Origin of the sequence: Bradyrhizobium sp. 41S5, from assembly GCF_011516665.3 — a bacterium.
GTDB lineage: Bacteria > Pseudomonadota > Alphaproteobacteria > Rhizobiales > Xanthobacteraceae > Bradyrhizobium > Bradyrhizobium quebecense.
In genome coordinates, this window is sequence record NZ_CP083721.1 from 6,962,698 (window position 1) to 7,074,765 (window position 112,068).

Here is a 112,068-nt window from a genome sequence, read left to right on the forward strand (position 1 = left end):
CGCCGAGCTTCACGTCTTGCGAGGTCATGTCGCGGTACTGGAAGGTCGAGGGACCGGCCGGCGTGCCGTCGAAGAAGTGACCCTGGCCGTGGCCGGCGGTGCCCATGTCGAGGTAGCGATAGGCCAGTTCAACCGTGAAGTTGTTGGTGACCTTGTAGGCGACACCGGCATGCAACGCCCAGGCGAAGTTGGTCTTGGTGGCGCCGTCGGCAACGTAGGAGCTGGTCAGGCCGGACCCGCTCGGGAACGTGGCGACGTCGGAGAAGGCCGAGGTCTTGATCGTCGCGGCACCGACACCGGCGCCGATGAACGGGGTCAAGCAACCCCAGGTGCCGAGATCGGCGTAGACGTTCACGAGGCCCACCCAGCTCTGGACACCGCCATGATAGGTGTCGCCCAGCGAGCTCGGTCCGGGGAACGTGAAGAAGTCGGTGCCGTTGAAGCTCACTTTCGAGCGATACTCACCAGTGATGTCGGCGCGGAACCAGCTGTTGAACTGATAGCCGACGCCGACGCCGAACAGCATGCCGCTGTCGAAGCCGGTGCCGAACTGACTGAACGCGGTGCCGGGCGGCAGCGTGTCGTAGCCATTGGCGTGCAGCTTGGCCTGGGTGTTGGTCATGCCGATGTCGCCGCGCAGATACCAGCCGCCGAAATCCTGGACCGGCGGAGGAGCATACGCCATCGGGGGCGGCGGCATGATAGGCATGTCGGCAGCGAACGCCGCCGAGGACAACAGGGATGCCGCTCCGGCGGCGATCAGGGTCTTTACGCTACGCATTGGCTTCGTCCTTTTGGCCCAAGTGAGGCGATACGAAAGGCCCCACGTCTGAAACTCACGGGCGGACGATGGCAGCAAATGTTTAAGCGGCACTTAACCCTAATTTTTAAGGTTGATTTTCTCTCACCTTTTGCTGCGGCTGTTGCTTATGGGTCCATAGAAGTGCGCGTGCGGCGGTGAATGATGGCGATCTCGCCACAGGTGCTAATAAAGCGTTGACGCACGCGCGCGGTTTGCAACGCGCGCGAGCGCTGAGCGTTAGCGAATGCTTAATGAAGGGCGGCGCCCACGCCGCGGACGTTCAGCGAACGGCCTTCGGCATCTTCGGCAGGAACACCGCGAGCAGGCCGATCACCGGCAGGAATGCGCACCGCTGATAGACGAAGGCGATCGAGGTGTGGTCCGCGAGCTTGCCAAGCACCGCGGCGCCGAGACCACCGATGCCGAAGGCGACGCCCGAAGCGAAAATGCCCCGTGCCGTACGACGCGGCGGTAGGGCAAACCAATTGCATTAGCTAATGGCAGCGATGCGCTGTGGAGTTCTCATCGACGACCCGTCATCCTGAGGAGCGGCCGGTTGGCCGCGTCTCGAAGGATGAATCGGCCACCGGCCGGCCGTGCATCCTTCGAGACGCGCGCAAGAGCGCGCTCCTCCAGCGACAAAGGCGAAGCCTTTGCGCGGGGATGACGGGACCGGCAGATGCGAGATTGGAATCAGCCGCCCTAAGCCGCGGCGGCGTGGCCGAGTGCGCTGACGATGTTGTCGACGACCTCTTCCACCAGGATGCGATCGTCACCCTCGCCCATCACGCGGATCACCGGCTCGGTGCCGGAGGGACGGATCAACAGGCGGCCATGGCCGTTGAGGCGCTTCTCGCCGTCGGTGATCGCGGACTTGACCTCGGCGTCGTCGAGCGGCTTGCCGCTGCGATAGCGCACGTTCTTCAGGATTTGTGGCAATGGATCAAAACGCCGGCAGATCTCCGACACCGGGCGGCGTAGCTTCTGCACCACGGCCAGCACCTGCAACGCGGCGACGAAGCCGTCGCCGGTGGTCGAATAGTCCGACATGATGATATGGCCGGACGGCTCGCCGCCGAGATTGTAGCCGCCGCTCAGCATCTGCTCGAGCACGTAGCGGTCGCCGACCGGCGTGCGGACCATCGAAATACCGTGGCCCTGCAGGAAGCGCTCCAGTCCGAGATTGGACATCACGGTCGTGACGATGCCGGGCTTGGCGAGACGCCCCTCTTCCTTCCAGCTCTGCGCGATTACCGCGAGCAGCTGGTCGCCGTCGACGATGTGGCCGCGCTCGTCGACCAGGATGACGCGATCGGCGTCGCCATCGAGCGCTATCCCGATGTCGGCGCGCATCTCGCGCACCTTCCGCGACAGCGCTTCCGGCGAGGTCGAGCCGCATTCCTTGTTGATGTTGAAGCCGTCGGGTTCGACCCCGATCGGCACCACATCGGCGCCGAGTTCCCACAGCGCTTCCGGCACCACCTTGTAGGCGGCGCCGTTGGCGCAATCGACCACGACGCGCAGGCCGTCGAGCGAGAGGTCGCGCGGCAGGGTGCGCTTGGCGAATTCGATGTAGCGGTCGTGGACGCCGTCGATGCGGCGGGCGCGGCCGAGGCTCGCGCTCTGCGCCAGGCGGCGGTCGAGCGATTCGTCGAGCAACTGCTCGATCTGCTTCTCGACATCGTCGGAGAGCTTGAAGCCCTGCGGGCCGAACAGCTTGATGCCGTTGTCCTCGAAGAGATTATGCGACGCCGAGATCATGACGCCGAGATCGGCGCGCATCGACTTGGTCAGCATCGCGATCGCCGGCGTCGGCATCGGGCCGACCAGCAGCACGTCCATACCGACCGAGGTGAAGCCTGCGACCATGGCGTATTCGATCATGTAGCCGGACAGCCGCGTGTCCTTGCCGATCACGACGCGATGGCGATGGTCGCCACGCTGAAACACCAACCCTGCGGCCTGCCCCACCTTGAGCGCGAGCTCCGGCGTGATCAGCCCATTGGCGCGGCCCCGAATTCCATCGGTCCCGAAATATTTGCGGCTCATGATACCCCCAACACGGACCTCTCGAACCACCCGGCGAGAGAGTCCTGAACGCCTACCAGTGTAGCGTGCATCGGCCTTATAGACTGCCAGGCGCTAAAATGACTTCAAAAAATATGATGAATCATTACCGCGACCGAACCGCGTTTTTCGGCATTAAGGCGCTGAAAAATATAGCATTATGCCCCTTCAGGCAATCCCCGGGAACGAGTGCTGTCCCCTACCTCTTGCCGCCTCGCTTGACGTGCTGGTCACCCTTGCTGGGGGCCGGCTGCGTGACATTGACGGGGTCGGAACCGGGAAACGTCTCCTCCAGGCCCTCTTCCAGGGCCTCGTCGAGCCGGCGCTTTTCGGCATTGTCGTCTGGCTTCGGCTTGGAGCCTGATTGCGTCATTGTGCTCTCCTATCCGTCTTCAGATTTGGCGGGCCACCCAACCATGCTAGATGACGGCAAGACCGAACACCCGCAAGACGTCTGCATCGAACTTGCGACCGAGAAGAAGGGCCGGGAACGTCCATGAAGCACATTACCTGCATCGAAGATCTGCGCCAGCTGCACAAGCGCAGGGTGCCGAAGGCGTTTTTCGATTATGCGGACCGCGGCTCCTACACCGAGGACACGCTGCGCGCCAACTCCGAGGACCTGCAGCAGATCAAGTTCCGCCAGCGCATCCTGGTCGATGTGTCCAAGCGCAGCCTGGCGACCACGATCCTCGGCGAGCCCTCCGCGATGCCGCTGATCCTGGCGCCGGTCGGCCTGCTCGGCATGCAGCATGGCGACGGCGAGATCTACGCCTGCCGCGCGGCGCAAGCAGCCGGCATCCCGTTCACCCAGAGCACGATGTCGATCTGCTCGATCGAGGACATCGCGGCCGCCGTCGACAAGCCGTTCTGGTTCCAGCTCTACGTCATGAAGGACCGCGGCTTCATCAAGTCGCTGATCGAGCGTGCGATCGCGGCGAAATGCTCGGCGCTGGTGTTGACCGTCGACCTGCAGGTGATCGGTCAGCGCCACCAGGACATCAAGAACGGCATGACGGTGCCGCCGGAATGGTCGCTGTCGAAGCTGATTGACTTCGCGACCAAGCCGGCCTGGGTGTCCGGCGTGCTGCAAGGCAAGCGCCGCACCTTCGGCAACATCGCCGGTCACGTCAAAGGCACCGAGGACCTGACCAAGCTGTCGGAATGGACCGCCTCGCAGTTCGACACCTCGCTGAACTGGAAGGACATCGACTGGATCCGCAGCATCTGGCCGGGCAAGCTGATCCTTAAAGGGATCCTCGACGTCGAGGACGCCGAGCTCGCCGCCAAGACCGGCGCGCAGGCGATCGTGGTGTCCAACCATGGCGGCCGCCAGCTCGACGGCGCGCCGTCCTCGATCGAGGTGCTGCCGGAGATCGTCGACGAGGTCGGCTCGAAGCTCGAGATCATGTTCGACGGCGGCATCCGCACCGGCATGGACATCATGCGCGCGCTCGCACTCGGCGCGAAGTCCTGCATGATCGGCCGCGCCTACGCCTACGGCCTCGGCGCCGGCGGCCAGTCCGGCGTCGCCAAGGCGCTCGACATCCTGGGCAAGGAGCTCACCACCACGATGGGGCTGTGCGGCGTCAACACCATCGCTGAGATCGACGACAAGGTGCTCGCGGTCTAGCGCGCTAGCCGCACATTATTCGTCGTCCCGGGCAAGCGAAGCGCGACCCGGGATCCATAACCACAGCCGTGCGAGATTTGGTACGGCTGTGGCTACAGCGTACTCAACAACAATGATCGGTGGTTACGGGTCCCAGCTCCGTGCGCAATTGTGCACTGGGCCGGGACGACGTATTGAGAGGCTGCCGCTTCGCGTCACATCGGCGGTGCAATTCCGTCGCGTCCGACATTGACGCGGTTGGCTTCCAGCGTGCCGTCGTCCTTCTTCACCGCGCCGAAGATGATGATCTTGGCGCCCGGCTTCAGCTCCGACTTGTCGCCGGAGACGAAGGTGACGACCGGGGTTCCCGGCGGCACCACGACCTTCTTCTCACCGTCCTTGTATTTCACCAGGATGTTCTCGCCGTCGGTGCCCTTCACCGTCTCGGCGACGGTGGCGTTGGTCATGGTCGAGTTGGCGCGCAGGTCCCAGGGACGAAAACCTTCGGCGGCGCCGCGCTGGTTTTCCGGGAAGATGTGAACCGCGATCGCCTTCTGCGTTCCGTCCGGCTCGGGCATCGCGGTAACGCCGATATAGGAACCGGCCTTGATCTCCGACAGATCGGTCTTGGCGACGCCGAACACCGCGACGTTATCGGTCGTGCGTACCTTCATGTCGTCGCCGTCGCGCGACTTGATCGACAGCATCGCGCCATCGACGGCCTCGATGGTGCCGCGGATGCGCACCGTCGGCGGCTGCTGTGCGGATGCGGCCGAGGTGAAGGCAACGAGAAGCAATGCGGCGAACAGTGTCGATTTCGGCATGGTGTCCCTCATGGGTTTGGCTGGCGGATAAAGGAACACCGGGGAGTTGCAGGTATTCCGTGCGGCTACCTCCCCGTCGCGGGAAGGCGACACGCACGACAACTACGGACCGGATGAGGATGCCGTTACCTGCGATAACGGACAGGTGATATGCCTGAGCGCTGCACGGCCCGTGGCCGGAATAGTCTTCGTCGTCCCGGGCAAGCGAAGCGCGACTCGGGACCCAACCACGACCCTGCGAGATTTTGCACGCTGTGGCCCCAGCTCTTCTCAACAATTATCATTGGTGGTTATGGGTCCGGCTCCCGTGCGCAATTGCGCACTAGGCCGGGACGACACATGTTGAGAGACTGCCGTTCGCCTCACATCGGCGGGGTGAGGCCATCGCGGCCAACGCTGACGCGGTCGGTCTCAAACGAGCCGTCGGGCAACTTCTTCATGAAGGCGATCACCTTGGCGCCAGCCTTCAGGTCCGCCTTGTCTCCGGGAACATAGGTCACGACAGGCGTGTCGGGCGTGACCTGCACCTTCTTCTCGCCGTCCTTGTACTTGACCAGCAATGTATGACCGTCATTGCCGGCGACGGATTCCGCGACGGTGGCGTTGGTCATGCTGCTGTTCGGCTTCAGATCATACGGCCGCGAGCCTTCGCCGGTGCCGCGCATGTTTTCGGGGAAGACATGCACCTCGACCGCCTTCGGCACGCCGTCGGGGCCCGGCACCGTGGTCGTACCGATGAAGGAACCGACCTTGATGTCGGACAGCGCGATCTTGGTGAGGCCAAGCACCACCATATTGCCCGCCATGTGCAGCCTAACGTCCTCGCCGCCGCGCGACTTCACCGCCAGCGTATCGCCATCGACGCTCTCGACGGTTCCACGCACCCGCGTCGGCGTCGGCGGCTGCTGGGCAAGTGCGTAGAGCGTGGATGCCGTCACCATCGCAAGCGCAATGAACGGACGAGTGACATGGGAACGGCTGGCAGGCATGGTGATCTCCGGGAGGGAACGCGGGGGACTAACACGAGACACCGTGCCGGAGACGCTATTCCAGGCCTCAAGGTTTTGTGAGATCGGCCTCGACAAGCGCACGCAGCTCCGGCGTGACGTGCGGGCGCTGCCCGAACCACAGCTCGAAACCGCGAACCGCCTGGTGCAGCAGCATGCCGAGCCCGTCGGCGGTCTTCAGCCCCCGCGCCGCTGCCGCCGCAAGCAACGGCGTCACCAGCGGCACATAGACAAGATCGGAAACAACCGCGCTCTGCGGCAACAGCCCCACATCGATCTCGAGCGCGGGCTGGCCATGCATGCCGAGGGACGTCGTGTTCACGAGCAGGCCCGCGCGCGGCAGCAGCTCACCGACCGTGTCCCACGTCGCAGGATGAACGCGCGCGCCGAACTGATCGGCCAACGCGCGTGCGCGGTCGATGGTGCGGTTGACCAGATGCACGCGCGCAATCCCGCGCTCGATCAGGCCGAACACCACGGCACGCGCCGCGCCGCCGGCGCCGAGCACCAGCGCGTCCTCCGTCTTGTCCCAGCCGGGCGCGCAGGCGTCGAGATTGTTGATGAAGCCTTCGACATCGGTGTTGGTCGAGCGCAGCTCGCCGTCGGCGAACCACAACGTGTTGGCGGCACCGACGGCGCGGGCGCGCTCGTCCGGTGTCGACAGCGCCAGAGCGCGCTCCTTGTGTGGAAGGGTGACGTTGGCGCCGACGAAGCCGCGCAGCGACAGGCGGAACAGGAAATCCTTGAAATCCTCCGGCGGCACCGCCTCGATCACATAGCCGCCCTCGATGCCGAGCGTGCGCAGCCAGTAGTGATGGATCAGCGGCGAGCGGGAATGCGCCGCCGGCCAGCCGATCAGGCACGCGGCGCGGGTTTGGGCTTGGGTATTGCTTTCGGTGTTGCCTTGGGATGTCATGGTCGTGACATCGACCAAGGCAGCCGCGCTGTCAATCCGTCCGCTTCGCGGTTGCGGCAACCAGCGCGCTGAGGGCAAACGCGGTGCCCGCGGCAAATCAGATCGCACCGAGATTGATCGAGCGGTAGGCCAAGGCGCCAGCGAGCGCGCCTGCGACCAGCGCCGTCCACAGCAATAGGTTCGGCAGCCAGGCCCAGGGCGCACCGCCTGTCAGCGCGGCGGCTATCAGCTGCCCCGCCTTCACCAGCGCTCCCGTGACATAGGTCAGGCCAAGCCTGGCCCCGCCTTCGAGCTGGAACACGGCGTTCTCGAGCCCCATCGCCAGCACGATGGCGGCGACCGCCGTATTCGGCAAGCCATACGCATAAGCCAACGCCGCCGCCATCAGCAGCAGCGCCTCGACCAGCAGGATCAGCGGCTGGCGATACGCGAAGCGGCCGAGCACGATGAGGCTGCCGGCCGCGGCGCCGGCGACGAACAGCACGATCAGTTCCAGCGCATCCAGAGCGTGCTGCCAATGGCCCTCGGCCAGCGTCACGCCGAGCCGCGTCGAGTTGCCGCTCATGAAGGACACGAACAGCCCGCCGAGATGCAGATAGCCGATGCCGTCGACATAGCCGGCCAGCGCGCTGAGCGCGCAGGCCAGCGCCAGGTTACGGCGGGATTCAATCATGATGTCGTTGCGTCCCCACAGGGACACAAGCTAGCGGCCTCCGGCCATCCTGCCAACGATCACGCCCACGCGGGGCGTGATCGCGGCAGCAGTCTCACGCCGCGTCGCGATGCGCGGCGATGATCTGGTCGGCGGCGCGGCCGGTCACTTCGGCCATGCGGTCGAACTGGCGGGTGAAGGTGCCGGCGCCGGCGGTGGCCGAGCGCAGCTCGACGATGAGGTCGCCGATCTCGGATTCCGGCATCGTGGCACGGACGCAGTCCCAACCGCTCCAGCCCTCGCGGGTGTCGAAGCCGAGGATCTGGCCGCGGCGCGCCGACAGGATCGCGTTGATCTTGGCGGTCGCGTCGGTCGGACAGACGATCTCGACCATATGGATCGGCTCCAGCAGCACCGGCTGGCACTGCGGCAATGCCTCGCTGACGCCGACCCGCGCCGCGGTGCGGAACGCAAGGTCGGAGGAGTCAACGCTGTGATAGGAGCCGTCGGTCAGCGTGACGTCGACGTCGATCACAGGGAAGCCGAGCGGGCCGCGCGCGAGCGCGTCGACCACCCCTTCCTCCACCGCGCCGATATAGTTGCGCGGCACCGCGCCGCCGACCACCTTCTCGTGGAATTCGAAGCCGCTTCCGCGCGGCTTCGGCTTGATGTCGAGCACGACATCGCCGAACTGGCCGTGGCCGCCGGACTGCTTCTTGTGCCGGCCGCGCTGGGTGACCGCCTTGCGGATGGTCTCCTGATAGCCGATCGCCGGCGGATGCGACTTGACGTTGACGCCGTAGCGGTCCTTCAGCCGCTCCTGCGCGACGCGCAGATGCATCTCGCCCTGCCCCCACAGCACGGTGTCGTGGGTGCGCGGGTTCTGGATCATCGTCAGCGACGGATCCTCCTCGTTCAGCCGCAGCAGCGCCTGGCCGAGCTTGACGTCGTCCTTGCGGTCGGTCGCGGCGATCGAGATCGACAGCACCGCCGCGGCGGGCTCGACCTTGACCAGCGAGGCCGGGGCGGTCTTGCCGCTCGAGACCGTATCGCCGGTCTTGATCGCGTCGAGCTTGCCGAGCGCGACCGCGTCGCCGGCTTCGGCGTGCGGTCGCTTGCTGTCATGTGTGCCCGAGACCGCGAGGATGCCGGAGACGCGTCCGCTTTCGCCGGACGATGATTGCAGCGTCGCGCCATCGTCGAGCCGGCCTGCGAGCACGCGCGCCAGCGACAGCTTGCCGCCGTGCTGCAGATGCACGGTCTTGAACACATAGGCCAGCGCATCCTTCTGGTCCTTGACGCCGAGCCGGCTGGCGGTCTCAGTGACGCCGGGCGCCTCGTGACGCAACGCCTTCATCAGGCGGAGCACGCCGTTCTCGCGGCTCGCGGCACCGAGCAGCACCGGACAGATCAGCCCTTCGCGCAGTTCGCGCGCGAGATCGTCGAATACGGCATCGCGCGGCGGCTGGATATCCTCCAGCAACTGCTCCATCAACGCATCGTCGTGATCGGCGAGCTTCTCCAGCATCGAGAAGCGCGCTTCCTTCTCGCGATCGAGATTGCCGCCTTCCAGCGCCATCACCTCCGACGGCTTGTGCTCGCGATAAACGAAAGCGCGCTCAAGCGCGAGATCGACGAAGCCTTCGATCAGATCGCCGTTCCAGATCGGGATCTGGCGCAGCACCAGCGGCACGCGCGACGCCGGCTGCAGCGTCGCAAGTGTCTCGCGGACGCGCTTGTTGGCACGGTCGATCTTGTTCAGGAACAGAAAACGGGGAATGCCGAGCTCCTCGAGCTCGCGCAGGATGATCTGCAGCTGCGGCAACTTCTTCTCGTCAGCTTCGCAGACCACGACCGCGGCATCGACTGCCGGCAACGCGGCACGCATGTCGTGCGCGAACTCGATCGAGCCGGGGCAATCGATAAAGGTGTAGCTGTCCCCCATAAAGGTGGTGGTGGCGGCAGTGAGGCCTACGCCCATCTTGTGTTGGCGCGCCTCGGGGCTGGCATCGCCGACGGAGGTTCCGGCATCGACGCTGCCGGCAGTTTTGATGGCGCCAGTGCGCGCCAGGATCGCTTCCAGAAGTGTGGTTTTACCGCTTTGGAAAGGGCCCACCAGCGCGATGCACCGTGGACCTCGGGGACTTCTGACGTCTTGTCCCATTGCCGCCTCCTCGTGTTGGAGCTCGGCCCATGATTGGGTCGGCGACCGTTTATGGTCTGCCTGCGTTTGGCGTTTGGCAAGCGGGAAAACGTCGCTGCGGTGCGGCGTCGCGGAAGTTTGCGATGGCGGAGCTGCGCGCCGCCATTCGCCGGACGATTGCATCCGATGCGTCAGTTCGTTGGCGCAAGTCCCGGCGCAATCTCGCGCCAGCGCGTCGCAAGGTCGAGCAGGCGCTGCGCGGCAGGCGACACATCTTCGTCGCGCCACGCAATCGTAAGCGGAGCCGTCACCGCCGGCGCGGCAAGCCGCACATAGGTCACGCCGCGACCGGTCTGTGCGCGCGCCGCACCTTCCGGAACGAGGGACACGCCGACACCGGCGGCGATCAGGCCGATCGCGGTTTGCAGATGCAGAACTTCCTGCGCGAGCCGCGGCGTGAAGCCGGCGGCCTGGCATGCCGCGACGATCAGGCGGGTAACCGAAGGCTCCGGCTGCGCCGGATAGAGCACGAAGGCATCGTCGGACAGTTCGGCGAGCGCAATGTCGCCGCGCGCCGCGAGGGGATGCACGCGCGGCAGCGCCGCGACATAGGGCTCATCGAGGATCAGGCGCTGCGCGAGACCCGCTTCGGGCAACAGCGCCGGGCGTGCGAAGCCGACGTCGATCCGGCGCCGCCGCAATGCCTCGGCAATCTCGGCCGCCAGCATCTCGTCGAGCACGAGCTCGACATCGGGACAGGCGTCGCGATAGGCGCCGATGATATCGGGCAGGCCGGCAAACATGGCGGAGCCGACGAATCCGATTGCGAGCTTGCCGGCCTGACCGCGCCCGACGCGCCGGGTGTCGGCAACCGCGCTCTCGAAACTTGCGAGCAGCGCGCGTGCGCGCGCCAGAAACAGCTCGCCGGCCTCGGTGAGCCTGACAGGACGACTATTCCGCTGCAGCAGCGTCACGCCGAGTTCGTCCTCGAGCTGGCGGATCTGCTGGCTCAGCGGCGGCTGCGCGATGTGCAGCCGCTCGGCCGCACGGGTGAAATTCAATTCCTCGCCGAGCGCCACGAAATATCTCAGGTGTCGCAATTCCATGCCGGCGATATAGCACGGCGGCCGGCGTCGGCAGCCATACGCAATAGCTATGCTACCGTATCGAACGGATATTGGATCGGACGCGCGAACGCGGACAGCCTGCGGCAAACCACAGGAGGTCGCCATGACGGCACTGGAGAAAGCTTTCGCTGACGCAGCCACGGCCGGCATCACGCAACAGCAGATCGACATCGGCGGCCTATCCGTCAACGTCGCGCGTTTCGGCAAGGGGCCGCCGCTGCTCCTGCTCCACGGCTGGCCGGAGTTCTGGCTGGTGTGGCGCCCGCTGATGCTGCGCCTCGGCGACAGTTTTGAGCTGATCGCGCCGGACCTGCGCGGCTGTGGCGACACCGGCAAGCCGGTGCCGGGACCTGACGCGTCCGCCACCGCCGATCGACATGCGCAGGATATGTTCGCGCTCATGGACGCGCTCGGTCATGACCGCTTCGGTGTGATCGGCGGCGATCTCGGCGCCTATGTCATGCAGGCGATGTCGCATCGCGAGCCGCGGCGGCTGACCGGCACGCTCTATCTCTGCACGCCCTATCCGGGCCTCGGCCAACGCTACGGCGAGCCCGGCCACCTGATCGAGGTTTGGTATCAATACTTCCAGCAGCTGCCATGGGCCGCGCAACTGGTCGGAAGCTCGCGCGAGTCATGCCGGCTCTACTTCCGCCATTTCCTCGACCATTGGTCGGGCGACGATCCCGCGGTATTCGGCGACCTGCTCGAAGCCTATGTCGACAACTTCATGAAGCCGGGCAACATCCAGGGCGGCTTCGACTGGTATCTCTCGTCCGCGCCCAATCGCCGGCTCTGGCTGGAAGGCAGATTGCCGGCGCAGCCGCGCATCGAAATCCCTTCGCGTTTTCTCTGGGGCCGCCGTGATCCGTTGATCTCGCCGGAATGGTCGGACCGGCTGAGGGACTACTGGAGCGAACCTTCGATCAGGTTTGTCGACACCGGGCATTATGTTCACGCCGAGGCGCCCGGGATCGTTGCCGAAGAAGCCCGCGGCTTCTTCGGCCGATTAGGGACCGGTGCACGCGCGCTTTAGCGGCCGGGACGCAGTTCCAGGCTCTCGAGACCGGCGGCGATGTTGACGCCGACCTGGCCCTGCACGCTGAGCGGCTGCAGGGCGATCGTGTTGTCGGAGCCGCCGACCAGCACATTGCCGCCGACGCCGACGCCGAGCGTCGCGCTGCCCTGCGCGCCGGCGTAGTTGCCGGAGAGCGCACCCGGCCCGAGCCGCTCCACCGGCGCATAGACGCCCCAGGTCAGCGCCGATTCCTGGGTGATGCCGAGATCGATGCCGACCTTCTGGATGGTCGCGATGTAGCGATCCTCAGGCAGGCCGTTGGCCCGCAGCACGCAACCGAGATGGGTCACGGAGCCGACGATGAAGCCGACACTCGCGCCACCGCGGCATTCCAGGACGCCGACCTGAACACGCTGGCTCGGCTGTTGGGCGTTGGCGCCAACGATTGCGGTCAGCGCGGCGATGGCACCTGCGAGGAGTGTGAAGCGACGCATGTTGGGGAGTCTCCGGCTGAGAGGCATGACGCGAGCAGAGAGCAGAACAGCACCGTGTCTGTGGCGCCTTTCGCATCCTATGCCACAACATCGATTGTCCAGCCAGAATTTGCGGTGCTCGGCCACCAATTGTTGCAGGATGTGGCGCTAATGCTTGCCCCGCGCCGCCCGGCAGAAGCCGTCACGCAACAGACAACAAACGACAGACGGCAAAAAAAGAGGCCCGCTTTCGCGGGCCTCCTTGATCGAACACCGACCGACTTAGTGGTGGTGATGATGACGGTGGTGACGATGATGCCGGCGCGGACCAGCGGTGCGGACCGGCTCGAGATCGATCCCCGCGATGCCGGCCGCAACGTTGAGGCCGGTCTGGCCCTGCACGCTGATCGGCTGCAGCGCATAGGCGTTGTTCGGGCCGCCGAACAGGAAGTTACCGCCGGCACCGAGGCCGACCGAAGCGTTGACGCCGACGCCGCCGTAGCTGCCGGCAAGCGCACCGCGCGGAAGCTGCGTGGTCGGCGCGCTGACGGCCCAGGCGAGCTGGGTCGTCGCGGTGACGCCGAGGTCGACGCCGATCCGCTTCACGGTCGCAACGTAGGGTTCGGGACGGCGGCCGCCGCTCTGGAACGCGCACTCGAGGCGGGCAACAGAGCCGACGACGAAGCCGACATTCTCGCCGCCCTGGCATTGCAGTACCCCGGCCTGAACCTGCTGAGGTGCCGCGTTGGCGGTGGCGAACGGCGCCAGCAACGCAAGCGCTGCAAGGGTGAGAGTCGAAAGTCGCATTGGTCTGTCTCCGCAAGGTGAACTGAATTTGTGCGGCGGACAGAATGCAAGGGTCGTGTCCAAAACAAGGCAGTTCGCAAAGAGGCCGTAAAAACTTCCAGCGTGTGGCATCGATGTTCGCGCACACACGCATGAGATGAGCACGTTGTGATTTGACTCCGCGATTTTACCGGCTACGCGACGTCACTGCACAAACAGAAACGCTCCCGCACCAGGTGCGGGAGCGTTTCTTGGTTTCTCAGTTCAGAACCGATTACCGCAGATTACCGCAGAAGCGCTGGATGCGCTTGCAGGCATCCTCGAGATCCGAGGTCTTGGTGGCGTAGGAGATGCGGAACGCGGGTCCGAGGCCGAACGCCGACCCCTGCACGACCGCGACACCTTCGCTCTCGAGCAGCTCGGTGACGAACGCCTCGTCGTTGTCGATCACCTTGCCCGAGGGCGCCTTCTTGCCGATCGTGCCGGCGCAGGACGGATAGACGTAGAATGCGCCTTCCGGCCGCGGGCACTCGATGCCGTTCGCCTGGTTGAGCATCGACACCACGAGGTCGCGACGCTCCTTGAACACCTTGTTGTTCGCGGCGATGAAGTCTTGCGGACCGTTGAGCGCCTCGACCGACGCCCACTGCGCAATCGACGACGGGTTCGAGGTCGACTGCGACTGGATCGTCGCCATCGCCTTGATCAGCTGCGCCGGGCCGCCGGCATAGCCGATGCGCCAGCCGGTCATGCAATAGGCCTTCGACACGCCGTTCACGGTCAGCGTGCGCTCGTAAAGGCGCGGCTCGACCTGCGCCGCGGTGGTGAAGACGAAGTCGTCATAGACGAGGTGCTCGTACATGTCGTCGGTCATCACCCAGACATGCGGATGCCTGACCAGCACGTCGGTGATCGCCTTGAGCTCGCTCCGAGTATAGGCCGAGCCGGTCGGGTTCGACGGCGAGCACAGGATCACCCACTTGGTCTTCGGCGTGATCGCCTTCTCGAGATCTTCCGGGCGCAGCTTGAAGCCGGTCGAGGCCGGGCAAACCACCGGCACCGACTCGCCGCCGGCGAGCGCGACCATCTCGGGATAGCTGACCCAATACGGCGCCGGGATAATTACCTCGTCGCCCGGATTGATGGTCGCCATCAGCGCATTGTAGAGCACCTGCTTGCCGCCGGTGCCGACGATGATCTGGTTCGGCTTGTAGCTCAGGCCGTTCTCGCGCGAGAACTTGTTGATGATGGCTTCCTTGAGCTCCGGAATGCCGCCGACATCGGTGTACTTGGTCTTGCCGGCCTCGATCGCGTGGATCGCAGCCAGCTTGATGTTGGCAGGCGTGTCGAAGTCAGGCTCGCCGGCGCCGAGGCCGATGACGTTGCGGCCCGCGGCTTTCAGCGCGCGTGCTTTATCCGTGACCGCGATCGTCGCGGACGGCTTCACACGGTCGAGCGCAGCGGACAGGAAGGCCATTATCATCTCCTGGCAAACGTCGTAAGCCGTTGGGCCACGACTTGATTTGAATGGGATCGCGGCACCCTAGGCCTGTCGCCGCTGCATCGCAAGAAGCTTGGCGGTAAAGCACGAAAACTTTCCCGCATGGCTCGCAACATGCGCAATATTCCGCAAGTTCCGGCCCCGAATGACTCATATCCGGTATCCGGCAAGTCCGCCGATGGCCGCTCCAGCCTTGCCGGCAAGGCCTGCGGCCGCGTGTGCCGGCGCGGATTGCTCCGAGGACAATTGCCGTGCGGTGCTTGCCAGGTGGTGCCGACGCCAGGTGGTCCGTGCAGCCGCCGACGGGCACATCGCGCGATAGGGATGGCGCGTTAACGTTTGTGAATTGCCGCGCGTCGGCCCAAGGTATCGACCACGGCATCGATGGCACGGACCGGCACCGTGCACAGCGTCGCGCAGCCGTGATCCGAGTTGTTCTGCCGTGTTGATGGAATCGTTCTGCACGCGTGCAGTGCGGTAGGCGTTTCGACTTTTTCCACGTTCCAGGGCTTGCGACGCACCCCTGTCGGCATCATTGTTTAGCGGCATTGCGGTGTGACAGGCCGCGCAATTTTCAAGCGTACCGTCTCAGACCAAGTCAACCTGACGCACCGAGTGAACCCCGACGCAATGTACAAGCTCTATTCGATGCAGCGCTCCGGCAACAGCTACAAGGTCCGGCTGGCGCTTGCGGTGCTGAACACGCCATACGAGGCGATCGAAATCGACATCCTGCGCGGCGAGAGCCGCACCCCGGACTTCCTGGCCAAGAATCCGAGCGGCCAGGTGCCGTTGCTCGAGGTTGCCGAAGGCCGTCATCTCGCCGAGTCCAACGCTATCCTCTGGTACGTCGCGATCGGCACGCCGCTGGCGCCGGAGTCGCGGATCGAGCGCGCCGAGGCGCTGCAATGGATGTTCTTCGAGCAGCACGCGCTGGAGCCGAATATCGGCGCCGCCTATTTCTGGCTGTCGCTGGTCAAGGGCGGGCGCGACCTGCAGACGCACGCGCTGGAGGACTGGATGGAGCGCGGTTATGCGGCGCTGCAGGTGATGGAGAATCACCTCAAGGGGCACGCGTTTTTCGCGGCCGAGCAGTTCACGGTCGCCGACATCGCGCTCTACGGCTACACCCACGCCGCCGACCGCTGCGACTTCGACCTGGCGACCTTTCCGTCGATCCGCGCCTGGCTCAAACGGGTCGAGCAGACCCCCGGATTTGTCTCGATGGATTGGCGGCCCGGTGCCGCGGCCGAGCCCCAGGCGCGCCTAGTGGCAGGCGTTTGAACACCAGGGTCTGAATTCCGGGAGTAGCGGGGAAATTGCCCAAATAACGGGCAAAACCCTCGCCGAGGCCGCATTTTCGCCGTTTTCGGCGGGCCTCGCCGCCGCAATGTTGCCGGTGACGCTGGGCAGATTCGCTCGGATGTCGCGAGTGATTCGCTCGCGGCCTGAGGGATTTACACCATGAAACGGTGGTCCGGCACGGCAGGCTTCCATGGCCGCCCTGCCCCAGTGGCATCATCCCGCCTGACCAACGCGATCGCCGCGTCGCTCGCGCTTGGCGCACTGACGCTGTGCCTCGTCGTCGCCGTGACGCTACTGGCGAGCAACATCAGCATGGCGACATCGATCCCGGCGTAATCCAGCAATTTCCATTTGGCACCTGATCCGCGGCAAGGCGCGGGAGAGACAGCGGCGCGACATGATGAAGACCCCCGTCGGACTTGTGACCGTGACGCTGTCGGCGGCGATCCTGTTTGCGGCCTCGCTCCTGATCGTGACCGGCACGCAGGGCGAAGACCGCGCGCACCCGGCGCACGTCACGACGCCTGCCGCCAAACCGGCCCCGCACCGCTAGACTAGCGCAAGCGCGCTAGCTCCATTTGTGGAAGATGAAGAACGCGCCGGCGGCGATGAAGGCAAATCCGAGCGCGTGATTCCAGCCCAGCGGCTCCTTCAGATACAACACCGAGAAGCCGGCGAACACGACCAGCGTGATCACCTCCTGCATGGTCTTGAGCTGCGCCGCGCTATAGATCTCGCTGCCCCAGCGATTGGCCGGCACCGCCAGCCAGTATTCGAAGAAGGCGATGGCCCAGCTCACCATGATGACGATGGGGAGCGAATGATCCTTGAACTTGAGATGGCCGTACCAGGCGAAGGTCATGAAGACGTTCGAGGCAAACAGCATCAGGATCGGCAGCAGCGAAGGCGAAATGGCGGGCATCGATGTCCTCTTTCAAGCAAAGCACGCGGTAACCCGCAGGCCCGGAACCGGGCTGCATGCCGATCTGCATATCATTTGATTTGAAAGCAGCGAAAGCTGGTTCGGCCGTCGCAAGGCCGGCTTAACGGTCGGGACCGAAATGCCGGCGCCGTTGCGGCACTGTCGTCAAACTGCGGCTTTATCGTGTGTTCGACAGACAACGAGAACGCGCATGCGGTTCGATTGGCGTGGAATTTCAGGTCCGGCGCTGACGGCGATCACGGCGCTTGCCGCCTTCCTGATCGATCGTCTCGTCGTCGCGGTCCCCAATCCCGCGCCGCTGTTCGTCTGCATCGTTGCGCTGGCGAGCTCGATCAGCGGCATCACCTCCGGAGTGGTCTCCGCCGCGATTGCGGTGGCCGGCTCGGCGCTGTTTTTTCTCGATCATCGCGCGCTGCCCGGCTACGACGCCGCCGACGTCGCGCGGATGTTGATGCTGGCCGCGACCGCGGCCGGCACCGCTCTCATCACCGGAATGCTGCGGCAGAAATGGATCGACGCCTTTGCCGCGGACCAGCAGCATCACGCCACCTCGGAGCGGCTCGCCGCCGCGCTCGACCAAGTCGACATCGGCATCGTGCTGCTCGACGCCGACACCCGCGCCGAATTCATCAACCGCGCCTTCCGGGAATATTTCGCGCTCTCCGACGCGCAGGCCGACAGCAAGCCGCCGTTCGTCGCACTGATGTATCATGGCCGCGACACCGGCGCCTACGAATTGCCGGAAGACGAGCTGAGCGCGTTCATCGCCGAGCGCATCGCGATGATGCGATCAGGCGATTCCACGCCGATCAACCTCAATCTCGCCGACGGCCAGGTGCTGCGCTTCAGCTGCACCGCGCTGCCCGACGGCGGCCGCATGCTGAGCTATACGCCGGTGACCGACCTTGTGCGCCACACCGACGATCCGGCCAGGGCCGGCGAATATCGCGCGCAGCGCGCCGGGCGCGAACGCCATCTGGCGCGGCTGCTGCGCGCCGCCGAATGAGGCGCAACTTCGTCGGCAATTGATCCCACGCGATAGCGACGGTAGAACTTTCGCGAGCGATGCGCAGGCATCGTGCAACGCGGGATCATCCAAGGTTCGTTCATGTCCGACGACGTCACCATCCGCTTCGTCACGCGCGACGATTACGCCCAGTGGCTTCCTCTGTGGGACGGCTACAACGCCTTCTATGAACGGTCAGGACCGACCGCGCTCGCGCCCGAGATCACCGCGATGACGTGGCAGCGCTTCTTCGATGCCTACGAGCCGGTGCATGCGCTGGTCGCCGACGCCGGCGGCAAGCTGCTCGGCCTGACGCACTATCTGTTTCACCGCTCGACCACGGCGATCGCGCCAACCTGCTATCTGCAGGATCTCTTCACCAGCCAGGCCGCGCGCGGCAAGGGCGTCGGCCGCGCCTTGATCAACGGCGTCTACGCGCAGGCGAAACTCGCCGGATCGCCGCGCGTCTACTGGCAAACGCATGAGACCAACCACACCGCGATGCAGCTTTATGACAGGGTCGCGGACAAGCCCGGCTTCGTTATCTATCGCAAGATCATCTGAGCGCGCCTGCGCCGCCTGTGGATGGAATGGAGATGTCACCGGCGCGTTACAAAGCCCGGCTAGGCTTCCGCTTGCGCAAGATCAGGCCCCCCGTCTCAGATCTTCGCCCCGAGCGGTCCCCGTCAGTCGCCGCGTCTGACCGGGACCGCTTTTTTTGTGACATTGCCGTCCGTGATAGGTGCAATGCGTGATCGGCGGTAGGGCGGCACCTTGCCGCCCCTCGGCGTGCTTGTCACAATGCACGGCATCCCTCGCCTATCCCACAGGATTGTCTCATGGAAATTCGTAATCTCGGCGGCTCCGGCCTGCGCGTGTCAGCGGTCGGCATCGGCTGCAACAATTTCGGCCAGCGCACCGATCTGGAAACCTCGCGCAAGGTGATCCACAAGGCGATCGATCTCGGCATCACCCTGTTCGACACCGCCGACATCTATGCGGGCATGGGCGGCTCGGAGACCGTGCTCGGCACCGTGCTGGGCGATCGCCGCAAGGACATCGTCCTCGCCACGAAATTCTCCAAGCCGATGGCGACCGACGGCACCAAGCAGGGCGCCTCCCGGCGCTACATCATGTCGGCGGTCGAAGCGAGCCTCACCCGCCTGAAGACCGACTATATCGATCTCTACCAGCAGCACGATTATGATCCGCTGACCCCGATCGACGAGACGCTGCGCGCACTCGACGATCTCGTGCGCCAGGGCAAGGTGCGCTACATCGGCAACTCCAACTTCCCGGCATGGCGGATCGCGGAGGCCGAATATGTCGCGCGCGAGCTGAACGTGAACCGCTTCGTATCCTGCCAGGACGAATACAGCCTCGTGGTGCGCGGCATCGAGAAGGATCTCTTGCCCGCCGCGCAGCAATACAATCTCGGCCTGCTGCCGTTCTTCCCACTCGCCAGCGGCCTGTTGACCGGAAAATACCAGCGCGGCGCCGCTGCCCCCGCCGACACCCGCTTCGCCAAGGCGCCGGCCTTGAAGGACCGCTACGTCACACCGCGCAACGAGGATATCGTCGAGAAGCTGCAGGCCTTTGCACAGGAGCGCGGCCACACCATGCTCGAGCTCGCCTTCTCCTGGCTCGCCGCCCGCCCGCAAGTCGCAAGCGTCATCGCCGGCGCGACGCGCGTCGAACAGGTCGAGCAGAACGTCAAGGCGATCAGCTGGAAGCTGAGCGCGGAGGAGATGGCGGAGATCGATCGGATTACGAAGGGTTAGGCCCGCTTGAGCTGCAGTCACAATTGTCGTCCCTGCGAAAGCAGGAACCCATAACCACAAATGCCTGTGATTACGCCGCACTGGGGCCACAGCGTGCTCCAACAGCACCAACGGTGGTTATGGGTCCCGGCTCGCGCTTCGCTTGGCCGGGACGACAGCGTGGTTGGGACACTCGCTTTAAGTAACCAGCCCCTTCATCGGTTTCACCGGGGCGCTATCCGGAAACACCGCATCGGCCAGCACGCGCTCGCCGAGGCCGAACTGGTCGTGCAGCACGCCCTTGATCACGGCGCGCAGATCGGTGGTCGGGGCGAGGTCGCGGGCCTGGTAGAGATTGGCGGGCTTCAGGCCCGGCCAGTCGGTGATCATCCGGCCGCCGTTCACCGCACCGCCGGCGAGCAGCGCGATGGTGCCGGTGCCGTGGTCGGTGCCCTCGGTGCCGTTGATGCGCGCGGTGCGGCCGAACTCGGTGGCGACCACGATCACGGTGTCGCGCCAGCGCGCACCTAAGCCGCTCTGAAATTCCGCCAGCGCGCCGTCGAGACCGCCGAGCAGCTGCGCGAGCCGGCCGACCGGCCCGCCTTCGTTGGCATGCGTATCCCAGCCGTCGAACGCCAGCGCGCCGATCCGCGGACCGTCATCCGCCGCCATCAGCTTGGCGGCGCCGCGTGCCACCAGCCGCATCGCCGCCACGCCGCCTGCGCCAGGCTGCGGCTTCATCTCGTTGCCCTGCGCCTGCTTCTCGAGCTGCAAGCCCTGGGTCAGCGCGCTCGCCAGCGTCGGATCGCGATGCTGGTAGAGATCGAGCAGCCGGATCGCGGTGTCGTCGGCGGCCTGCGGCAGCGCAGTCGGCGCCCAGCCGACGGTCGGCGCTGCGCCGCGCAACACCAGCGGCGTGGTCGGGCCGACCGCAAGCGCGCTCGTCACCCGCTCGCCCTTCGGCAATGCTTCGAGCGCGCGGTTGAGCCAGCCGGACTGCACGCGGCCGGGACCAGGGAAGCCGCTCTCCAGCACATCCTGGCCGTCGAAATGCGAGCGATCGCGATAGGAGGTCGCAACCGCATGAACCACCGCGGCCTGCTTGGCGCGATACATCCGCGCGAATTCCGGCATCGCCGGATGCAGGCCGAAGAAGGGATCGAGCATCACCGCCGCGTTCGGTCCGTCAGCCTTCAGCGCGATCGCGCCGTGCAGGCCGGCATAATCCGGGTCGCCGACCGGCGCCACGGTGGCAAGGCCATCGAGCGCGCCGCGCAGGATGATGGTGACGAAGCGCGGATCGCGGCCATCGGCGGCGCGCGCGAATTTCGGCAGATAGGCCCAGGCCGCGAAGGAGGCGCCGCCGAGCAGCAGCGCACGCCGCGACGTCGCCTGCAGCATCAAGCTCTCGGAGCAATCCATGGTCATCTCCTCTGGAATTCCGGCGACATCAGCAGCAGCGCCAGCGCCTGCTGCCGCGATTCCGCGCGCTCGATGGTGCGCCGCGTCTCGACCGACGCGGCATCCGCCGCAATCAACTCGAGCAGGTCGCGCGGGTCGAACCGGTCGGCGAGCTGGGAGGCAAGCTGCGCCGAGATGTCGAGCCTGAGCTTGATGCCTTCAGGCGCGGCCCAGGCCGCCGCGGTATCCGGGAAACCGTTCGGCCCGGCCGGCGACCACAGCGGCTGGCCGAGCACGTTGAGGCCGTTGAGATAACGGCCCGGGTCCTCCGGATTGCGCGCCAGCAGACGGCCGGAGGCGAGCAGGAATTCGTAAGGTGAGCGCATCTTTGTGAGTGGCGCCTGCCACGCCTCGCTCGACTGAACGAGCGCGGTGGCCAGCGCCCTGAGATCGCCGTCGGTTCTGGTGAAGGTGTCCTGCAGCTTCGCCACCAGCGCCGGCGGCGGATCGTCGGCCACGAAATGACGGGCGAACTTGGTCGCGATGAACTTCGCTGTCGAGGGATGCCGCGCGATATCCGATAGCACCGCCTCGCCCTGCGCGAGGCCGGTTTGCGCATAGGTTTTGCCCAGCACCTGCTGCGGCCCGGGCTGATGCGCATTGGCGTTGAACACGAAGCTTCCGGGGGTGCCGAGCTGGCCGCGGCGGCCGGCAAAGGTCCAGCCGGTGATGACGCGCGCCAGCGCGGTCACGTCGTCCTGGGTATAGCCGCCGCCGACGCCGAGCGTATGCAGCTCCATGATCTCGCGCGCCAGATTCTCGTTCAGGCCGCGGTTGCGATTGATGCCGGCACGCGACTCCGGACCCAGCGATTGCTGGTTGTCGAGAAAGAACAGCATCGCCGGATGCTGCTCGACCGCCTTCAGCATGTCCGAGAAACGGCCGAGCACGTGCGGGCGGATCGCCTCGCGTTCGAACGAGCCGGCCCACATCCGCGCCAGCGCGCCCTTGTTGGCCGAGATGCAGAAGTGGTTGGACCAGAACGCCACCAGCCGCTCGACGAAACCGCAATCGGCGACCACGCCGCGTTGCAGCCGCGCCAGCGCCTCGGCGCGGAACGTCTTCTGGATGATGTTGAGCGGCTGCGCCGCCGGCTTGGGTGGACCAGCCGGCGGCTGCATCGTCGGAGGCTGCATCGTCGCAGACGGCATCATCGCTGCATTGGCGCTGTCGGCCGCCTGCGGCTGCATCGTCGGATCCTTCCCGGCGATCTCCTTGGCGGCCGAGGACAGCGACAGATTCCGCCGCTGCGGCGGCTTCGCGTCCGGCCCCTGCGGCGGCGTCTCGCTCGCGCCTTGCTGCGCGGCCTTCGCGGCATTGCGCGCCTGCTGGATCTCGAACTGATAGTCGAACACCTGCTTGCCGAGCTCCGGCGTCGAAAGCAGGCTCGGCACTTCGAGCAGCGCGCCGTTCGGACGCGCCAGTTCCGCCAGCACGAAACCGCGCGGATCGGAGGCCGCGTTGATGAAGTCGCCGGCCGCCCCGCCGCGGGCGCCAAATCCAAATCGGTTGAGAGCAATCAGCGCGGCTTGCGAATCACGGGCCATCAGAATTCCCTTAACGGCCTATCCCGGCTATATCAGTTGCCCGGCATCATAGCGCGGTCCGGGATGAACCCGAGATTAATTCGCGCATTAAATCGCGGTTAGAATGGACCTCACGTCACACGATCGTTCCGAAGCAGCTGCTCCGCGCCGGCTTGCCTGCAAGGCATGCGGCAGCGAATTCTCCTGCTCGCTCACGGGATCGTGCTGGTGCTCCGACGAAAGCTTTCGCCTGCCGATGCCGACCGACAGCAGCGACTGCCTCTGCCCCGCATGCTTGCGGAAGCTGGCGGAACAGCAGACAGCAGCGAGCACCACGTGAACGCACCCTGGACCGTCGACGCCGTCCTGCTCGACATGGACGGCACGCTGCTCGACACCGAGAAGGTCTACTTCGACAGCCTGGTCGCGGCGCTGAATGCATGCGGCTACACCGATGGCGTCGTCACGCTGTGCCATGCCATGGTCGGGCTCCCCGGCCCGGTCTGCGAAGCGATGCTGCGCGATCATTACGGCGCGGCGTTTCCGCTCGAGGCCGTCAACCGGGCCTTCCTCGAACACCGCGATCGGATGATGCGCTCGGGCCTGCCGCTCAAATCAGGCACGCTCGATCTGCTCGACGCCATCGCCGCCGCGGAGCGACCGATGGCCATCGTCACCTCGTCGTCGCGCCGCTCGGCCGAGCGCAACCTGACGCTTGCCGGCATCCGCAGTCGCTTCGAGACGCTGCTGACGCTCGACGACGTCGCACAGGGTAAGCCGGATCCGGAACTCTATCTCAAGGCCGCCGCGCGGCTCGGTGTGGCACCGGCGGCCTGCATCGCCGTGGAAGACTCCAACCACGGCGTAACCGCCGCCCACGCCGCCGGCGCGATCACGCTGATGGTGCCGGACATGGCACCGCCGACCGAAGCGACGCGCGCGAATTGCGCGGCGGTGCTGCCGGACCTCAATGCGGTGCTGGCACTGCTGCAGGAGCGCGGCGCGCTTTAGCCGTTCCGAGCACTTCGGGTGCCACGCTGGCGGGTTACGCCGGAGCCGTCATCGGACCGTGCTTTTTGCACAGACCCGGTGGGCTAACCCACCGTACGGAGCACCGTGATCCCGCTTAGATCGTTCGCACTTTCGATGACTTCGCTGTCTTTGCGCGTTTCACTGCGACGTAATTATCGTGCGCCGCGTGACGGCTGTGCGTCTTCGCGTCCAGCGCCGCGTGCCGCGTTTTGGCGCCGCCGCGATGAGCGGCATATTCCTGGCCATCGATAGGCGCCAGATGCGGGGGATCAAAATCGAGATAGGGGCGCGCGACGCCAAACTCCTTGCCGTGCGCGTCGACCCATTTCCAGAGCTTTTCCGACGATCTCCAACGGTCGTCACGCGTCGCGCCGTCGATGCTGACGATGTCGGCGGCGAGACCATGGCCGTAGCCGCCACGGAGGCTGCCGCCGTGATACGACCTGTTGCTGGCCGCCTTCAGCCCGCTTGCAATCGACTGGCGGTAGTCATCGCGGAACGCGCTGGTGATACCGGGCGACAGGCCGGCCTGTTCCGCCGCGAGAAGTGCACGGAAGAGCTTCAGCTTGAAGCTCCGATCGACGCCTCCCATGACGTAGTCCATCATGGGCATGCTGGCTCTTTCGGCCGCCTTGGTGTCCTTCCAGGCGAAATCCTCATCGACTAGTCTGGTGAAGGTTCTGGTGACCGTCACCATCTTCTTCTTTCTCTTGACCGTCACCTCCCTCTGCTCCGGCACCTTGATGGTGTCTTCCTTGGGCGTCCTTTGGTAGAGCGCCCACAGATAGCGATCGATGCAGGCATTGACGTCCCAGCACTCGTCGAGGATTTCGACGGAGTCCACCGCCGGCTTGACCACGCGAGGCTCCGGATCCGGCGTGTTCGCTGCCGGCGCCTGCAGCGGTGGGATGTCCGGCGGCAGCGCCGGATCGGTCAACGCGGCCTCGACGACAGGTTCCGTCTCGTGCGCGGTCGGCACAGCATGGGCGGTCGCCACCGCTTCCTGTTCGCTCATGGTCACGGCATGAGAGCCATCGACGGCAGCATTCGACGTGGCCGTTGCCGGCGATATCGCCGATACGTCATCGGCGACGACAGCGGGTGCGCGGGGCTCATCAACTGATGCACCGGTGACTGACGCATCGGTGACTGACGCACCGATCTTCTCGATGCCAGCCGAACCGGACGCCGCAAACCACGAGACAATGCAGCCCGACAGAACGACCGTCCCGCCCAACGCCGCCGCCCGCACCCGCCGCGAGTTCATCATCCCAGCCTCCACGGGCTCCTCGGGAGCCAAGATTGCAAGCATGTGACGATGCGGATTGTCTGCTCAGGGCGTGGTCGCGCAATGGCGAATGAAGGTTAACGCCCCATCTTTCCGAATGATGTTGCCCGAATGCAACTCGGGCCCTACCCCCGTTTTCGCCGCGGCTTTGCCAGCGCCGTCTCGATCAGCGTACGCGCGGCCTCGCCGGCGGTTTCGTGTAGCTCGCGTCGCGACGCAGATGAGATCAGGTCGAATAGCACTCGCGCTGCGCCCTCCCGGCGAACGATGCCCGCTACCCCAGATGCCGCACCGTGGCTTGCCGGCATATCTGCGGTGACGGTGGAGGGACTCGCCGCCCGCAGGCGCGTCGCAAAAAGATCGAAAACAACCCCATGCAAAGGAGTCGGCGGCTGCCCGCATCCGACACGGCAACTTGACCCGTCGGGCAAATCAGGGATATATTTCCAATATTCCGAAATCGTGTAAGTGCCCCTTCGCCTTCAATGCGCCCGCGTCTCGGCTTCGGCAGTGCCGTCTTGATCACCCCGCGCGGCCGCGCTGCCCGACCTCAACGCGGTGCCGGCGCTGCTGCAAGAACGATCCGCGCTTTAGTCGTCAGTGCGAGCGAAGCGAAGCAATCCATCTTCCCGCATATGCGGAGCGATGGATTGCTTCGTCGCTTCGCTACTCGCAATGGCGGAGGCCGATCGGCCAGGCGCGGTCCGCTTCTGAGGATGCAAGCGGATGCCGGTTTGCTCGAGCGTCATCAGCCGCCCTTGACCCATAGCGAACCTCTCACGATCCGCTATCATGCAAACATTGGACTGTAGCGTGGAGGCAGCTTGTTCCCCGATCCCACCCTCACATGGCGGCCATATCCGTCGATTATCGACGGCATCGAACGCCCACCTTATGTTTTCGACCAAGGACTTTGGCGCGGCGTTCTCTACCTCATCGTCCTGGCACCGAATCCTGGTCGTCGCGCTTATGGCATCGAAATCGACTGCGAAATTTATGCGGGTTTCGATGAAATGATATATTCGGCGGCTGATCATGGGGACAGAGCGGGAGTGTATGATGGAGGTGTTTATGTCAAGGAGGCCGAAAACTCCGCCTTGCTGAATGCGTATACCGCTATTGATCCAGTTGGTCGGAAACCACGGCTTTCTCCTTCGTCGGTAGCGATCGCTGTTATGAGGTGCTGGGCTTCTCTGAACCGTTCATCCGACCATTCGCCGGTCCGGAAGAGGCGTATGCGTGGGGGCCTTCGAGACAGGATGCACCGCCGGATTTCCACCAGCCATCCCTCAAGAAAGCTGTGTATTCGCCGACGACGGCATCTTCCATTCGGTCCGGATTCTATGCCGCCTCTTGAGAGCGTGACAGGCGCGACTGGCTATATGGGCACACGCTCTAACCCCGCTTACGCACCGGCTTCGCCAGCGCCGTCTCGATCAACGTACGCGCGGCCTCGCCGGCGGTCTCCATGTAGCTTGCGTCGCGGTGCAGCAGCACGACGGCGAACGATCCGTCCAGCAGCAGCAGGATCTGCCGCGCCAGTTTCAGCGGGTCGGCGATGCCCTGCTCAGCGAAGGTCGCGCGCAGCCAGTCCTCGAACTTCTTCTTGTGCGCGGCGCCGATCCGGATCGCGGGATGGCCGGGCATGTTGGCGAGCTCGGCGGAGGTGCGCAGGAAGCCGCAGCCCTTCCATTTCGGATGCCGCGCCGAGCGCGCAAGGTTCTTGAAGATCGCCTCGACCTTCACCGGCAGCCCGCCCTCGGCCTCGGCAAACCATGTCCGGAACAGCGCGAGATTGGGCTGGTCGCGCGCGGCGAGATAGGCGGCGACGAGGTCGTCCTTGCTCTTGAAGTGATAATACAGCGTGCGCTTGGTGAGGCCGGCCTTGGCGGCCACCTCGTCGAGACTGACGCGGCGGATGCCTTCACTGTAGAACAGCGCATTCGCCGCCTGGACGATGCGCGCGCGGGTGGGCTCGGAGGGTCTGGGCATCCGTCGTATGTATACTCACCAGTGAATATACACAAATTCTGGCAGCCTTTAAGTTCGGCGCCACGAACACCCATGCCGGAGACTGCGCCATGCCCGACCCCATCCTGCTCGCAATCGACGACGGGATCGCCCTGATCACACTGAACCGCCCCGCGCAGCTCAACGCGCTCAATTACCAGCTGATCGATCAGCTGATGGCGGCGCTCGACCGCATCGAGGGCGACGCCGGCGTGCGCGCCGTGATCCTGACCGGCGCCGGCGAACGCGCCTTCTCGGCGGGCGCCGACATCAAGGAATTTTCGGAGAGCGCCAAGCAGAGTGCCGCGGTCGCGGTGCGCGACTTCGTCCGCCGCGGCCAGGCCATGACCGCGCGGCTCGAAGCGTTGAAGAAACCTGTCATCGCCGCGGTCAACGGGCTCGCCTTCGGCGGCGGCTGCGAGATCACCGAGGCGGTGCATCTCGCCATTGCCAGCGACCGTGCGCTGTTCGCAAAACCCGAGATCAAGCTCGGCATGCCCCCGACCTTCGGCGGCACGCAGCGGTTGCCGCGGCTGGCGGGACGCAAGCGCGCCCTGGAACTGCTGCTGGCCGGCGATCCGTTCCCGCCCGAGCACGCACGCGAGATCGGGCTGATCAACCGGATCGTGCCGCACGATCAATTGCTGGCCGCCGCGCGCGAGCTCGCCGGCCGCATCGTCAGGCATTCGCCCGATGCCGTCGCCGGCACCATCACCGCGGTGACGCGCGGGCTCAACATGCCGATTGCCGAGGGCCTGCTGGTCGAGAGCGAGCAGTTCGCCGCGCTGGTGCCGAGCCGCGACCTCGCCGAGGGGCTCGCGGCGTGGAAGGAACGGCGGTCGGCGAAGTATGTCGGGGCGTGAGCGCCGCTGGTACCACATCCGTCATTGCGAGCGAAGCGAAGCAATCCCTGTCCCCACGCGGGGAAACATGGATTGCTTCGTCGCTTCGCTCCTCGCAATGACGGCGAAGGAGACCTGCGCCCTACCGCACCACCGCCGCGGTCTGCCCGAACAGCAGCTTGCGCTCTTCCTCGGTGCGGATCGCGGGCTGGCCGAAGTTCGGGTTGACCTCCTTCGCCTTTGCATAGGCGCGCTCGGTCGCCGGGCGCTTGCCGATCGTCTCCAGCCAGCGCTTCAGATGCGGGAAGTCGTCGATCTCCTGGCCCTGGTTCTTGTAAGGCACGACCCAGGGATAGCTTGCCATGTCGGCGATCGAATAGTCGCCGGCGATGAATTCGCGGTCGGCGAGCCGCTTGTTGAGCACGCCGTACAGCCGGTTGGTCTCGTTGACATAGCGATCGATCGCGTAAGGCAGCTTCTCGACCGCGTAGTTACGGAAGTGATGGTTCTGCCCGGCCATCGGCCCGAGCCCACCCATTTGCCAGAACGTCCACTGGATCGCGTCATAGCGGCCGTAGAGATCTGCGGCCAGGAATTTTCCGGTCTTCTCGGCAAGGTAGAGCAGGATCGCGCCGGATTCGAACAGAGAGATCGGCTTGCCGCCGCCCTTCGGCGCGTGATCGACGATCGCCGGAATACGGTTGTTCGGCGCGACCTGCAGGAAGTCCGGCTTGAACTGATCGCCCTTGCCGATGTTCACCGGGAAGATCTTGTATTCGAGGCCGGTCTCCTCGAGGAACATCGTGATCTTGTGACCGTTCGGCGTGGACCAATAGTGGAGATCGATCATGGGCGTGATCCTGCATTTGCTGGGATTGCTGACGCATCGGCGAGAAAGATGCGAATGCATGGAGTTGGCGACATAACCGCACCCAAGTCAATGGCGCGCCATTGCGCCGCGCGCGAATGTGATCTGCAATCAACGCAAGCGACCGATTGAGCTGCGCCCCGATTGCTCCTAGGCTGGCGTGGTTGGTATTAAAAAAAATTTCAAAACATAGGGGATTATGATGACACGGGATTTGGCACGACGTGAATTTCTGAAGGGCTCGGCGGCGATCGCCGGCGCCGCGGCAGCGGGTGCATTCTCCTGCGTCGAGATCGCGAGCGCGGCACCGATCGAGGTGCCGACCGTCGACAAGCTCTCGATCCGCGTGCTGGTGGATTCCAGCTACGATTTGTTCTTCAAGCCGAAACAGTCGGGCGGTGTCACGATCGCGCCGCCGCCGCGCGGAGCCGACTACCAGAAGTCGCTGCACAATGAATGGGGCCTGTCGCTGTGGCTGGAGTCGGAAGCCAAGGGCGCGCAGCGTACGCTGATGCTCGACTATGGCTATACGCCGGACGTGCTGCTCAACAACATGGCGCTGGTCGGCGTCGATCCGGCGAAGATCGACGCGCTGATCGTGAGCCACGGGCATTACGACCATTTCGGCGGCCTCAACGGCTTCCTAGACAAATTCCGCGACAAGCTGCCGGCCGACGTGAAGCTCTATGCCGGCGGCGAGGACAATTTCTGCCACCGGGTCAGCGCAACGCCGACCAAGGGCCAGTTCACCGATTTCGGCACGCTGGATCGGCGCCAACTCGCGGCGCAACGCATCACGACGGTGCTGTGCGAATCTCCGACCGTGATCGCCGGTCACGCCTTCACCACCGGCAAGATCAACCGCCGCAGCATCGAGCGCGTGCTGCCCAACACCTGGGTCGAGTTCAGCATGAAGGACGGGCTCGGCTGCAATGCCAGCCACTATCTGCCGGCCGAGCTCGAGGGCAAGATCGTGCCCGACGAGCACATCCACGAGCACGCCACCTGCTTCAACGTGCGGGACTTCGGCCTCGTCGTGATCTCGTCCTGCGGCCATGTCGGCATCGTCAATTCGGTGAAGCAGGCGCAGGAAGTCTCCGGCATCCAGAAGGTGCACGCGATAGTCGGCGGCTTCCATCTCGGACCGGCGCCGAAGGACTACCTCACCGAGGTGGTCGCCGAGATCAAGAAGCTCGACCCCGACGTGGTGGTCCCGATGCACTGTTCCGGGCTCAATTTTGTGCAGGAGGCGACTGCGCAGATGGGCGACAAGGTGCTGGTCACCACCACCGGCAGCCGGCTCTCCTTCGGCATATGATCCGACCGATCCTGCGCGTCATTGCATGCGCTGGCGCGGCCCTGGCTTGCGCCGGCCTGTGGCTGGCGCCGGCGCTGGCCGGCGATGCGCCGGCGCCATCGGCGCGCTGGGCCGCCGAGATCATGGACATCCTGATGTGGAACAGGGAGCCGGTCGGCGGCCCGTTCGCACTGACCGATCAGGCCGGCCATGCGCGCACCGACAAGGAGTTCCGCGGCAAACTGATGCTGGTCTATTTCGGCTTCACCTATTGCCCCGACGTCTGCCCGACCGATCTGCAGGCGATCGGGCTCGCGCTCGACAAGCTCGGTCCTGACGGCGATCAGGTGCAGCCGATCTTCATCACGGTCGATCCCGAGCGCGACACCGCAGCGCATCTCGCCGAATACGTGCCGATGTTTCACCCTCGGCTGATCGGGCTGACCGGCAGTGGTGAGGCGATCCGCAAGGTCGCCGATGCCTACAAGGTCTACTACGCCCGCGTGCCGCTCAAGGACGCCGGCGACTACACCGTCGACCATACCGCCTACATCTATTTGATGGACCGCGACGGCAATTATCTCGGCTTCTTTCCGCCGGGCACATCGGCCGACCGCATGGTCGAGATCATCCGGCCGCGGCTCGCCGAGCCGGCGCGCTAGTGCCGCGACGGGACCGCCCACCCCTCCCGCTTGCGGGAGAGGTGAAGGGAGTTCGCGGATAGGCCATCAATGCATCCGCCCATGCGCGCGCAAGAAGGTCTCGCCGGTTTCAGTCACCATCACCCGCATGCCCTCGACCGAGGGACGGCGCGCGACATAGCCGCGGTCGAAGGCGTCTTCCCAGATCGTCAGCCGCGGGCATGAGGTGCGCCAGACCTCGAGCACCTCGGCATAGGGCCGCGGCTCGCGCGCGACCCATTCCACGAGATCGAGCACCAGGGCGTCTGTGGTCTCACTCATTTGCTCCTCGCCGGGGTCAGCAGGGATTCAAAATCGACTCCGGTATTTCTGCGCTGCTTGGCCTCTGCCGGCAAACTGAGTTATCTTGCCCTTGCATCAGTTTTCCTGAGGGTTCATGCGGCGGCTGCTCTTTCTCAACGGCATCAAGGCATTCGAGGCCGCGGCGCGGACCGGCAGCTTCGCCGCCGCAGGCAGCGAGCTCAACGTCTCGGCCGCCGCGATCAGCCGGATGGTGCATCTCCTGGAGGAGCGGCTCGGCGTCGCACTGTTCGAGCGCAAGGCCAATCGCCTCGTTACGACACAGGCCGGCCGCGCCTATCAGGGCGGGCTGACGCCAATCTTCGACGCATTGGCGAGCCTCACCGCGCAGGTCACGGCGTCGGCGAGCGCGCGCGTGCTGACCGTCGGCGTCGGCCCGACGTTTGCGCTGAAATGGATGATCCCGCACCTCGCCGAGTTCCGCAAAGCGGAGCCCGACATCGAGGTGCGGATCACGACCGGCGGCATGGCGGTGCCGTTCGCCGACGACTGGAGCTGCGGCATCCAGCTCGGCGACGGCCAGTGGCCGGGGCTCGTCGCCGACCTGATGCCGGTGTGCACCGCGCGGCTTGCCAACATCCTCAAGCGTCCCGGCGACCTGAAGGGGCCGAGCCTGATCCGCGTCGCGCATTCGCCCGACGACTGGCCGTCCTGGCTGAAGGCCGCGGGCGTGCCGCGGGTGACGGCGCGCGGTCCGGAATTCCAGTTCTACGGCCAGGCGCTGCAGGCAGCGAGCGACGGGCTCGGGATCGCGATGGGCATCCGGCCCTATATCGATGACGATCTCGCCGCTGGCCGGCTGGTGGCGCCGTTTGCACTCAGCGTGCCGAAGGGGATGCGCTGGTATCTCGTCTATCGCGGCTTCCACGCCGAACAGCGCGATTTCGCCGCGTTCCGACGCTGGATCATCCGCGCCGCCGCGGAACCCGCCGCGCGCCGCAAGGGAGCGCGCAATGCCTGACGAGAGGATCGACACGCTGGTGATCGGCGGCGGCCAGGCCGGGCTCACCATGAGCCATCGGCTGAAGCAGCGCGGCATCGCCCATCTGGTGCTGGAGCGGCGGCGGATCGCAGAACGCTGGCGCAGCGAACGCTGGGACGGCCTCATGTTCCAGTTTCCGAACTGGTCGGTGCGGCTGCCGGAGTTTGCGTTTCCGCACAGCGATCCCGACGGCTTCTCGGACACCGCCTCCATCATCGCCTTCATCGAGGACTACGCCGCCTTCGTCGCGCCGCCGATCCGCTGCGGCGTCGAGGTCACCAGGCTGCGCCGCGACGCCGATGGCTTCCTCGCCGAGATTGCCGGCGGCAGCATCGCCGCCCGCAACGTCGTCATCGCCACCGGCCCCTATCAGCGGCCGCTGCGGCCCGGCGTGCTGGACGGTCATCCCGGGCTGTTTCAGGTCCACGCCAGCGGTTACAAGAATCCCGCGCAATTGCCCGACGGTGCGGTGCTGGTGATCGGCGCCGGCGCCTCGGGCGCGCAGATCACCGACGAGCTGGTGCGCGCCGGCCGCCGCGTCTTCCTCTCGGTCGGGCGTCACAACCGCCTGCCGCGCCGCTATCGCGGCCGCGACCTGTTCTGGTGGCTGGCCGAGATGGGCGTCGACGAGACGCCGGTCGAGCAGCGCGGCCCGTCGCGCCTGCTGCCGGTGATTACGGGCGCCCATGGCGGCCACACCATCGATTTCCGCCGCTTCGCCGCCGACGGCGTGACGCTGCTCGGCCGCGTGACGGCGGCGCGCGACGGCGTGCTCGAGATCGCGCCCGATCTCACCACCAACATCCCCAATGGCGACGCCTACTACGCGACATTCCTCGGAATCGTCGACGACTTCATCGCGGCACGCGGCCTCGATCATCCCGACGATCCCTTGGCGCGCCTCCGCCTGCCCGATCCGCCGTGCCTCACTGCGCCGCTGCGCACGATCGACCTGCGCACGGAGCGGATCAGCAGCGTGATTTGGGCCACCGGCTATGGGCTCGATCTGGACTGGATCGACATGCCGGTGCTGGACGCCGATGGAGCACCACGACATCGCCACGGCGTCTCCGACGTGCCGGGCCTGTATTTTCTCGGCCTGCAATGGCTGTCGAAGATGAAATCCTCGTTCCTGTCGGGCGTCGGCGACGACGCGGCTGTGCTCGCCGATCACATCGCGGCTCGCAGCTAGCGCGTTGGTGCGGTTCGCCTGAAGAAACCGCGTCAAAACAAAGAGCTGGAACTCCTTGGCCCGTCGGAAATAAACCGCGCGACTTGTGATCTGGTTCACATTGGGCGCCGCGCGCCCATGCTTCCTATGAGAAGGGGCATCCCGAGGTCGCCATGATTTACAGCGGTTTTGAGATCAAGTCGTTCGAAATGGGGAAGGGGCAATGGCACGCCAGGATTCAACGGGTCGATCAAAGGCCGGTCGTCATCGATGGCATGCCGTTTCCGACGCTCGACATCGGCTTTGCGTGGTCCGATCCGGATGCGGCGATCGACGACGCGAAGCGGACTATCGACCGGTTCCCACATCGGTATGGCATGACAATGCCGTCGGCGTGACCGGCAACGTCGTGGTCGCGATCGTCCCACAATGCCAGCCGGATCCGGTCTGGCCGGCGCAGGTCAGCACCAGCTGCCCGGAATGCGCCGCCCGGCTCTCGCTGCTGCGCGTGATTCCCGGCCGCGCCGCCGAATACTGGACCATGCGCTGCGACGGCTGCGGCGGGATCCATCTCGACATCGTCGACCTGCCCCGGGCCTGACGGCCGCGAACGCGCTGCCTGCTGACACCCTGCTGTCAGCAGCCGCGCCTGGGCGCCAATCCAGCCGTCGATTGCCCTTTTCTCGCTGCCGGACTCGTCCCATATTCCTGATATGGCGAAGACACCGAACACTCCGAAAAAGCCCGGCAAATCCCCCAAATCCAAGGCACACCGGCCTGAGGTCCAACCGATCGGACCGGCGCTTGCCGAACTGCTCAATCCCGCGATCAACCGCGGCGATGCCGGCATGGGTTCGGGCACCGGCCTGCAGCCGCCGCCGGACAATTCCTGGGACCGCCGCGCCGGCGGCGAGGCCGCCGCGCATCGCGCGCGGGCGTCGACGCGCGAGACCAGCGAGGACGTCGCCAGGCGTGACGCGTCCGGCCTCGAGGAAGCCCCGCAGGCCAATTACGGCACCTCGGCCACCATACCGACCCTCGATCCGGAACTGGCGCGGCAGCTCGGCCTGCCGACCGCCGAGGACGATGACGAGGCGCTCGCCCGTCCGCCGCGCAGCAAGATGGAGGCGCTCGGCGTCAAGGCGACCGCCGACGCGCTCGAGAACCTGATCCGCGAAGGCCGCCCGGAATTCCGCAGGGACGACGGCTCGATGCGGGTGTGGACCCCGCACCGGCCGCCGCGCCCGGAGAAATCCGAAGGCGGCGTGCGGTTCGAGATCAAGTCCGCCTACGAACCGAAGGGCGACCAGCCCACCGCGATCGCGGAGTTGGTCGAGGGCATCAACCGCAACGACCGCACCCAGGTGCTGCTCGGCGTCACCGGCTCGGGCAAGACCTACACCATGGCCAAGGTGATCGAGGCGACGCAGCGCCCGGCGCTGATCCTGGCGCCGAACAAGACCCTGGCTGCGCAGCTCTATGGCGAGTTCAAGAGCTTCTTCCCCGACAACGCGGTCGAGTATTTCGTCAGCTATTACGACTACTACCAGCCGGAAGCCTACGTTCCGCGCACCGACACCTACATCGAAAAGGATTCCTCGATCAACGAGCAGATCGACCGCATGCGCCATTCGGCGACGCGCGCGCTGCTCGAGCGCGACGACGTCATCATCGTTGCCTCGGTGTCCTGCATCTACGGTATCGGCTCGGTCGAAACCTACACCGCGATGACCTTCGCGCTGAAGAAGGGCGAGCGTATCGACCAGCGGCAGCTGATCGCCGACCTGGTCGCGCTTCAGTACAAGCGCACCCAGGCCGACTTTACCCGCGGCACCTTCCGCGTCCGCGGCGACGTCATCGATATCTTCCCGGCGCACTATGAGGACCGCGCCTGGCGCGTGAACCTGTTCGGCGATACCATCGAGACTATCGAGGAGTTCGATCCGCTCACCGGCCACAAGCAGGACGAGCTCGAATTCATCAAGATGTACGCCAATTCGCACTATGTGACGCCGCGCCCGACGCTGGTGCAGGCGATCAAGTCGATCAAATCAGAATTGAAGATGCGGCTCGACCAGCTCAACGACCAGGGCCGGCTGCTGGAGGCGCAGCGGCTGGAGCAGCGCACCACCTTCGATCTCGAGATGATGGAGGCGACCGGAAGCTGCGCCGGCATCGAGAACTATTCGCGCTACCTCACCGGCCGCCGCCCCGGCGAGCCGCCGCCGACGCTGTTCGAATACGTGCCCGACAACGCGCTGGTTTTCGCCGACGAGAGCCACGTCACCGTGCCGCAGATCGGCGGCATGTTCCGCGGCGACTTCCGCCGCAAGGCGACATTGGCCGAATACGGCTTCCGCCTGCCCTCCTGCATGGACAACCGCCCGCTCCGCTTCGAGGAATGGGACATGATGCGGCCGCAGACGGTCGCGGTGTCGGCGACGCCGAGCGGCTGGGAGCTCAATGAAAGCGGTGGTGTGTTCGTCGAGCAGGTGATCCGCCCGACCGGGCTGATTGATCCTCCGGTCAATATCCGCCCCGCCCGCACCCAGGTCGACGATCTCGTCGGCGAGGTCCGCGCCACCGCGCAGGCCGGCTACCGCTCGCTGATCACGGTGCTCACGAAGCGCATGGCGGAGGACCTCACTGAATATCTGCATGAACAGGGCATCCGCGTCCGCTACATGCACTCGGATATCGACACCATCGAGCGCATCGAGATTATCCGGGATCTCAGGCTCGGCGCGTTCGACGCGCTGGTTGGCATCAATTTGCTGCGCGAGGGCCTCGACATTCCCGAATGCGCGCTGGTCGCGATCCTCGACGCCGACAAGGAAGGGTTTTTGCGCAGCGAGACATCCTTGATCCAGACCATCGGCCGCGCCGCGCGCAACGTCGACGGCAAGGTGATCCTCTATGCCGACCAGATGACCGGCTCGATGGAGCGCGCCATCGCCGAGACCAACCGCCGCCGCGAGAAGCAGGTCGAGTACAATACTGAACATGGCATCACGCCGGAGAGCGTGAAGAAGTCGATCGGCGACATCCTCAACTCGGTCTACGAGCGCGACCATGTGCTGGTCGAGATCGGTGACGGCGGCAAGGGGAATTCGTGGGCCGACGACGTGATCTCGATCGGGCACAATTTCGAGGCCGTCCTGAGCGACCTCGAAACACGGATGCGCGAGGCCGCTGCCGATCTGAACTTCGAGGAAGCTGCCCGGCTCCGCGACGAGGTCAAACGGCTGCGCGCCACCGAGATGGCCGTGGTCGATGATCCGACCGCCAAGCAGCGCAACGTGCAGAAGCAGGCCGGCGCCTATGCCGGCACCCGGAAATACGGAGACGCCGCCAACCTGCCGGTCGCCGCGCTGAAGAACAAGACCGCGCAGACCTCGCTCAAGGCGAGCCGCGGCGGCAAGTCCGGCTCACGGGTGCACAAGCCCGACCTCGACGAGATGCACGGCCCGGAATCGCTGCCCTTCCGCCCGAGCGGCGCGCTGCCGGCCAAACCGTTCGGCACGACGAGCCGCATCATCCAGCCGAACGACTCGCGACAATCAGGGCCGGAGTTCGGGCCGGCGCCGCGGAGCAGCGGGGGAGCGCCCGGCAAGCGCGGCGGGTGGAAGAAGCGGTAGACCATGACGCGTGCCGAGCTTCTCGCCTTCCTGCGAATGCATCGGCTCGCTGTGGTCAGCACGGTCCACGACGGCGATACCAGAACCTCCGCGCCGATCCTCGTGCCGCGCTGGTGATCGGCTGGGACGCCGAGCAGACTGCGCAGCTCGAGGGCATCGCCGACTTGCCGACCGGTGCGGAATTGGCTGTGTGCAAGCAGGTGTATTTCGCGACGTGGCCCGACGGCCCGCAGCGGGAGGCCTGGCCGAACATCAGCTATGTCCGCGTGAGGCCGCGCTCGGTGAGGTTCAGCGATTTTGGCGCGGTGCCGGCGCGGATCGAGGAGATGCAGCTCCGTTGATCAGCCTGCCGCATAGCCGGCGAGCGCTACGGCTGGACGAAGAACATCACATAGAGCGCGAGGCCGATCGCCAGAAACGACGCCACGACGGCAAACCAGTTGTACTTGATGCCGCGCGCAAAGATTGCGTTCTTCGCGAACAACAGGACAAGACCGATAAAGATCGCTGCGAAGATCTTGCCCCAGAACAGCTTCAGAAGGTGCAGATCCGCGAATGACATCCTCGCCTCGGGCTGGCTTTCGCTGAAGCCGCAGGCTCCTGCCGACACAGCTTGCTATCACGACAGGGGTTGTCATGGAAACGGAGGCCGCCGCAACGGCACCAGATCACGCGACATCGAACGCCGGATGATAGCTAACATCCCCTTTCGGCGGCTCGCCCTTCAGCACAAGCCGCTGAAAGTACGGGCTCGGCGCACCGCCATAGGTCAGCGCGGGATCGCTGACGAAGCCGAAGCGGCTGTAATAGGAGGGGTCGCCGAGCAGGACGCAGCCGTCGGCGTTCAGTGCCGCGAGGCGTGCAAGGCCCTCGCGGATCAGCGCACCGCCGATGCCCTGGCGTTGCATGTCCGGTACGACCGAGACCGGGCCGAGGCCGTACCAGCGCCCGGCGGCGCGATCGATCTGCACCGGCGAGAAGGCGACGTGGCCGACGATGCTGGCGTCATCGGATACAGCCGCCAGCGAGATCGTCAGCGCGCCGGCCTGGCGCAGCGCCGCGACGATGCGGGCTTCGGTGCCGCTGCTGTGAGGTGCGTTCGCGAATGCGGCGGCCGTGACGCGGCTGATCGCCGCGGCGTCTTCGTCACGTTCATCTCTGATCTGCATTCCGGCAGGTTAAGGCTGATCGGCGGAGCGGCGCAAGGCGGCGCATCACCGCACGCTGACCACCGCGACCGCCAGCAGCGACATCATGATCATCGTCGTCACAAGTTGCCGCGAGACGCTGGGCTGCGCGCGCCACTGCGCGATCTTCTCGGACAACGACAGGCTGGCGTCGAAGAACATCGGCGCGTAGGCGTGCGCGAACCGCTTTGGAAACTTTGCCGCAAGCAATGGCGAGATCGCGGCAGAGAAGAGCGAGGCCAGCACGACAAAGATCGCGGCGCCATAGCGTTCGCCGACGATCTCACGGGCACCGAGGATCTTCAGCGCCAGCACGGCGACGGCGAAGGTCGGCAGCCCCTGCAGGATGGCGGTGAGCGCAAAGCCTTCGAGCCGGTCCTGCGCGGAAGATTTCGGTGCAGCGATGGCATTCATGGCGGCGATCCCTTCTCAATCGGGTAATCCGATGCCGCCACGCTAGCCGCGCGGCCTCGCCTGCGGCGTGATGCAGGTCACGCCGGAAACGGGATCGTTACCTACGGGTCTGTTTGATCTGCGAAGCGGAATCTCACCCACGTCGTCCCGGGCAAGCGCAGCGCGACCCGGGACCCATAACCACAGGCAGGAATTGTTGTCCCGCGCAGTGGCCCCAGCATGCTTCAACAACGTAACCCTGTGGTTATGGGTCCCGGCGTTCGCCGGGACGACGGCGGAATATGCCGCGCCGCCTCGCCCCCTACCCCGACCGCCTGTTGCTGGTGTTCTGAATCAGATTGCCGTGCGCGGCCTGCTCGCGGATGTTGTGCTTCTCGTCGTCACGATGGCCCTTGGTGGTGTCGAGGGGAACGCCGGGGGCGCTGCCGACGCCCTTGTGGCTTTTGTTGTCGTCGGGAACGGGCTGGATGGTCTTGTTCAGTGGCTTCGTCATCATCGTCTCCGGTACGCAACGAGACAACGCCGCCCGTGCGGGCGGCGTTCCCGGAAATGAGACTACACAACCGGTCGGGCGTTACAGCTTGTCCTGCTGCGAGGGCTGCGCCTGTTGCTGCTGGCGCTGGCGTGCCTGCTCGTTGGCGTGGTGGCGGCCGTAGAGGCATCCGGCGGCGGCGCCGAGCATACCGTGATGGCCGGCATAATGACCGGCGACACCGCCGACGACAGCGCCCTTGATGCAGCCCTTAGCGTCGGCGGGCGAGATGGCCGCAAACGCACTGACGGCAATGGCGGAAGCGAGAAGAAGGGATTTCATGATACGGCTCCAATGGAATTCTCAAGGCATCAACGGCTGAGCCGCCCCGCCGGTTCCCGCCGCTTCGCGGGTTCACGATCGATCTCGTGACCGGCGAGGCCGCGCCAACGGACTAGTTAGAACGTAACGCGGTTCGATCGACGAAGGCAGCCTGCTCCCTCCCCGCAAGCGGGAGAGGTGCACGCAGTCTGCGGCAAGATCAGTTCAACCTGACTTCATTACGCTCGAGTTGATACCAGGCGCCGCGGCAGCGAGCCGGCGCGATCGCACTGGCCGGCCCCGGAGGAGCTCAAGGCCTCGGCCTCGACCGGCACCGGCTCACCGTCGCGCGGCGCACGCTTGTGATCGGTTATTTGGAGACCACGTCGGCGATCTTGTGATCCGACGGATTCACGATCAGCAGCTTGTCCTGCATCATGGCATAGCGATAGGGCCGCACCGCCGGCACGTCGCGACGCGCCTGGCGCGGCAATGGATAGGTGCTCACGGCCGAGGGCACAGCGGTGCCGACCGTCGCATCGAAGCCCGTCGGCGCGGTCTGGTTCGAGGCGTGACGGCTGACATCGTTCCAGATCGATTTCTGCTGGGCATCGGTGAGCTGTAACGTATCGCTTGCGCCGGACATCTTGCTGCCGGCGTGGCTGGACATCGTGTCTCTGGCGGCTGCGGCGCTCACGCCAGACAGCGCCAGCAGCGCGGCGACGGCAAGCGGTATGGTATTTTTCATGGAGTTCTCCTGATCGCGAATGCGTCGCCCGTGCAGGATCAACCGGGACGCGCGCGGGGAGGTTTCATTAATTCGCGGTCATCTGCCCCGCGCACTTCACGGGTTCGAGACGCGATCGGTTCAACGAATCGGGGCAGTCTCCTGCCATGTCGGAATGGCGACCAGGCGTACCGCGTGGATTTTGCGCCCCAATGCACGTTCCGGTTGTCGAACCTAATCGAGTGTTGTGCGTCAAAACATATGTTCGAGAGTGGAAAGCTTCGGTTCACAATGCGGGCAAGGGCCTGTCAAAGGCGAGGCGGACCGAACCGGCGGAGTCGAACATGGGCGAGGATTTGAACCGGCAGCGCGTCCTGAACTTCCTCGACGTCTATTATGCCGGCGGCATCGAGGGCGCGCTCGATCGCTGCAGCGACGACGTCGCGTTTCTCGCCAACGCCCCGATCGACATTCTTCCGCATATGGGCCAGCACCGCGGCAAGGCCGCGCTGCGCCAGATGTGGACCACGATCCACGAGCGCTATTCCGACATGCGCTACGAGGCGCCGCTGGTGGTGGCCGAAGGCGACAAGGTCGCAGCCCAGCTGCGGGTGTTCTTCCGCAAGCGCAACAACGCCCGCGTCGTGCAGTTCGACGTTGCGGTGTTCTACACGCTGCGCGACGGCAAGATCACCGAGATCCGCGAGATCATCGACACCTTCGACCTCGTCCAGCAGGTGCTGGAGCGTGATGTCGCAGCGGCGCTGACCGGGCAGAACGCGGGCTAGCTCCCGGAAAACGGGGCAACCCACGCCGGCGCCCCCGCCCCGCAAATTCGTCCCCGCCGGCGTCGAACCTCGAAGGCCCGGCGCTGACCTATCACTGGGCTTGTTGCGGTCGGGGCTGAAATCACCATGAAAGTCGCATTGCTCGCTGTGCTTGGCCTTGCACTGGGCGCCCTTGGCGGCGCCGCTCTCGGCATCGGAGCCGGGCTCACCTGGATCGGACTGGCCAAAACCTCAGGTCTCGACAGCGGAACGCTGGTGTTTTTCACCTTCATGCCGCTCGGCGCCGCGATCGGCGGCATCGGCGGCGCGCTGCTGTTCGCGGTGGTGGCGATCCGCGACGCCGAGATCGTGATCGAGCGGCAGCCGCTGCGGCGGCGCGACCGCTGAATTGCGGTGACAAGCGGACGGGCGGTCACATTCCGGTCAAAACCGGCGCAATTGTGCATTGCAAAAAAGTCATTTGCGTTTTCGCCGTTCGGCCCTATTTGAGGCCGTAATAGTGACGTGCAGCAACCTGGCAGGGCGTCGACGCTGACCGCCTGCCGTTCGTTTGCTTTGAAAATCCAGTTTCAGGACGAGACCAAAATGACAGAGCACAGCCTCTGGCGTTTTTCGCGCGCATTGCATCGCGCGATCAACGAACGCCAGCTTGCAGACATCGAGCCGTTGCTCGATGACGAGGTCGAATGGGCCATCTACGGGCCGATCGACCTGTTTTCCTTTTTCGGCTCGCGCCGCGGCAAGGCCGCCGTGCTCGAGGTGATCAGGCAGATCGGCGAGAACCTGAGGGTTCACCGCTTCGATCGGGAGTCCATCATGCTGGGCGCGGATTCCGCTGCCTCGATGCTGCGCTATTCGCTGACGGCATTGGACTCCAACAAGCCGATCTCTCTCAGGATCGCGCATTTCGCGCAGTTCAAGGCCGGCAAGCTCACGAGCTTCCGCGTGCTGGTCGACAGTTTCGACCTGGTCGAGCAGACCGTCGGTTACCCGATCCATCTGCCGCGCATCGCGGTCTGACGGACCTGCGATTTCACGCCTTCGTCATGTCCGGGGCCGCGCCTTCGCGTCAAGGCGCCCCGGCAGCCGCGGCCTGTTTTGCCAGCCCCGAACGGCCGCGCCCGGGCGACGCGATGCGCCAACGCGCTTAGCGTTTGTCCCGGACATGACGATCACGCGTTGATCAGTTGCCTTCGCAGCGCCGTTGCCACAATTTCGCGCCACGAAAACCGCATGTTGCGGCGCTGGAATTTGCGGGCTGGGAATGACTTCTACATCACGATTTGGCTGGACAAGGCTGCCGGTGCTGGCGGCCGGCTTCAGCGTGGCAATAGCGCTTTCGGCCCCGGCGCAGACCTCACCCTGGGCGATCACTCCCGCCGCCCAGGACAGCGCGAAAGACAGCGTGAAAGGCGCCTCCGCTGATGACGCCGAGGCTGCGGCCGACCAGGCGCCGCCGGCGGCCGACGCCAATGACGCCGACATCCTGAAGGACATCGACCAGAGCAAGCTCGACTGGAGCCAGCTCGATACCGACTCCACCAGCCTGCCCACGCTGGCGCCGAAGAGTGCGGCCAAACCCAGCAGCATCGCCGGCAACGATCCGTCCTGGTCGACCAACAACAACGCCAACGGCTCGTCGGCGGTGTCGGTCAAGCAGTCGATCTCGCCGTTCCTCGATACCCGCATCGGCGCCGACATGACGGTCGCCAAACAGGGCACGATGACGACGTCGGAGCAATTGTCGGAGCGGCTCGCCAATGGCGGCAGCCTGCCGCAATCCGGCGGCTCGGCCTGGGCTTCGATCTCGACGGGTGGCGTGGCTTCGATCTGGGACAAGACCTCGGTCGAGGCGCGCGTCGATCCGGGCGCCGACCAGAGCAAGGTCGGCACCTCGCTCAGCAAATCGGTGCCGCTGTCGGAGCAGTATTCGCTGACGCTGCAGAGCGGCTACAATTTGATCCAGCAGGGCGTAGTGCCGGTGCCCGGCGTCGACGGCCGCCCGTCGCGCAGCTACGATACCGATCAGTCGGCGCGCCTGTCCGTTACCGACACCGGCACCAGCGTCACCGCCGGCCAGACGCTGTCGACTGCCGAGGACAGATGGCTCCGCAAGGTCGGCGCCGAGCAGAAGCTGTTCGACGGCGTCACCGTCTCCGGCTCGGGCGGCGAGACCGCCCAGGGCACGATCAACAAGAGCATCGGCGCCGGCTACAAGCGCTCATGGTGAACGATCTGTTAGCCCTGTCGCGCTAATGATCAGGCATTGCCCCAACTTGGCCCAGATGCGGTCAAATTCGGCGGCACTGATAGGTCCGTAACTTCATCAATTCGTCGTGCGGGGGACAAGCCGCGCTTCGCTATTGCGAACCAGGGGAAAGCCGATGAACGCCACCAACCGTACCGAGGAAGCCGCTGAAACGACTTCCGAGGTCGATTCCAACCTTGCTGCGGTCTCGGAAGTCGAAGCCGGCATCCGTGACTTCGTGCGCAATGACATCGCCTATCTGCGCCGGCCGGTGGCGAGCCCGGAGACTGCGCCGACCGACGCCAATACCGATGCCACCGTCAGCAACGTCAACTCGCTGATCCAGCGCGTCGCCGGCACCTCGCTCGCCGAGATCGAGAAGCTGATCGGCGAGCTCGAGAGCCTGCGCGACCTGCTGCATGCCGAGGGCCAGCGCGTCCAGCGCGAGATCTCCGGCTATGCCCAGCTGAGCCAGGCCGCGATGAAGTCGACGCGCATGATCGCCGACAACGTCTCGCAGTGGAAGCGCGCCGCCGACGGCCTGCGCAACAGCTGATCCCGATCAGTTTTCCAGACTGATGGCCGCCGCCTCCCGAACAGGGGGCGGCGGCTTGGTTTTGCACGGCCGATTCAGCGCAGAACGATTCGTTATTCAGCCCGGTGTAAACTCCGCGGCGTCAATTCTTGCAGAAGCCGATTTTAACTTGAGATGCCGAGCCCGCGTCCAATCCGGAATTGGCGTCCGGACCGCGGCTGAGCGTGGCATCCATTTGGAGAGAATTCATGCAGAGCGTCCGGCCGGATAACGCCGCCGATCCGATTCCGCTGCGCCAGCCGCAGCAGGGCATCGGCACGATCATGATCCGGTTCCTCGGCATCCTGGCAGCCGCGACCGTCGTGATGGTGCTGATCTGGAATCGTTGAATTTCGGGATCGGGAAAAGTGTGACGCAGCCCGCCGACGGGTCACATTGAAAAGCGCGAATGCGCGCTACAGCACTCGCTCGAGCGCCGAGGGTTACAGACGGTCGATCAGCGGTCGATGCTCGCGGTGGTCTCGAAAGAATAATTGCCGTCGGCAAAGCCCTTCACGACCATTCCGGTGGCCAGCATCACGACAACCGTCACCGTCGCAAAGATAATGCCGACGAGTTTCAGCGCGCTGCGATCTGCCATAGTGGTCCCCAGGTGTTCGGCCCAAGTGCTCGTGCCCCCCAGCCATAAGGCAGGGACAAAGGTTCAAAATGCGTTAGCAAAAAATGAGTTCCACGCAACGCACAACTACGTCGGCAGCAGAAGTAGCTGCCAACCATGGCGTCCGTGCAACATCAGAGGCGCTGGGGCAACATCAGGAACCAGGATTCCGGCGCGGCACGAAGGCGGTCGCGAGGAACGAGAACACCACCTCATTGCGCTGATTGACGCCGGTGTTGCGCGCCTGAAGGATGCCCCATTCCGGCCGCTTCTCGGAGGTGCGCTTGGTCTCGATCTGGTTGGTGAAGCTGATGGTGTCGCCGGCCAGCACCGGGCGGATCCAGCGCAGCTCACGGAAGCCCGGCGAGGGTCCCCAGACCGCGACCGTCTCGCCGCGGGCGGCGGCTTCCGCGGCGAGCCGCTTGCCGTCGGCGACGAGCAGCTTCATGCACACGCTCGCGACGTGCCAGCCCGATGCGGCGAGCCCGCCGAACAGCGACTTGCGCCCCTCCTCCTCGTCGAGATGGAAGCGCTGCGGATCGAACTGCGCGGCAAACCGCTTGATGTCCTCGGTGGTAAAGGTGAATGAGCCGAACTCGCGCCGTGCGCCGATCTCGATGTCTTCAAAAAAGCGCATGATGTCTCCTATGCGCTCGCAGCGTCACGGCGGCTGATCATGATCGGCGCCTCCATCTCGCACAGCATCTCGCCGCGCGCGTTGCGGATCGTGCTCTTGAAGGTCACGATGCCGGTCTCGGGGCGGCTCTTCGAGACGCGCGCTTCAATGACATCGACATCCAGCGTCAAATCGTCGCCCGGGCGCAGCGGCGCCACCCAGCGCATCTCGTTGACCCCGGGCGCGCCGAGCGATGCGGTGCGGCCGATGAAGCCGTCGAACAGCATCCGCATCATCAGCGAGCCGAGATGCCAGCCCGAGCCCGACAGGCCGCGGAGCATGGATTTCTTCGCCGCCTCCTCGTCGAGATGCATCGGCTGCGGGTCGAATTCGGCGGCAAAGGCGAGGATTTCCTCGCGCGAAACATGGCGCGGGCCGAACGTGCCGAAACGGCCGGGCTTGAAGTCTTCGAAGGTCAGCGTGGTCATTGGGTGAGGATATGCTGGAGGGAAGCCTGATTGTGGCCGTTATTTGCAGCAATCACAACCAGCCCACTCGCATAGCTCGCTCCTGGACTGCCGGCGCCCGGTCCCGGGCCTGGCTTTGGCGAGACTGATTGGGCTTCTGCGATATCTATCCCTTTGGGTGCGGAGGCGCCTTGGCGCCGCCCCGAACCATTGGCCCGGCGAAACGCCTCGTCCTGACGAACGCCTGCTGCGCAGGCTGCCGGGACGAAGTGATCACGCCGGGGGTGACGCAGTAGGATGAACGAGACGCGAATCATATTTCGGCTGGCCGGGAGAACCATGATGTTCGATTTCCAGGATCTGTTTCAGTGGGACCGCTTCATCACGCCCACGATCATCAAGACGTTCTACTGGCTGGTGATCGCGGTCATCGTGCTGTTCGGGATCTCCGGCATCCTGTGGAGCCTCACCGCGATGGCGATCAGCCCGTTCGTCGGCTTCATCCAGTTGCTCGCGTCGATCGCCAGCATCTTCGTCGGCATCGTGTTGTCGCGCATCGCCGCCGAGTTCATCCTGATCGTGTTCCGGATCAACGAGCATCTCGGCGCGATCCGCGATCGCGACGGGGGCATGCACTGAGGCTTTGGGCCTCCCGCCGGATGCGGCCTGCCGCCCCGGCTGTGGTTAATCCGAAGTAGCACCCGCGCGCAAATGCCAGCGAAATTCCGAGCGGGATCTTAAAACCGCTCGCGTATCAGTCTCCGCATTGCGCTTAAGACCAACGCGGGGGCGTCGTGAATTCGAGGAATGGTTTTATTGCCGTGAGGCCGGGTCAGCCGGGCTTTACGACCGAGGATATTCTATGGGCTGTCGGCATCTGGTCGGTGATCCTGACCCTGGCGCCGGTGATCGTTTTTTATCTGCTGATGGTGGCGTAACGCCATCCATCGCGTGATCGCCAAAGTCAGCGAGGCAATCTGCGATTGCCTCGTCGCATCAGCACGCAAAAAACGCGCGAGTGCCGCGCGTTTCTTTTCAGTTCGAACCAAAGCGGCGTTGTTACGCCGCCTGCTTGTGCATCGCGCCGGACGCCGACGCCGTGCCGCGAATTGCCTTGATCGAGCGTTCGATCGCGGCCCACAGCCGATTGATCTCGGCAGCGGCGCGGCCTTCCGCATAATATTCGCGCGCGCCTTCACCCTGGCCGAGCGCCATCAGAAGGTCGGCGCGGTTGGTGATCTGGCCACTCCACACCGGTGCGCGGAATTTCGCCAGCGCCTCACGCGCGATCGCGACGATGCGGCTTTCGGCGCCGTCACGCTGCGCAGGAGCGCCGTTGATCACGACGGCATAGGGCTTGCGCATCGAGCGGCAGGTCTGAATCGTTTCCTGCACCGCGTTGACGTCGAACACGCCGGGCCGCGCCGGAATGATCACCATCGTGGCGTTCTTGATGGAGTCGTCGACCACGGCCGACAAATTCGGCGGCGTGTCGATGAACACCCACTCGATGCCGTCGCGCTTGGCTTGGGCAATGATCCCACTGACCGAGTTCACCGCCGTCTTGATCGCCGGCTCGTTGGTGCCGCGCAATTTATGCCAGAGCGTCAGCGAGCCCTGCGGATCGGCGTCGATCAGCAGACAGGGCTTCGTTGCCTTGTGCACTTGCGCGGCGAGGTGAGCAGCCAGGGTACTTTTCCCCGAGCCCCCCTTACGCGAAGCGAAAACAATCACGTTCATACGTTGGCCTCCAGATTGACCCCAGGAGGCGAAAATGAATCAGCACGCTGATTCGCGAAAGAAGAAACTTCTTGCAATCCGCAAAGTGGCCAAGATTACCGGTGCATCCTGCTTTTTGAGTCACACTCAACTTATGACACAACCGAAAATGGAAGCGCCATGCGCTTGATAAGACTCACGCCTAGCGCTTTTCGGCAGTCTTGGCAGGCTGACGCGCGATCCACTTGCGCTCGATCCAGCCGAGCAATTGCGCTGTCGGCTTCTGCAAGAACGGGACATCCTGCGCGAACAAAAGGAGTCCGAGCGGCAGCATCCAGAGGCCGAGCACCGGCAGGAAGCTGAAGATGCCGCCGATGATCAGGAGGATCGCGAGCGGAATCCGCACATAGCGCGACGACGGCTTGCGCAGCCACGCCACGAAGCGCGCCGGCCTTTCCGGAAGCTTGGCTTCGAACCAGGCGAAGTGCCGATCGATCTCTTGCTTGTCGTCTTCGCTCACGCGCCTCACTCCATCCGTTCCGTCGCGAAACGGATTCTGCAAACAGCACCAGCCCCAGAGATGATGCTGCGTGACAGCGTCACAAGGCGTCAGTCTGTCGCGCATGACTGTCTTGAAATAGCCGACGAGCGATCAGCACGCGCGAAGCGCACACCGGTTCGCGTCAAGACAACGCACCGGGCTCGCGGCTGTCGCGTGCGCGCGATGGGAACAGATCAGTGGGTGGACTTCTTCGCCTTGTGCGGCTTGGAGACCTTCCGCTTCGCAGGCCGCCGCTCGCTCGCCTCGCGCGGCTCGGGATCTGCGCGGAAGAACACGCGGCAGGGCGGCGACAGCTGCGCCCTGTTCCTGATCATGCAGGCCGTGATGCGATCGACATCGGGAATCTCGGGGCCACAAAGCCGGAACGCGTCCGGCGTACAAGCCTGCTGCTGGTCCGGCGTGTAGGCCTCACCCCGGCCCGGGAGCAGCAGCGCGGTAAAGGTGACCGCTGATATCAACGCAAACGAAAAACTCCTTGAACCGGCGGTCCCCATGCATCCCCCCCAAAAGGTGTCACTAAGGCGTCGTTAAGGCGTCGTTTCGGAGAGTGTGGGTGAAGGCACGCGGAAGTGCAAGCGGGCGAGATGACACGCCAATGGCGATCACATCGTGGAGGCGATCCTAAACCACGTCAGCGGCCACCGGGCTGGCGTTGCCGGCGTATATAACCGCGCTCGGTATGCGACCGAGATGCGCGAGGCACTTCAGCACTGGGCACAGCACGTTGTGGCCTTGCCAGCCCCAAAAACGGGACAGGTTGACATTGCTATTGCGGGCGCCGGCCTCTCTCATCCTGGTTTCTCCCACGGGGCTGCCGGGGTCCATTCCTAGTTCAAGAGCCCCCGACCCAGCATTATGATTCCAGTGCTGGAGCGCGACGAATCCCGACATCTCGGCGGCGAGTACGCTGCCTTCGATCGTTTGGGCCGAGAACCGGGTTTGGTGCGTTACAGAACACGCTGACCGGCTTGACCGCTAAGTGAAAATATGATGAAATTAAACAACATATAAAGTAACGTAATATCATATGCTTATTAGATATCAGCAACAAATATGAAAAATAATCTTTTGATTTAGCGTTTTCCTGACAAGGTTCCTGCTACCGATTCACCGGAGACCACCGTGCATGTCGTTGCCCGTCGAGACGGAAGTCCGCGAGATCCTTGAGCCGTTCAACAAGCGGATCCGCAAGGTCCTCGATAAGGCGTTCAAGGACTTCCTCGCCAAGCGCGGCGCCGGCAATATGTACAAGCGGACTGACTCGGCCGACGTGTTCGACAGCGTCATCCGCGCCGCGATCGCGGAGTTCAACGGCAAGCCGGACGTGGTGGCCTTCCCGACCGGCGCGACGGCGCGCTTCCTGTTCGGCCGCCGGGTGCTGGTGCGGTTCAAGAAGGCGGTCCGCCGCGGCAAGGGCAGCAACATCTCCACCGGCGCCAACGACAACTTTCTGGATCCCGGCATCCCGTTCGCGGACGCGCCGCAGGCGATGAAGGTCGAGGTCTGCTGGAAGGTGAACGAGCTCGGCACCGGCTACAAGTCGGTCCACGTGACGGCGCGCAACGGGGATGGCCAGCTCTGGAGCTACGAACTGCCCGGCGGCCAGCAGGGCATCATTGAGTTCCCGCAGAAGACCGCCGTCCCGCAGCCCCGCCGCCGCAGCGTGGCGAAGCTCAAGGACACGGCCAAGACCAAGAAAAAGAACGGCGGCGAAGCGTCCTGACCCGCCCGAGGCGGTTAACCGGACGTAAACGAGAATCGTCGCCGACTGCTAGGGTGAGGACTGCGAAATGTCGAAGGCTGGAACCATGCTGCGCCTCGCGCGGCAGCTACGCGGATTCCCGCAGAACGAGGCGGCGGAATGCCTCCGCCTGCCGAACACTGAACTGTCGCGCATCGAGAACGGATTGAAGGAGCCGACCGCGCAACTGCTCGAGACAGCGGCCGAGATCTTCTCGGTGCCGGTGGAGTTCTTCGGCCAGACCGACGCCATCTACGGCGCGCCGATCAGCGTGCATGCGCCGATGTGGCGCAAAAAGTCGAATGTGTCTGCGACCGAGCTCCACCGCATCGTCGCCGAGCTTAACGTGCGCGTCATGCACTTGCGCAAGCTGCTAGAGGCGACTGACCTCGATCCGGTGAACAAGCTGCCGAGGTTCGACGCCGACGAATACGACAACGACGCCGAGAAGATCGCCGGCCTGCTCCGTCGCTTCTGGCAGGTCCCCGATGGCCCCATCCAGGACCTCACCGCGCTGGTCGAGGAAGCCGGCATCCTGGTGGCGCATTCCGACCTGGGCGGCTCGACCGTCTCGGGCGTGCGCTTCTCCGTGCCGGGCATGCCGCACATCATCGTGCTCAACCGGCAGCAGCCTGCGGACCGCATGCGATTCACTCTGTGCCACGAACTCGGCCACGTGATCATGCACGGGTATCCGACGCCGAACATGGAGGAAGAGGCCGACACCTTCGCTTCGTGCTTCCTGGTTCCCACCGAGGACGTCAAGCCGTACTTCGCCGAACGCCGTGTTGACTTGCGCCTGCTCGCGGCCCTGAAACCAGAGTGGAAGGTTTCGATGGGCTCGCTGGTGTTCGCCGCCAAGCGCGCGGGCTTCCTGAACGAGACCCAGGCCCAATACATCTGGAAGCAATTCAACATCCAAAAGATAAGGCTGCGCGAGCCGCCGGAGCTCGACTTCCCGGTGGAGGAGCCGCGTACGCTCTCGGACCTCGTCTCGTTGCACATAAACGACATGGGCTATTCGGTCGCCGACCTGTCGAAAGTTCTGATGATGAACGAGACCGAGGTGGCGAAGACGTATTCGATCGATCTCCCCGGCCAGGAGAAGGGCCGCGCCTCCCATCTGCGCATCATACAATGATACGGTTGACGCTGGTCGCTACCTGCTTAGGCTTGGCATCAACGCAGCGACCCGAGCGGCTGCTCGTCCTTGATCAGCGACCGTTCCGTGGCATCATCCCGCACGGTGACCAAGTAGATCAGTGACGAAGCCAGTCCGATCGTCACACCGACGAATAGCGCTGGATTGAACGAGCCGGCTTCTTCCACGATGAAACCGGTAATGGTCGGAGCCAGCGCCGCGCCGATATAGCCGCCAAAATTCTGCATCGAGGCGAGCGACGCCACGCGATTGTGGGGCGCTGCCACCGACGCCATAGCCCAGGCCGATCCATTGGCCACAAAGCCGAACAGGCTGGCGATGGACAAGACGGCGACGGACACTGCGTCATTTTCCACCTGGGTGGCGACAAGGGTCAAGATCGCGAACGTCGCCAGCGCCAAGACAAATGGAAACTTGCGGCTATTCATGGGCGATATGCCCATGGCCACCAGGCGATCTGGAATCCAGCCGCCGAGCACACTGCCGCCCACGCCGAAGATGAAAGGGAAGGCACTGACGATGCCTGTCCGAGCAATGCTCATGTGGCGTTCGATCTCGAAATAGCTCGGCAGCCATGCGTTGTAGATCCAGAGCAGATAGAGCAGCCCGAAATAGCCCGCGATCATGCCCCAGGTGTTGCGCAACGCGAACAGCTCGCGCCATTCGCTGAAACGGACCTTGTGATTGTCGGCCGCTGTGTTGCCGTCCTGCAAGTAGGCGTGATCGGAGGCGGGCAATCCGACATCGGCCGGGTTACGATAGATCGCAGACCACAACATCGCCAGAACCACACCCGCCACGCCCATGATAAGGAACATCGCGCGCCAGCCGAAGCTAAGCATCAACCACGTCAGCACCGGAGCCGAGATCGCCGTGCCGAGTGCCGTCGAACAGAGGAAGATTCCGGTCGGCAGGCCGCGCTCGCGGAAGTGAAACCAGTCACGCACCACGCGGACGCCTACCGTGAACTGCGGCGCCTCGCCGACACCCAGCATGAAACGAGAGGCGAAGAACTGGCCAAGATTTGACACGACGCCACCGGCCGCTTGCGCCAGCGACCAGATCACGATTCCCACTGCCAGCAGACGTCGCGGGCCGTAGCGATCGACCAGCGCCCCGACAGGAAGCTGCGCCAGCGCGTAGGCCCAGAGAAACGCCGACAACAGGATCCCCATCGAGGAGATCGAGAGACCAAGATCCTGCCGGATCAGCGGATTGGCGACCGACAGCGCAAACCGGTCCATGAAGTTGACGATGCCGCTCAGGACGAGTAGCCCCACGGAAATACGCCGTATGGTTCTGGCACGGCCAGACAACACCTGAGCGGTCATGATCACATCAACTCCCTGCGGCCGAAGGCCGTTCCTGATTGTTTTTTGACCCATGTACCCGGGTCTAGACTTCAACGAAGATGACCGCATCCTCGACGGAGACCGGGAAGGTCTCTGCCGTCAACAGCTCGTCCTTGTTGTCGGATGCCGTCTCGATGGTGACCTGATAGCGTTTGGTGAACAGTTGCTGCGGCGCGCACTTGGATTTTCCAGTGCGGAGATCGAACTCCCAGCCATGCCAGGGACAGCGGAGAATCTCACCCTTGCGGACCAGTTGATAGGATCCAGGCGCGTCGGATTCGGGCAGCCCGACCACGACGCCATGACAGAGCTTCGCGCCCTCGTGCGGACAGCGATTGAGAAAAGCGAAGAAGTCGCCGTGAACGTTGAATACGACGATCTCACGTCCGCGAACGGTCACGACCTTGTTCTTGCCGGGCGGAATGTCTTTGACGAGCCCTACACGTTCCTTGACCATGATCAGAACCGATAAACCTGTTCAGCGTTGCCGCGACAAATCCTTCCACGCTCCGCCGGCGTCAGCTTCATCGGGAAGGCGTAGGAGGGATCATCCTGATCCCAATGCGGATAGTCGGTCGAGAACAACAGGCGATCCCATCCAAGCCAATCGAAGCAGCGTCGCAGATGGGCCGGATTGGCGGGTTCTTCCATCGCTGGGTCGTGTACCAGAAATGCTGCCGCATATAATCGGACGGCGGCCGCTTCAGGTGCGGGACCTCGCCCCGCATATGCGACCAGAGCCGATCGAGACGCCACATCAGGCTCGTCGCCCAGGCGAAGCCGATCTCGATCAGCACCACCTTCAGTGCCGGAAACTGCTCGAACACGCCTTCCATCACCATGCTTGTCGCAACCGCCGGACCGCCCATGGTGGTGGCATAGTGCTCTTCCATATAGAACGACGGCCAGCCCCCACCGGTCGACGGGTGTCCGCCAATGCCGTAGGAGTGGATTCCAATCGGCAACCCCAGCGCCTGCGCCGCCTCGAAGATCGGCCAGTAGCGTTTGCGGCCGAGCGGTTCGCTGCTGCGCGGCGCCAGCATCACTTGCACAAAGCGACGGTCCGTGGCGCATCGCTCCATTTCTGCAACTGCAGTCCGCGGGTCGTCCTGGGCCACGACGATCGTTCCCCGCAACCGCGGCTCCCGATCCAACCATTCGACGACCTGCCAGTCGTTCTGGGCGCGCGCAAGCGCTGCGCCGTAGTCTACGTTGCGCTCGGCCGCCGCATTCCCGAACAGCGGGACCAGCACACCGATGGCGATATCGAACGGATCGAGATGCTGGGCGCGCATGAAGTCGAGATCCGATCCCGGAGGTCCGCCGCTCGGCGGCCAGGCGTCGCGCCGGCAGATCAGGGGCGCCGTCCGTGGATACGGCGTCGTGTGGGCGAACGGCTGCCGCAAGTGGCCGCCGAAGGAATCGTGATGCGCCTGCCAGCGCCACGACAGATAGGGATGCAGGCTTTTAGGTCCGCGGGGCAGCGGATGAATATCGCAGTCGATGATGCCAGTCTTGCGAATGGCATCGGCCTGCTCGCGAACCACCTCTGTCACGCTCATGTCAGCTCTCCTGCAGCCGCTGATAGGTGCGCAGCGGATTCTCGGTCATCAGCCGGCGCGCGAGATCCGGGTTGAAACCTTTCGGGAGCGCGTCCACGCCGTCGAAGTGCCAGTTAGGATAGTTCGTCGAAAACAGCAGCATATCGTCCGACCCGATCTGCCCGATGATCTCCTGCACGATTTCCGCATCGTCCGGAGCGTCGAACGGCTGCACGGTGAGGCGCACGTGCTCGCGAAGAATTTCACTCGGCGGCCGCGAGATCCATGGAATCTCCATGCGCAGGCCACGCCAAAGCTTGTCGATCCGCCAGAAGAACCCCGGCACCCACGACACGCCGGATTCCATCAATACGACCTTCAGCCGGGGAAATTTCTCGAAGACGCCTTCGGACAGCAGGCTGAGTAGTTGCGTCTGGAACCCGACGCTCTGCGACGCCTGATCCTCGACGTGATACGAAGGCCAGCCGTTGGTCCAGGGCGCGGATCGATAGATGCTGCCGGCGTGGATTCCGACCGGCAGGTTGTGGCGCTCGGCATCCGCATAGATCGGCCACATGGCTCGACGCCCCAGGGGAATCTCGCCCATGACCAGCAGCAGAACCTGAACGAAACGACGGTCGGCAGCGCGACGGTCGATTTCCTCGGCCGCAAGTTCGGGGCTCTGCCACGGCACCACAATGGACGCCCGCAACCGGTCATCCTTGGCGAGCCACTCGGCCGCGAGCCAATCGTTCATGGCCCGGCATAGCGCCGCCGCGAGATCCTGATTGTAGACCGCCTGCGCGCCATAAACGCAATTGCAAATGGCGATGCGGGTCTTGAAAGGATCCAGCGCTTGCGCCTGCAGCGCCGCCAGCCCACCGGTCGCCCAGTCCGGACGCTTCGAAGCCGGCATCGTCAAGGGATCGCCGGTCAACTCAAGCTTGTCGATTCCCCGCGTCAGAACCTGTTCGCGCCAGTAGTCCTCGAGAAACGGCACAAGGACCGAGGTCCCGGGCAGCGTCACGTGAAGATCGCAATCAACGGGAGCGATTTCCCGATGGTCCAACATAGATTCCCTCCCAGCCAGAGCATTCTAAGCGCGTGCTCTCCGGCCGCCTTCGAAAGCCGTCCACGCCCCGGCGTGCTCGGTCTACTAAGGGGCGCGCGTTGTCAGGAATACCGCGGCGGGTGTGTTCTACCAGTAGCAGTCCACGCGGATCGGGATCAGTACAGTTGCCCGATCACGCCTCGAGGAACACCGCATCGGCCGGCCGCACCAGCGAGGCGATGGCACGGAGTTTGTCGATGCGCTGAGCGGTCCACTCGAAGGAAAAGTTCAGTGCCAGGAAATTGCGGAACGAGGCGGTCGGCGAAAACATCGGCCCCGGCGCCAGGCTGATATTGGTCTGCAATGCGCGCTGCGAGGCGGATATCGCATCGAACCCCTGCGGGCCTCGCACCCAGCAGGTAAATCCCCCGGACGGCCGCGATACGGCGCAGCCCTTGGGCAGGTGCTCCGCGATCAGGCCAAGCCCCCGCTGCATACGAAGCCGCAATGTGTCGCGAAGGTTCCGCAAGGCGCGATCGTAGTTCCCGGTGCTCATGTATTCGGCCGCCGAGCGCTGCATTAGCCCGTCACCGCCGAATAAGTTCGTGAAGAACTTCTGCTCCAGCAGCGCGGTATGAAACCGCTCGCTGATAATCCAGCTGATTCCGTAACCGGAGGGCGCAAGTCCGGGCAGACTTGAGAATTGAACCACATAGCCTTCGCTGTCGAAGGACTTCAGCGAGACCTCGGCTTCCTGCTGATACGACAGGCCGCCGAAAATATCGTTCTCGATGATCGGCACTTTCTTGCTGGTCGCGACCCTGATGATCGCCCGCATGGCGTCGTCGCTGTAAGTCACGCCCGTCGGGCAGTGGTTCACTGGCATGAGAAGACAGGCAGCAACCTGGTTGCGGTTCAGCAGATGACTAAACTGGTCCGGGTCGATCCCGGATATGGGATGAGAGTAGATTTCGAGCGCCAGCAGATGGCGCCGCTTCAGGGCGTCGAGCAGGGGGAAGAACGTCGGCGTCTCAACCAGCACGGTGTCGCCGGGCTTGGTCATTGCGCCGACACAGATGTCCAGCCCCTGCAGGCCACCTCCGGTCACGAGCACGTCGCTCGGCCGCACGATGATCCCGCGTTGGGTCGCGCGCCGGGCGATGATCTCGCGCAGCAGCGGGTCACCTTCCGGCGCATCCGTTTCCGGCGAGCGCTTCGGGTCGCGCAGCAGGACCTGACGCAGGATCTGATTAATCTTGCGGCGCGGGAACAGGTCATCGCTGGGATAGACCGCGCCGAAAGCTTCCAGCTCCTTGTTGTGCCAGGAGGCCATCACCTTGAAGTTCAGGCTATCGGAGGCCACGGGGGCACTTTTGGGTTTGGCCTTGACCGACGGCCCGTCGGAAAACGTTCCCAGCGACACCGGCATGCGCGCTACGTAGAAGCCCGCACGCGGCTTCGCCTTGACGATCCCCTCGCTCTCCAGCAGCGCATAGGCGTGATGCACCGTAACCATGCTGAAGCCGGTGCGTTTGCTCATCTCGCGGACCGACGGCAACCGCTCGTTCAGCTTGAGCGTGCCAACCTCGATCCGCTTGCAGATGTAGGATACGACCTGCTCATACCGACGCATGGAATCCCCAATCTATTGTACTGATCGCCATCAACGGCGATTGTCTCTATCAGAACAGATTGCGCCCCCTCAAGATGGCGATCAGTCGAGGTGGTTCGTCCGATCGCTGCGCCGCGTCCCATCGGGGCGGGCAGCGACCGGGCTCGTTTCATCATGTGTCTGGAGGGTGAATGCAGCGCTTTGTCGTCGTCGGGGGCGGAATTGCCGGCCATCGGGCCGCATGCGAGCTTCGCAAGCAGGCACCCGCCGCCTCGATCCAACTGATCAGCGATGAACCCGGCCTGCCCTATGATCGCCCGCCGCTGTCGAAAGACATCCTGATCGGTCGCAAGGAGGCCGAGGATATCGCCCTCAGCGGGACCGGATCCTATCGCGAGAACGGCATTCTGTACGTGCCGGAGACCCGCTGCATTGGCATCAATGCGCAAAGCCGGTTCGTCGTGACGGCGAGCGGAGAACAATTCCCGTATGACGGCCTGCTACTTGCCACCGGGTCGCGTCCCCGCAAACTCCCAACCGAGATCGTCGGCCAGGCGCGGATCAACTATCTGCGGACACTCCAGGACTCTCTCCGCCTGCGGAAGGATCTGGCGGCTGGACAGCACGTCGTGGTCATCGGCGGCGGGTTCATCGGGCTGGAGGTCGCGGCGGCGGCGACCAGCCGGGGATGCCGCGTGACCGTACTGGAAGCCCGAGACCGCGTCCTCGCGCGCGGCCTTCCCGGGATCGTCAGTCAGTGGGTGCACCGCCTGCATGCTGGCCAGGGGGTGTCGTTCAAGCTGTCGACGACGATCGAGACCATACAGGCCGACCGCGCCGGCGTGATCCTGGCCGGCCCGGACTGGGAGATGCATGCGGACGTCGTTGTTGCCGGCGTCGGAATCGAGCCAAACGTCCAGCTCGCTACCGCGGCCGGGCTCGACGTGGACGACGGGCTGGTTGTGGACCAGTTTTGCCGCACGTCGGACCCTCATATTTTCGGCGCCGGCGAAGTGACGTTTCACCCTTCCCTCGGCGCCCACCGGCGGATCGAATCCTGGAAGAATTCGGCAGACCAAGGCGTGGCCGCGGCGCGGGCGATGACCGGCAGCCCTGTTGCGTTCGACGCGATTCCGTGGCTCTGGTCCGACCAGTTCGACAGCAACATCCAGGCGATCGGCCTGCCGGAGCTCGCCGCACAACACGAAGTTCTTGGCGACCCTGCGTCGCACGCATGGACGCTTGTCAGTCTCGACGAGAGCGGAACCGTATTAGGTGGTATAGCCGTCAACCGCGGCCGCGATGCATCGATGCTGAAGCGGGCAGCGCGCAATAAGGATGACATCACGCGCATTCGCGCGCGGGCGCCAGCGTAATCGCACCCGGCACCACGAACGCCCCAGAAACGGACAGGATAGCGGGATATGGAGACGATGACGGATTTGGCTGGTACCTGGCACCCCGCGGGCGCACTCGGAAGCATCGCGCCTGGCGAAATGGCCGCGAAGGAAGCAGGAACGAGCCAGTTCGTCGTATACAACATCGATGGCGCGATTTTCGCCACCGACAATGTCTGCACCCATGCCTACGCTCTTCTATCCGACGGCTGGCTCGACGACGACGTGGTGGAATGCCCCCTCCACGGGGGACAGTTCAACGTCAAGACGGGCAAGGCCCTGTGCGACCCGCTCGACTGCGACCTGCGCATCTACGAAACACGGATTGTGGACGGCATGATCGAGGTTCTCCTGCCTGCGGACGGATCCGACGCGGCCTGAGGCGCGCGCTCATGGCGGAACGGGCGAAGTTGTCGACGCCAATACTTTGCTGGTCCGTGCCGCCTCGGTTTCCTGGTTGGCGCGTTGTCGTTCGGCGTCAAGACCAATCGGTATTGATGAGCCTTCCGCCCTAACGATGGGACGCCCCAAATCCCCAGGCAATGGTGGCCCAAGCCGGGGCGCGTCGCGGGGAATCCCAGCATAATCTCGCGGCAACGTTGTCAGGCTATCTGCCACGTTGTGATGATCTGTCCTGTAAAGCTCGTCCGCCGCCGGACTTGCTCGCCTTGTGGATGGCATGCGCGACGGTTATCACTGCAAAAGCGTCCGTGGGTGTAGGTCCAAGCGACGATACGACGGGTCGCGTGCTTCACAGTTCGCTCGCCTACTCGATATCTCTCGCCCAACAAAACCGTTTGACGAACTCATATGCAACTGAAAATGCGATATTTTCGATGCCCCCGAAGGCGTGAGTACACACCGCGGTACGGCTGAGGGACGCGCCCGACGACTCGGCGCGTCCAAGTTGAAGATGCTACAGAATTTGTCCGCGAGTTCGTTCGCAAGGCGCCTCGGAGATCATAGTTTGGTCGCTGGGGGATGTCGAAAGTGAGTGTCGTCTCGCGTATCGGAACAACAGTTGGTCCCACCAATCGCTCCGCGTCGCGTCCAGGATTGTGGTGTTTAATTGCTTCCTGAGCGAACTGCCCTCTCTCAAGGCGACAGCATAGCTCTGCCAGTCGAAGTAACTTTCCAAACGGATAAATACCCGACGCATCGCAGATTCAAGCTACAGCCAAGCGTTGAATGAACGGTGGATGATTTCCGCAACCCACCTAGCGCCTACCAAGGAAGCGGACGCGGGCCGTGTCCCACCAATTTGATCAAAGGTTCCCTACCTTGCTCTCCAATTCTATAAATGCATGAGGGGGCAGAGTTCCGCGGAAATTGGGCGGAAGGCCTGCTCGCCGGGCGTCGTCCGGACCAGCCGATACAGGTCCCAGGGGCTGGTCGATTCAGCCTTATTCTTCACTTGAAAGAGGTGCATGTCGTGAATCTTGCGGCCGTCCTCGCGGATGCGGCCGGGTCCGAAGGCGTCGTCGTCGGTAGGAATTTCTTTCATCTTGGCGACGAGCGCGCCGCCGCTAGCCTTGGCGACGTCCACCCCGGTGATCGCGACGGCCTTGAGGTAATGCAGCACGGCAGAGTAGCAACCGACCTGAATGGTGCAGGGCACCGCGCCCTTCATCTGGGCCGCGTAACGCGTCGATAACCGCCGGGTCCGATCATTCAGGTCCCAATAGAAGCCTTCAGTCAACATCAGGCCCTGAGCGACGTCGAGTCCTAGCGCTTTGATTTGCGGGATGAAGCAAAGAAGAGCCGCGAGCTTCACTTTGCCATTCGCGATGCCGAATTCGCCAGCCTGCTTGATCGCGTTGGAAGCGTCCGCACCCGCATTCGCGAAGGCTATCACCTCGGCGCGCGATGCCTGCGCTTGCAGGAGGAACGAGGCAAAATCCGTGGTCCCGGGAAACGGGTAACGCACCGACCCGAGCGACTTGCCGCCATGGGCTTCAATGATGCTGGTGGTATCGGCGACAAGCGCCGCTCCGAAAGCATAATCGGCCTGCACAAAAAACCAGGTCTTGCCGCCCTCGGCCAGCACCGCCTGTCCCGTCGAGGCCGCAAGGGCATAGGTGTCGAAGGCCCAATGGACGTGATTTGGGCTGCAGGCCTTGCCTGAAAGGTCCGAAGTGCCCGGATTCAGCAGCGCCACCTTGTTCTTCTGCCGCGCGACAAAGGCGACCGCAAGCGCGGCAGAGGAAACCGGCACGTCGATAATGGCGTCAACGCCTTCGCGGTCATACCACTTGGACGCAATCTCTGAGGCGACGTCGGGCTTGCCCTGCATATCGCCCGAGATCAGCTCGACCGGGATGCCAGGATTCATTTTGGCAAATTCCTCGACCGCCAGCTGCGCCGCGACAACCGAGCCCTCCCCGCTGTCATCCGCATAGGGTCCCGCCATGTCGGTCAAGACGCCGATCTTGATCGGCGCGAAAGCCGCGCGAACGCGGTGCGGCAACATCGAAGCCGACAGCGCGGCGGCGCTGCCCGCGAGAACCGCACGGCGATTCAGAAACTTCGTCATTGGAGTGCCTCCCAGAATCAATTTTTGTACTTCAGTTGATCGCGGCCGATTTCAGAACGATGTCGATCAGGTCGTTGTCGCACTGCGCAGCCAGCGGGTCGCGCGGCTGCAGACGGTGCTGCAGGACGAGGCAGGCCAGAGCCAGCCGGTGCGGCAGCTTTGCCTTTGCAGCTTCGCGGGCGAGCCCGATCGCGGTCGTGATGTGATAGAGCCCGGACGCGGCCTGCCGAGCCAAGGTCGCATTGTCGGTCGCGGCGACTTCGCGCGCCAAGCCGGTGGCTGCCTCGATGCAACGCTCGAACGGCGCCTGGCCAGCCACATCGAGACCGATCTCGCCGAGCATCTCGAGCAGGTGATCATGCAGCGGAGCGAGTGCGCCGTCGCGCGATATGGCCCTCATAACGTCGAGCGCCACGATGTTCGATGTCCCTTCCCATATCGAGCCGAGATGGGAGTCGCGAACCAGACGCGGATCGGACCATTCTTCGATGTAGCCGCATCCGCCACGGACCTCCATCGCATCGCCCGTCACCCGCCGCGCGTCGCGGCAGGCGCGGAACTTGATCAGCGGAGTCAGGATCCGCGCGAGCTGCGCGCCGGCAGCGTTGCCACCGTTGGCCCGATGCAGGGCGTCGGCCGTCAGGAACATCATGGTGCGGGCCTGTTCGGTCCACACCAGCATCTTGGCAAGCTGGCGACGCATCAGCGGCAGCTCGATGAGCCGGCGTCCGAAAGCCTCGCGGCGACCGGCAATGAAGAGCGCCTCCGTCGTCGCGCGGCGCATGAGTCCGGCCGCGCGCATGCCGTTGGACAGGCGCGAGTTGTTGATCATGTCGGCCATATGCTTGAAGCCGCGCCCGCGTTCGCCGACCAGATAGGCCTCGGCCCCGCCGAGGCAGACCTCGCCGCTCGCCATCGAACGCGTCCCGAGCTTGTCCTTCAAGCGGAGGATTCGAAAATCGTTGGGCAGCCCGTCGCTACGCGTCTTCGGAAGAAGGAAGAGCGATATGCCCTTCAGGCCCGGCGCTGTCTCGCTTCGCGCCAGCACCATCGCGAGGTCAGCGCCAGCGTTGGAGCAGAACCATTTGTCGCCGAACAGACGCCAGCTTCCGTTTGGCTGGAGTTCGGCGCGCGTGGTTGTCGCGCTGACGTCGGATCCGGCGGCCTGCTCGGTCATGAACATGGCGCCCTGGAACAATTCGTCGAAGTCGAGCGAGGTGAGCCTGTCGAAGAAGCGCGCGACCAGGCCGGGCTCGCCGAATTTGTTGAGCGTGCGCGTCAGCGAATCCGTCATCGAGACCGGGCAGCACAGCCCGAACTCGGCCTGTACGAACAGATAGGTCAGCGCATATTTCGCGGCCGCCGGCATCGGTTCGGGCCAGCCGAGCACCCCTCCCCTGTGCGACAGGGCGGCCAGACCGAATTCCGAATAGGCGATCCGTTCCAACTCCACATAGGCCGGGTGCTTTTCGACGACGTCACAGTCTTCGCCGGTGCGGTGCCGCGTCGACAGCGTCGGCGGGTTCTTGTCGGCAATATCTGCCAGCCGGTCCAGATGGTCGCCGGCCAGCGCGCCCAAACGGTCGAAATGAGGGGCAAGGTGGCTGAACAGGTCGTCCGGAAGGTAATACGCGAAAAGGGCAGCCGCGTCGCGATCTGCCCGGTAGAGGTTGGTGCCTCGCGAATCAGGAATTGCGGCCTTGATTGGAGTTTGCTGCACGACTGTTTCCCCGATTTACGCGGAACTAGTGGCATTTGAAATTGATACAGTCCAATATTGATTTTAGCCTTATCTATACACCAAATGTATTGATCTAGATTTGGCCCGAACGTCTTCCGGCAACCTGCCGAACTGGAATCCCGAATGGATCTGCGACAACTGCGATACTTCACCGTTCTGGCGGAGGAACTGCACTTCGGCCGCGCGGCAAAGCGGCTGGCGCTGTCCCAACCGCCTCTCAGTCACGCCATCCAGCAGCTTGAGGCTGAGCTTGGCGCCGCATTGTTTGAGCGAACCAGCCGGCATGTGAGCCTAACGCCCGCAGGAGCTGCGTTGCAGGAAGAAGCGAGGGCCATCCTGCAGCGAACCCACGATACAAGGGCGCACGTTCAAGCCATCGCGGCGGGAAAGCGCGGACGCCTGCGAATCGGCTTTGCCGGCTCGATGCTCTACCGCTCGCTACCAGAAATTCTCAAGGCTTTTCGGACCACCAATCCGAACATCGAGATCGCGCTTTCTGAAATGAACTCAGCCGAACAAATCCATGCGCTTGGCCGCGACGAGATCGACTTTGGCTTTATTCACTCTCGCGGACCGCCCACGGATCTCGCATCCCTTCTTTTTCTTTCGGAGCCCTTTGTCGCCTGCATTCCTGCCGACCATCCGAGGATGGCAAGCCGACTGACGCTTCATAAATTGCGCCACCAAGATTTCGTCCTGTTCTCGCGCGAGGTCTCGCCTGACTACTACAGCTCGATCGTGGCGCTCTGCGCAGAGGCAGGATTTCTTCCGCGCATCACCTACGAGGTTCGTCATTGGCTCGGCGTTGTGTCTCTCGTTGCACATGGGATGGGGGTCGCGCTGGTTCCCCGCAGCTTGGCCGATTGTGGGCTGACCGGCGCCGTATTTAAGCCTATCGGAAGCTCGACCATCTTGTCAGAAAGCTGGTGTGTTTGGCGTAACTCCAGCAGGGAAAGTATATTGTTGAGCGCACTTGTTGAGACCATACGGTCACTCAAACCGCGGCTCCGGTAAAGTCGCCCCGGATGCGCCTGTCGGCAACCTGTCATCGATCTGGATGGCGCAATATGCCGAATCGTCCCGCTACAACTGGATGCTGCAATTCTATCTGCGCGCCAAAGGGCTCGCGCTGAGCGGGGTCTGTACCGGGCGTTTCATCTTCAGCTTGAACTACACCGCAACCGACTTCGCCGAAGCGCGCCTGCGGGAAGTTGCTACGTGATTCGTTCCATGTGGACGCAGGCTGTGAGCCTGCGTCCATCAACGATCGCTTGTCCTGTCACGGCGGGAGACCATCGACGCAGCGCGGCGACTGAATAGGGCTGCCGCTGCCCAGGCTCATCAGTTGTTCGCCAGGAGAGGCGCGCGCGTCGTGTCGCTCTTACGGTTCGCAATCCGCGGAGGACTTCGCTTGTGAGATCGTCGCCTGCATGGCGCACGATGCGCGTGATGTTGTTTCGAAAGTCCAGGCGCCGGCGCTCATCTTCGCAAGTCCCGAAGAGCGCCTTCCATCGAAGATGGCAAGAGAACTGGCCGGTCTGATCGAGGGGGCGCGGTGCATGAACCTGCCCTCGGGCGGCACAATGTATGGATTGGGTGCCCGGACGACCTTGTTGCCGAACTCTCGGCCTTTCTTCAGTAGACGCAACGAGCCGGTGACACCCGGGGTGATGACACCACGCGGAATCTTGCCCGCGACTTTACCTGCAGGAACTTGGGCGACCCCGAGCATCAGTTACGCGTTCCGCATCAGCCGATGGACAGCCAAGGCCGAAAGCAGAGCGATGAGGCTCGCGGTCAACAGAGCCGCCGAGAAGCCGTCCGAGAGGGCGTTCCGCGCCTGTTCGATCGCAACGTCCCGCGCGGCGCCCGTCAATCCGGCAACGGCATACGGCAGATCGCCAGCGACGACAGCGTCAGCGAACCCTGAGGCTTGATGACAAGACTCCCGGCACCAGTCCGCGGTCAATGTGCTCCGCACGACGGTCGCCATAACGCCGCTGAGCATGGCGAAGCCCAGGAGGATGCCCGCGAAGCGCGAGGTCGTGCTGATACCGGAGGCCATGCCGGCGCGTTCGCGGGGAACGACGCTCATGATCGCTTTCTGCGTCTCGCCGTTGAGCAGGCCTCCGCCACTTCCAAGCACCAGCATTCCGCATGTGACGATCGGCCACGCGCCGAGATGCGCTCCCCAGCCCGTCAAGGCATTGCCGACGCCGACGATGATCAGACCAATGGCGAGGATGCCGGTCGAGGTGAGATGACGGCCGAGGAGTCTGCCGACATACGGGAACGCCAGCATGGCAAGCGCGAAGGGGAGCATAGCGAAGCCGGCTTCCAACGCGGTCCGCCCCAAACCGTTCTGAAGGAAAAGCGGCAGCATCGACGCCATAACCTGCGAGCAGGCAGCATATGCGAACATCGCCCAGACAGCGCCGACGAACCGGACATTCCGAAACAGCTGGAGATCGAGCATGGGCCGTTCCTGGACGCGCTCGGCGATGATGAAGGCGACGAGCGCCAGGCCTCCGCCAATGAAGCCCGTCATCGCACTCGGAGAGGCCCAGCCGTGCGCCTGACCGCTGATGAGCGCCCAGGTCAGTCCCAACATGGAAGCCGTGAAGGCCAGGATCCCGGGTGGGTCGAGTCGCCTCGCGTCGGCATCGCTGGATTCCGCGACGAACACGGCAGCAGCAATCGCAGACAACGCACAGATTGGCACGTTGATGTGGAATGCCCAGTGCCATCCGAGCGCAGAGGCGATCACGCCACCACTGATCGGTGCGAGGACCATAGTCAGGCCCATCATGGCGCCCCAGATTGCCCAAGCACGGTTGCGTTCAGCCTCGCCGTGGAAGCTGTGTCCGATGATCGCCAGCGCCGAAGCAAGCAGGAACGCTGCGCTAGCGCCTTGGAGAGCGCGGGCGAGGTAGAGCGCCGTCGCGGATGGTGCCAGGCCGCAAAGCAGGGATGTGACGGCGAAGGCGCCGGTACCGATCAGAAAGATGCGTCGCCGGCCGAACCGATCGGCGATCGCGCCGGCCGGCAGCAACAGCGAGGCGAAGCACAGAACATAGGTGCTGATCACCCACTCAACGTCGGCGAAACTCGCACGGAAATCGCGCGCAACTGTCGGTAGGACGATCGCGACGACGTTGGTATCGAGCACCGTCATCGCGCATCCGGTTGAGGCGGTGAGCAGAACGAAGAAGGGGCTGACGCTGCGGCGCTCTTCGCTGGTCATTTGTTAAGCGCGGCAACGCCGGCTTTTGCGATCTGCTCGTCGTGGTCGAGCGTGTCAGCCGACACGCCGATGGCGCCCGCGAAATGGCCACCGACCACAAATGGCAGGACACCTCGCATCAGGACGATGCGCGTGCGGTTAGTTCGGCGAGGCGCCTGCCGTTGATCGCGTCCACGAGCGCACCGCTTTCGCGGAAGAGCGCCGCGATACGCGCCTTGGCAGGGGCAAGCTCGACGCCATCGAGGACGACGGCATCGTCCATGTACTCGAGGAGGATAGGCAGCCCTTTGTTGTCGACGACGGAGATCACGCAGGGCCAACCTCCGGCGTTGGCCTTGGCCTCTGCCGCAATAACAGCGGTCCGGGCCGCTTCCAGTGACAGGGCAGGACGGCTCGGTAGTTCGACGGCGAGCGCGGGGCTGGCTAAGAGCGATGCGGCGATCGCAATGGCCAAAAGAGCAAGCGCGGCGGATCGAGGGGACATATTCATTCTCCGTCCGGTAACCGATAGCCACCGTTCAACCGGATTTTTGAACTTCTTTCATTCGCGATATTTTTGCCTATTATTAGGAAGTACCTAATTTTCCTGGGAGTGAATTCAGTTATGGAGTTGAGGCACCTTCGCTACTTCGTCGCGCTCGCCGAAGAACTTCATTTCGCCCGCGCCGCGGAACGGCTGAACATCGCTCCTCCGACACTGACGGTGCAGATCCAGGAGATTGAACGGACGTTGTCGGCCCGTCTTTTCGTCCGCACGAAACGCTCGGTGGCGCTGACTCCGGCAGGCGCAATCTTCCTGAGCGAGGCGAGGAACGTCCTCGAGCAGTTCGCCAAGGCCGAGAGCGTCGGGCGAAGGGCCGGCCGGGGCGAGATCGGCCGCGTGGAGATCGGCTACGTCGGATCGGCCGCGTACGCGGGAGTGCTTCAGGATCAGACAAGCCGATTTTCCCGCGCCTGGCCGGGCGTGCATCTCAATGCGCGCGAATTTCCAATGGAGGATCTGCCCCAGTTGATCGGCGAAGGTCAGGTAGACATCGGGTTCGTTCGTTTGCCGATGACGCTTCCGCATTCGTTGCGCCTCCATACCCTGCTGTGGGACTATTTCTGTCTGGCGCTCCCAGCCGGGCATAACCAGGCAGAGTGGACGGATACCGTGCGCTCCGGTCAGCTCGCGGGAGAGCCGTTCGTTGCGCCTGAACAGGAAGCTGGTACCTACGAGGTCGCGCGGCGGGGCCGGTTCACGCCACGCATCGTCTCGGCGCCGGGCAGCTTGCTCGCCGTGCTGACGCAGGTCTCCTTCGGCACCGGGGTTTCGGTCGTCCCCAGCATCGTGCGGAACGTCGTTCACCTGCCGAATGTCGTTTTCCGTCCTATCGCGGGAGAGCCAATATTGTCCGAGGTGGCTGCAGTATTCCGGGCCAACGAGACGTCTCCGGCGGTCAGAAACTTCATCCAACAGACCCGGGAGTCGCCGCAGCGCCGGCTTTCACCCTGAAGGATCGGAGCAACCCGCGAAGCTGAATCCGTCGCTCGGCCCAGCCATCGGAGTTCATCGGCTACTCCGAGCTGCTCGAAAAGCATTCCTCCGAACAGCCAGTTAGCCGGTCCGAATTTCGGCGCATGTCTACGGCTCCTCTGTCGGCCTGCCGACACCAATAGTCGAAGGTGGCGTTCACGATGGACGGCTTAAGCAAGTAGTCGTGCGCCTCCTTGGCAAGGACAGGATCTACCTGCACCAATGGCCCGAAAACTCGCGCGCGGATCTGCATTCTGGCGGCACGCTCGAGGTAGACGGACAGATAGGTCGCCTCTTCGATTGTCTTTCCTACCGTCAGATAGCCGTGATGTGCCAAGATGATCGCGCGCTTATCGCCTAACGCTTCCGAGATGATGACGCCCTCATCGTCCGCAATGGGGACGCCCGGCCAATCACTCAAGAATGCACAATCGTCGTGTAGCGGCGTCATGTCCATTTGCGAGACAACCAAGGGCTGTCTTGCAGCCGCCAAGGCCGATGCCCACGGAGAATGCGTATGAATGATCGAATTGACGTCAGGGCGGGCGTCGTAGACCCATAGATGAAAACGGGTTGCCGGGTTCGCCATTCCGGTGCCGGTCAGGGTATTGAGGTCGCGATCGACTTCGATGAAATCGTGCGGCGTTGCCTCGTCGAAACCCAGTCCGAAACGGAGCGTCCAATAGGCACCCACTCGCTTCGAGCGGAAACTGATCTGACCGGCCAATCCAGCTTCCTGACCCGTTAAGGCCAGAATTCTGCATGAATATGACAAGGTTTCGTTGTCCGCGCGCTGGGTTACCTTGAGATGCTCAGACAAAACAAGAGCTCCGCCGGCATTACGATATTCCCGCCGTTTTCGCGAAAATCTCATTATTATCAATAGTTAAGCCCGCCGCGCCTCGCCTTAACTGCGCTCCAATTGGGGTTATGGTGGTAGCTATATGGTAGCTACAGAGGCGATCGATGGCGGTCTCAAGTATAACGATTCGCGCAGTACAAGCGCTCAAGTCAGGCGAAGCTATTTGGGACGCAGACCACCGCCAAGCGGTGCGGGGTTTTGGCGTTCGGCGTCAACGTGACCAGGCGACCTACGTCCTCAAGTACCGAATGTTCGGCCGGCAGCGCTTTGTTACCATCGGTCCTCATGGCGCCCCCTGGACGCCCGAGCTTGCACGCAGGGAAGCCAAGCGGCTTTTGGGCCTGGTTGCCGATGGCGAAGACCCGGCGGACGAGAAGGCCAAGGCCCGCATGCAGGCGGCCGACACCCTCCGGGTGATCGCAAATCAATATCTCCGGAACGCCAAACAAAGGTTGAGGCCCGGGACCTATGCGGGAATAGAACGGTACCTGTTGGTCAGTTGGAAACCTTTGCATCCTGTCTCGGTCTTCCAGATCACCCGGGGTCATATCTCGGCTCGTATCGCTGACATCGCATCACGTCATGGAAAGGTCTCAGCGGCCCGCGCCCGTACAGCCCTGTCCTCAATGTTCAACTGGGCAATACGCGAGGGCCTCGATATCGCCGCGAACCCGGTTCTCGGCACTAACCGACCTGCGCAACCGGGAAGCCGCGAACGGGTCCTCACGGAGACGGAGCTATCAGTCATCTGGCACGCCTGTGGCGATGACGATTACGGGCGCATTGTGCGTTTGTTGCTGGTCACAGCCCAACGCCGCGATGAAGTGGGCAGCATGCAATGGGCCGAACTTAATACCTCTTCGGGGATCTGGACGCTGCCAAGCGCCCGGACCAAGAACCATCGCGAGCACTCCCTCCCGCTGGTTCCCGCCGCCTTGGCCCTACTCCCGCCCCGCCGAACCGGCCGAGACTTCCTCTTCGGTGACGGACCCCGACGCAGCGGTGACCCACACCGTGGGTTCTCCGGCTGGTCAAAGTCGAAGGCCGCGCTTGACGAGCGCATCGCCGAGGCCCTAGGCGAACCCCTGCCCCATTGGACGGTTCACGATCTCCGGAGATCGGCGTCCACGGTGATGGCCGACCGGCTTGGCGTGTTGCCGCACGTCGTGGAAGCAATCCTAAACCATGTCAGCGGCCACAGGGCCGGCGTCGCCGGGGTATATAACCGCGCTCGGTATGCAACCGAAATGCGCAAGGCGCTTCAGCGCTGGGCGGAACACGTTACGGCCTTGTTGGCCCAAAAGCCGGCACATGTTGACAATGTGATAGCGGGCGCCGCGCTCTCTGATCTTAGATGTCTCCACGAGGCTGTCGGGATCCACTCCTAGGACGCGGACTCATTAAGGCGCAGCCATAGCCTGATTGACGCGAGTTGAACGAAGGCAAGGTAGTTGGCAGCAAGCCTGTCGTAGCGCGTTGCGACCCGACGACATTGTTTGATCCTGTTGAAGAACCGCTCGACCCGGTTGCGAGCGCGGTAGAGATAGGGGCTGAAGCAGATCGGGTCGCTGCGATTACTTTTCGGCGGGATGTTGGCCCATGCGCCTTTCTTCATGGCGAGTTCTCTGATCCAGTCGGCATCGTAGCCGCGGTCGGCAAGCATCGACCCGGATTTCAGGCGAGACAGCAGCCTTCCGGCAAGTCTAACGTCGTGGGCCTCACCGGGGCTCAGCGCCAGCCGTACTGGCAGACCATTGCTATCGACCACCGCATGAATCTTGCTCGTCAAGCCGCCGCGTGACCTTCCTGTCAATTGGCGCTTGTTCTTTGTGATGCAGGCTCCATCTGATGCACGCGGACAATGGAGGTGTCGATCATCTGGACAGTGGCATCATGGGCAGAGGCAAGTGCGTCAATGATGCGGCCCCAGACACCGGCCCGCCGCCAGCGGATGAAACGGTTGTAGCAAGTCGTGTATGGGCCAAACGCCTCCGGCAGGTCACGCCAGGGCGCTCCCGATCGCAAGACCCAGAAGATGCCATTGAGGACACGACGGTCATTTACCCGAGGAACGCCACGCGGCTTGATGGCAGCCCATTCCTAGTCGGCGAGTTCGTAGCGCATGATTCGAGCCCCCAGTTTGGGAACTTGAATCACAGTGGCCTGGCCGTCCGCAACGCTTCTGGGCCGGCGCCGGTCGGGCATTACGGGCAGAAGCGGATGGCAACCTGCAGATCGCCTGCTGAATCCCTCGAAAATGACTCTCAGCGACTTTGTCAGCGCATTATGAAGCCGCCGTCCACGGAGATCGACTGGCCGGTGACGTAGCTGGCGGCGTCGCTGCAGAGCCAGAGGACCGCATTTGCAATCTCCTCGGGCCGGCCGACCCGTCCCATCGGAATGCTCTTTTCCATGGCCTTGAGCTCGTCGCCTTGTCCGGCCGCAACCATTTGATCGGACATCGGCGTCCGGATAAGTCCGGGGCAAACGGCGTTGATACGGATGCCCCGAGCCGCATATTCCAGAGCCGCGCTCTTGGTGAATCCGACTACCCCATGTTTTGCGGCGTGGTAGATGCCGCGCTCGGCGCCGCCGATGAGTCCACCAAGCGATGAGCAATTGACTATGGCCCCGCTTCCCTGTTCGCGCATCCGACGCAACTCGAACTTCATGCAGCTCCATTCGCCACGAAGATTGATGCCCATGACGCGGTCGTAATCCTCGCGGGTCGTGTCGGCCGTCTCGGCCAGAACGTTCTGGACTCCCGCGTTGTTATAGGCCGCGTCGAGCCTTCCGAAGGCTGCGACCGTCTCCGCGACCATGGCTTCGACCTGCGCGTCATCCGAGACGTCGCACCGAATACCTATGGCCTTATGGCCCTGCGCGATCAGTTCGTCGACCGCAGCGTGCGTTGCCCTCTCGTTCCAGTCGGCGAGCGCGACGGAGGCTCCCGATTCCGCGAAAGCCTTTGCCGTGGCGTGGCCCAAACCGGACGCCGCGCCCGTCACTAGCGCGACCTTTCCTTCGAATGAGATCTTCATGGTAGCTCTCCTGTATGTTCGTCGTTCCGGCACGCGTGCAGTCAGCGCTGCGCGCGCTCGGCTTCTGCCGGCGGGTAGCGGTCGCCTACGATTTTGATCTTCGCGGCGGCGGCATCCATGTTGCGGATGTCCTCGCGCGTAAGCTCGATCGCGGCCGCGCCGATGTTCTCATCGAGGCGGCCGAGCTTGGTCGTGCCGGGGATCGGGACGATCCACGGCTTCTGCGCCAGCAGCCAGGCCAGCGCGATCTGCGCAGGCGTGGCGCGCTTCTGCGCGCCGATCCGTTCCAGCAAATCGACCACAGCACGGTTAGCCTTGCGCGCCTCGGGAGTGAAGCGCGGCAGGCTCGCGCGGTTATCGTTGCCACCGAACGAGGTGGTCTCGTCGATCTTGCCTGTCAGAAATCCCCGTCCGAGGGGACTGAAGGGGACGAAGCCGATCCCCAGCTCGCCGCAGACCGGCAGCACCTCCTTCTCGGGCTGGCGCCACCAGAGCGAATATTCGCTCTGGACCGCCGCGACCCGCTGCACGGCATGGGCGCGGCGGATGGTCGAGGCGCCAGCCTCGCTCAGGCCGAAGTGCTTGACCTTGCCTTGGGCGATGAGATCCCTCACCGCGCCGGCGACGTCCTCGATCGGAACGTCGGGATCGACCCGATGCTGGTACAGCAGGTCGATCGCCTCGACCCGCAGCCGCTTCAACGAGCCTTCGACGGCCTGTCGTATGCGTTCGGGGCGACTGTCGAGCCCGTCGGTATCAAGGTCGTGGCCGAACTTGGTGGCGATGACGACGTCCCTCCGGAACGGCTCCAGCGCCTCGCCTACGAGTTCCTCGTTCGTGAACGGGCCGTAGACCTCGGCGGTGTCGAAGAAGGTGACGCCGCGCTCGACAGCGGCCCGGACGAGCGCGATCATGTCGGCGCGGTTCGGAGCGGGACCCCGATGGTAGTTGAGGCCCATGCAGCCCAGGCCGATGGCCGAGACGGTAAGATCGCCAAGCTTGCGCGTTTGCATGCTAAATCTCCTTGTTTGACGGTCGCCCCCGCGGCCCGCGGCCGATTCGCTCGGACGCGTCGACGCAGCGAGGTGTCCGCGCACAGGGTCACTTGTGGTATTGCTCGTCGCTGACCTTTTCCATCCACTCGACATTCTTGCCGTCGAGCGATTCCGTGATGGCGATGTGCGTCATCGCATTCGTCGGTGTCGCGCCATGCCAATGCTTCTCGCCAGGCGGAAACCAGACGACATCGCCGGGGCGGATTTCCTCGACCGGGCTACCCTCGCTCTGCACCCAGCCAAGTCCGGTCGTGACGATGAGAGTCTGGCCGAGCGGGTGGGTGTGCCACATGGTTCGGGCACCTGCCTCAAAGGTCACTTGACCGCCGCTGATGCGTGTCGGGTCGCCCACCTGAAACAGCGGATCCACCCGGACGCTACCGCTGAACCATGCTTCGGGACCTTTGCCGGACGGCCGCGAGCCGTTGCGTTTGATGTCCATCGTTCCATACCTTCCATTGTTGACTGTCGCAGCGCGTGCAAAGGCCGCAGGCGTTGGTATCAGCGTCGCCAATGCGGCACCGGCCCAGAGAACGCTCCTTCGGGTGAAGGCATGCTGCGCCGGCGTCGGGGCGCTTCCGCAAAGCCGTAAGAGCGTGTGCGCCCTGTCCATCGGACGAACTCCGTCGCGTCGCGGGGGGGGGGGCCGCTTCGGTAATCGCTGCTCCTAATTTAGCGCGCGCATCTATAGGGATTAGACGCTATAATCGGGATGGACCTATCAACAGGATCGATAAATGCGGCGTGGCAATCTCGACGATCTCTCGGTCTTTCTCGTCGTCGCCCAGGAGGGGAGTTTCACAAAGGCAGCGGCGAAACTAGGCGTGTCGCAGTCGGCGCTCAGCTACACCATCAAGGAGCTCGAAGCCCGTCTCAAGCTGCGCCTGCTGACGCGGACTACGCGGAGCGTGTCGCCCACGGCTGCCGGCGAGCGCCTTCTGCGAAACGTCAGCCCGAGGATAGAGGAGATCGAAGGGGAGCTCGCGGCCCTGAGCGACCTTCGGGAAAAACCCTCGGGCACGATCCGCATCACGGCCACCGAATATGCCACCGACGCCGTACTCCTGCCGAAGCTCGCGAAGCTGCTTCGCGAAAATTCGGACATCAAGGTCGAGATCGTCAGCGATTACGGGCTGACGGATATCGTCGCGCAGCGCTTCGATGCCGGGGTGCGGGACGGCGAGCAGGTGGCGAAGGACATGATCGCCGTTCGCATCGGACCGGATGCACGCATGGCCGTGGTCGGCGCTCCGTCCTATTTCAAAAATCAGCCCGTACCGAAGAAGCCGCAAGACTTGGTTGAGCACAATTGCATCAATCTGCGTCTGCCCACCCATGGTGGCTTATACGCCTGGGAGTTCGGCAAGGGCTCACGCGCACTGAAAGTTCGCGTCGAAGGCCAACTGTTCTTCAGCACCACGACCCAGATGTTCCACGCCGCGCTCGCAGGTTTGGGATTGGCCTATCTGCCGGAGGGTCTGGTGCAACCACACATCAACAAGGGCCGGCTTAAACGGGTGCTTGACGACTGGTGCCCTCCGTATCCGGGCTACCATCTGTACTATCCCAGCCGGCGCCAACCCTCTGCGGCCTTTGCGCTGTTGGTAGAGGCGCTCCGGCATCGTCCCTGATGTGGGCGATCCCACAGTTCAACGTATGGTATAGCCGCCATCCACGGCGAGCGCGTGACCGACCATGAAACTTGCTTCTGAGCTGCACAACCAGAGCACGGCGCTTGCGATCTCTTCGGGGCGGCCAAGCCGGCCGATGGGAACGTTCTGCAGCATCGCGTTGAGGGCGTCTGCCTGAGTGGCCATCATCTTGTCTAACATTGCCGTATGGATGATACCCGGGCATACCGCATTGATGCGAATGCCCCTTGCGGCGTAGTCGAGCGCTGCGCTTTTCGTGAGCCCCAACACCCCGTGCTTCGAGGCCTGGTATGTTCCGCGTTTGGGGCCGGCGACCAAGCCGCCGATGGAAGAGCAGTTGACGATTGCACCGTTAGCCTGCTTGAGCATCTGTCGGAGCTCGAATTTCATGCAACTCCATACGCCGCGCAGATTGATCGAAATCACTCGGTCAAAATCCTCCCGTGTGGACTCGGCAGCTTCCACCGCGACATTCTGGACGCCGGCATTGTTGTAGGCGGCATCAAGCCTGCCGAAGACAGGGGCGGCCGGTAGACCCCGGAGCGCGCGATGCCAAGCAACAGGCATTGCCGACGGGATCGACAGCGCCTTGTCCGCGCGATCGAGCATTCCTCGACGGTCCGGCGTGCTCATCTTCCGAACCTCCGCGCTAAAAATCGCGCTCGACCGTCAGTTGTCCAATCTTGGCGTGCAGCTTCTCGATCTCGCGTTCGCGCGTTTCCTCGCTCTCGCGCCCGGCACCCACATCAAAGTCCGCGCCGCCTGGTCCAGCAGTTGCTTCTTCCAGGCATAGATCTGGTTCGGGTGAACCTCATAGCGCTGGGCCAGATCGGCCACCGTCGCCTGCTCCCGCACGGCTTCCAGCGCAATCTTTGCCTTCAGTGCCGCGTCGATCTTGCGTCTCGTCTTCGTCGTCATCATGCCCTCCGTGTATCAAACGGAGCGGCCCTTTTCCAACTGACCTCTGGTCCCAAAATCGGGGTCCATTTCACTCGCGCCCCCGGGCGACATCAAATCGGAATGGTGGGCGAGATCATCTCGGAATCCTGGGCGAGATCAAATCGGTACACCCGGGCGAGATCATCGGAATCCGCACCGAGATGCAGCCCGTCGATTTGGACCACCAGAAGGTCGAGCGTGGACAGATCGGCAGCCATGAAGTCAGCCAGCCGCACCGCCGACAGCGCTACGAACCTCCGCGAGGCCGCCGACTTCGAAACCCCCGATCCGGGCGGTACCGGCACGTCACCCTCGGGCAGCCGGACGGCGCGGCCGAACCGGCGCGTCGACACATTGATCAGCATCAGGTTCATCGCCCCGCGACCGAGCCAATCCTCCTGCGCCGCCGTTTCCCAGCTCGGGATCGTGACCTCGCCGCCATCCACGCCCCGGACCCGCGGGCGCTCGACCTCGATCTTGCCGCCGTGGAAGCCGATCCGTCCCCGCGTTCGGCCCAAGGTGCGTCCGCCGCGCCGCCTCGCGATCGTGGCGCGGCCCGCCACAACATCCGCCTCCATCATCGTGCCGAGCGCCTCGATCCCTGCCGCAAGGCAGAACCGATCGAAGCTCGCCCGCACTTCTGCAAACGCTTCGTCCACCGCCCCGGTCGCCGGCCAACCAGCCGGTGTGATATCTCTATCATGGCGTTGCTCTTCTTTGTGGAATCAGCACCCCGAGCCTACCGGCTCAAGGTGGGCAACGCCGACCTCTTCAGAAATTCAACAGAACCCGGGACATCCCCGAATCACAAGTGATACTTTCGATTCAAGATTTCGCGGATCAGCGCGAGTCGGCGAAATTATGGGTAATTGAAAGCTTCGTCGTATGCGTACGACATCAGCCCCTGAGTCGGTTCTGCAGCGCCTGCCGATTGGCAACGAGGCTGCTGAGGTTCAGCAGGTGTGGTGCTCGTCCTTGCTCCAATTGCCTAACCAGCGCCCGCGTGCCGTCCACCACGAAGACGCCGCAATCATAAGTGTTCAGCTGCTGGGTCATGCCGCGTGACTCCAGGCGGGCGCCCAGCCTTGCTGCGAGCTCTGCTGCGGGCGTGTTGTTGTATTCCCCCATGGAGTCGTAGCGATAGGCAACCGGCCTTTCGCGGTCGCGGCGATCAACAAACAGCAACGACCAATGGGTGCCGGGGAGATTCGTAGCACGGGCATTGTTCACTGGCAGGAACAGGAAGTCGGCTGTGTCGTCACCATTCTGATCATGGACGATGCGCTGGAATGCGCGTAGCATTTCGCTCTCGGTGCCCAAGCGCAGGCTAACAAGGGTTATGAGAGGATCCACGAACCGCGTCCGGGCGGCGAGATTCGGATTGTTCCCCCCCAACTCTTGCGCCAGGAGCTGGTAATCTCTCAGGACATGCTCGTCGCCCAGCCATTCCGTGTCCTCGAGCACCAGCCCGCGGCCGTGAGGCGAGGCTGTCGGACCTAAAGCCCCGATCTGAGCATCGTAGGAGGTGCTCGGAAACGCCGGCACAGAATTAACATCGTCGCGTGATTCAGACGGCGTGGCCGCAGTCAGATCAACCAATGGAGGACCGCCGTAGGTGCTTGAGCGAGCCCCGGCAGCCTGCGCTGGCTCAAAGTGAGCATCGTCGCGCAACTCGGACGGTGTCGGCGCATTCAGAGCAAGAAATGGCTCAAGACCAGCGTAGATGTCTGAGGGAGCCCTGGTAGAGTGCGCTGGCGCAAAGTGAGCGTCGTCGCCCAACTCGGACGGTGTCGGCGCATTCAGAGCAAGAAATGGCTCAAGACCAGCGTAGGTGCTTGAACGAGCCCTGGCAGCCTGCGCTGGCGATGCTTCCAGCATCGGCCACATACTCCAATCAAAGTTGAGCGGCATCTGCGGCGACCAGGTTGAGGCGGACCAGGCAGGTTCCTGCTGTCCAGCTTGGACTATGTCCTGCGCCTGCTCCGGGGGAACCCCGGGCCACGGTGGGCCGTCTTCCACCATCAAACGCAGATCCTGATTATAACCTTCCGGGAGGACCAATGGCCGACTGACAGCTCGCTGCAGCGCCGTGGCATCTTGGTACCCACTCCCCTGCATCGTCGGCTGCGCCTGCCATGGCGATGCACCCAGTTGATGGGTGGGGGCCGACGTCAGCAGGCGACCGCCTGAAGCGACGATCTCGCTCAGTTGCCGCTCAATGGCAACGCCGTGCAGATTGTCTAGGGTCCTCGGCCTCTTCGCTGGCCTCAATTCAGCTGTGTCATGCTCATCGTTGATGAGGACCTCCTTGCTTGGCAGGAGGTTGCTCTTGGCAAGTGCACCGATCGGCTCGTCCGGGAACTGCTGGCGGTCGGAGCCCCAATTCAAGGGAAGAATGGACTCTCCGGGATCCGATGACTGGTCATGGCGCGCGGCTGGCTCAAGAAGAGATGACGACGGGCCGGGTTCGTCCATCAGCTCCCAAAGCAAATCCTGATCGTAGCCTTCTACAGGAAGCAGCTCCTTTGGCCAACTGCCCGCGTCCTGCGACGCGCTGTGCTGCGCAGCGGCGCCGCCGGCGGGCATCGGCTCCATCAGTGCCGCGTCTTCGGGATCAGGACCGGGGGAAATATGGCGCTCGAGCTCCATCGCTTTAGCGCCGGCCTGCGATTTTCGGAGATGGGTCAGTGCGGCACCGATCCGCCTATTACCACCGGCGTCCTTATAGTCCTCGACATCTCCATCCAACGCCTTGCCGGAAAGCCGAGCAGCAATGCCCTTCTTGTTGTTTTCACGCAGGTAGTCACTGAAACTGCTAAGGGCAAATGCATAGGTACTGGCGGTACCTGTCGTTGCTTCGTTTTTGTACTCCTTGATGAGAGCCGCGTCCTGGGGATAAGAATTCAGCTTAGCGCGGTCTGCGATCGGCACGATTCCGCCCGTCGACTGCGAGGTCCGGAGATGATCTATTGCCGTAAGGAGTCTCGTGGGATTACCCTTTCCGAAGAACTCGCGCGCATCAACAGTCAACGACTCGTCGTCGAGCCGAGCAGCAATGGACTTTTTGTTATTTGCGAAGAGCCAGCGGCCAAAGCTGAGAAGGCGATTTACATTGTACTTGGCAGTGGTTTCGGTGGCCCCGCCCTTGATGAGGGCCTCCTCAAGCCCCGAAATAAGGGGAGCGTCCTCGGAATAAAGAGACTGCTTCCTGCGAACCCCAGTTGATCGAGCCGGCTGCAGCGCCGAGGACGACGGGCCGGGTTCGTCCATCAGCCCCAAAACCAAATCCTGATCGTGGGCTTCCGCAGGAAGCTTCTCTGGCCAACTGAAAGCTCGCTGCGACGCGTTGTGCCGCGCAGCGGCGTCGCCGACCCGCCTCGTCTCCATCAGGGCCGCGTCTTCGGGATCAGGAAAGGGGGAAATATGGCGCTCGAGCTCCATCGCCTTAGCGCCGGCCGACGATTTTCGGAGATAGGCCAGCGCGGCACCGATCCGCCTATTACCACCGGCGTCCTTCTTATAATCCTCGACATCTCCATCCAACGCCTTGCCGGAAAGCCGAACAGCAATGCCCGGCTTGTTGTTTTCACGCAGGTAGTCACTGAAACTGCTAAGGGTAAATGCATAGGTAATGGCGGTACCTGTCGCTGCTTCGTTTTTGTACTCTTTGATGAGAGCCGCGTCCTGGGGATAAGGATTCAGCTTAGCGCGGTCTGCGATCGGCACGATTCCGCCTGTCGACTGCGAGGTCCGGAGATGACCTATTGCCGTAAGGAGTCTCGTGGGGTTACCCTTTCCGAAGAACTCGCGCGCATCAACGGTCAACGACTCGTCGTTAAGCCGAGCAGCAATGGACTCTTTGTTATTTGCGACAAGCCAGCGGCCAAAGCTGCGAAGGGGCCATACATTGGCCTTGGCGGTGATTTCGGTGGCCCCGCCCTTGATGAGGGCCTTCTCAAGCCCCGAAATAAGGGGACCGTCCTCGGAATAAAGAGGCTGCTTCCTGCGAACCCCAGTTGATCGAGCCGGCTGCAGCGCCGAGTGCGACGGACCGGGTTCGTCCATCAGCCCCAAAACCAAATCCTGATCGTAGCCTTCTGCAGGAAGCTCCTCTGGCCGACTGAAAGCTCGCTGCGACGCGCTGTGCTCCGCAGCGGCGTCGCTGACCCGCCTCGGCTCCATCAGGGCCGCGCGTTCGGGATCAGGAAAGGGGGAAATATGGCGCTCAAGCTCCATCGCCTTAGCGCCGGCCGACGATTTTCGGAGATGGGTCAGTGCGGCACCGATCCGCCTATTACCACCGGCGTCCTTCTTATAGTCTCCGACATCTCCATCCAACGCCTTGCCGGAAAGCCGAGCAGCAATGCCCTTCTTGTTGTTTTCACGCAGGTAGTCACTGAAACTGCTAAGGGCAAATGCATAGGTACTGGCGGTACCTGTCGTTGCTTCGTTTTTGTACTCTTTGATGAGAGCCGCGTCCTGGGGATAAGGATTCAGCTTAGCGCGGTCTGCGATCGGCACGATTCCGCCCGTCGACTGCGAGGTCCGGAGATGACCTATTGCCGTAAGGAGTCTCGTGGGATTACCCTTTCCGAAGAACTCGCACGCATCAACGGTCAACGACTCGTCGTCGAGCCGAGCAGCAATGGCCTGCTTTTTGTTTTCAAAGAGCCAGCGGCCCAATCTGAGAAGATGACCTACATTCTCCTTGGCAGTGCGTTCGGCAGCCCCCCCTTTGATGAAGGCCTCCTCAAGCTCCAAAATAAGGTCAGCATCTTGGGAATAAAGAGGACGCCTACGGGTACCGTAAACCTCTGTTGACTGGCCAGGCTGCAGCGCCGAGGCGCCTGGCATCGGCCCGCCGCCTTTACCCTGCGACGCTGGAGGGCATTCGCGCCCGCTCGCCTGCATGATGGGCTGCGCCTCCGATGGCGATGCGGCGACTTGATGGGGGGGGGTCTGCATCAGCACACGATCACCTGGACGGGTGATCTCGCTTAGCTGCCGCTCAAAGGCCGCCGCGTCTGTCGACGGGGACACCGGTGCAGTCTCTTGCTGGGCGGCGCTGTTCGATTGTTGCTGCAATCGGCTAGTTGAGGTGAAATCCATCCGTTCTCACTTTCGAAGATATAGGCGCATCAGAGCTCGGTTTGGATCTCATGCGCGGGGCAATCGAGACGGCAGCGCGGCGACCAAATCCACAGCACAGAATGTGCTCTCAACGTTGGATCCAGCAACAAACCAGCGTGGATCCGAACCGTCCGCGCCGCAGGCAGTCGGACACTCGGATGTTCTTCCCCACAATTTTTGCTATGAGAGGAAGCTGTCGAGTACCTGACGAGCGCTGTGGGACGACGTAAAAAATTGGCTCTGACTCACTTTTGTTGCAGTCTGAACCGCCCCGGGTTTGCCGGAGGCTCCAACTCCCGAGAGGATGGAGCCATGACGAGCAAGACGACGAACAAGTTTTCACCCGAGGTTCGGGCCCGTGCGGTTCGGATGGTTCCGGATCACGCCAGCGAGCACCCTTCGCGGTGGGCGGCGGTGAGATCGATTGCCGCCAAGATTGGCTGCACACCGCAGACGCTACATGACTGGGTCAAGAAGGTCGAGATCGACAGCGGGCAGCGGACCGGCGTTCCGACGGAGATGGCCGAGAAGCTGAGGGCCCTGGAACGGGAGAACCGTGAGCTTCGACAGGCCAACGAGATCCTGCGCAAGGCGAGCGCTTATCTTGCGATGGCGGAGCTCGACCGCCGGTCCAAGCCATGATCGCCTTCATTGACGATCATCGTGGGGCGCATGGGGTCGAGCCGATCTGTCAGGTGTTGCCTGATCGCCCCCTCGACCTACCACGCCCATGTGGCCAAACGGCGCGATCCCGCCAGGCTGTCGACGTGCGCCAAGCCGGACGCCGCCCTGAAGATCGAGGTTCGGCGCGCCTTCGATCAAAACTTTTCCCTCTACGGCGTGCGCAAGGTCTGGCGCCAGCTCAAGCGCGAAGGCTTCGATGTTGCCCGTTGCACAGTGTCGCGACTTATGCGGAACATGGGTTTGCAAGGGTGATCCACGGCAAACCCATCAAGACCACGATCAGCGACAAGGCTGCGCCACGCCTGCTGGATCACGTCAATCGCCCGTTCAAGGCGCCAAGGCCGAACGTTCTCTGGCTCTCCGACTTCACCTATGTCGCGACCTGGACGGGTTTTGTCTACGTCGCCTTTGTCATCGACGCCTATGCCCGCAGGATTGTGGGCTGGCGAGCCTCGCGCGCGGCGCATGCAGCTTCGTGCTCGATGCGCTGGAGCAGGCACTGCAAGATCGACGGCCGGTCCATCGTGGCGGGCTCGTGCACCACAGCGACAGAGGCAGCCAATACGTATCCATTAAGTACATCGAGCGCTTGGCTGAAGCTGGTGTGGGGCCTTCTGTCGGCAGCCTCGGAGATTCCTATGACAATGCTCTCACCGAAACCATCAACGGTCTCTACAAGGCCGAGGTGATCCCGCGCGGCCCATGGCGCAGCTTCGAGGCCGTCGAGATTGCGACATGCGACCTGGAATGGGTGGATTGGTTCAACAACCGACGGCTCCTCGAGCCCATCGGCAACATACCGCCGGCCGAAGCCGAGAAACGCTACTACGCCATGCTGGAACAATCCGCCATGGCGGCAGAACTTAAACTAAATGGCCTCCGGCAAACCCGGGGCGGTTTTGTATCACAGGAGTTTGGCGGTCTGACGCGCCTCGCCTCCACGTGGGCGTATTCGGATACCGAGCGCCTATCGTTTATAACGCGACAATCAGGATGGGAGCGGCGCGTCAATCAAGATGAGACGAGGCGGCCGAGTCAGGAGATAATTGACGCTGGCCGCCGTCGAGTTCGTTGGGGGTAGTGTGAACAGGCGGCCGGCCTGGACCGCGTCTGCGATCGAGGGCAACTTTTCGATGGTAACTTTCGACGTTCATCTCGAGGATCGTGGCGTGGTGGACCAAACGATCGATGGCAGCCAACGTCATTGCCTGGTCCGGGAAGATACGCCCCCATTCGCCAAATGGCTGATTGGCCGTGATCAGCAGCGAGCGTCGTTCGTAGCGGGCGGCGATCAACTCGAACAGCACACTGGTTTCCGGCTGATCCTTGCTCACATATGTGATGTCGTCGAGGATCAGGAGGTCATAGCGATCGAGTTTGGCGATCGCGGACTCCAGCGCCAGCTCGCGCCGCGCGACCTGCAGCCGTTGCACCAGATCGGTGGTGCGCGCGAAGAGAACGCGCCAACCGTTCTCGACGAGAGCCAGGCCGATCGCCGTGCCGAGATGGGTCTTGCCGCCGCCAGGCGGGCCAGCGTCATAATGCCGGGTGTCTGGGATCTGAGGTTGAGATCCTCTACCCATTTCATCCGCGATGTGGAGCGTTAGTCGTCGTTGTCGCCCGCAAGCGGCTCGGGAGTGAGACGCATTTTGTTATCAGACAACCTGATGCGACGTTAACGCTTCTGCCGGCATGGATGACGGCCCCCGCCGCCGCTTCCTTCCGACTGACGGCTGATCCGCGGCTTCCGGTGGATCGTCTGCTGGAGGCGCGCGTTCTTGCCGACGCGGTCTTAGCCTCCTCTCCCAGGGAATCGTCCCAATCGCGAGGAGGCGGTCATGGCGGACGCATCACGTCGTCAGGGGATCTTTTCGGGAGCCCTCCAAAATACAGCAGCATTCCAATCGAAGCCCACCAGCAAATGTTGGAGCTGTTGAAGGAGCTTCTGACCGAAGCACTCACCGACAGCGCGGTCGACGCAAACGACGTGAACCGGGAGGACAGCGGTGAGCAAGATCACGCCTGAGCACCTTGCTCGCCAGGCCGTCGTGTACGTTCGTCAGTCGACGGCCGACCAGGTTATCAACAACCGAGAGAGCCAGCGCCGCCAGTACGGCTTGGCCGACCGTGCGCGGCAGCTGGGCTGGAGCGAGGTGGTCGTGATCGACGATGATCTCGGTCGCTCTGGTGGCGGCACCACGCGTCCCGGGTTCGAGAAGCTGCTTGCCGCCATTTGCGAAGGGCGAGTTGGCGCTGTGGTCTCGATTGAGGCCTCTCGGCTGGCCCGCAACGGCAGGGATTGGCATACGCTCCTGGAGTTCTGCGGGCTCGTCGGAACACTGATCGCCGATGAGGACGGCGTCTATGATCCGCGCCACCCCAATGATCGCCTTCTGCTCGGCATGAAGGGCACAATGAGCGAGATGGAGCTGTCTATCTTTCGGCAGCGCTCGCTTGAAGCCTTGAAGCAGAAGGCCCGCAGGGGGGAGCTCTTCCTCAACGTTGCAATCGGTTATCTCAAAGTCTCCCACGATCGGATCGAGAAGGACCCTGATCGGCGCATTCAGGAGGCGCTCGCACTCGTGTTCACCAGGTTTGCTGAGATGCAGACACTTCGCCAGGTCCACCTGTGGTTACGGCAAGAACGAATCACTTTGCCCGCGGTCAGCCATGGCCCCGAGGGTCGCCACGTCGAGTGGAAGTTACCAGTCTACAATACGATCTATCACATCCTTACCAATCCCATCTATGCTGGCGCCTACGCCTTCGGGCGCTCGGGCAGTCGGGTGACGATCGAGGCCGGCCGCAAGAGGATCGTGCGGGGCTTCCGGCGGGAGCGCAGCGACTGGGAAGTTTTGATCAAGGATCACCATGAGGGCTACATTACGTGGGCGGAGTTCGAGAGGAATCAGCGCTTGATCACCGATAACGCCAATGGGAAGAGCTTCATGAGTCGTGGCTCGGTCCGCTGCGGCGAGGCCCTTCTTGCAGGGCTCCTTCGTTGCGGTCACTGCGGTCGCAAACTTCACGTTGCCTACAGTGGCACGCACGGCACTGTTGGGCGTTATCATTGCCGCGGTAGCCAGATCAACCATGGCGGAGATCCGTGCATCTCATTCGGCGGCCTGCGCGTGGATCGCGCAATCAGCGCGGAAGTCATCGCACGTTTGCAGCCGCTCGGTGTCAAGGCTGCGCTGGCTGCCATGGAGGCTCGCGGCCGTGAGCACGCCGAGAAGCTGCGCCAACTTGAACTGGCTCTGGAGCAAGCGCGCTATGAGGCCACTCGTGCTCGTCGGCACTATGAGGCCGTCGATCCCGACCATCGCTTGGTAGCTGGCGAGTTGGAGCGGCGTTGGAATGAACGCCTGCTGGCTGTCCGCGCGCTCGAGGATGAGCGCGGGGCGTTTTTAGCCAAGCCGGAGACGACTCTGAGCGAGGCGGATCGCGAGCGGTTACTCGCGCTTGGCTCCGATTTGGAGCGAGCCTGGAACAGCCCTGGGGCGACGCCTGCGACGCGCAAGCGGATCATCCGAACTGTGATCCGCGAGATCGTTGTGCGCGTCCACGATGAGGCGATCGAGCTTGTCATCCACTGGCAGGGCGGCGATCATACAGCACTGAAGACCAGGAAGAACCGTACGGGTCAACACCGCTGGAGGACGTCCGCGGATGCCATCGATCTCGTGCGTGTTCTGGCACGGCAGATGCCCGACAACACGATCGCGGCAGTCCTCAACCGGGCCGGCAAGTCGACGGGGCGGGGTAACAATTGGACCCGCGCCCGCGTTTGCCACTTGCGCAACCAGCAGGCTATCGCGCCCTACCGAGAGGGCGAACGCAAGGAGAGAGGAGAAATCACTCTGGATGAAGCCGCCGCAGCCTTGCAGGTCAGCCCATCGACGGTTCACCGTCTGATCGCGGAGCAGAGCTTACCTGCGCACCAGCTGTGCAAAGGCGCACCTTGGGTGATCAAAGCGCTTGATCTGGAGCAACCCGAGGTCAAGAAGGCCGCGCAGGCGCGACGCTTCCGGCGGCCGCCGTCCGACGATCTGCGCCAAAGAGAGCTTGAACTATAACGGCATAGCGAGGTGAGCAGTATGAATCGGACTCGGGTGGACCGAACAAGAGCAAATTGGCGCCGGCCTTCAACCAGGCGTCGCCAGCGGCGAGCGCCATCGCCTGTGCCTTTGATAGCATCGGCACGCTTTCGAAGTCGAAGGGGGCGAGCGTCTTGCCGGCGGGCAAACGCGCTTCCACCATGTGTCGCTCGATCCGACGGCGGGTGCGATCGGCCGCCTCGTGCTCGGCAAGGGCGGCGAGGAAGCGGGCGGCAGGCCACCCTTCCTTGTCCGACTGTGCGGCGAGCTTCGGCCAGATCGCCTTGACGCCCGGCAGGCGGAGCTCATTGAGAAGCAGCTCGACACGGGCGGCATCGACGGAGGTAGCGATACCGGTCATGCTGCCTCTCCCATGTTCGAGCGGCCCAACATGACGCTGACGGAGGCGAGTTCATCGTAGACGTCGAGCGGCACCAGCTGGACGGCGACACGGCGACACGTGGGATCGAGGCCGCCTCGGGTCGGAAGCGGCCGCGCAGCGCGGCAAGATCGCGTCCAGATCCATCGCGATCACCTCGGCGAGTTCTGCTTCGCAGGCGCGCTCGTGAGCCAGCGCCAGAAGCTCGACCGTCACCTTGCAGGCGCGCCGGTCATCACCATGCTCCCGCAAGGTCTCGAACAGACGTTTGTAAGCTGTACGCGGGAAGAGTTGGTCGCGATAAACGAGATTGAGGAGCGCCATCGGCTTGCGCCGCAGGGCATGGATGACGTGCCGGTAATCCACGACATGACCGCCCTGGCTCTCGGACATAGGCCGACCGCGCCGCAGCGTCACGACCGGCGTGACGCCAAGGAAGCATTCGAGCCGGTCGTCGAAGATGCGCACACGCAGGCGATGGCCGATCAATCTTGAAGGCACGGTGTAGAACACGCGCCGCAGGATGAAGCCGCCTGACTACGTCACCGGGATCACTTTCTCCTCGAAGTCGGTCGTGCGGCCTTTTGGCAGCGGCGCCAAGGCCTCCTTCTCGAGCGCGATCGGCTTGGCGAGGTTGGCGTTGCGCCGGCCGACAATCTCGTCGACAAAAGCCCGGTACGCATCGAGACTGGCGAAGTCGCGCGTCCCCCGCAGCAACAGCGCATCTTCCAGTGCCCGCTTGAGATGGCCGTGCGCGCTCTCGATCGGGCCGTTCTCATGTACGATGCCCGCATTTGTTGCGCGTTGGCGCCATGCCATAGTGGCCCATCAGCCCGGCGTAGCGCTGCGTCAGATCCGCCCGTGCGTCGGCGGCCAGATTGCGGAATGCTGCCGACAGGCTGTCGCTGCGATGCTCCCGCGGCACGCCGCCGAGCGCCCACAGCGCGTTCTGCAAGCCCACCGCCAGGGCGACGAAGCTTTCGCCGCCGAGCACGACATGGGCATGCTCGAAGCCGGAGAACGCCAACCGGAAGTGATAGAGCCGGTGATCGAGCGGCTCACCCGCGATGGTAATACCGAGCGCGCTCACGTCGGTGAAGTCGGACAGACCAGGCGGCCGGGCTCGTGCTGCTGGCGGAAGATCACGTCCTGTTCGGGACCGTTGAGCGCGCGCCAGGCGTTGATGCGCCGCTCCAGCGTGCGGCGGATGTTCGGGTTCAAATCATGATGCCGTCGGCGCAGCTCGTCCAGCCGCCGATCACGCGGATGCCGGGCGCAGCCTTCAGGATCGGAACGATCTCGGCGTCCCAATACTGCCCGAGCGGATCGGACCGGCGCCGGCCCCTCGGCGTCTTCTTCTGCGATGGCGGGCGACAATCGCCCTCGATCGATCCGCGCTTGCCTTCGAGAACCCCGCCTTGGCCGCGGCGGCCTCGGGGGACAGTGTCAGTCGGTAGGTCATGTACAGCCTCATCTGGTGGTCGGTGATGTGGAGGCCAGGCAAGGCATCGATTCCCTCTTGTCGAGACGAATCAACAGCTTGCACCAGCCGCACCCGGCCGCCAGACGGGTCCAAAAACGCGACGCCGATGGGGACGGTCCTCCGGTCGGGCTGCGCCCTCCCTTCGGTCCGTCCCCATCGACGCAGTCTCACCTTGATTGTCGCTGGAGTCTCACCCTGATCGCCGCCGCGCAATCTTGGGGCGATACGATCTCGGGCGGCTTGTCTTGGACGCGATCGGTGCGGCTTGGCGGCGTGCAAATGCAAACCAATTTCGCGCTTCGTCCCGATCTCGTGACCCTACCGATACCAGCCCTGTCCGGTAGCGCGGCGGTACCCTCTACCCTCGACGCAGAGCCCTGTTTGGGCCGAATGACAGGCAGGATCTGCTTGACCAACAATTGTGCTGAGCGCGCATTGAGAGGCATCGCCTTGGGAAGGCGCAACTGGACCTTCGCCGGCAGCCAGCGTGGCGCCGACCGTGCCGCCATCATGCTGACGATCATCACGACCTGTCGCCTCAACAAAGTCGATCCCAAGGCCTGACTCGCCGACGTCCTCGCCCGTATCGCCGATCTTCCCGCATCGCATCTGCACGAACTGCTGCCCTGGGAATGGAAGCTCCTGCGCCGAGCCCGCCGGTCAGCAAGCCGCCTGACCTTCACGCAAACCATCATAGAGTTCGTCGTGCCCGCGCGCACGCTTCAATCAGGCGGTCTTCGTCGTATGCGTACGACATCAGCCCCTGAGTCGGTTCTGCAGCGCCTGCCGATTGGCAACGAGGCTGCTGAGGTTCAGCAGGTGTGGTGCTCGTCCTTGCTCCAATTGCCTAACCAGCGCCCGCGTGCCGTCCACCACGAAGACGCCGCAATCATAAGTGTTCAGCTGCTGGGTCATGCCGCGTGACTCCAGGCGGGCGCCCAGCCTTGCTGCGAGCTCTGCTGCGGGCGTGTTGTTGTATTCCCCCATGGAGTCGTAGCGATAGGCAACCGGCCTTTCGCGGTCGCGGCGATCAACAAACAGCAACGACCAATGGGTGCCGGGGAGATTCGTAGCACGGGCATTGTTCACTGGCAGGAACAGGAAGTCGGCTGTGTCGTCACCATTCTGATCATGGACGATGCGCTGGAATGCGCGTAGCATTTCGCTCTCGGTGCCCAAGCGCAGGCTAACAAGGGTTATGAGAGGATCCACGAACCGCGTCCGGGCGGCGAGATCCGGATTGTCCCCCCCCAACTCTTGCGCCAGGAGCTGGTAATCTCTCAGGACATGCTCGTCGCCCAGCCATTCCGTGTCCTCGAGCACCAGCCCGCGGCCGTGAGGCGAGGCTGTCGGACCTAAAGCCCCGATCTGAGCATCGTAGGAGGTGCTCGGAAACGCCGGCACAGAATTAACATCGTCGCGTGATTCAGACGGCGTGGCCGCAGTCAGATCAACCAATGGAGGACCGCCGTAGGTGCTTGAGCGAGCCCTGGCAGCCTGCGCTGGCTCAAAGTGAGCATCGTCGCGCAACTCGGACGGATTCGGATTCACCAGTGCGAGATGCTGAACCCTGGCAGTTGATGGTGACGCCGGTGCTTGCATCTTCCGCCGCGACAACTCCTCGCTCAACCACGCCAAAGCTTCATCGTCCGAGGAGGCTGGCATCGGAGAAAGCCGCTGCGGCGAGCCGAGCTGTCGAGCGCCATGGTGATGACCCAGTACCGCCCTGGCAAACGGCGGCGCAAAGTCGGGCGGCGGGCTCCAAGCGTTGTCACGCAACTCAAATGATGCGGGCGAATTCGGATTAACCGCTGCTTCAAGACCGCCATAGGTGTCTGAGTGAACCCTGGCAGAGTGCGCTGGCGATGCTTCCAGGACCGGCCACATACTCCAATCAAAGTTGAGCGGCATCTGCGGCGACCAGGTTGAGGCGGACCAGGCAGGTTCCTGCTGTCCAGCTTGGACTATGTCCTGCGCCTGCTCCGGGGGAACCCCGGGCCACGGTGGGCCGTCTTCCACCATCAAACGCAGATCCTGATTATAACCTTCCGGGAGGACCAATGGCCGACTGACAGCTCGCTGCAGCGCCGTGGCATCTTGGTACCCACTCCCCTGCATCGTCGGCTGCGCCTGCCATGGCGATGCACCCAGTTGATGGGTGGGGGCCGACGTCAGCAGGCGACCGCCTGAATTGGCGATCTCGCTCAGTTGCCGCTCAATGGCAACGCCGTGCAGATTGTCTAGGGTCCTCGGCCTCTTCGCTGGCCTCAATTCAGCTGTGTCATGCTCATCGTTGATGACGACCTCCTCGCTTGGCAGGAGGTTGCTCTTGGCAAGTGCACCGATCGGCTCGTCCGGGAACTGCTGGCGGTCGGACTCTCCGGGATCCGGTGCCTGGTCATGGCACGCGGCTGGCTCAAGAGACGACGACGGGCCGGGGGCGTCCATCAGCCCCAAAACCAAATCCTGATCGTAGCCTTCCGCAGGAAGCTCCTCTCGCCTGCTGAAAGCTTGCTGCGACGCGCTGTGCCGCGCAGCGGCGTCGCCGACCCGCCTCGACTCCATCAGAGCCGCGTCTTCGGGATCAGGAATGGGGGAAATATGGCGATCGAGCTCCATCGCCTTACCGGCCGGCGATTTTCGGAGATGGGCCAGTGCGGCACCGATCTTCCGATTACCACCAGCGTCCTTATAATCCTCGACATCTCCATCCAACGCCTTGCCGGAAAGCCGAGCAGCAATGCCCTTCTTGTTATTTTCACGCAGGTAGTCACTGAAACTGTTAAGAACAACTGCATAGGTACGTACGGTACCTGTCGCAGCTTTGTTTTTGTACTCTTTGATGAGAGCCACGTCCTGGGGATAAGGATTCAGCTTAGCGCGGCCTGCGATCGGCACGATCCCGCCCGTCGACTGCGAGGTCCGGAGATGACCAATTGCCGTAAGGAGTCTCGTGGGATTACCCTTTCCAAAGAACTCAGCATCATCGGTCAGCGACTTGTCGTCGAGCCGAGCAGCAATGGACTTTCTTTTATTTGCGACAAGCCAGCGGCCAAAGCTGCGAAGGGGCCACACATTGGCCTTGGCGGTGATTTCGGTAGCCCCGCCCTTGATGAGGGCCTTCTCAAGCTCCGAAATAAGGCGAGCGTCCTCGGAATAAAGAGGCTGCTTCCTGCGAACCCCAGTTGATCGAGCCGGCTGCAGCGCCGAGGACGACGGGCCGGGTTCGTCCATCAGCCCCCAAAGCAAATCCTGATCGTGGGCTTCCGCAGGAAGCTCCTCTGGCCAACTGCCAGCTTCCTGCGACGCGCTGTGCTCCGCAGCGGCGTCGCCGACCCGCCTCGGCTCCATCAGGGCCGCGTCTTCGGGATCAGGATGAGAAATATGGCGCTCGAGCTCCATCGCCTTAGCGCCGGCCGACGATTTTCGGAGATGGGCCAGTGCGGCACTGATGTTGCGGTAACCACCGGCGTCCTTCTTATAGTCCTCGACATCTCCATCCAACGACGTGCTGGGAAGCCGACCAGCAATGCCCGGCTTGTTGTTTTCGCGCAGGTAGTCACTGAAACTGCCAAGAGCAACCGTATAGGTAATGCCGGTACCTGTCGTTGCTTCGTTTTTGTACTCTTTGATGAGGGCCTCGTCCCCGGGGTGCGGATTCAGCTTAGCGCGGCCTCCGATCGGGACGATTCCGCCCGTCGACAGCGAGGTCCGGAGATGATCTAGTGCCTTACGGACTCTCTTGGGATCACCCTTTCCTATCGACTCCCGAACGTCGTTGGTCAGCGACTCGTCGTTAAGCCGAGCAGCAATGGCCTGCTTTTTGTTTTCAAAGAGCCAGCGGCCCAATCTGAGAAGATGACCTACATTGTCCTGGGCGGTGCGCTCGGCGACCCCGGTGAGTGCCTTGCTAAGCCCCAAAATAAGGGGCTTATCTTCGAGATAAAGAGGGCGCTTGCTGCGACCTACCAAAACCCCAGGTGACTTGCCCGGCTGCAGCGCCGAGGTGCCTGGCATCGGCCCGCCGTCTCCACCCCGCAACGCTGGAGGGTATTCGTGCCCGCTCGCCCGCATAATGGGCTGCGCCTCCGATGGCGATGCACCGACTTGCGCGGTTGGTCCGGGAGGCGACGACGGGCGGGTTTCGTCCATCATCCCCAAAGGCAAATCTTGATCGTGACCTTCCACGGGGAGGACCTCTGGCCAGCTGCCAGATCTCTCCCACGCGCTGCGCGGCGCGGCGGCGTCCCTGACTCGCGTCGGCTCCATGAGGACCGCGTCTTCAGAATCAGGAACGGGTGAGATAACGCGCACGAGTTCCATCGCTCGGGCGCCCGCTCGCGAGCCTCGGAGATAAGTTAGAGCGGCCCCGATCTTCGGGTCTCGACCGGGCGTTTTCTTATAGCCGTCGACATCTTTATCCAACGACTTGTCGGAAAGCCGAGCAGCAATGCCCTTCTTGTTATTTTCACGCAGGTAGTCACTGAAACTGCGAAGAGCAGTTGCATAGTTCTGGACGATATGTGTTGGTGTTTCGTTTTTGCACTCTTTGATGAGAGCCGCGTCCTTGGGATAAGGATTCAACTCAGTGAGGCCTGCGATCGGCACGATTCCGCCCGTCGACTGCGAGGTCCGGAGATGATCTAGTGCTGTACGGACCTTCTTGGTACCGCCCTTTCTTATGAACTCCTGGACATCATTGGTCAGCGACTCGTCGTTAAGCCGAGCAGCAATGGCCTGCTTTTTGTTTTCAAAGAGCCAGCGGTCGAGAGTGAGAAGATTACTCACATTGTTCTTGGCCGTGCGCTCGGCAGCCCCCCCTTTGATGAGGGCCTCCTCAAGCCCCAAAATAAGGTCAGCATCTTGGGAATAAAGAGGACGCCTGCTGATACCTATGTAAACCTCTGTTGACTGGCCAGACTGCAGCGCCGAGGCGCCTGGCATCGGCCCGCCGCCTTCACCCTGCGACGCTGGAGGGCATTCGCGCCCGCTCGCCTGCATGATGGGCTGCGCCTCCGATGGCGATGCGGCGACTTGATGGGGCGGGGTCTGCATCAGCACACGATCACCTGGACGGGTGATCTCGCTTAGCTGCCGCTCAAAGGCCGCCGCGTCTGTCGACGGGGACACCGGTGCAGTCTCTTGCTGGGCGGCGCTGTTCGATTGTTGCTGCAGTCGGCTAGTTGAGGTGAAATCCATCCGTTCTCACTTTCGAAGATATAGGCGCATCAGAGCTCGGTTTGGATCTCGTGCGCGGGGCAATCGAGACGGCAGCGCGGCGACCAAATCCACAGCACAGAATGTGCTCTCAACGTTGGATCCAGCAACAAACCAGCGTGGGTCCGAACCGTCCGCGCCGCAGGCAGTCGGACACTCGGATGTTCTTCCCCACAATTTTTGCTATGAGAGGAAGCTGTCGAGTACCTGACGAGCGCTGTCGGGCGACGTGGAAAATTGCTCCCTGACGAGACGAGGAATTGATCCCCTCGCGACACGGTCAGAACGGGGTTTATGCAGCGAATCAGTTCAGGTCCTCTGCGGTTCGAAGATCCGCGGAGGGAGGTCACGCTGGAGCTGGACGAGGTTTCGGCGATACTCCGGCTCAACGAGCTGGGGTAGGATAGCAAACGGAATTTGCAGCTGACCATCCCGCATCTGACGCGGTCACCCTGCATCGCTGCCTCCAGCGCCACGGCATCAGCCGATTGCCGGAGGTTGAAGGCGGCAAGCCTTCGAAGAAAAAGTTCAAGGCTTATCCGATCGCTTATTTCTACAAGATCCAAACAGTGCTCACTTACAATGGGATCCAGTTCACCTTCCCGCCCCGCTATGCGGACGGCCCGACAGCAATATACGTGACGCATATGTTCGATATGCGATGCCAAGAAAACGGGATCGAACATCGGCTGACCAAGATCAAGCATCCCTGGACCAATGGCCAGGTCGAGCGCATGAACCGCACGATCAAGGAAGCGACCGTCCAACGCTACCACTATGATCGACACGATCAGCTCGAAGCTCACCTTTCATCACCGCCTACAACTACGCTCGGCGCTTGAAGACCCTGAACGGCCTCACGCCTTACGAACACATCTGCAAATGCTGGACTTGCCAGCCAGAACGATTCACACTCAACCCGCTCCAGCAGATGCCGGGACTAACCCGTCCTATTCGTGAGAGTGCGTTTTTTTAGTCCGATTGATGGGCCGCACATCTGCTCTGACGAGGCGCGCGGGTGCCTTCGGCTTTTCACCGCCTGACGACCGGTACTTTGCAACGCGCTTGAGGGATGGGTTGGGCGAACGGGGCGCGAGTGAAATGGACCCCGATTTTGGGACCAGAGGTTAGTTGGAAAAGGGCCGCTCCGTTTGATAGACGGAGGGCATGATGACGACGAAGACGAGACGCAAGATCGACGCGGCACTGAAGGCAAAGATTGCGCTGGAAGCCGTGCGGGAGCAGGCGACGGTGGCCGATCTGGCCCAGCGCTATGGGGTTCACCCGAACCAGATCTATGCCTGGAAGAAGCAACTGCTGGACCATGCGGCGCGGGCCTTTGATGCGGGTGTCGGGCGCGAGAGCGAGGAAACGCGCGAACGCGAGATCGAGAAGCTGCACGCCAGGATTGGACAACTGACGGTCGAGCGCGATTTTTTAGCGCGGAGGTCCGGAAGATGAGCACGCCGGACCGTCGAGGAATGCTCGATCGCGCGGACAAGGCGCTGTCGATCCGTTGGCAATGCCTGTTGCTTGGCATCGCGCGCTCCGGGGTCTACCGGCCGGCCAACGACAACGACCTTGCCCTGATGCGGCGGATCGACGAGCTCTTCATCGCCTGGCCGTTCCTGGGCTCGCGGCGAATGACCGCAATGCTGAAGGCTGAGGGGCTTCAGGTCAATCGCAAGCGCGTGCAGCGGTTGATGCGCAAGATGGGCATCGCGGCGCTGGGACCGAAGCCGAACACGACGAAGCCGGCGCCGGGCCACAAGATCTATCCTTATCTGCTGCGCAACATGACGATCGACCGGCCGAACCAGGTGTGGGCCGCCGACATCACGTATCTGCCCATCGGCCGTGGCTTTTCTTTATCTCGTCGCCATCATCGACTGGGCGAGCCGTGCGGTTCTGGCGTGGCGATTATCGAACACGATCGACGTCTCGTTCTGCGTGGCGGCTCTGGAGGAGGCGCTGGCGAAGTACGGCAGGCCGGAGATTTTCAATACCGACCAAGGCAGCCAGTTCACCAGCGCGGCCTTCACCGGCGCGTTGGCGGGCGCAGGGATCAAGATCTCCATGGATGGCCGCGGTCGTTGGATGGACAACGTCTTCATCGAGCGGCTGTGGCGGTCGCTCAAGCATGAGGACATCTATCTCAAGGGCTATGCCGACGGCCGCGAGGCCAAGGCAGGGATCGCGAGCTGGATCTCCTTCTACAACGATCGTCGCCTTCATCAGGCGCTCGGCTATCGCACGCCGATGGCGGTCTGGCGCGAACGGATGCAGGCCGCGAAGGCTGTGGAATGGTGGACAACGCTGACGCGTTGACCACATGCCCACAGCAACAGCAGCAGACAGTGTCTCTGGCAGCGTGATAGGAAGTAATCAGGAGCGGTCAGTTTCCAACTAACAAACCGGCTCAAGCGGCCCCGCTCCGCGGGTCCATTTCACCTTTTCAGAAGGCGTTGGCATTCTTTGGCTCGCTCGATCAACTTGGCGGAAAGGCGCTCGATAATGACGTTATCTAGCCCTTCCGCTTGCGCGGCAGCGCACACGTCGCTCACGTTGTCGGGGAGCAGTTCGGCCAGCGAGTTCAATCCAGCAATCACTTTTTCCGCATCGAAACGGGTCTCGCGGGCGAATTTCTGCCATTCGCGCGCACCTATCTGGGCTAGCCTGTATTCCCCGCCGACCTTCATAGCGAGCTTCATCTTCTGCAAGTCGACATCGTCGTAGGGAAGGATGCTGGCAACATCGTAGAGTGGCGCAAGTCGCACCGTGGGGCCGCTGGCTAGGAGTAGTGAGTAGTTCTTAGCGTGTGCATCGGTGCCTCCGATGAGCCAATTTAAGCCGAGGGCATCGATGAATGTATCGAGATCATCAACACTGTCGGTGGAGTAGGTGCGTAAAAGTTCGATAATATCCGCAGCGGACGGGCCGCCCTCGCTTTGATATTTCTTGGTTGGCATGATGCCGCGTGCCTGGCACGCGTCCTCTTGATGGACGCGAATGACGTCATTGCCACTGAACTGCCGATCGTAGCGTTCGACGACAATGGCGATCTCTTTCTCAAACCGCACGACTTTGGTTCCGGCGACGGGCAAGCCGAGATTGCGCGCGAGATTGAGGCAGATGTGCTCGTTCTCGGCATGGCCATCGAAATGGCCGGTCGGCGGCTTAAGGATATGGGTTGTCGGAATGCCTCCAGACGGTATCCCCCATCGCGCCTTTTGCAGAAGCAGCGCGGTTTTCGGCTGGGCGCCGGCAAGACTGAATTGCCCCGTGTCACGCGGCAACCGCCACGCGGCATGATCTTCTCTCAATGCTTGCAGACGTTTTGCGACGGCGGTTTCGTCAAGCCACTCAACCTTGTCATTCGTACCGCTTCGCAATTCCTCCAAACGATCGCGCGTGACGAATTGAATGGCGCCGGCGCAATCTTCGCCGACGTGGGAAATCAGGGCAAAGACGTTGCGAGCCGAGACCTGAAACTTCTTCGCCCAACGATCGAGAACGCGTTCATTGTCCGGGAGCAGGCCCCATAGAAAGGCCTGAACAGCGGCGGGACCGTGTTCCTCGGCCGCGAGTGGCATGGAGAGCGAAATGGGGTACGCGCCCCTCGTTTGACGCCAATCGCTGTCATAGACGAAGGTGAGGCGGCCACGAGCGTCGTTGTGCACGCGGCCGACTTCCCTGCCGTCCAGGAGCGCGACGAGTTCGCTGGTCATGGCCTGCTTCTTTTGGCTTTTGACACGATTGCATTGATATCGACGGCTGACTTTTCTGAACCGCGGCCATGTGGTTGTTCGCTGCCTGCGTCTAGATGGATGCCGAGAGCGTCAAGAGCGCGGAGTACGAGGCCGAGTTCGGCGCGCGCGTGGCCGCGCTCGATCTCGATGACCCACTGACGGCTGACGCCAATGCGCTTGGCGAGGCTGGACTGATCAAGCTTGTGCCGTTTGCGGGTATCCCGAATGATGGCCCCGAGATCGGCCGATGTGCGTATGAGCATGGCAATTCAAAACGTTGTCGTTCGCTTACATTACCATATGTCCGCGTTCGACGACAATTGAAAATGTCAGCGAGCGCTGACTTCCATAAATGTCATCGCTCGTTAACATGCGTAACGTCTCCTAACTGCGCTGCATAAACCCGCGACGGCTAAGAGCACCACGGACGTAATCGGGACGTTTCTGGTCTCCTGCCTTAGGCAGGTTGCACTCAAGCGGACAAGTGTGACGTTGCGAGAGCGACACACACGCAGAGAGCTGGCTCCGCAAATTCGGACAGTAGCTTGAGTGGATTTTCTGCCTGAGAGCGGCGAGGATTCTTGCCGCGAAACAGGAGCGAAGATGACGAAGAGGAGTCGCCGGACGCATTCTCCGGCATTCAAGGCAAAGGTGGCTTTGGCGGCCGTGAAGGGGGAGAAGACATTGGCCGAGCTGGCGCAACTGTTTGATGTCCATCCGAACCAGATCACGACCTGGAAGTCCCAACTCCTGGAAGGCGCCGCCGGAGTGTTTGGGCAGGACAACGGACCGGCCGAGGCGCCGGTCGATTTGAAGCGTTACATGGCAAGATCGGCGAGCTTGCGTTGGAGAACGATTTTTTGTCCGGCGCGCTCACCAAGGCGGCCCTGCTGAGCGCAAAGCGATGATCGACCGCGACCATGATCTGTCTGTCGTGCGCCAGGCGAAGGTCCTGAACCTTGCCCGCAGTACGGTTTACTATGAACCTCGGCCGGTTTCGGCCGAGGACTTGTCTTGATGCGCCGGCTCGATGAGCTGCACCTCGATTATCCCTTCGCAGGGGGGCGCATGCTGCGATCGCTGTTGCAGCGTGAGGGCATGCAGGTTGGCCGCCGCCACGTCGCGACGCTGATGAAGCGCATGGGGATCGAGGCGATCTATCGCCGTCCGAACACGAGCAAGCCCGCACCGGGCCAGAAGATCTACCCGTACCTATTGCGCGGATTGAAGATCGAGCGGCCGAACCAGGTCTGGGCAATGGACATCAGCTACATTCCGATGCGACGTGGATTCGTTTACCTCGCCGCGGTCGTCGATGTGTTCAGCTGAAGGGTATTGGTCCATCGCGTATCGATCACGATGGAGACGATATTCTGCGTCGAAGCGCTCCAGGAGGCGTTGGCGAAGCACGGCAGGCCCGAGATCTTCTTCAACACGGATCAGGGTAGCCAGTTCACCAGCCTCGACTTCACCGGCGTGCTGCTGGACGCGAACATCGCCATCAGCATGGACGGCAAGGGTGCCTGGCGCGACAACGTGTTCGTCGAGCGGCTGTGGCGCACTGTCAAATACGAGGAAGTCTATCTGCGTGCTGAAGTCTATCTGCGTGCTTACGACAGCGTGCTCGAGGCGCGAGCATCGATTTCCAAATATCTGGCGTTCCACAATCGAGGACGTCCTCACTCGAGCCTTGACGAACGCACGCCCGACGAGGCTTACTTCGGCGCGCAAACGATGGTGACGGCCGCATGATCGTCGCCAACGATTTTGCTGCAACTCTGGTCGGGCTTGCGCCCTCCCGACGCCACAGCAAAATCGTAAAGCCCCGCGTTCAGCATAACCCGGCAGGAATCCATTAATTTTCGCGGGGCCCTGTCCAAACAACCGAGACCAGCTCTGTGATCAATTTCGCCAAAGGCGTCTCTGGCTAGACAAGGCCCACTCCAAAGAAAGAAGTCTCAGATCATGGTGCCGTACCAAATCACGAGCGCGAAGATCACCAGCAAGACGATGGTGATGATCTGTTCACCGATGGGTATCGGTTGTTTGTCCATGACCCGCGCCGAATCGAAACGGCCTTCAAAGCAAAGCTTGATCGATTGCATCCACGATTACTGAACCAACTCAGCCATCATTTGAATACGGCGACGACATCGATGATGACGAAGAGGCCGCCAACTGAGGCGCCCTTACTAATGGGCGGCTTTTGGTACCGGGCCTTCTTCGTTTGACTTGCTCAATCAGAGGCCGGATTAGATGTTTAAAAGCAAGGCTGAGACATGTGATCAGCACCAAGATCGGCCAGTATGCCAAAATCGCAAGAGCGGCCAACCATGCTGGGCTGCGCTGCTCCCGCCAAAAATACACCGACGCTGCGGTGATGTGGGCCGCGACTATTGCGGCCCAGATGGCTAGCGCGACGTTGGCCGCCTCTCCGAGTGTCACCGCCTCCCACGCGGCTTCAATCGGCCTTGAAGGCGCGCTTTCGCTTGTCATAATTTGCTCGGCCTTCCCATTGCCCGCTGGTAAGCCCCACGGAGTCAGCTCGAAAAGGCTAACGAGGACTGACGGTACTGCATCAGCAGGGGATCGGGACCCTACCCACTCTGGGGGGCCGTACTTTTTGATGGCGACAGAAATCCCTGTATGGCTTAAGCCCGCAAAGCCCCCCTTTGATCTCGTCGGATTCCATCGGGTCTTCAAGCGCGCCCACTGAATAATGAGGCAATGCAGCGGCACACCCAAGACTGCCTACCCAAAAGCAGTCTTGAATCTGATTTGCGCCTAAAAGGGAATCCTTAGGTCGTGTGGACACTTACCGCATCCATAGGACGGTGGCTGCGATGGTAACGACGGCAAGGTAATTTCGGGCGGTCTTTTCGAAGCGGGTTGCGACGCGGCGGAATTGCTTGAGTTTTGAGAAGCAGCACTCCACGAGATGACGCTGGGCATAGAGATGCTTGTCGAGCGGATATTTGAGTGCCCGTGACGGATTGTTGGGGATGACGGCGAGTGCTCCCTTGGCGGCGATGGCTTGGCGCAAATGATCGGCGTCATAGGCTGTATCGGCCATGACGACCTCGGCTGGTAATCCCTCGAGCAAAGCAGCCGCTTGTGGCGCATCGCCCTTCTGACCTGCGCTCAGCGTGAACCGTACGGGACATCCCAAGCCCCGAACGGCCATGTGAATCTTGGTGCTCAGACCACCGCGCGAGCGGCCGATCGCCTGATCTTCAGACCCCCTTTTTTGGCCCCGGCAGCGTGCTGGTGGGCTCGGACGATGGTGGAATCGACGATCAGATATTCGAAGTCCGGATCATCGGACATCACCTCGAAGATCCGCCACCAAACTCCCTTGAGGCTCCAACGACTGAAGCGACGGAAGACGCTGTTCCAGTCCCCGAATGCTTCAGGCAGATCACGCCAGGGAGCGCCCGTACGAACGATCCAAAGCACGCCTTCCACGAACATCCGATTGTCGCGCCCGGTCGAGCCTTTCTGGTCAGGCCGACCTATAATCAGAGGCGCCATTCGTTCCCATGCCGCATCGCTCAAAACCAAACGGTCCAGCACACCCAAGACTGCCTCCCCAAAGGCAGCCTTGAATCTGATTTGCTCCTAAAAGGGAATCCCTAGAGTCCACACGACCTAGAGTCCACACGACCTAGAGTCCACACGACCTAGAGTCCACACCACCTAGAGCGCTGAGTACTGCTTTGGACGACGCAAAGCGAGCGTGTCAGGCGACGCCTGCGCATTGGCAAGAAATATCGACTTTGTCAGCTTTTTGTCAGCTTGTCTACATAACAACTCGTTGCGATGAGAACCAATTACAACAATGCCTACGGGCAAAGTATGGACCAGCAGCGCGATGCGTTGGCCGGCACTTCTGGCGCAGATATGACTGCTTTTACGGCCGCTTTAGCTGCTGAAGGGCCGACCTCTTTTGCTGTTGAGAAGAGGACAGGTGAGTCAGTCAGGCTACACAGAGCAAGTAGCAATTTCGGCAACGTCCAAAATCTTTCTTTGTTTTCTGATGCCAGTCAACACAATAAGGTGGGGACTATGACCGTGGCGCCGGTGCGCGACAGTTTGCGAATTCTTACCATAGAGAATGTTGGCCGGTCGAGGTACAAGGGGGTCGGGACGGCTATGATCGAAGTCGCCGATCACATTAGGGAGTCCGCGGGACTTTCCACGCTATCCCTTCTCTCTCAAGATGAGGGAGCTTCAGAATTTTTCTACAAGAAGGGATTCCGGTTTACGGACGAGGACAAGAATGCGGAAATGCGGACTCTCATTTCCAATCCACGATACGCATCAGATGAAATCCTTATGGGCGAGATGGAGCGCTAGCATACCTCAGGGGGCAGGGCCGGCCGGGCCCGCTGAGAGAAACCAGTTCATCTATAGTTAAGGCTTGTGCCGGGCGTCATGGATTGGAAGGCCGGCCAAGCGCTGGCGTAGAACAGCCGCAACTAAATCTCTGGTGCAGGTACCGCATTGGGCATCTGAAATGGACCCCGATTTTGGGGCCAGAGGTTAAGTTGGAAAAGGGCCGCTCCGTATGATGACGGTCGCGCTTGGCCTTCTGGCGTACAAGGCTAATCTGTGGTCTGGCTAAGGCCATCGGTGGTGCAGGTCATCGATCAGATAAGCGTGCGCATGTCCGGATGCTTCTCCACGTACATGCGGGTGATCGGACGGCAGTTCGGGATGTTGATGCAGAACAGTGTCCGCGTCGGCGGCCAAGCCGCCCGGGGCAGGAAGAGCCCGACGGCGCCTTTGAGAGAGCGAACGCAAAGAAGACCCGGCGCGCACGCGAAAGGGTCGATGGACCGCTGTATCCGATTGTGGCGCGCATCCGTCTCGACCTAGACCAAAGCCGGGCCCTTCAATCCTGCGAAAAACGGTAATCGAACCATAGACCTAGTGAGGCGGACATGCCGGATAGGCGACAGCCGTTATGGCACGTCCGTTTCGCGGCTTGGGCAAATCGTATTCTTCGCCGTCCAGCAGCGACGTGATTTGCCATTCAAATGCCTTGCGATCGATCGCATACATGCAATCGCGCGCGCCTTCAAAGCCCACAGTCCGGGCAGCCAGCGCTTGACCATGATGATTGAGAAATTCTACGCCGCTCACATCAAGAGTACGCATACGACGAAGACCGCCAGATTGGCACATGCACGTGAGAGCGTCGAGCTCTATGATGGCTTGTTGCGTGAAGGTCAGGCCGCCTGCTGATCGGCGGGTTTGTCGGCTTTGCGCAGGAGCTTCCATTCCCAGGGCAGCATAGTTCGTGAGCAGACGCGATGCGGGAAGATCGGCGATGCGGGGCGAGGACGTCCGCCCATCCAACAGCTTTAGCCGGTGCTTTTTTACCCAATACTTCTGCGGTCAATGCCTTATGACGGGAGACGAGGCAAGGCAATTGAAGCGGGGCGACTATGTTTGAGGGCTAGGGACTGCCGAGGCGGGCCTTGGCGTCGTAAGGAGCGTGGGCCGTTTTGGCGTTGTTATCCAATGGGCAGATGGTCAACAGACCTCCCTCTTCTTTAACGACATGAAATTGATGAGCCGAACCGACATTAACGGCCGCATCACCTGAGTAATGATTCTGGCAGTGAAGTAGCAAGGCCGTCGCGCCCGAGGATTTGCTTCGATCTCGAGCACGTCGAGTTGATCGGCACAACGACCTTCTCAGCTAGACTTCTCGACCGGTATGCGCACGCCAATTCCGATGGGCGCGCGCCCTTGGCGCTTGGACCATGTCGCAATCTACCCTGTCCGATTTAATACCTTGATGGCACAAGTCCAACTTGGCGGAGCACGCGCTTCGGCAGCGTAGAGCTAAGCACATGCTTTCCCTTCTCTTCAAATACAGAATCTCAGTATCCGCAATGGCACACTGCTTGCTGATCAAGCGCAGGGACCCGATTCGTGCGACCATTTCGGCCTCACAATTGCGGGCTGAAGCTCAGATGAGCCAACTCAGAGCCAGGGTGTGAGGACGATCCCTGCTCACATGCTTGATGGCCGGTCTCAGAAACTTAACACATCGGAATTGAGAGGAACGTCATGGCTACGACAATCACAATCAACGTGCAAAACAACAGCCCCTCGCTTCAGAACTTCTTCTTCTTCCAGCAGCCGGCTATCTACACGGGCGGGCCTGAGGTGTATACGAATAGTCTGTATTCTCAAGCGCTCCTACCCTATGCGACATCCGGCGCGATCCTGACCTTTTCACTAATTCTGCAGGATTACGCAGGTGTTCAACAGCAGGTTACCCCCCCAACGGTCGGTAAACCCTCAGGTCAACTTTCGGCCACGCAGGCGATCAACGTAACGCCGGCGGCCGGCGGAACACCAACCAAGAATACGACGACGATGACCGTAACTCCATCGCTCGGGCTCTCGTCGCCGGTTTCCACGTCCGGACCGCAAGCCGGCTCTTTCCGGATTATAACGCCGGTCTACAACCCTACCCTGGAGAACTACAATGCAGGATCGGCCCTGCAGACTCTTACCGGTGGCGTCACATTATCCAATTTCGTGACAGCCCAGCCGAATACCAATCTGGATTGTCAGCCCATTCGCATCTTCTATGTCCAGACCGGCAATTACACCGCTGGTACGGTGATGAACTTCACGGCATCTTCGGCCACTGCCGCCGTTTGCGATGCGACGCCGGGCTATTCAAGCTTCAGCGTCGTATACAACGCTGACGGTACGTGGACAATCAAGCCTTTTGCCGTCGTACGCGCCGCTGATGGACGCGGAAGGCTTGTCGAAGGTACAACCGCGACAAATGCCGAGGTGCTGAACGAAGCTGGGACTGCAACTATCTCCACCGGCTATGTTGCTGACGGCAATTTCAATCCTCCCATCCTGGTGCAGAATCTAAGCCATGCTGCTGCAATCAACGTGCTTGGCGAATATCAGGTTGGTCCAATCGGTGGCCCGAAGATAGGGACAACTTGCATCGATAAGCAGGGAACCTCGGCGACGTTCGCCCCGTAGGGCCAACCAAAGCTCCTGCCGCGCTTATGAGTGCCCCGTCGGGGCACTCACTCGCGGACAGCATCTCCAGCCGCTGCTGGGCGAGTATGGTCGGCAAATCACGACCGCTTCACGGCGGTCGGGAGCCTCCGATGTCTTGAATTCGAAACCGCGTGACGGCTTTTTGCGGCCGACTGGGCTACGTAGATAGCACGCGCGCGACCTCAAAAAAGAGCGCTCCCTCCTCGAAGGTTGAGAGGATTGACCGGTTCAACCTCAAACTGGGCTTACTTCTGTCACCGCTTGGCAACCGAGCGACCCGGGGTTCTGCAGCGACACTCGTCAGCTGATCGACAGGTAGGCCTGCTAAGGGCAGAACGCTGCCACGTTGACGGTCCTCCGGGATATCGGACCCCGGCCTCCGCGCGCGCGCAGATCCTGGACAACTGGGTTTCGGACAACGCGGGCTCGCACTTGCTGGATTTGTCCTCCCTCTCCCTGACCGCTTTGCCCGCCGCCCTGCCGCCAAGATTGCTTGAACTGCGCGCCAGGCACAACGAGCTAAGCAGCCTGCCCGCTAGCTTCCCACCCGGTCTTCAGCATCTTCTCATTAGCCATAACCGGTTGATCAGTTTGCCGGACGCTCTTCCGGCGACCCTCTCTCGGCTGGAGGTGGCCGATAACAGCTTGACCAGTCTGCCGGCCAACCTTCCGGCTCGGCTCGAGATCCTGAACGCAAGCGACAACCGACTAACTAGCCTACCGGACGCTCTCCCGAGCAGGCTCACCTCGCTCGCGGTTAGTGGCAATCAGCTGACCGACCTCCCCGACTCCCTCCCATCGGGGCTCATTGAACTCGATGTCAGCAGCAATCAATTGGCCAACCTCCCCGCCCCTCTTCCGAGCACGCTCCAATCGCTCAATCTCAGCGGTAACCGGCTGACCAGCCTACCTGAGGGTCTTTTATCGAGTTTTAGCTATCCGCATTTGGAGAACCTCGAGTTCGGGGATAACCCGCTGCCGGACGACGTCCTCGCTAATCTGGCGGCGGCTGAAGCGCCACCTCAGCTTGCGCAGCAATCTCTGTATGAGGCTGCCGCGCACTGGCTGGGAGACGCCCCCTCGGCACTGGCCGAATGGCAGCACTTTGCGGATGAGCCCGGCGCGCAGGACTACGCACGACCACTGCGCGTCCAGGAACGGCAGGTGCCCATCCAGGGTGCTTTGACGTAATCGAGAACGGCCGCTGCTAGTGGCATCGAGCGCGGCACGCTCACAGGTGTGACTCCGCACGCGCGAAGTCAATCAAGCACTTGGGACGCCGATCGGCGTCCGGATTCCACGCCGATTCACAGGGGCTTCCGTCAGCGTCGAGCCTTGCAACCGCTTTACGAGAGCGCGCGGTTTCGCCGCACCCTAAGTAGAAACTAACTGTTGCAAACGTCTAGGTTGTTTGCAACCCTCGGCTTGGGCCTCAGAAACCTAAGATAGCATCAGTGGCCATCAATGGGCCAGCGTATAACGGCCCCGTTCGGTGGGACGGTGCGCCTATGTCTAAGGGGCACCCCAAAAGCACATTGGCCGTTCAGGATTATGGTTTCTGAACCCCGCGCGCACTGACATTTCAGGTCCGGTCATCATGGATCAGGCACAGCCGCAGAAGCCGCTTCCTGAAGGCGATATTCCCGTCATCAAGGACGAGGAAGCGGGCGCGCGGGGATTGCAGCGCGACTTGCAGGACCGCTTGCGTCCGGCGGACGACGAGCCGGTCAGCGAGCCTGTCAATGATAGCCCCCCCCATCCCGAAGCGCCTGCAGGCTCGGGCCGGTGGGTTCGCCGCCTGATCAAGGTCGGCATCGGTCTTGCCATTGTCGCGGTGTTCGGATGGCTGCCGCTGAAGGCCGTGCTGCAGACCTCGAGCGTCGAGGCTGTGGTCAATGCCAGGATCGTGACCCTGCGCTCGCCGATCGACGGCACCGTGAGTGCGAAGCCGCAGAGCTCCACGCAGCTCAGTGTGGTCCACGAAGGCGATACGATCCTTCATGTCGTCAACGCGCGCGGCGATCGGGTGCGGCTCGACGATCTCCGGCGGCAGATGTCCCGGATGGAGAATGAGCGCCCGAGTCTCGCCGCAAAGCTTGCGGCCGCCGAGACGTCGCAACAGGACCTCGCGCGCCAGGCGGCCCAGTTCCGCGACGGCCGCATCCTCCAGCTCGAGGCGCGCATCGCCGAAATTCAGACCGCGATCGAGGCCGCGGCCGCGCGACGGGAAGAAGCGACGGCGGCGGTTGAACGCGCCTCGTCGCTGATCAAGTCGGGCAGCGTCTCGACGGTCGAAATGGCCCGGCTGACGCGCGAGCAGGCGATCGCCCATCAGACCGAGATAGGCGCGCAGCGCCGGCTCGACGCCGCCAAGGTCGAACTCACCGCGGCAAGGAACGGCACCTATCTTGGCGACAGCTACAATGACCGGCCGAGTTCCGTGCAACGCGAAGAGGAGATGCGCCAGCGCGTCAGCGATCTGCGCGCCGATCTGGTGCATTCCGATGCGGAGATCGACTGGCTCACCCACGAGATTGCCTCGGAGCAATTGCACTACATCAACCGGGCGGAAGCCGACATCAAGGCGCCGGTCGGCGGACGCATCTGGGAGATGATGACGTCGCCGGGCGAGGACGTCAGGGCCGGGCAGCCCCTGCTCAAGCTGCTTGATTGCAGCGGCGCGGTGGTCACCGCGAACGTCACCGAAGGTGTCTACAACCGTCTCAGGCTCGGCGAGCCGGCGAGTTTCGAGCCGAACGACGGCAGCGCCGCGATCCAGGGCGAGATCGTCAACCTCACCGGCGCGTCGGGCGCGCCCGCCAACCTTGCGATCAATCCGGATGCGCTCAACAAGGAGCCGTACCGGGTGACGGTCTCGATGCCGGCGCTCGACTCTACGGGCAAGGAATGCGCCGTCGGCCGCACCGGGCGGGTGGTGTTCAACGCGGACGCGGCCAAGCCATGATGGCCGCATTCGCGCCCGGGCTGGTCGCCTTCGGCGCCTGCCTTGCGATCCTGCCGCTGCTCCGGCGCGAGCACACGCTGGCGCGCGTCATGATGACCGGCATGTCGTTCGTCCTGCTGCTGCACTACTTCATCTGGCGGGTGACCCAGACCTTGCCGCCTCCGGGGCTCACCGCCGATGCGCTGGTCGGCTATCCCTTCGTGGTGGCCGAGGTCGCATCGCTGATCGCGGTCTGCCTGTCGCTCTTGTTCCTCAGCCGGACCATCGACCGCTCGCCCGAGGTCAATGCGATCCTGCGCCGGTCCAAGGCACCCACAGATGCACCGCTCATCGACGTCTTCATCTGCACCTACAATGAAGAGAAGGCGATCCTGGAGCGCACCATCATCGGCGCGACCGGGCTGAACTATCCCCATTATCGCGTCTGGGTGCTCGACGACGGGCGCAGGCTCTGGCTGCGGCGGCTCGCCCAGGAGCTCGGCTGCAACTATCTGACCCGTCCGGACAACCGCCACGCCAAGGCCGGCAACATCAACCATGCGCTTCAGTACATATCCACCTCCATGGAGAGGCCGGAGTTCGTGTCGATCCTGGACGCCGACTTTGTCCCGATGCCGGACTTTCTGACCCGGGCGATGAGCCTGATGCAGGATGGCACTGTCGGCGTCGTGCAGACGCCGCAGCACTTCATCAACCCGGATCCGATCCAGACCAACCTCGCGGCGACCGACGTCTGGCCCGACGAGCAGCGCTTCTTCTTCGACATCCTGATGCCGGCCAAGGATGCCTGGGGCACCGCGTTCTGCTGCGGCACCTCATCGCTGATCCGCTATTCCGGCCTGATGCAGATCGGCGGCTTCCCGACCGACTCGGTGACCGAGGATTACCTCGTCACGCTGCGGCTGAAGGAGAAGGGACTGCGGACGGTCTATCTCAACGAGCGCCTGACCATCGGTCTCGCCCCGGAGGGACTGAAGGAGTACATCACGCAGCGCGGGCGCTGGTGTCTCGGCTTCATGCAGATCTTCAGGGGTCGCAGCGGGCCGTTCTCGCGGCAATCGAAGCTCGCCTTCATGGACCGGCTGTCGCTGGTCGACGCCTTCATGAGCTGGGCGGCGGTCTATGGCACCAAGGTTTTCGGCCTCGTCGTGCCGTGGCTCTATCTGCTGTTCGACATCAAGGCGGTTCACGCCGACCTGTTCGAGCTTCTGAAGTACTTCATGCCGTTCTATGTCTGGCACGCCTTCACCATGGCCTGGATCTCGCGCGGTCGCTCGCTCGCGATCATGACCGACGTGTCGCAATACATCGCAGCCCCCGCGGTCTTGAAGGCGGTCGTGACCGGCCTCGCCAAGCCGCAAGGCCACAAGTTCAAGGTGACGGCCAAGGGCGGCGACCGCAATCGCCGCTTCATCGAGTGGCCGCTGCTGCGGCTCTATGGCAGCGCCTTGCTCATCACGCTGCTGGCGATCGCCTACGCATTCATCCTGCATCTGCGCGGCGACAGCATCGCCTATGGCGGGCTGGCGCTGGCCTGGAGCCTCTATAATTGCGTCGCGCTCGCGATCGTGTGCTTCATTTGCATCGAGCAGCCGCGGCGTCGCAAGGCCGAGCGCTTCGAGCGTGACGAGCCGATCCTGATTCACGATGGTACGGAGCCGCGGCTGGTCCGGATGGTCGACATTTCGATATCGGGCGCGCGCTTCATCGATCCGGTGCCGCCGGCGATCGGCGCCTCGATCAAGTGCAATGTCTACGGACAGAACGTGGCCGCGCTCGTGGTCCGCCGCACCCGCGATGGCTTCGGCGTCCGTTTCGAGGACGCGGTTGCGACGCGGATCAATGTCGTGCGCGCATTCTATGCCGGCGAATATGTCCGCGCCTTCCGCAGTGTCCGCGCAGCGCCGGTCGGCAAGGCCCTGCTGATGCGGCTGTTCGGCTAGAGCGGCATGAATGAGGTGGGCCTGCAGCAGTCCCATCCGTCGTCATTCCCCGATGCGCAATTGCGCATCGGGGAATGACGAGTGGAGAGAGGCGACGCGTCAGGCCGCCGGCTTCGCCGCCTGGTCCTCGGTCGACAACAGATGCAGCAGCTCTTGATCGCGGCCTGCCGGGTCGGCGCGGTGATCTGGGCGCCGAGCAGGTCGGTGATATAGAACACGTCGCGGGCGCGCTCGCCGAAGGTCGCGACATGCGCCGAGGCGATGTTGAGGTTGAGCTTCGAGGTCGCGGTGGTCAGCTGGTAGAGCAGGCCGGGGAGGTCGAGGCCGGAGACCTCGATTGTGAATCGACGCTGAACATTGACCCCGCACTTAGTCGATTTCCCACGTGAACCTGATCTGATCGCCGACTTGGATCTGATAGGGGGAGCAGAACCAAGCCAAGGAGAAGATATCCCGCGTGCAGGCGCGGCAACCTCTGATAAACGAAAAATATCCAGGGCTGAGCGGATCGATTCTTGAGCAACAGCGAGTATTGGGTTGCTTGAGCTAGCGCGGCGTTCGCCGGCTGCGACGCGCGCCGTTCGTTGGTTAGCTCTTTCTCAGCGTAGCTAATATGGATCGGCATAGGCGTCTCTCCTGATTTTGATCGGCAGCATTGATGATCGCCGATGAGTTACGGTTACATGTGTCGATTTCCCTATCAACGCTACCGACGCTAGGTAGTGGATATACGGATCGGAGTTTCGTCAGTCGTGGCTTGGACGAGCCTGATGGCGCGAATAGCATCATCCTTTTTGTGGTAGCTTTCGCCGGAGGTGACGATATAGAGACCATTCCGCGCGTGAAGCTTCCAACGCCATTCCTGGTGCTCGTCTCGGTACAATTCGAAATGCATCGTAAGTCTCCGACGATGGTCAATTCGCAGTCTTCAGTCCTTTACCGTTCGTTCGTCCCTTGGACTAGTCCAAGGGCAGGGACAGCATCAGGTCTTGCGATGGTAGCCTTCACCGGAGCTGGCAGTCTTATGGTGATTCCCGCCGTGCAGCGACCAACACCACTCTCGCTTGTCGTCCTGACAGAGGTGGAAATACATCGGTGGTCTCCGGCGATGGTGCGTTCCGCCATACCCATTCGACCACATTCGGTGACCTGCAAAGCCTATGAGAAACGGTAGTTTGCAGCGGATCAGCGGCCGCGCTTACGCCGCTCGCCCGGTTAGCTCGGATAACTGAAATGGACCCTACACTGAGGACCGCTGGGTCCGGTTTCTTAAGTGGAGCCGCTGCCGTTCGTTCTTCTCAATAGCCTTACGCTACTCTTGCTTGCTGCTGTTGTGGCCCTGGGGATGTAGGCAACGCGCAGCGTTGTCCAAGCGTCTCGCTTGCGAGAAGCGTCATATCTACAGCCTCATGGCCATCCGAATAACCCTTGAGATGTCCTCATATTTTAGCGCGCCACAGGCGTTCGATGAACACGTTGTCTATCCAGCGCCCTGTTGTCGGGCAGAACTATTGTTGTTGGCGGATTGACTGTCTGTAGCCCGATCGAGACAGATCGGGCTGGCCCGCCCGTCCGACTTACTGCGTCTTCACGAGATTGCAGGCGCTGTCCGCGGCCGGGCGCCAAGCTCTTCGGCCGGAATGGTCCGCGTGATCTCGTAGTAGTCATCAGGATATTTTGACTCGTTCGACGCCTTTATGCGCGCGGCATAGAGCGGTCGCATCACCTGACCGTCGGCGCGGATCCTGACATTCTTCATCTCGAAATCATTAGCCGGGGTGTTCTTCATCTGTCGCACCACCGCCTCGCCTTCGTCCGTCTGCGCCGCGGCAATCGCCTTGAGATAGTGTATAATTGCACTGTAGGTGCTCGCGTGCGCCTCGTTCGGGATCCGCCCATCGAATGCTGCCTCGTAGCGCTTCGCGAAGGCGCGCGTCTCGTCCGTCCTATCCCGGTAAAACGTGGTGGTCAGACGTACATTCTGCAGCGGCTGCAGGCCGATGCTGTGCGTCTGATTGATCATCAATCCCAGCGGAGCTAGCTGCTGCTTCTGCGTGAGCCCGAACTCCTCAGCCCGCTTCAGGGCATTGGCGAAGTCTGCCCCCGAATCGGGCAAAGCGACGACCTTTGCACCGCTCGATTGGGCCGTCAGGAGAGCAGACGCGAAATCGGAAGAATGGCGGAGCGGCGGCGCAGCTCCCGCTTGCCACTCTCAGGCCTGGAATCGCAGAAGGCCTCGAGGAAGATCCAGATCCATGCATAGACCAGCAAGGAGCCTTCCTCCGAAGTGACTGTCAAAGATTACGCAGCCCCTTGGCGATCGCTTGGCCAACCTCTCGCTTAGCCTGATGACCATGAATTATCAAGAAGAACCAACCAATTGGCATGCCGACCTCACGGTCGATGGGCTTCGACGCGGTCCATCAGGATACGGACCGACGCGTCGCCAGCGATGAGCCTCTCTTCCGGCAAATGCAGCGGGCACGGCACGAAACCGATCTCGAGCGTACCTTTATCGTCATAGTCGTAGATGTTGAACGCCCAGTGCGCGTAGATTCGCTCGGCCGAAGCACTTGCCCGCCCCGCCCAAGCATTCGATAGAGCCAACCGGCGATTATCTTCTCGCGGATATATCCTCGTGCGTGATCCATGACGGATCGAGTAACTCGTCCTTGCCGTAAGCCAATCTCACAGGTTGCGTTAGGGAACCTACAAGGTTTGGCAGGCGGCTAACTCAACCAGCTTAGGTATCCTACGGCCACGGTCGCGCAGTGCGGGGACATCCCAGACGAAGGAGATCGCAGATGGCCTACAAGAAACTCGCCAATCAAAGCGGGCTGACGCTTACGGTTTTGCTCATTACGCGTGTTGACTCGGAGCCGAACCGGTAACGGACCGATTGTGGCGGCGGCACTACCGGGGGGCGGTAGGCAGACCATTGAGTACGGTAATACGCAGACTCCTTTCCAACGGGATCGTGATTTCCTTGTCTTTCGATGGAGGTTTTCGAGCGCCTCGCAGACCGTGACAACTCGCGGGAGGGGCCGGAATAATCTGCTGAACACACGACACGTTGACCCAGCGGAGCGGGCGGCCTGAACGCGGTGGGCTCGAATACATAAACGCAGTCCGCGGCGCTGCTGATCCCGGCGGCGGCGGGAGCTGGCCGCTGCTGGACGACAAGGCCGACCCTATCCGCGCCGCCGCCTGCTCGATGGGGTGCCGCAGGACGGAAAGGTCAAGCTCATGCCTCCGTCGCAGCGGTGATCGCGGGCTCCGAGTTGTTGAACGGCCTCCGGCCGCGACGCATCCTGGTTCCTTCAACTGGCTAGTACACAAGGACCGAAGGTGCTCTGGGACAGTATCCTTCGGAGACGCTCAAGTGTCCACGAAACGATCTGACGTCATCATGGGAGACGGTATTGCATATGAGCACCAATCGTGCGGTACCCGAGCCGCCTAATACGCTCCGGCTGATCACACAGGCGTATATGAGCCTTCTCCTCATCGCCTTCGCCTTGATGCCTGCCCAGTTCATTGCCTACCTGTATTTCCAGCAGGATCCCACGCTAAAATTCGAAAATCACCCATTCCATGAATTCGCGATTGCCCTCGCCACCCTCGAAGGGCTGTTCGTCACCTACGTGACGTGTCGCTGCTACCGGTCTTCCGGCGAACCTCTGTTGCGTTGGTTGACGCTGGGTTTTCTCGGCTTCGTATTGATCTATTTACTGCACGGCGCCTTCACCAGGATGGCACACCGCAACATCTGGCTGTTTCTGCTCTATGGACCGGCGTCGCGTCTCGCGATGTCGATTCTTCTCTTCGTTGGGCTGCTCAGCTATAACCAGCCATCAGACGAGGTCGAGAAGCGTTCGGATGCGCGCACATGGCTGATGTGGACCAGCCTGTTCCTGACCGTGGATATAGCTGTCGCATTGATCGCCTACTCCCCCTATGCGGGACACCCGGCGGTACGCTTGTCCATGGAGGGCGGTGCACTGGTGTTCAGCGCGCTGAACGTCGCGGTCATGCTCATGCGAGGGATTCACTCGCCGCTCATGCTTGTTTTCGGCATCTCGGTCGCGTGGTTTGCGTTATCGTCGCTCGCATTCATTTTGGCGGCACCGTGGAATCATATGTGGTGGCTCGCCCACGCGATCTTTGCTGGCGGGTTCTTCCTGCTCAGCTATGGCGTTGTCCAGGCTTTCCGAACGACGCAATCCTTCTCGACCATCTATAGCCAGGAAGAAATGATGGCCCGCCTGGCCGATTCGATGGCCCACACTCAAAGGGCGCTACAGCAAGTGCAGGTGAGCAATCAAAGGTTAGAACGCCTTGCCGCCACCGACCCACTGACCGGTGCCGGAAATCGGCGACACTTCCTCGACCATATCGGCGCCGAGATCGCGCGGGCCAAACGAACCGGTGCTCCATTATCTCTGCTGTCGCTCGATCTCGACCATTTCAAGGATATCAATGACTCACGTGGTCACAGCGTCGGCGATGGGGTGCTCCGCGCATTTGTGCGAAAGTGTCTGGAGGCAATTCGCCCTTATGACTCTGTCGCACGCGTGGGCGGTGAAGAATTCATGGTCTTGCTGCCCGGGGCGACGCTCGACACGGCTTACGCGGTAGCCGAACGCCTTCGATCGACGATTGAAGGCACTGCATTCGACGTCGAAGCTCAGCCGTCGGTCGGCGTCACCATCAGCGTTGGGGTGTCGGAGTTCGGGCGCGATGGAGACACGCTTGACGGATTGCTGAACGTCGCCGATCAGCGGCTCTATCGCGCAAAACATGAAGGTCGCAATCGTGTGATTGCCGCGTAAGCTTCATTTATTCGCGCGCTTAGCCTCAGGCGCTCCGCGCCGTGGCGCTCATTTTCGCTGTCATTCTCCAGGTCAGATCCGAAGCTCCACTTACCAATTTCTCTTCGTCGACCATCGCGAAAGCGAGAAAGTTTTTCGGAATGAGTCCGGAGCAGGGCAATGGCTTCTCGGTCAGAAAGTTCGCGCTGAAGCTGGTCGAGCAGGCGCGCCGCATTCTTCGTTGCTCAAAAAGCTCGGGAAAATCCAGTTGCCGGAATCGCCCATACCGCACTAACCCAGGCAAGCGACTATGCCGGCACCTTCTAGTGGAGCGCGGCTTAACTGGGACGGT

Annotated in this window: 99 protein-coding genes, 16 pseudogenes and 1 other annotated feature (1 of these 116 only partly in view); of the genes and pseudogenes, 48 read left to right on the forward strand and 67 right to left on the reverse strand. The window is 62.8% G+C overall.

Annotation, left to right across the window (positions count from 1 at the left end):
* The 4 genes and pseudogenes from HAP47_RS33510 to HAP47_RS33525 all read right to left on the reverse strand — a co-directional run.
* Positions 1-781: the 5' portion of an outer membrane protein gene (locus HAP47_RS33510; RefSeq protein WP_173640908.1), read on the reverse strand. The gene continues 71 nt to the left of window position 1, outside the view; only the first 781 of its 852 coding nucleotides appear in the window; the start codon lies at positions 779-781; its stop codon lies beyond the left edge, outside the window.
* A 301-nt stretch (positions 782-1,082) separates the two neighbouring features.
* Positions 1,083-1,253: pseudogene (locus tag HAP47_RS33515) on the reverse strand (MFS transporter); the annotation flags it as partial.
* A gap of 251 nt (positions 1,254-1,504) precedes the next feature.
* The gene (gene glmM, locus HAP47_RS33520; RefSeq protein ID WP_092117402.1) at positions 1,505-2,851 is read right to left on the reverse strand and encodes a phosphoglucosamine mutase; all 1,347 of its coding nucleotides are present in this window, start codon (positions 2,849-2,851) and stop codon (positions 1,505-1,507) included.
* A gap of 217 nt (positions 2,852-3,068) precedes the next feature.
* Positions 3,069-3,242 (reverse strand): hypothetical protein, encoded by a 174-nt coding sequence (locus tag HAP47_RS33525; protein ID WP_173640907.1) that lies wholly within the window; start codon positions 3,240-3,242, stop codon positions 3,069-3,071.
* Between the two features lie 123 nt (positions 3,243-3,365).
* Between HAP47_RS33525 and HAP47_RS33530 the strand changes: the two genes are divergently transcribed.
* Positions 3,366-4,502 carry an alpha-hydroxy acid oxidase gene (locus HAP47_RS33530; RefSeq protein ID WP_173640906.1) on the forward strand — a complete coding sequence of 379 codons (1,137 nt, stop codon included), beginning with the start codon at positions 3,366-3,368 and terminating at the stop codon, positions 4,500-4,502.
* A gap of 194 nt (positions 4,503-4,696) precedes the next feature.
* Here the strand turns inward: HAP47_RS33530 and HAP47_RS33535 are convergent, their stop codons facing one another.
* From HAP47_RS33535 to HAP47_RS33560, 6 genes and pseudogenes are all read right to left on the reverse strand, one after another.
* Positions 4,697-5,305 carry a hypothetical protein gene (locus HAP47_RS33535; protein WP_173640905.1) on the reverse strand — a complete coding sequence of 203 codons (609 nt, stop codon included), beginning with the start codon at positions 5,303-5,305 and terminating at the stop codon, positions 4,697-4,699.
* 362 nt (positions 5,306-5,667) lie between these two features.
* A complete protein-coding gene (locus HAP47_RS33540) occupies positions 5,668-6,246 on the reverse strand; it encodes a hypothetical protein (protein ID WP_371821829.1) in 579 nt (192 codons plus the stop codon).
* 115 nt (positions 6,247-6,361) lie between these two features.
* Entirely contained in the window at positions 6,362-7,228 is an 867-nt protein-coding gene (locus tag HAP47_RS33545) for a shikimate dehydrogenase (RefSeq protein WP_173640903.1), read from the reverse strand.
* A gap of 100 nt (positions 7,229-7,328) precedes the next feature.
* Positions 7,329-7,901 (reverse strand): annotated as a pseudogene (locus HAP47_RS33550) (YoaK family protein); the annotation flags it as partial.
* 94 nt (positions 7,902-7,995) lie between these two features.
* Positions 7,996-10,044, reverse strand: a complete 2,049-nt coding sequence (locus tag HAP47_RS33555) for an elongation factor G (protein WP_173640901.1) — start codon at positions 10,042-10,044, stop codon at positions 7,996-7,998.
* Positions 10,045-10,214: 170 nt separating this feature from the next.
* Positions 10,215-11,129: a LysR substrate-binding domain-containing protein gene (locus tag HAP47_RS33560; protein ID WP_173640900.1), complete on the reverse strand. Its 915-nt coding sequence runs from the start codon at positions 11,127-11,129 to the stop codon at positions 10,215-10,217.
* Between the two features lie 124 nt (positions 11,130-11,253).
* Here HAP47_RS33560 and HAP47_RS33565 point away from each other — a divergent pair, with 124 nt between their 5' ends.
* A complete protein-coding gene (locus HAP47_RS33565; protein WP_173640899.1) occupies positions 11,254-12,186 on the forward strand; it encodes an alpha/beta fold hydrolase in 933 nt (310 codons plus the stop codon).
* On the opposite strand, the gene HAP47_RS33570 is transcribed toward HAP47_RS33565, so the two are convergent.
* The 3 genes from HAP47_RS33570 to HAP47_RS33580 form a co-directional block, all read right to left on the reverse strand.
* Entirely contained in the window at positions 12,183-12,662 is a 480-nt protein-coding gene (locus HAP47_RS33570) for a DUF992 domain-containing protein (protein WP_173640898.1), read from the reverse strand. The two genes, HAP47_RS33565 and HAP47_RS33570, sit on opposite strands and share 4 nt — an antisense overlap.
* A 261-nt stretch (positions 12,663-12,923) precedes the next feature.
* Positions 12,924-13,448 (reverse strand): DUF992 domain-containing protein, encoded by a 525-nt coding sequence (locus tag HAP47_RS33575; RefSeq protein ID WP_173640897.1) that lies wholly within the window; start codon positions 13,446-13,448, stop codon positions 12,924-12,926.
* Between the two features lie 253 nt (positions 13,449-13,701).
* The gene (locus tag HAP47_RS33580) at positions 13,702-14,904 is read right to left on the reverse strand and encodes a pyridoxal phosphate-dependent aminotransferase (RefSeq protein ID WP_173640896.1); all 1,203 of its coding nucleotides are present in this window, start codon (positions 14,902-14,904) and stop codon (positions 13,702-13,704) included.
* 654 nt (positions 14,905-15,558) lie between these two features.
* On the opposite strand from HAP47_RS33580, the gene HAP47_RS33585 reads away from it, so the two are divergent.
* The 3 genes from HAP47_RS33585 (at position 15,559) to HAP47_RS33595 (ending at position 16,786) form a co-directional block, all read left to right on the forward strand.
* Entirely contained in the window at positions 15,559-16,212 is a 654-nt protein-coding gene (locus HAP47_RS33585; RefSeq protein WP_173642991.1) for a glutathione S-transferase family protein, read from the forward strand.
* A gap of 180 nt (positions 16,213-16,392) precedes the next feature.
* A complete protein-coding gene (locus HAP47_RS33590; protein ID WP_173640895.1) occupies positions 16,393-16,569 on the forward strand; it encodes a hypothetical protein in 177 nt (58 codons plus the stop codon).
* A gap of 61 nt (positions 16,570-16,630) precedes the next feature.
* Positions 16,631-16,786, forward strand: a complete 156-nt coding sequence (locus HAP47_RS33595; RefSeq protein WP_176396271.1) for a hypothetical protein — start codon at positions 16,631-16,633, stop codon at positions 16,784-16,786.
* 15 nt (positions 16,787-16,801) lie between these two features.
* Here HAP47_RS33595 and HAP47_RS33600 read toward each other — a convergent pair whose 3' ends face one another.
* Positions 16,802-17,155: a DMT family protein gene (locus tag HAP47_RS33600; protein ID WP_173640894.1), complete on the reverse strand. Its 354-nt coding sequence runs from the start codon at positions 17,153-17,155 to the stop codon at positions 16,802-16,804.
* A gap of 211 nt (positions 17,156-17,366) precedes the next feature.
* Between HAP47_RS33600 and HAP47_RS33605 the strand changes: the two genes are divergently transcribed.
* The 3 genes from HAP47_RS33605 (at position 17,367) to HAP47_RS33615 (ending at position 19,963) form a co-directional block, all read left to right on the forward strand.
* Positions 17,367-18,182 carry a PAS domain-containing protein gene (locus tag HAP47_RS33605; RefSeq protein WP_173640893.1) on the forward strand — a complete coding sequence of 272 codons (816 nt, stop codon included), beginning with the start codon at positions 17,367-17,369 and terminating at the stop codon, positions 18,180-18,182.
* Between the two features lie 102 nt (positions 18,183-18,284).
* Positions 18,285-18,746: a GNAT family N-acetyltransferase gene (locus HAP47_RS33610; RefSeq protein ID WP_173640892.1), complete on the forward strand. Its 462-nt coding sequence runs from the start codon at positions 18,285-18,287 to the stop codon at positions 18,744-18,746.
* Positions 18,747-19,021: 275 nt separating this feature from the next.
* A complete protein-coding gene (locus HAP47_RS33615) occupies positions 19,022-19,963 on the forward strand; it encodes an aldo/keto reductase (RefSeq protein ID WP_173640891.1) in 942 nt (313 codons plus the stop codon).
* 177 nt (positions 19,964-20,140) lie between these two features.
* Here HAP47_RS33615 and HAP47_RS33620 read toward each other — a convergent pair whose 3' ends face one another.
* Positions 20,141-21,370: a DUF1501 domain-containing protein gene (locus HAP47_RS33620; RefSeq protein WP_173640890.1), complete on the reverse strand. Its 1,230-nt coding sequence runs from the start codon at positions 21,368-21,370 to the stop codon at positions 20,141-20,143.
* Positions 21,367-22,950: a DUF1800 domain-containing protein gene (locus HAP47_RS33625; protein WP_173640889.1), complete on the reverse strand. Its 1,584-nt coding sequence runs from the start codon at positions 22,948-22,950 to the stop codon at positions 21,367-21,369. The genes HAP47_RS33620 and HAP47_RS33625 overlap by 4 nt, the downstream gene beginning before the upstream one ends.
* 315 nt (positions 22,951-23,265) lie before the next feature.
* On the opposite strand from HAP47_RS33625, the gene HAP47_RS33635 reads away from it, so the two are divergent.
* Positions 23,266-23,940: an HAD family hydrolase gene (locus HAP47_RS33635; protein ID WP_173642990.1), complete on the forward strand. Its 675-nt coding sequence runs from the start codon at positions 23,266-23,268 to the stop codon at positions 23,938-23,940.
* Positions 23,941-24,055: 115 nt separating this feature from the next.
* On the opposite strand, the gene HAP47_RS33640 is transcribed toward HAP47_RS33635, so the two are convergent.
* Positions 24,056-25,231 carry a peptidase M15 gene (locus HAP47_RS33640; RefSeq protein ID WP_173640888.1) on the reverse strand — a complete coding sequence of 392 codons (1,176 nt, stop codon included), beginning with the start codon at positions 25,229-25,231 and terminating at the stop codon, positions 24,056-24,058.
* Positions 25,232-26,644: 1,413 nt separating this feature from the next.
* Complete coding sequence (locus HAP47_RS33645; RefSeq protein ID WP_173640887.1) at positions 26,645-27,241, reverse strand: TetR/AcrR family transcriptional regulator; 597 nt, start codon at positions 27,239-27,241, stop codon at positions 26,645-26,647.
* A gap of 89 nt (positions 27,242-27,330) precedes the next feature.
* Between HAP47_RS33645 and HAP47_RS33650 the strand changes: the two genes are divergently transcribed.
* Entirely contained in the window at positions 27,331-28,122 is a 792-nt protein-coding gene (locus HAP47_RS33650) for a crotonase/enoyl-CoA hydratase family protein (protein WP_173640886.1), read from the forward strand.
* A 121-nt stretch (positions 28,123-28,243) separates the two neighbouring features.
* Here the strand turns inward: HAP47_RS33650 and HAP47_RS33655 are convergent, their stop codons facing one another.
* Positions 28,244-28,951, reverse strand: a complete 708-nt coding sequence (locus HAP47_RS33655) for a glutathione S-transferase N-terminal domain-containing protein (protein WP_173640885.1) — start codon at positions 28,949-28,951, stop codon at positions 28,244-28,246.
* A 220-nt stretch (positions 28,952-29,171) separates the two neighbouring features.
* Here HAP47_RS33655 and HAP47_RS33660 point away from each other — a divergent pair, with 220 nt between their 5' ends.
* Together HAP47_RS33660 and HAP47_RS33665 are read left to right on the forward strand one after the other, a co-directional pair.
* Complete coding sequence (locus HAP47_RS33660) at positions 29,172-30,287, forward strand: MBL fold metallo-hydrolase (RefSeq protein ID WP_173640884.1); 1,116 nt, start codon at positions 29,172-29,174, stop codon at positions 30,285-30,287.
* Complete coding sequence (locus HAP47_RS33665) at positions 30,284-30,928, forward strand: SCO family protein (protein ID WP_173640883.1); 645 nt, start codon at positions 30,284-30,286, stop codon at positions 30,926-30,928. Before HAP47_RS33660 ends, HAP47_RS33665 begins: the two co-directional genes overlap by 4 nt.
* 66 nt (positions 30,929-30,994) lie before the next feature.
* On the opposite strand, the gene HAP47_RS33670 is transcribed toward HAP47_RS33665, so the two are convergent.
* Positions 30,995-31,228 (reverse strand): hypothetical protein, encoded by a 234-nt coding sequence (locus tag HAP47_RS33670; RefSeq protein WP_173640882.1) that lies wholly within the window; start codon positions 31,226-31,228, stop codon positions 30,995-30,997.
* A gap of 115 nt (positions 31,229-31,343) precedes the next feature.
* Here HAP47_RS33670 and HAP47_RS33675 point away from each other — a divergent pair, with 115 nt between their 5' ends.
* From HAP47_RS33675 to HAP47_RS33700, 6 genes are all read left to right on the forward strand, one after another.
* Positions 31,344-32,228, forward strand: coding sequence for a LysR substrate-binding domain-containing protein (locus HAP47_RS33675; protein ID WP_173640881.1), 885 nt, complete (start codon positions 31,344-31,346; stop codon positions 32,226-32,228).
* Positions 32,221-33,441 (forward strand): NAD(P)-binding domain-containing protein, encoded by a 1,221-nt coding sequence (locus HAP47_RS33680; protein WP_173640880.1) that lies wholly within the window; start codon positions 32,221-32,223, stop codon positions 33,439-33,441. The genes HAP47_RS33675 and HAP47_RS33680 overlap by 8 nt, the downstream gene beginning before the upstream one ends.
* 152 nt (positions 33,442-33,593) lie before the next feature.
* Positions 33,594-33,818, forward strand: coding sequence for a hypothetical protein (locus tag HAP47_RS33685; RefSeq protein ID WP_173640879.1), 225 nt, complete (start codon positions 33,594-33,596; stop codon positions 33,816-33,818).
* The gene (locus tag HAP47_RS33690) at positions 33,815-34,021 is read left to right on the forward strand and encodes a hypothetical protein (protein WP_371821697.1); all 207 of its coding nucleotides are present in this window, start codon (positions 33,815-33,817) and stop codon (positions 34,019-34,021) included. The genes HAP47_RS33685 and HAP47_RS33690 overlap by 4 nt, the downstream gene beginning before the upstream one ends.
* 112 nt (positions 34,022-34,133) lie before the next feature.
* Positions 34,134-37,058 carry an excinuclease ABC subunit UvrB gene (gene uvrB / locus HAP47_RS33695; RefSeq protein WP_173640878.1) on the forward strand — a complete coding sequence of 975 codons (2,925 nt, stop codon included), beginning with the start codon at positions 34,134-34,136 and terminating at the stop codon, positions 37,056-37,058.
* A 113-nt stretch (positions 37,059-37,171) separates the two neighbouring features.
* The gene (locus tag HAP47_RS33700) at positions 37,172-37,399 is read left to right on the forward strand and encodes a hypothetical protein (RefSeq protein WP_231168545.1); all 228 of its coding nucleotides are present in this window, start codon (positions 37,172-37,174) and stop codon (positions 37,397-37,399) included.
* Between the two features lie 26 nt (positions 37,400-37,425).
* On the opposite strand, the gene HAP47_RS33705 is transcribed toward HAP47_RS33700, so the two are convergent.
* The 6 genes from HAP47_RS33705 to HAP47_RS33730 form a co-directional block, all read right to left on the reverse strand.
* Entirely contained in the window at positions 37,426-37,620 is a 195-nt protein-coding gene (locus HAP47_RS33705; protein WP_173640877.1) for a hypothetical protein, read from the reverse strand.
* 106 nt (positions 37,621-37,726) lie between these two features.
* Positions 37,727-38,227: a GNAT family N-acetyltransferase gene (locus HAP47_RS33710; RefSeq protein ID WP_173640876.1), complete on the reverse strand. Its 501-nt coding sequence runs from the start codon at positions 38,225-38,227 to the stop codon at positions 37,727-37,729.
* A gap of 45 nt (positions 38,228-38,272) precedes the next feature.
* Positions 38,273-38,659 carry a hypothetical protein gene (locus HAP47_RS33715; RefSeq protein WP_173640875.1) on the reverse strand — a complete coding sequence of 129 codons (387 nt, stop codon included), beginning with the start codon at positions 38,657-38,659 and terminating at the stop codon, positions 38,273-38,275.
* 301 nt (positions 38,660-38,960) lie between these two features.
* Positions 38,961-39,152 (reverse strand): hypothetical protein, encoded by a 192-nt coding sequence (locus HAP47_RS33720; RefSeq protein ID WP_231168546.1) that lies wholly within the window; start codon positions 39,150-39,152, stop codon positions 38,961-38,963.
* A gap of 81 nt (positions 39,153-39,233) precedes the next feature.
* The gene (locus HAP47_RS33725; protein WP_173640873.1) at positions 39,234-39,473 is read right to left on the reverse strand and encodes a hypothetical protein; all 240 of its coding nucleotides are present in this window, start codon (positions 39,471-39,473) and stop codon (positions 39,234-39,236) included.
* Between the two features lie 349 nt (positions 39,474-39,822).
* Positions 39,823-40,200 (reverse strand): DUF1236 domain-containing protein, encoded by a 378-nt coding sequence (locus HAP47_RS33730; protein ID WP_173640872.1) that lies wholly within the window; start codon positions 40,198-40,200, stop codon positions 39,823-39,825.
* A 323-nt stretch (positions 40,201-40,523) separates the two neighbouring features.
* Between HAP47_RS33730 and HAP47_RS33735 the strand changes: the two genes are divergently transcribed.
* From HAP47_RS33735 to HAP47_RS33760, 6 genes are all read left to right on the forward strand, one after another.
* A complete protein-coding gene (locus HAP47_RS33735; RefSeq protein ID WP_173640871.1) occupies positions 40,524-40,967 on the forward strand; it encodes a nuclear transport factor 2 family protein in 444 nt (147 codons plus the stop codon).
* A 126-nt stretch (positions 40,968-41,093) separates the two neighbouring features.
* Complete coding sequence (locus HAP47_RS33740; RefSeq protein ID WP_173640870.1) at positions 41,094-41,354, forward strand: hypothetical protein; 261 nt, start codon at positions 41,094-41,096, stop codon at positions 41,352-41,354.
* 198 nt (positions 41,355-41,552) lie between these two features.
* Entirely contained in the window at positions 41,553-41,987 is a 435-nt protein-coding gene (locus HAP47_RS33745) for a nuclear transport factor 2 family protein (RefSeq protein WP_171947760.1), read from the forward strand.
* Positions 41,988-42,231: 244 nt separating this feature from the next.
* Positions 42,232-43,197, forward strand: coding sequence for a hypothetical protein (locus tag HAP47_RS33750; RefSeq protein WP_173640869.1), 966 nt, complete (start codon positions 42,232-42,234; stop codon positions 43,195-43,197).
* A gap of 154 nt (positions 43,198-43,351) precedes the next feature.
* On the forward strand, positions 43,352-43,771 hold the full coding sequence (locus HAP47_RS33755; protein WP_173640868.1) for a hypothetical protein: 420 nt from the start codon (positions 43,352-43,354) through the stop codon (positions 43,769-43,771).
* A 227-nt stretch (positions 43,772-43,998) separates the two neighbouring features.
* Positions 43,999-44,139, forward strand: a complete 141-nt coding sequence (locus tag HAP47_RS33760) for a hypothetical protein (protein ID WP_173640867.1) — start codon at positions 43,999-44,001, stop codon at positions 44,137-44,139.
* Positions 44,140-44,246: 107 nt separating this feature from the next.
* Here HAP47_RS33760 and HAP47_RS33765 read toward each other — a convergent pair whose 3' ends face one another.
* The 3 genes from HAP47_RS33765 to HAP47_RS33775 all read right to left on the reverse strand — a co-directional run bounded on the left by HAP47_RS33765 (position 44,247) and on the right by HAP47_RS33775 (position 45,512).
* Positions 44,247-44,390 (reverse strand): hypothetical protein, encoded by a 144-nt coding sequence (locus tag HAP47_RS33765; RefSeq protein WP_016841369.1) that lies wholly within the window; start codon positions 44,388-44,390, stop codon positions 44,247-44,249.
* A gap of 172 nt (positions 44,391-44,562) precedes the next feature.
* Positions 44,563-45,045: a MaoC family dehydratase gene (locus tag HAP47_RS33770; RefSeq protein WP_173640866.1), complete on the reverse strand. Its 483-nt coding sequence runs from the start codon at positions 45,043-45,045 to the stop codon at positions 44,563-44,565.
* 8 nt (positions 45,046-45,053) lie between these two features.
* Complete coding sequence (locus tag HAP47_RS33775) at positions 45,054-45,512, reverse strand: MaoC family dehydratase (RefSeq protein ID WP_173640865.1); 459 nt, start codon at positions 45,510-45,512, stop codon at positions 45,054-45,056.
* 321 nt (positions 45,513-45,833) lie between these two features.
* Between HAP47_RS33775 and HAP47_RS33780 the strand changes: the two genes are divergently transcribed.
* Positions 45,834-46,130, forward strand: a complete 297-nt coding sequence (locus HAP47_RS33780; protein ID WP_092126096.1) for a DUF4282 domain-containing protein — start codon at positions 45,834-45,836, stop codon at positions 46,128-46,130.
* A 155-nt stretch (positions 46,131-46,285) separates the two neighbouring features.
* Positions 46,286-46,429, forward strand: coding sequence for a hypothetical protein (locus HAP47_RS33785; RefSeq protein ID WP_173640864.1), 144 nt, complete (start codon positions 46,286-46,288; stop codon positions 46,427-46,429).
* A 121-nt stretch (positions 46,430-46,550) separates the two neighbouring features.
* On the opposite strand, the gene HAP47_RS33790 is transcribed toward HAP47_RS33785, so the two are convergent.
* The 3 genes from HAP47_RS33790 to HAP47_RS33800 form a co-directional block, all read right to left on the reverse strand.
* Complete coding sequence (locus HAP47_RS33790) at positions 46,551-47,231, reverse strand: ParA family protein (protein WP_021081815.1); 681 nt, start codon at positions 47,229-47,231, stop codon at positions 46,551-46,553.
* 181 nt (positions 47,232-47,412) lie between these two features.
* A complete protein-coding gene (locus HAP47_RS33795; RefSeq protein ID WP_371821698.1) occupies positions 47,413-47,739 on the reverse strand; it encodes a hypothetical protein in 327 nt (108 codons plus the stop codon).
* Between the two features lie 206 nt (positions 47,740-47,945).
* Positions 47,946-48,230 carry a hypothetical protein gene (locus HAP47_RS33800; RefSeq protein ID WP_231168547.1) on the reverse strand — a complete coding sequence of 95 codons (285 nt, stop codon included), beginning with the start codon at positions 48,228-48,230 and terminating at the stop codon, positions 47,946-47,948.
* A 668-nt stretch (positions 48,231-48,898) separates the two neighbouring features.
* Here HAP47_RS33800 and HAP47_RS33810 point away from each other — a divergent pair.
* Positions 48,899-49,495 carry a hypothetical protein gene (locus HAP47_RS33810; RefSeq protein WP_173640862.1) on the forward strand — a complete coding sequence of 199 codons (597 nt, stop codon included), beginning with the start codon at positions 48,899-48,901 and terminating at the stop codon, positions 49,493-49,495.
* Positions 49,496-49,562: 67 nt separating this feature from the next.
* The gene (locus tag HAP47_RS33815; RefSeq protein WP_173640861.1) at positions 49,563-50,654 is read left to right on the forward strand and encodes an XRE family transcriptional regulator; all 1,092 of its coding nucleotides are present in this window, start codon (positions 49,563-49,565) and stop codon (positions 50,652-50,654) included.
* Positions 50,655-50,692: 38 nt separating this feature from the next.
* Here HAP47_RS33815 and HAP47_RS33820 read toward each other — a convergent pair whose 3' ends face one another.
* The 5 genes and pseudogenes from HAP47_RS33820 to HAP47_RS33840 form a co-directional block, all read right to left on the reverse strand.
* On the reverse strand, positions 50,693-52,006 hold the full coding sequence (locus tag HAP47_RS33820; protein ID WP_173640860.1) for an MFS transporter: 1,314 nt from the start codon (positions 52,004-52,006) through the stop codon (positions 50,693-50,695).
* 64 nt (positions 52,007-52,070) lie between these two features.
* Positions 52,071-52,484, reverse strand: a complete 414-nt coding sequence (locus HAP47_RS33825) for a Rieske (2Fe-2S) protein (protein ID WP_173640859.1) — start codon at positions 52,482-52,484, stop codon at positions 52,071-52,073.
* 2 nt (positions 52,485-52,486) lie between these two features.
* Positions 52,487-53,511, reverse strand: a pseudogene (locus tag HAP47_RS33830) (amidohydrolase family protein).
* A gap of 79 nt (positions 53,512-53,590) precedes the next feature.
* Positions 53,591-54,640 (reverse strand): amidohydrolase family protein, encoded by a 1,050-nt coding sequence (locus HAP47_RS33835; RefSeq protein WP_173640858.1) that lies wholly within the window; start codon positions 54,638-54,640, stop codon positions 53,591-53,593.
* A gap of 172 nt (positions 54,641-54,812) precedes the next feature.
* Positions 54,813-56,252: an aminotransferase-like domain-containing protein gene (locus HAP47_RS33840; RefSeq protein WP_173640857.1), complete on the reverse strand. Its 1,440-nt coding sequence runs from the start codon at positions 56,250-56,252 to the stop codon at positions 54,813-54,815.
* Positions 56,253-56,422: 170 nt separating this feature from the next.
* Between HAP47_RS33840 and HAP47_RS33845 the strand changes: the two genes are divergently transcribed.
* Entirely contained in the window at positions 56,423-57,607 is a 1,185-nt protein-coding gene (locus tag HAP47_RS33845) for an NAD(P)/FAD-dependent oxidoreductase (RefSeq protein WP_173640856.1), read from the forward strand.
* 48 nt (positions 57,608-57,655) lie between these two features.
* On the forward strand, positions 57,656-58,009 hold the full coding sequence (locus tag HAP47_RS33850) for a non-heme iron oxygenase ferredoxin subunit (protein ID WP_231168548.1): 354 nt from the start codon (positions 57,656-57,658) through the stop codon (positions 58,007-58,009).
* 30 nt (positions 58,010-58,039) lie between these two features.
* Here the strand turns inward: HAP47_RS33850 and HAP47_RS33855 are convergent.
* The 3 genes and pseudogenes from HAP47_RS33855 to HAP47_RS33865 form a co-directional block, all read right to left on the reverse strand.
* Positions 58,040-58,297 (reverse strand): annotated as a pseudogene (locus HAP47_RS33855) (TrbI/VirB10 family protein); the annotation flags it as partial.
* A gap of 625 nt (positions 58,298-58,922) precedes the next feature.
* Positions 58,923-60,161 carry an ABC transporter substrate-binding protein gene (locus HAP47_RS33860; protein WP_173640855.1) on the reverse strand — a complete coding sequence of 413 codons (1,239 nt, stop codon included), beginning with the start codon at positions 60,159-60,161 and terminating at the stop codon, positions 58,923-58,925.
* Positions 60,162-60,192: 31 nt separating this feature from the next.
* Positions 60,193-61,881 (reverse strand): acyl-CoA dehydrogenase family protein, encoded by a 1,689-nt coding sequence (locus tag HAP47_RS33865; protein WP_231168549.1) that lies wholly within the window; start codon positions 61,879-61,881, stop codon positions 60,193-60,195.
* A gap of 144 nt (positions 61,882-62,025) precedes the next feature.
* Between HAP47_RS33865 and HAP47_RS33870 the strand changes: the two genes are divergently transcribed.
* Together HAP47_RS33870 and HAP47_RS33875 are read left to right on the forward strand one after the other, a co-directional pair.
* Positions 62,026-62,916 carry a LysR family transcriptional regulator gene (locus HAP47_RS33870; RefSeq protein WP_173640854.1) on the forward strand — a complete coding sequence of 297 codons (891 nt, stop codon included), beginning with the start codon at positions 62,026-62,028 and terminating at the stop codon, positions 62,914-62,916.
* Between the two features lie 10 nt (positions 62,917-62,926).
* Positions 62,927-63,115: pseudogene (locus HAP47_RS33875) on the forward strand (aminotransferase class III-fold pyridoxal phosphate-dependent enzyme); the annotation flags it as partial.
* A gap of 168 nt (positions 63,116-63,283) precedes the next feature.
* On the opposite strand, the gene HAP47_RS33880 reads toward HAP47_RS33875, so the two are convergent.
* Genes HAP47_RS33880 through HAP47_RS33890 form a run of 4 tightly spaced genes read right to left on the reverse strand, consistent with a single transcriptional unit; the run spans position 63,284 to position 65,630 of the window.
* Complete coding sequence (locus HAP47_RS33880) at positions 63,284-63,634, reverse strand: hypothetical protein (RefSeq protein ID WP_173640853.1); 351 nt, start codon at positions 63,632-63,634, stop codon at positions 63,284-63,286.
* Between the two features lie 3 nt (positions 63,635-63,637).
* Positions 63,638-65,146 (reverse strand): MFS transporter, encoded by a 1,509-nt coding sequence (locus HAP47_RS33885; protein ID WP_173640852.1) that lies wholly within the window; start codon positions 65,144-65,146, stop codon positions 63,638-63,640.
* On the reverse strand, positions 65,143-65,265 hold the full coding sequence (locus HAP47_RS41400; protein WP_256459510.1) for a heme-binding protein: 123 nt from the start codon (positions 65,263-65,265) through the stop codon (positions 65,143-65,145). The genes HAP47_RS33885 and HAP47_RS41400 overlap by 4 nt, the downstream gene beginning before the upstream one ends.
* Entirely contained in the window at positions 65,265-65,630 is a 366-nt protein-coding gene (locus HAP47_RS33890; RefSeq protein WP_256459512.1) for a GlcG/HbpS family heme-binding protein, read from the reverse strand. The genes HAP47_RS41400 and HAP47_RS33890 overlap by 1 nt, the downstream gene beginning before the upstream one ends.
* A gap of 120 nt (positions 65,631-65,750) precedes the next feature.
* Here HAP47_RS33890 and HAP47_RS33895 point away from each other — a divergent pair, with 120 nt between their 5' ends.
* The gene (locus HAP47_RS33895) at positions 65,751-66,641 is read left to right on the forward strand and encodes a LysR family transcriptional regulator (RefSeq protein WP_173640851.1); all 891 of its coding nucleotides are present in this window, start codon (positions 65,751-65,753) and stop codon (positions 66,639-66,641) included.
* Positions 66,642-66,702: 61 nt separating this feature from the next.
* Here HAP47_RS33895 and HAP47_RS33900 read toward each other — a convergent pair whose 3' ends face one another.
* Positions 66,703-67,482: an aldolase gene (locus tag HAP47_RS33900; protein ID WP_231168550.1), complete on the reverse strand. Its 780-nt coding sequence runs from the start codon at positions 67,480-67,482 to the stop codon at positions 66,703-66,705.
* Positions 67,483-67,628: 146 nt separating this feature from the next.
* Here HAP47_RS33900 and HAP47_RS33905 point away from each other — a divergent pair, with 146 nt between their 5' ends.
* Positions 67,629-68,912, forward strand: a complete 1,284-nt coding sequence (locus HAP47_RS33905) for a tyrosine-type recombinase/integrase (protein ID WP_231168552.1) — start codon at positions 67,629-67,631, stop codon at positions 68,910-68,912.
* Here the strand turns inward: HAP47_RS33905 and HAP47_RS33910 are convergent.
* From HAP47_RS33910 to HAP47_RS33925, 4 genes are all read right to left on the reverse strand, one after another.
* A protein-coding gene (locus tag HAP47_RS33910) for an IS5 family transposase (protein ID WP_371821831.1) occupies positions 68,909-69,612 on the reverse strand; the annotation gives its coding sequence in 2 pieces (ribosomal slippage) (positions 68,909-69,369 and positions 69,369-69,612; 705 coding nt in all). The genes HAP47_RS33905 and HAP47_RS33910 overlap by 4 nt on opposite strands.
* A gap of 188 nt (positions 69,613-69,800) precedes the next feature.
* Positions 69,801-70,565: an SDR family NAD(P)-dependent oxidoreductase gene (locus tag HAP47_RS33915; protein ID WP_173640849.1), complete on the reverse strand. Its 765-nt coding sequence runs from the start codon at positions 70,563-70,565 to the stop codon at positions 69,801-69,803.
* Positions 70,566-70,606: 41 nt separating this feature from the next.
* Entirely contained in the window at positions 70,607-71,578 is a 972-nt protein-coding gene (locus HAP47_RS33920) for an aldo/keto reductase (protein ID WP_173640848.1), read from the reverse strand.
* An 88-nt stretch (positions 71,579-71,666) separates the two neighbouring features.
* On the reverse strand, positions 71,667-72,062 hold the full coding sequence (locus HAP47_RS33925; protein ID WP_173640847.1) for a (R)-mandelonitrile lyase: 396 nt from the start codon (positions 72,060-72,062) through the stop codon (positions 71,667-71,669).
* A 295-nt stretch (positions 72,063-72,357) separates the two neighbouring features.
* On the opposite strand from HAP47_RS33925, the gene HAP47_RS33930 reads away from it, so the two are divergent.
* Positions 72,358-73,251 carry a LysR family transcriptional regulator gene (locus tag HAP47_RS33930; RefSeq protein WP_173640846.1) on the forward strand — a complete coding sequence of 298 codons (894 nt, stop codon included), beginning with the start codon at positions 72,358-72,360 and terminating at the stop codon, positions 73,249-73,251.
* A gap of 18 nt (positions 73,252-73,269) precedes the next feature.
* Here the strand turns inward: HAP47_RS33930 and HAP47_RS33935 are convergent, their stop codons facing one another.
* From HAP47_RS33935 to HAP47_RS33950, 4 genes and pseudogenes are all read right to left on the reverse strand, one after another.
* On the reverse strand, positions 73,270-73,905 hold the full coding sequence (locus HAP47_RS33935; protein ID WP_173640845.1) for an SDR family oxidoreductase: 636 nt from the start codon (positions 73,903-73,905) through the stop codon (positions 73,270-73,272).
* A gap of 36 nt (positions 73,906-73,941) precedes the next feature.
* Positions 73,942-74,193, reverse strand: a complete 252-nt coding sequence (locus tag HAP47_RS33940; protein WP_224924248.1) for a transposase — start codon at positions 74,191-74,193, stop codon at positions 73,942-73,944.
* Positions 74,194-74,360: 167 nt separating this feature from the next.
* Positions 74,361-74,903 (reverse strand): annotated as a pseudogene (locus tag HAP47_RS33945) (IS256 family transposase); the annotation flags it as partial.
* Between the two features lie 205 nt (positions 74,904-75,108).
* Positions 75,109-79,065, reverse strand: a complete 3,957-nt coding sequence (locus HAP47_RS33950) for a Ulp1 family isopeptidase (protein ID WP_441299941.1) — start codon at positions 79,063-79,065, stop codon at positions 75,109-75,111.
* Positions 79,066-79,653: 588 nt separating this feature from the next.
* Between HAP47_RS33950 and HAP47_RS33955 the strand changes: the two are divergent.
* A pseudogene (locus HAP47_RS33955) lies at positions 79,654-80,884 on the forward strand (IS3 family transposase); the annotation flags it as partial.
* Positions 79,938-80,055: a sequence feature (AL1L pseudoknot), on the forward strand. (Overlaps the previous pseudogene by 118 nt.)
* 148 nt (positions 80,885-81,032) lie before the next feature.
* Here the strand turns inward: HAP47_RS33955 and HAP47_RS33960 are convergent.
* A pseudogene (locus HAP47_RS33960) lies at positions 81,033-81,557 on the reverse strand (ATP-binding protein); the annotation flags it as partial.
* A 164-nt stretch (positions 81,558-81,721) separates the two neighbouring features.
* Between HAP47_RS33960 and HAP47_RS33965 the strand changes: the two are divergent.
* Together HAP47_RS33965 and HAP47_RS33970 are read left to right on the forward strand one after the other, a co-directional pair.
* Positions 81,722-82,051 carry a hypothetical protein gene (locus HAP47_RS33965; RefSeq protein ID WP_173640843.1) on the forward strand — a complete coding sequence of 110 codons (330 nt, stop codon included), beginning with the start codon at positions 81,722-81,724 and terminating at the stop codon, positions 82,049-82,051.
* The gene (locus tag HAP47_RS33970) at positions 82,032-84,101 is read left to right on the forward strand and encodes a recombinase family protein (RefSeq protein ID WP_173640842.1); all 2,070 of its coding nucleotides are present in this window, start codon (positions 82,032-82,034) and stop codon (positions 84,099-84,101) included. The genes HAP47_RS33965 and HAP47_RS33970 overlap by 20 nt, the downstream gene beginning before the upstream one ends.
* 34 nt (positions 84,102-84,135) lie before the next feature.
* Here HAP47_RS33970 and HAP47_RS33975 read toward each other — a convergent pair.
* A pseudogene (locus tag HAP47_RS33975) lies at positions 84,136-84,483 on the reverse strand (ATP-binding protein); the annotation flags it as partial.
* An 85-nt stretch (positions 84,484-84,568) separates the two neighbouring features.
* Positions 84,569-86,005: pseudogene (gene istA, locus HAP47_RS33980) on the reverse strand (IS21 family transposase); the annotation flags it as partial.
* A 375-nt stretch (positions 86,006-86,380) separates the two neighbouring features.
* Here istA and HAP47_RS33985 point away from each other — a divergent pair.
* Positions 86,381-86,626, forward strand: a pseudogene (locus tag HAP47_RS33985) (transposase domain-containing protein); the annotation flags it as partial.
* A gap of 114 nt (positions 86,627-86,740) precedes the next feature.
* Here the strand turns inward: HAP47_RS33985 and HAP47_RS33990 are convergent.
* Entirely contained in the window at positions 86,741-91,183 is a 4,443-nt protein-coding gene (locus HAP47_RS33990; RefSeq protein ID WP_231168555.1) for a Ulp1 family isopeptidase, read from the reverse strand.
* Positions 91,184-91,618: 435 nt separating this feature from the next.
* Here HAP47_RS33990 and HAP47_RS33995 point away from each other — a divergent pair.
* Positions 91,619-92,177, forward strand: a pseudogene (locus HAP47_RS33995) (integrase core domain-containing protein); the annotation flags it as partial.
* A 194-nt stretch (positions 92,178-92,371) separates the two neighbouring features.
* Positions 92,372-93,529 (forward strand): annotated as a pseudogene (locus HAP47_RS34000) (IS3 family transposase).
* 119 nt (positions 93,530-93,648) lie between these two features.
* Here the strand turns inward: HAP47_RS34000 and HAP47_RS34005 are convergent.
* On the reverse strand, positions 93,649-94,929 hold the full coding sequence (locus HAP47_RS34005; RefSeq protein WP_166103963.1) for a type II toxin-antitoxin system HipA family toxin: 1,281 nt from the start codon (positions 94,927-94,929) through the stop codon (positions 93,649-93,651).
* A complete protein-coding gene (locus HAP47_RS34010; RefSeq protein ID WP_173640841.1) occupies positions 94,926-95,213 on the reverse strand; it encodes a helix-turn-helix domain-containing protein in 288 nt (95 codons plus the stop codon). Before HAP47_RS34010 ends, HAP47_RS34005 begins: the two co-directional genes overlap by 4 nt.
* A gap of 340 nt (positions 95,214-95,553) precedes the next feature.
* Here HAP47_RS34010 and HAP47_RS34015 point away from each other — a divergent pair.
* Positions 95,554-96,702: pseudogene (locus HAP47_RS34015) on the forward strand (IS3 family transposase).
* A 206-nt stretch (positions 96,703-96,908) separates the two neighbouring features.
* Here HAP47_RS34015 and HAP47_RS34020 read toward each other — a convergent pair.
* Both HAP47_RS34020 and HAP47_RS34025 read right to left on the reverse strand, forming a co-directional pair.
* Positions 96,909-97,055, reverse strand: coding sequence for a hypothetical protein (locus HAP47_RS34020; RefSeq protein WP_166051656.1), 147 nt, complete (start codon positions 97,053-97,055; stop codon positions 96,909-96,911).
* Positions 97,056-97,765: 710 nt separating this feature from the next.
* A protein-coding gene (locus HAP47_RS34025; protein WP_173639670.1) for an IS5 family transposase occupies positions 97,766-98,529 on the reverse strand; the annotation gives its coding sequence in 2 pieces (ribosomal slippage) (positions 97,766-98,191 and positions 98,194-98,529; 762 coding nt in all).
* Between the two features lie 240 nt (positions 98,530-98,769).
* On the opposite strand from HAP47_RS34025, the gene HAP47_RS34030 reads away from it, so the two are divergent.
* Complete coding sequence (locus HAP47_RS34030) at positions 98,770-99,306, forward strand: GNAT family N-acetyltransferase (RefSeq protein ID WP_173640840.1); 537 nt, start codon at positions 98,770-98,772, stop codon at positions 99,304-99,306.
* 573 nt (positions 99,307-99,879) lie between these two features.
* On the opposite strand, the gene HAP47_RS34035 is transcribed toward HAP47_RS34030, so the two are convergent.
* Positions 99,880-100,110 carry a hypothetical protein gene (locus HAP47_RS34035; RefSeq protein WP_176396270.1) on the reverse strand — a complete coding sequence of 77 codons (231 nt, stop codon included), beginning with the start codon at positions 100,108-100,110 and terminating at the stop codon, positions 99,880-99,882.
* A gap of 921 nt (positions 100,111-101,031) precedes the next feature.
* On the opposite strand from HAP47_RS34035, the gene HAP47_RS34040 reads away from it, so the two are divergent.
* The 4 genes and pseudogenes from HAP47_RS34040 to HAP47_RS34055 all read left to right on the forward strand — a co-directional run bounded on the left by HAP47_RS34040 (position 101,032) and on the right by HAP47_RS34055 (position 106,905).
* Positions 101,032-101,976 (forward strand): hypothetical protein, encoded by a 945-nt coding sequence (locus tag HAP47_RS34040; RefSeq protein ID WP_176396269.1) that lies wholly within the window; start codon positions 101,032-101,034, stop codon positions 101,974-101,976.
* Between the two features lie 381 nt (positions 101,977-102,357).
* Positions 102,358-103,137, forward strand: a pseudogene (locus HAP47_RS34045) (E3 ubiquitin--protein ligase); the annotation flags it as partial.
* Between the two features lie 457 nt (positions 103,138-103,594).
* The gene (locus HAP47_RS34050) at positions 103,595-104,962 is read left to right on the forward strand and encodes an HlyD family secretion protein (protein ID WP_231168558.1); all 1,368 of its coding nucleotides are present in this window, start codon (positions 103,595-103,597) and stop codon (positions 104,960-104,962) included.
* A complete protein-coding gene (locus HAP47_RS34055) occupies positions 104,959-106,905 on the forward strand; it encodes a glycosyltransferase (RefSeq protein ID WP_173640839.1) in 1,947 nt (648 codons plus the stop codon). The genes HAP47_RS34050 and HAP47_RS34055 overlap by 4 nt, the downstream gene beginning before the upstream one ends.
* A gap of 99 nt (positions 106,906-107,004) precedes the next feature.
* Here the strand turns inward: HAP47_RS34055 and HAP47_RS34060 are convergent.
* The 5 genes and pseudogenes from HAP47_RS34060 to HAP47_RS34070 all read right to left on the reverse strand — a co-directional run.
* Positions 107,005-107,252 (reverse strand): annotated as a pseudogene (locus HAP47_RS34060) (hypothetical protein); the annotation flags it as partial.
* 368 nt (positions 107,253-107,620) lie between these two features.
* The gene (locus HAP47_RS41690) at positions 107,621-107,800 is read right to left on the reverse strand and encodes a YegP family protein (RefSeq protein WP_173640838.1); all 180 of its coding nucleotides are present in this window, start codon (positions 107,798-107,800) and stop codon (positions 107,621-107,623) included.
* Positions 107,801-108,493: 693 nt separating this feature from the next.
* The gene (locus tag HAP47_RS34065; RefSeq protein ID WP_338077338.1) at positions 108,494-109,021 is read right to left on the reverse strand and encodes an ABC transporter substrate-binding protein; all 528 of its coding nucleotides are present in this window, start codon (positions 109,019-109,021) and stop codon (positions 108,494-108,496) included.
* Between the two features lie 32 nt (positions 109,022-109,053).
* On the reverse strand, positions 109,054-109,176 hold the full coding sequence (locus HAP47_RS41405; protein ID WP_256459524.1) for a hypothetical protein: 123 nt from the start codon (positions 109,174-109,176) through the stop codon (positions 109,054-109,056).
* Positions 109,177-109,299: 123 nt separating this feature from the next.
* On the reverse strand, positions 109,300-109,512 hold the full coding sequence (locus HAP47_RS34070) for a hypothetical protein (RefSeq protein WP_166051786.1): 213 nt from the start codon (positions 109,510-109,512) through the stop codon (positions 109,300-109,302).
* Positions 109,513-110,333: 821 nt separating this feature from the next.
* Here HAP47_RS34070 and HAP47_RS41490 point away from each other — a divergent pair.
* Positions 110,334-111,737 carry a GGDEF domain-containing protein gene (locus HAP47_RS41490; RefSeq protein ID WP_173640837.1) on the forward strand — a complete coding sequence of 468 codons (1,404 nt, stop codon included), beginning with the start codon at positions 110,334-110,336 and terminating at the stop codon, positions 111,735-111,737.
* The last annotated feature ends 331 nt before the right edge of the window (positions 111,738-112,068 follow it).

What these genes read in the sequence shown, in the direction of transcription:
- glmM (WP_092117402.1), bottom strand. Translation starts at nt 2,851, where the DNA reads ATGAGCCGCAAATATTTCGGGACCGATGGAATTCGGGGCCGCGCCAAT.
- HAP47_RS33525 (WP_173640907.1), bottom strand. Translation starts at nt 3,242, where the DNA reads ATGACGCAATCAGGCTCCAAGCCGAAGCCAGACGACAATGCCGAAAAG.
- HAP47_RS33530 (WP_173640906.1), top strand. Translation starts at nt 3,366, where the DNA reads ATGAAGCACATTACCTGCATCGAAGATCTGCGCCAGCTGCACAAGCGC.
- HAP47_RS33535 (WP_173640905.1), bottom strand. Translation starts at nt 5,305, where the DNA reads ATGCCGAAATCGACACTGTTCGCCGCATTGCTTCTCGTTGCCTTCACC.
- HAP47_RS33540 (WP_371821829.1), bottom strand. Translation starts at nt 6,246, where the DNA reads ATGGTGACGGCATCCACGCTCTACGCACTTGCCCAGCAGCCGCCGACG.
- HAP47_RS33545 (WP_173640903.1), bottom strand. Translation starts at nt 7,228, where the DNA reads ATGACATCCCAAGGCAACACCGAAAGCAATACCCAAGCCCAAACCCGC.
- HAP47_RS33555 (WP_173640901.1), bottom strand. Translation starts at nt 10,044, where the DNA reads ATGGGACAAGACGTCAGAAGTCCCCGAGGTCCACGGTGCATCGCGCTG.
- HAP47_RS33560 (WP_173640900.1), bottom strand. Translation starts at nt 11,129, where the DNA reads ATGGAATTGCGACACCTGAGATATTTCGTGGCGCTCGGCGAGGAATTG.
- HAP47_RS33565 (WP_173640899.1), top strand. Translation starts at nt 11,254, where the DNA reads ATGACGGCACTGGAGAAAGCTTTCGCTGACGCAGCCACGGCCGGCATC.
- HAP47_RS33570 (WP_173640898.1), bottom strand. Translation starts at nt 12,662, where the DNA reads ATGCGTCGCTTCACACTCCTCGCAGGTGCCATCGCCGCGCTGACCGCA.
- HAP47_RS33575 (WP_173640897.1), bottom strand. Translation starts at nt 13,448, where the DNA reads ATGCGACTTTCGACTCTCACCCTTGCAGCGCTTGCGTTGCTGGCGCCG.
- HAP47_RS33580 (WP_173640896.1), bottom strand. Translation starts at nt 14,904, where the DNA reads ATGGCCTTCCTGTCCGCTGCGCTCGACCGTGTGAAGCCGTCCGCGACG.
- HAP47_RS33585 (WP_173642991.1), top strand. Translation starts at nt 15,559, where the DNA reads ATGTACAAGCTCTATTCGATGCAGCGCTCCGGCAACAGCTACAAGGTC.
- HAP47_RS33590 (WP_173640895.1), top strand. Translation starts at nt 16,393, where the DNA reads ATGAAACGGTGGTCCGGCACGGCAGGCTTCCATGGCCGCCCTGCCCCA.
- HAP47_RS33595 (WP_176396271.1), top strand. Translation starts at nt 16,631, where the DNA reads ATGATGAAGACCCCCGTCGGACTTGTGACCGTGACGCTGTCGGCGGCG.
- HAP47_RS33600 (WP_173640894.1), bottom strand. Translation starts at nt 17,155, where the DNA reads ATGCCCGCCATTTCGCCTTCGCTGCTGCCGATCCTGATGCTGTTTGCC.
- HAP47_RS33605 (WP_173640893.1), top strand. Translation starts at nt 17,367, where the DNA reads ATGCGGTTCGATTGGCGTGGAATTTCAGGTCCGGCGCTGACGGCGATC.
- HAP47_RS33610 (WP_173640892.1), top strand. Translation starts at nt 18,285, where the DNA reads ATGTCCGACGACGTCACCATCCGCTTCGTCACGCGCGACGATTACGCC.
- HAP47_RS33615 (WP_173640891.1), top strand. Translation starts at nt 19,022, where the DNA reads ATGGAAATTCGTAATCTCGGCGGCTCCGGCCTGCGCGTGTCAGCGGTC.
- HAP47_RS33620 (WP_173640890.1), bottom strand. Translation starts at nt 21,370, where the DNA reads ATGACCATGGATTGCTCCGAGAGCTTGATGCTGCAGGCGACGTCGCGG.
- HAP47_RS33625 (WP_173640889.1), bottom strand. Translation starts at nt 22,950, where the DNA reads ATGGCCCGTGATTCGCAAGCCGCGCTGATTGCTCTCAACCGATTTGGA.
- HAP47_RS33640 (WP_173640888.1), bottom strand. Translation starts at nt 25,231, where the DNA reads ATGATGAACTCGCGGCGGGTGCGGGCGGCGGCGTTGGGCGGGACGGTC.
- HAP47_RS33645 (WP_173640887.1), bottom strand. Translation starts at nt 27,241, where the DNA reads ATGCCCAGACCCTCCGAGCCCACCCGCGCGCGCATCGTCCAGGCGGCG.
- HAP47_RS33650 (WP_173640886.1), top strand. Translation starts at nt 27,331, where the DNA reads ATGCCCGACCCCATCCTGCTCGCAATCGACGACGGGATCGCCCTGATC.
- HAP47_RS33655 (WP_173640885.1), bottom strand. Translation starts at nt 28,951, where the DNA reads ATGATCGATCTCCACTATTGGTCCACGCCGAACGGTCACAAGATCACG.
- HAP47_RS33660 (WP_173640884.1), top strand. Translation starts at nt 29,172, where the DNA reads ATGACACGGGATTTGGCACGACGTGAATTTCTGAAGGGCTCGGCGGCG.
- HAP47_RS33665 (WP_173640883.1), top strand. Translation starts at nt 30,284, where the DNA reads ATGATCCGACCGATCCTGCGCGTCATTGCATGCGCTGGCGCGGCCCTG.
- HAP47_RS33670 (WP_173640882.1), bottom strand. Translation starts at nt 31,228, where the DNA reads ATGAGTGAGACCACAGACGCCCTGGTGCTCGATCTCGTGGAATGGGTC.
- HAP47_RS33675 (WP_173640881.1), top strand. Translation starts at nt 31,344, where the DNA reads ATGCGGCGGCTGCTCTTTCTCAACGGCATCAAGGCATTCGAGGCCGCG.
- HAP47_RS33680 (WP_173640880.1), top strand. Translation starts at nt 32,221, where the DNA reads ATGCCTGACGAGAGGATCGACACGCTGGTGATCGGCGGCGGCCAGGCC.
- HAP47_RS33685 (WP_173640879.1), top strand. Translation starts at nt 33,594, where the DNA reads ATGATTTACAGCGGTTTTGAGATCAAGTCGTTCGAAATGGGGAAGGGG.
- uvrB (WP_173640878.1), top strand. Translation starts at nt 34,134, where the DNA reads ATGGCGAAGACACCGAACACTCCGAAAAAGCCCGGCAAATCCCCCAAA.
- HAP47_RS33705 (WP_173640877.1), bottom strand. Translation starts at nt 37,620, where the DNA reads ATGTCATTCGCGGATCTGCACCTTCTGAAGCTGTTCTGGGGCAAGATC.
- HAP47_RS33710 (WP_173640876.1), bottom strand. Translation starts at nt 38,227, where the DNA reads ATGCAGATCAGAGATGAACGTGACGAAGACGCCGCGGCGATCAGCCGC.
- HAP47_RS33715 (WP_173640875.1), bottom strand. Translation starts at nt 38,659, where the DNA reads ATGAATGCCATCGCTGCACCGAAATCTTCCGCGCAGGACCGGCTCGAA.
- HAP47_RS33720 (WP_231168546.1), bottom strand. Translation starts at nt 39,152, where the DNA reads ATGACGAAGCCACTGAACAAGACCATCCAGCCCGTTCCCGACGACAAC.
- HAP47_RS33725 (WP_173640873.1), bottom strand. Translation starts at nt 39,473, where the DNA reads ATGAAATCCCTTCTTCTCGCTTCCGCCATTGCCGTCAGTGCGTTTGCG.
- HAP47_RS33730 (WP_173640872.1), bottom strand. Translation starts at nt 40,200, where the DNA reads ATGAAAAATACCATACCGCTTGCCGTCGCCGCGCTGCTGGCGCTGTCT.
- HAP47_RS33735 (WP_173640871.1), top strand. Translation starts at nt 40,524, where the DNA reads ATGGGCGAGGATTTGAACCGGCAGCGCGTCCTGAACTTCCTCGACGTC.
- HAP47_RS33740 (WP_173640870.1), top strand. Translation starts at nt 41,094, where the DNA reads ATGAAAGTCGCATTGCTCGCTGTGCTTGGCCTTGCACTGGGCGCCCTT.
- HAP47_RS33745 (WP_171947760.1), top strand. Translation starts at nt 41,553, where the DNA reads ATGACAGAGCACAGCCTCTGGCGTTTTTCGCGCGCATTGCATCGCGCG.
- HAP47_RS33750 (WP_173640869.1), top strand. Translation starts at nt 42,232, where the DNA reads ATGACTTCTACATCACGATTTGGCTGGACAAGGCTGCCGGTGCTGGCG.
- HAP47_RS33755 (WP_173640868.1), top strand. Translation starts at nt 43,352, where the DNA reads ATGAACGCCACCAACCGTACCGAGGAAGCCGCTGAAACGACTTCCGAG.
- HAP47_RS33760 (WP_173640867.1), top strand. Translation starts at nt 43,999, where the DNA reads ATGCAGAGCGTCCGGCCGGATAACGCCGCCGATCCGATTCCGCTGCGC.
- HAP47_RS33765 (WP_016841369.1), bottom strand. Translation starts at nt 44,390, where the DNA reads ATGGCAGATCGCAGCGCGCTGAAACTCGTCGGCATTATCTTTGCGACG.
- HAP47_RS33770 (WP_173640866.1), bottom strand. Translation starts at nt 45,045, where the DNA reads ATGCGCTTTTTTGAAGACATCGAGATCGGCGCACGGCGCGAGTTCGGC.
- HAP47_RS33775 (WP_173640865.1), bottom strand. Translation starts at nt 45,512, where the DNA reads ATGACCACGCTGACCTTCGAAGACTTCAAGCCCGGCCGTTTCGGCACG.
- HAP47_RS33780 (WP_092126096.1), top strand. Translation starts at nt 45,834, where the DNA reads ATGTTCGATTTCCAGGATCTGTTTCAGTGGGACCGCTTCATCACGCCC.
- HAP47_RS33790 (WP_021081815.1), bottom strand. Translation starts at nt 47,231, where the DNA reads ATGAACGTGATTGTTTTCGCTTCGCGTAAGGGGGGCTCGGGGAAAAGT.
- HAP47_RS33810 (WP_173640862.1), top strand. Translation starts at nt 48,899, where the DNA reads ATGTCGTTGCCCGTCGAGACGGAAGTCCGCGAGATCCTTGAGCCGTTC.
- HAP47_RS33815 (WP_173640861.1), top strand. Translation starts at nt 49,563, where the DNA reads ATGTCGAAGGCTGGAACCATGCTGCGCCTCGCGCGGCAGCTACGCGGA.
- HAP47_RS33820 (WP_173640860.1), bottom strand. Translation starts at nt 52,006, where the DNA reads ATGACCGCTCAGGTGTTGTCTGGCCGTGCCAGAACCATACGGCGTATT.
- HAP47_RS33825 (WP_173640859.1), bottom strand. Translation starts at nt 52,484, where the DNA reads ATGGTCAAGGAACGTGTAGGGCTCGTCAAAGACATTCCGCCCGGCAAG.
- HAP47_RS33835 (WP_173640858.1), bottom strand. Translation starts at nt 54,640, where the DNA reads ATGTTGGACCATCGGGAAATCGCTCCCGTTGATTGCGATCTTCACGTG.
- HAP47_RS33840 (WP_173640857.1), bottom strand. Translation starts at nt 56,252, where the DNA reads ATGCGTCGGTATGAGCAGGTCGTATCCTACATCTGCAAGCGGATCGAG.
- HAP47_RS33845 (WP_173640856.1), top strand. Translation starts at nt 56,423, where the DNA reads ATGCAGCGCTTTGTCGTCGTCGGGGGCGGAATTGCCGGCCATCGGGCC.
- HAP47_RS33850 (WP_231168548.1), top strand. Translation starts at nt 57,656, where the DNA reads ATGGAGACGATGACGGATTTGGCTGGTACCTGGCACCCCGCGGGCGCA.
- HAP47_RS33860 (WP_173640855.1), bottom strand. Translation starts at nt 60,161, where the DNA reads ATGACGAAGTTTCTGAATCGCCGTGCGGTTCTCGCGGGCAGCGCCGCC.
- HAP47_RS33870 (WP_173640854.1), top strand. Translation starts at nt 62,026, where the DNA reads ATGGATCTGCGACAACTGCGATACTTCACCGTTCTGGCGGAGGAACTG.
- HAP47_RS33880 (WP_173640853.1), bottom strand. Translation starts at nt 63,634, where the DNA reads ATGCTCGGGGTCGCCCAAGTTCCTGCAGGTAAAGTCGCGGGCAAGATT.
- HAP47_RS33885 (WP_173640852.1), bottom strand. Translation starts at nt 65,146, where the DNA reads ATGACCAGCGAAGAGCGCCGCAGCGTCAGCCCCTTCTTCGTTCTGCTC.
- HAP47_RS41400 (WP_256459510.1), bottom strand. Translation starts at nt 65,265, where the DNA reads ATGCGAGGTGTCCTGCCATTTGTGGTCGGTGGCCATTTCGCGGGCGCC.
- HAP47_RS33890 (WP_256459512.1), bottom strand. Translation starts at nt 65,630, where the DNA reads ATGTCCCCTCGATCCGCCGCGCTTGCTCTTTTGGCCATTGCGATCGCC.
- HAP47_RS33895 (WP_173640851.1), top strand. Translation starts at nt 65,751, where the DNA reads ATGGAGTTGAGGCACCTTCGCTACTTCGTCGCGCTCGCCGAAGAACTT.
- HAP47_RS33905 (WP_231168552.1), top strand. Translation starts at nt 67,629, where the DNA reads ATGGCGGTCTCAAGTATAACGATTCGCGCAGTACAAGCGCTCAAGTCA.
- HAP47_RS33915 (WP_173640849.1), bottom strand. Translation starts at nt 70,565, where the DNA reads ATGAAGATCTCATTCGAAGGAAAGGTCGCGCTAGTGACGGGCGCGGCG.
- HAP47_RS33920 (WP_173640848.1), bottom strand. Translation starts at nt 71,578, where the DNA reads ATGCAAACGCGCAAGCTTGGCGATCTTACCGTCTCGGCCATCGGCCTG.
- HAP47_RS33925 (WP_173640847.1), bottom strand. Translation starts at nt 72,062, where the DNA reads ATGGACATCAAACGCAACGGCTCGCGGCCGTCCGGCAAAGGTCCCGAA.
- HAP47_RS33930 (WP_173640846.1), top strand. Translation starts at nt 72,358, where the DNA reads ATGCGGCGTGGCAATCTCGACGATCTCTCGGTCTTTCTCGTCGTCGCC.
- HAP47_RS33935 (WP_173640845.1), bottom strand. Translation starts at nt 73,905, where the DNA reads ATGAGCACGCCGGACCGTCGAGGAATGCTCGATCGCGCGGACAAGGCG.
- HAP47_RS33940 (WP_224924248.1), bottom strand. Translation starts at nt 74,193, where the DNA reads ATGATGACGACGAAGACGAGACGCAAGATCGACGCGGCACTGAAGGCA.
- HAP47_RS33950 (WP_441299941.1), bottom strand. Translation starts at nt 79,065, where the DNA reads ATGCCAGGCGCCTCGGCGCTGCAGCCTGGCCAGTCAACAGAGGTTTAC.
- HAP47_RS33965 (WP_173640843.1), top strand. Translation starts at nt 81,722, where the DNA reads ATGACGGCCCCCGCCGCCGCTTCCTTCCGACTGACGGCTGATCCGCGG.
- HAP47_RS33990 (WP_231168555.1), bottom strand. Translation starts at nt 91,183, where the DNA reads ATGGATTTCACCTCAACTAGCCGACTGCAGCAACAATCGAACAGCGCC.
- HAP47_RS34005 (WP_166103963.1), bottom strand. Translation starts at nt 94,929, where the DNA reads ATGACCAGCGAACTCGTCGCGCTCCTGGACGGCAGGGAAGTCGGCCGC.
- HAP47_RS34010 (WP_173640841.1), bottom strand. Translation starts at nt 95,213, where the DNA reads ATGCTCATACGCACATCGGCCGATCTCGGGGCCATCATTCGGGATACC.
- HAP47_RS34020 (WP_166051656.1), bottom strand. Translation starts at nt 97,055, where the DNA reads ATGCAATCGATCAAGCTTTGCTTTGAAGGCCGTTTCGATTCGGCGCGG.
- HAP47_RS34030 (WP_173640840.1), top strand. Translation starts at nt 98,770, where the DNA reads ATGAGAACCAATTACAACAATGCCTACGGGCAAAGTATGGACCAGCAG.
- HAP47_RS34035 (WP_176396270.1), bottom strand. Translation starts at nt 100,110, where the DNA reads ATGCGTACTCTTGATGTGAGCGGCGTAGAATTTCTCAATCATCATGGT.
- HAP47_RS34040 (WP_176396269.1), top strand. Translation starts at nt 101,032, where the DNA reads ATGGCTACGACAATCACAATCAACGTGCAAAACAACAGCCCCTCGCTT.
- HAP47_RS34050 (WP_231168558.1), top strand. Translation starts at nt 103,595, where the DNA reads ATGGATCAGGCACAGCCGCAGAAGCCGCTTCCTGAAGGCGATATTCCC.
- HAP47_RS34055 (WP_173640839.1), top strand. Translation starts at nt 104,959, where the DNA reads ATGATGGCCGCATTCGCGCCCGGGCTGGTCGCCTTCGGCGCCTGCCTT.
- HAP47_RS41690 (WP_173640838.1), bottom strand. Translation starts at nt 107,800, where the DNA reads ATGCATTTCGAATTGTACCGAGACGAGCACCAGGAATGGCGTTGGAAG.
- HAP47_RS41490 (WP_173640837.1), top strand. Translation starts at nt 110,334, where the DNA reads ATGAGCACCAATCGTGCGGTACCCGAGCCGCCTAATACGCTCCGGCTG.